Raw genomic sequence first — 115343 nt, 5'->3', positions numbered from 1 at the left:
CTTCAAGGGCCTGGTCATCGGCAACGACGGCTCGAACTTCTCCGCGGGCGCCAACATCGTCGCGCTGGTGTGGGCGGCGAAGAGCGGCCAGTACGAGGACATCCGCAAGCTCGTCACCGGCTTCCAGGCGGTGAATCAGCGCATGCGCTACAGCCCGGTGCCGGTGGTGACGGCGCCCTTCAACCTCACCCTGGGCGGCGGCTCCGAGGTGACGATGGGCGGCAACGCGGTGCAGGCGAGCGCGGAGCTGTACATGGGCCTCGTCGAGGTCGGCGTGGGCCTCATCCCCGGCGGCGGTGGCAACATGCAGCTGCTCCGCAACGTCTACGGCGCGTACTCCACGGACAAGGATTTCGATCCGCTGCCCTTCCTCAAGAAGGTGTTCCTGGCCATCGGTACGGCGAAGGTCGCCACCAGCGCCGAGGAGGCGCGGGAGCTGGGCTTCCTGTCCCTGACGGACGGCATCAGCGCCAACCGGGACTTCCTCTTGTCGGACGCGAAGGCTCGGGTGCTGGGCATGGCGGACGCGGGCTTCCGCGCGCCGCGTCCCACGCGCTTCCGCCTGGGCGGCCCCAGCGGCTACGCCACCATCGACATGATGCTGTACGACATGGAGATGAACGGGCAGGTCAGCGCGCACGACCGCAAGATTGGTCAGAAGCTGGCGCGCGTGCTCACTGGCGGCGACACCAGCACCTCGGCGCTCGTCACCGAGGAGAAACTGCTGGAGCTGGAGGCCGAGGCCTTCCTGAGCCTGTGCGGCGAGGAGAAGACCCAGGACCGCCTGACGTTCATGATCGAGAAGGGCAAGCCGCTGCGGAATTGACGGCCGGCCGGTATCCATTGGCTACGACATAAATTTCGCTGCATGCCCGGGTGCTCCCCGGGCAAGGAGACATCAAGATGCCTGGTCGAGTCGTGATTGCCAGCGCGGTCCGCACGCCGTTCACCCGCGCGCACAAGGGAGAGTTCAAGGACACCCGGCCGGATACGCTGGCCGCCATCGCCATCAAGGAAGCCGTTGCCCAGGTCCCCGGCCTCAAGCCGTCGGACGTGGAAGACGTCGTCCTGGGCTGTGCCATGCCGGAAGCCGAGCAGGGGATGAACGTGGCCCGTCAGGCCACGCTCCTGGCGGGGCTGCCGGTGGAAGTACCGGCGATGACCATCAACCGCTTCTGTTCCTCCGGGACGCAGGCGATTGCTCAGATTGCCGCGGCCATCCAGGCGGGGCACATCCAGGTCGGCATCGGCGGTGGTACCGAGTCGATGACGATGGTGCCCATGGGCGGCAACAAGGTCAGCGCCAACCCGGACATCATGGCGAACCACCCGGAGATCTACTCGTCCATGGGTGTGACGGCGGAGAACATCGCCTCCCGTCACAACGTGTCGCGTGAGGACTCCGACAAGTTCGCCGCGGAGAGCCAGCGCCGCGCGGCCTCCGCGCGGGAGACGGGCAAGTTCAGCGAGGAAATCGTCCCCGTCACCACCACCGTCTACGACGAGGAAGGCAAGGCGCAGACGGTGACGGTGTCCGTGGACACCATCCTGCGTCCGGAGACGACGGCGGAGGGCCTGGGCAAGCTGCGCCCGGCGTTCAACGCCAAGGGTGTGGTGACGGCCGGCAACGCGTCGCCGCTGACGGACGGCGCGGCGGCGGCGGTGGTGATGAGCGAGGAGAAGGCGAAGGAGCTGGGCGTCAAGCCGCTGGGCTACTTCGTGGACTTCGCCGTCGCCGGTGTGGCCCCGGAAGTCATGGGCATCGGCCCGGTTCCGGCGGTGCGCAAGCTGCTGGCGAAGAACAAGCTCGAGGTGAAGGACATCGACGTCTTCGAGCTGAACGAGGCCTTCGCTCCGCAGGCGCTGTACTGCATCCGTGAGCTGGGCATCCCCATGGACAAGGTGAACCCGAACGGCGGCGCCATCGCCCTGGGCCACCCGCTGGGCGTGTCCGGTGCGCGTCTGGTCGCGACGATTCTGCGCGAGCTGAAGCGCCGCAACGGCCGCTACGGCGTCGTCACCATGTGCATCGGTGGCGGCATGGGCGCCGCGGCGCTCATCGAGCTGGCGAAGTAGTCGCCCGCTTCACCGACTGAAAGTTCGCGGGCCCCGGGGAAGTGCTTCCCGGGGCCCGTGTCGTTGCGGGGCTCGGCCAGTCGCCGGCCCTTCATGCTCGAGGTCAGGAGACGGGGGCTTCGGGGTCGTCCACGGGGACACCGGCGAGGCGCAGGACTCGCAGCGCGTTGGTCGTGTCCACCACGCCCTCGCGCAGCTTGTAGTCGAACACCATCTCCCCAGCCTCCAGGTGGTCCCTGAAGTGGACGTTGCGGACGTGCGCGTCACGAGTCTCTTCCGCCAGCGACGTCAGCGACAAGTCGTGCGTCGTCACCGCGCCCGAGGCCCCGGTGGACAGCAGCAGCCGGAGCACCTCGCGCGAGGCGAGCTGCCGCTCTCGCGTGTTGGTGCCGAGGAGGATTTCGTCGAGCAGGAACAGCGCCTGCCCGTTCGCCGCGCGCGCCGCATCCAGCACGGCCTTGATGCGCTGCACCTCCGCGTAGAAGTACGACACGCCGCGCTCCAGTGAGTCCTTCACCCGCATGCTGGTGAGCACATGCAGCGGAGACAGGCGGAACGACGCCGCGGACACCGGCGCTCCGGCGAGCGCCAGCACCGCGTTGGTGCCCAGCGCTCGCATCAGGGTCGTCTTGCCGCTCATGTTGGAGCCGGTGATGAGCAGTGCCTGTCGAGGGCCCGGCAGGGACACGTCATTGGGCACGGGGGCATCCAGCAGCGGATGGCCCATGACCTTCGCCTCGACAAGGGGCCCCGTCGCTTCCAGCGTGGGCCAGGCGAAGGCGGGTCGGTCATGCGCGAGGCCCGCCACGCAGGAGAGCGCCTCCATCTCCGCGAGCGCTTCGAACCAGTGCCGCACCCGCGTGCCATGCTTCGCGCGCCAGCGCTCCAGTGCGAACAGCGCATGGATGTCCCAGAGCGTGAGCCAGTGCACCAGCGGGTGGAACTGGTGCCGCTTGAACTCGATGAGCGAGAACAGCCGGCTGAAGCGCTGGAAGTGCTTCGAGACGGGCTGCTCTCCCTGCTGCTGGAGTCCGGACTGGAGCTGACGCAGGAGGGGATGCTCGAAGCGCTGGCCCTCCACGCGCTCGAAGATGGGCGCGTAGCGGACGAAGCCCTGCTCGCCCTTCTCCACGCCCTCGTCCATCTTCCGCAGCGTGCGGCGGGTGGCCACGGCCACCGCGAGCTGCGCGGCAAGTCCCGCCCACACCGAGGAGCCGGGCAGCACGCCGACTTCGCCCAGGATGAAGAGCGTCAGCGTCACCGGCGGCAGGATGATGGCGAGCGGGAGGGACCAGCGAATGGAGTCCAGCGCGGGCCCGGCTTCCGACCACTGGATGAAGAGGCTCGGGTCGGCCTTCTCCTTCGCCACCGTGCGCGCTTCCACGCAGAGGTCCTGTCGGAAGTCCACGAGCGGTGCCAGCTCACGCGCCGCGCCCTGACGCGCTTGCACCACGTCCACCGGAGCAGGCGCTGACAGCCACGCGGCGAGTCGCTCCTCGCCCGCGCGGGTGGCCGTCTCGTTCAGGAGCTGGAAGAGGCTGCCCTGTCCGAAGACGTCCAGGTCCGGCGTGTAGAGGTGGGCGGGGGAGGCGAAACGTTCGCCGCGCTCGGTGAACTCGTGCCAGCCGTGGCCCAGGCGCGCGAGGCCCCGCTCGTTGAGCGTGACGTACAGCCGCTGACGCGCCTCGCGGCGGAAGATCTGGTGGTGGAGGACCGCGAGGAGGCCGTAGACGACAACGGCGGCCACCGTGCCCCACCACCAGGTCTTGGGCAGTCTGCCCGTGACGATGAGCCCCGAGACGACGGCCGCGACGAGGAAGGCCAGGGTGCGCAGGTTGGCGTAGCGGGCGCTGACGCGGTCCAGAGCGGCCAGCTCCGCCTCAGCGGCGGCACGGCGCTCGGTGTACGTGTGGTGGGGATTCGGGCTCGGGGCGTTCGCGGACACTGTGGCCGCGCATGCTGTGCTTCCGGCCCGTTCAGGGCAAGGGCCGCCTGTCTTCAGATGGTGTCGGGATGACGGAGGTTCGCCCGGACTCGTTGCCAGAGGGGGAGGTGGCCTCTGGTGAGCAGGCCCGAGGCGAGGCCCTCCAGGGCGGACGCTTCATGAGTCAGCGGAGGGTGGGGGTCCAACGAGGTGGGACGGTCCGAGGCCATCCCCGTGGTTCACCTCGGAGTTGAACCGGCCGGTGGTTCACCTCGGAGTTGAACCGGCAGGAGGGTGTCCCCGAGAGCTTCGCGTCCACGCCGAACCAGTCCCCGGCGAAGCACACCCGCGACCAAGAGTCGTTCCTCGCGCGGGCGGCACAGGTGAAGGAAGCGTCGGTTCCTCCACCGGTGTGCCGTGGCTTGGGGTCGCGCAATCGCCACGAGGCCCGCGAGGGAGGGTCAGCCCCACAGCTCGCGAGGCGGCCAGAAGAGGGTGTTGCCCTCGAAGCGGATGCCCGGCTCTCGGTCCTTCGCGAGCAGCAGGGGGCCGTCCAGGTCCACCACCTCCGCGCCTTGGGCCACCAGGGCGGCCGGGGCCATGGACAGGGAGGTCGCCACCATGCAGCCGACCATGAGCTGAAGCCCGTGCCCGCGTGCGTCGCGCGCCAGGGCCAGGGCCTCGGTGAGCCCTCCCGTCTTGTCGAGCTTGATGTTGAGGGCGTCGTACTTGCCCACGAGGGTGGCCAGCCCATGCCTGTCGTGCGCGGACTCGTCGGCGCAGACGGCCACGGGGCGCCGCAGGCCTCGCAGGGCCTCGTCATCCGACGCGGGCAACGGCTGCTCCACCATCACCACGCCCAGCTCGGCGCAGGCCGCGAGCAGTGACGGGAGCTCGTCGGGCTTCCAGCCCTCGTTGGCGTCCACGATGAGGCGGCTGGCCGGCGCTCCGAGGCGGATGGCGCGCAGTCGCTCGATGTCACCCTCGCTCCCGCGTCCCAGCTTCACCTTGAGCAGGGGCCGGTGCGCGGACTTCTCGGCGGACCGGCCCATGGCCTCGGCGGTGTCCAGGCTCAGTGTGTATGCGGTGACCAGCGGCTGGGGCTCCGACATGCCGAGCAGCTCCCAGATGGGCTTGCCGGTCTTCTTCGCCTCCAGGTCCCACAGCGCGCAGTCCAGTGCGTTGCGCGCGGCCCTCGGCTCCAGCACCTCTGGGACTTCGTCGCGTCCCAGCCCGCCCTCGATGCGCGGACGCGCGGCTTCCAGTGCCCGCAGCACGCCGTCGACCGTCTCCCCATAGCGACCATAGGGGACACACTCGCCGCGCCCCACGGCGCCGTCTTCCTCCAGCGTGACGACCACCACTTCGGCGATGGTCTTCGAGCCTCGGGAGATGGTGAAGCTGCCCGCGATGGGCCAGCTCTCGTGCTTGACGGTGAGCTTGCGCATGCGCGGTCAGCCCTTCGCCGGGAAGCGGCGCACCAGCTCGTCGACCAGCGGGCCGACACCGGTGCGGATGGGGTCGACACAGGGCAGGCCGTACTCGCGGCCCGTCCGCTCCAGCAACGCGAGGGCGTCCTTCTCCTCCAGGTGCTCGGTGTTGATGGCGAGCCCGGTGCACTGGATGCCCGGGTTCGTGAGCTGCCCCTCCAGCACCGTGCGGTCGATGACGGCCTGGATGGAGGGCAGGGCGTGCTGGACGCCGCGCATCTTCGTACGGGTGGGCTCGTGGCAGACGATGAAGGAGTCGGGCTGCGCACCGTGCAGCAGACCGAGCGTCACGCCCGCGAACGAGGGATGGAACAGCGAGCCCTGGCCTTCCACCAGGTCCCAATGGTCCGCGTCATTGGCGGGTGCCAGCCATTCCGCCGCTCCCGCGACGAAGTCAGACACCACCGCGTCGATGGCCACACCCCGGCCGGAGATGAAGATGCCCGTCTGTCCCGTGGCGCGAAAGTCCGCCTTGAGTCCCCGGGCGCGCATCTCCTTCTCCAGCGCGAGCGCCGTGTACTTCTTTCCCACCGAGCAATCCGTGCCCACCGTCAGCAGGCGCAATCCCTGGCGCTTGGTGCCCTTGCCGGTGGCGAAGTCCATGTCGGGGATGCGCACGTCGTGCAGCTTGCGGCCATTGCGCGCGGCGGCCTCGGCGATGGCGGGGAAGGAGGCCAGGCGCTTGTGCAGCCCCGTGGCCACGTCCATTCCCGCGTCCAGGGCCTCCACCAGCTTGCTCACCCAGTGCTCGGGGAGCACGCCGCCCGCGTTGGCCACGCCGACGATGAGCGTCTGGGCGCCCCGGGCCCTGGCCTGGGCGATGTCCAGGTCTGTCAGGCCGCAGTCCGCTCCGCAGCCCGGCAGTCGGAGCTGGCCCACGCACCACTCGGGCCGCCAGTCGACGATGCCGTGGGCCGTCTTCGCCGCGAGCTGGTCGGGTACATCCCCCAGGAACAACAGGTAGGGCTTCTGGATCTCCACCAAGGTCCTCCCCGCGCCCCGGTCTGGGGCTGTGGCGAGGCTTTTCAGCACGCCCCCGACATGCCCGCAAGGACATCGCTGAAGCCTGCTGGGAGGGGTTCTTCCAACCCCTTGGAACCACCCCACGCGTAGGCCCTCCGGGAGGCCCGAAAATGTCAGACCCACCCCGTATTCTTCCCTCCGTCGCCGCACACGAGGGGAACCAAAAATGGCCGCGTCAGTGATTGATAATCGCGTCGAGATTGTCTTCAGCTTCGACACCACCGGCAGCATGTATCCGTGTCTCGCGCAGGTGCGAAAGAAGCTGCATGGCACCGTGTCCCGATTGATGAAGGAGATTCCGGGCATCCGCATCGGCGTCATCGCGCACGGCGACTACTGCGACGCGCGCTCGACGTACGTGACGAAAATTCTGGACCTCACGGACGATGCGAAGGCCGTGGTGCGGTTCGTGGACAAGGTGGGGCAGACGGGCGGCGGTGACGCGCCGGAGTGCTATGAGTTGGTGCTGCGCGAAGCGCAATCCCTGTCATGGACGGTGGGCTACACGCGGGCCTTCGTGCTGATTGGTGATGACGTGCCGCATGCGCCGTCGGACAACCCGAAGCGCCTGGACTGGCGCAAGGAAGTGGACGCGCTGGGTAGGATGGGCGTCCCGGTGTACGGGGTGCAGGCGCTGGCGCGGCGCCATGCGACGCCGTTCTACAAGGAGCTGGCGGAGAAGTCGGGCGGCTTCCATCTAAGCCTGGACCAGTTCGCGCACGTCACCGACATGCTGCTGGCCGTCTGTTACAAGCAGTCGTCCGACGCGCGGCTCCAGGCCTACGAGACGGAGGTCGCGAAGGAGGGGCGGATGAGCCGCGGGCTGAACGCCATGTTCAGCACCATGCTCCAGCGAAAGACGTCGTCGGATTACGCGGAGACGGACCTGCGCGCCGTGGTTCCCGGCCGGTTCCAGTCGCTGGAGGTGGACGATGACATGCCCATCAAGGCCTTCGTCCAGGAGAACGGGCTGGGCTTCAAGACGGGACGGGGCTTCTACGAGTTCACCAAGACGGAGACCATCCAGGGCCACAAGGAAGTGGTGCTGATGGACCGCAAGACGGGTGACTTCTACAGCGGCGAGCGGGCGCGGGAGATGCTCGGGCTGCCGCCGGGGGAGACGGTGCGCATCCGTCCCGCCAGCCTGGAGAAGTACGTCGTCTTCGTGCAGAGCACCTCGGCGAATCGCAAGCTCGTGAATGGCTCGAAGTTCCTCTACGAGGTGGAGGACTGGGACGGGGCCAAGTCCCTCGCGGCCTGAGCGCTCCGGCGAAACGGGCCGAGGGCGAAGGAGACAACAGCGTCAACGGCCTGGGGTTCTCGTTGCGTGCGTGTCGACTGTTGGTCACGTGATGAACTCCATGAGCGGATGTTTCATGTGCCATGGAGCGCCCGACCCAAGGGTTGAAGAGGTGGCACCACGTCGTTACCTCGGACGACCGTGAGGTCCTGGGTCCCATGTCTGCTGCTGCTGTTGCTTTGCGTCAGCTGCGACGTCTTCGAGCTGCACCCCTATGAGATTCGAGGGGGCGTGCGGGACACGAATGCCCGGGCGCTCGAGCGGCTCCAGCGGAACGTCAGCGGCGGGTCCTTCCGCTTCGCGGTGCTGGGAGACATCGGCGTCTACCAGGACGATTCCGTCGACGCCGTGAAGGACCTGGCGCGGCGCGATGTCGACTTCGTCGTGCAGATGGGGGACCTGACGGAGTTCAGCTCCGCCCAGGAGTACGACTGGGTGGCGGGGCTGCTCGAGGACGCGTCAGTGCCCGCGCTGGCGGTCATCGGCAACCATGACCTGCTCGGCAAGGGGCGGGAGCTCTACCTCCACCGCTTCGGGCCGACGTTCCTGGCCTTCGAGCATGGGGGGAGCCGGTTCGTCCTCTTCGACTCCAACTCCCGCGAGTACGGGTTCCCGGGCAACGTGCCGGACCTGGAGCAACTGCGCTCGGCACTGGGCGAAGCGCCGGGTAGCGCGCACCTGTTCACCTTCTCGCATGTGCCACCTGGGCATGCGGACTTCGATGCATCGCTGACAGAGCCGCTGGAGCAGCTCCAGGCGGAGCACGGAGTCACGGTTTCCTTTCACGGCCACACCCACCGCTTCAGCACTGATGCGCGGCGGGGCGTGCGCTACTTCATCGCGGACTCGATAGAGCTCCACAGTTACCTGCTCGTCACCGTCGAGGGCGAGTCCGTGGCTGTGGAGCAGGTCTTCTTCTGATGGCGCGCACCTGGCTCGTGGGTGGACTGCTGGCGTCGATGCTGCTCGCGGCGCATCCCGTGCGCGCGGCGCCGAGAGAGGCGGGGGCGCCGTGGTACGTGCCGGACCACGCGGCGCTCCAGTTCGCCGGCTCGATTGGCATGTTGGCCGCGGGGCCAGGTTGGGCCTTCCTGGACGAGCAGTTGGAGCTGGAGGTGCTGGTGGGCTGGGCGCCTCGGGCGGTGGCGGGGGCGGACTTCGTCACCCTGACGCTCAAGGGCCAGTGGCATCCGTTCCACGTCACCCACCGCGAGTGGAGCTTTCGTCCGTTCACCGTGGGCGCGGCCTTCAGCTACACCTTTGGCGACGACTACTTCCTCACGCTGCCGGACCGCTATGTCTCCGGCTACTACTGGTTCAAGACGGCGCTGCGGCCCGCGCTGTTGCTGGGCGGGAGCGCGGGCCGGCCCGTGCCGTCGCTTGGCCTGAGGCACCTGGAGGGGTACTACGAACTGGTGGCGACGGACTACCGCATCGTCCAGTTCCTCCAGAACCCGAGCACCGTGAAGACGGGCCTGTTCACGCTCGCGCTCGGGGCGCGGGTCCGCTTCTGAAGCGCGCGGTGTGAAGCGGCGGCCCCCGTGGAGGCGGCCTTCAGCGCGGAGGCTGCGTCGCCGTGGCGGGAGGTGAGGGCGGCTCGGCCTCGGTCTGCGCGCCACCGCCCCGGAGTCGACGCAGGATGCGCGGGGCTTCTGCGGCGAAGCGCTCCTGGGCGTCCGGAAGGGGGCGGTCCCACAGGTCGCTGAGCTCCGTGCCGGGGAGTCCCGCGCCGAAGCGCACCTTCAAGTCCCGGCCGATGAGCGCATAGCGCGCCTCCCAGCCAATGGTGGTGAGCAGGTAGCGCCGAGGGTCTGGGCGGCTCATGGGAATCCCGTCACCGAGTTGCTCCGGTGAGTGGGTGTCACCCAGCAGGTCGAACAGGGTGGGCACCAGGTCGATGTGGCCGGTGACGGCCTCGACCTGCCCAGTCGGAAGCTTCTCGTCGAAGACGAGCATGGGGACATGGAGCTGCAGCTCGGTGACGTCGCTGGCGTGGCCGACCCGGCCGTGCTCGCGGAACTCCTCGCCATGGTCGCCAGTGAAGATGACCAGGGGACGCGTTCCGCGTGTGGCCTCCCACTGGCTCAAGAGCTCTTCCACCTTGGTGTCCACCTCGTAGGCGGAGTTCCAGGCGCGGGCCTTGAGGTGCTCGGCGGGGACTCGCGCGGTGGCCAGGCCTCCCTTGCCGTCCCAGGCGGGGGTGAACACCGCCGAGCGCGGCGGGTAGTCGTAGTCGAAGTGCGTGCCCGCGAAGAACACGAAGGTGAAGAGCGGCGTGTCCTTGGGCGTCGTGCGCGCCATGTCCAGCGCGTCCTTCACCATGGCGGTGTCTCGCAGGTGGCTGCGGCCCTCGTAGTCCGTGCGCAGGCCGCCATGCACGTCGCGGAACACGGTGTCCTTGAGGCCCATCCAGTCCACGGAGGACGCGGCGAAGAAGGCCTGGCGATAGCCATTCTCCCGGAGCGCCGGGAAGAGCAGGGGCGAGCGCCCGGCGCCGACCACCGCGTCGCGGCGCTGTGCTTCCAGTCCGAAGAAGAGGCTGAAGAGCGAGTAGTCCGTGGAGCTCGCCGCGCTGTGGTGATGGAGGAAGCGTGTGCCGTGCTCCGCCCTGCGCCAGAGGTGGGGCATGACGTCCGGGCGGAAGAAGTCGTCGCGCAGACTCTCCACGAGGATGAGGACGATGTCGGGCCGGCGCGTGAAGCGCACCGAGGCGGGGTCGATGGTCGACGCGGGGACGCCGGCCTCGGGGCTCACGCCCAGCCGCAGTCCAGACGCGGGGGGCCTGTCCGTCAGCCGCGTGAGCAGGGTGTTCATGCGCACGGGGGGTTGCAGGGGCAGGGTGGTGGCCGCGTGCAGCACGGCGCCACCATGGGCGAAGACGAGCCACGCGCTCGTCAGTCGCTCCACCGCGGTGACGAGGACGAGGATGGCGATGAGCCGGGCAACGTGGCGCGGACGGGGGACTCGCCGCAGGAAGTGGACGCCCGCCCAGACATCGAGCGCGAGGACGCCCAGTGTCGCCGCGCCCAGGAGCGCCAGCTCATGGGGAGCAAGCCCCGTCTCCGCGAGCGCGCGCGGCTGCATGGCCACCGCGAGCACCAGCCCGTTGATGTGGAAGCCCAGCGAGGACAGGACGAGCGCGTCCACGCCGAGCAGGGCCACGCCCAGCGCCACCATCACCGGCAGGGCCAGCGCATAGCGCCGCCCGAGCAGTATCAGGGGCAGAGTGGCCACGAAGGTGAGCAGCCCCAGGAACAGCGCCTGGACGATGCCGCCCACCAGCAGCACGGGACGCAAGGAGCTGGCCAGCCTCCCCACGGAGTCGAGCAGGGGGGCACCGAAGAAGAGCAGCGCGAGCAGCCCATGCAGCGTGCACCAGAGCAGCGCGGGGCCGAGCAAAGGCAGGGCGTCGGCCAACCGCGGGCGGAGCCTCTCGGCGGGAGTGACAGTGGCGGGAGGCATCCGAGACATCGCGCCTCCTGCTAGCCCGCCGCAGGCTGATGTTCAAGGAAGACAGGAACGCCCGGCCGCCTCCTCGCAGTGGATGCACGCCCGCTCACGCGACGCGTCGGATAGAGCCTCACATGTCTCGTGTCCGATGGCTCGGCGGTGCCAGGATGGGAGCATGCCGCCACGCAAGCTCGTGCGACACCTCGTCTGGCTGGAGTCCTTCACCGCGGCGGTGGAGGCGGGCAGCATTGAATCGGCCGCCGAGCACCTGGGTGTGGCCCGCTCCGTGGTGAGCGAGCACATCCGCGCGCTGGAGATGGCGCTGGCGGAGGGCGCCACGCTGCTGGAGCGCGGACCCGGCCGACGCCTCCAGCTCACCGCTCGGGGAGAGCGCCTCTTCGCTGGCACCCAGACGCCCCTGCACCAGCTCGACATGAAGCGGCTGCGCGACCTGGCCAGCGCGGAGCCCGTGGTGCGCCTGGGCCTCAATCCCACCCTGTCCATCTCCTTGCTCGGGAAGGTCGCCCGCGACGCCGCCGCCACCGGACTCAAGCTGGTGCTCAGCTTCGGCGGACCGCACGAATTGACGCGGCAGGTGCAAACGCGACAGCTGGACCTGGCACTGGACTTCACCCCGCTGCCGCCCCACGAAGGCGTGGAGTCGGAGTCCCTGCTGCGCATGTCGTTCGTCGTGCTCGCCGGCCCGGGGAACGCGCTGGCGAGCATGGCCTCGTCCCGGCGGACGCTGCACGTGAAGGACCTGGACGGACAGCCCTTCGTGGACTGGCTGCGAGACGACCCCTATGGCGGCGCCAACAGCGCGCGCTTCGCCGCCCATGGGGTCAAGGTGGCCGAGGTGGCCCGCGTCGAAAGCTTCCTTCTGCTCTACGAACTGCTGCGCGCCTTCAGCGCCTGCGCGATTACGCCCGACCTGCGGCCGATGCACCCCTTCCCCCTAGACATGCACGCCTGGCCCCTCAAGGAGGACGAGCCCCAGGCCGTGGAAGTCGTGGCCCTCTGGCCCTCCGGCGCGCTCAGTCCCGGTGCCTCCACCGTCCTCGACGGACTGCGTCAGCGCGTATGAATGCTCGTCGTTAAATCGACGAAGACGTCGAATTCTGCCGGTTTTCCGGAGCCTCCTGCGCCTGTATCTTCTCTGGGCTGAAAGTTTTCACCAGGAGTGCCCGGATATGACGCCAACGGAACTGACGATATCCCGCCTGCCCGCGCATCTGCGGCGCTACGTGGTGAGCCAGGACTACGACGCGTATACGCCGAGAGATCACGCCGTCTGGCGGCACATCCTGGGCAAGCTGCGCGGGCACCTCGGGGAGCGGGCGCACTCCGTCTATCTGGAGGGGCTGTCGGCGACGGGCATCAACCTGGAGTCCATCCCCAGCCTGGACGAGATGAACGAGCGGCTGTCGCGGCTGGGCTGGGCGTGCGTGGGCGTGCGCGGCTTCATTCCGCCAGCGGTCTTCACCGAACTCCAGTCGATGGGAGTTCTGGCCATCGCCTCGGACATCCGCACGCACGAGCACATCGAGTACACGCCCGCGCCGGACATCGTCCATGAGAGCGCGGGGCACGCGCCCATCATCGCCAACCGGCGGTACGCGGAGTACCTGAAGGCGTGCGGCCTCGTGGGCTTCAAGTCCATCGCGAGCGTGGAGGACCAGGCCGTCTTCGAGGCCATCCGCAACCTGTCGGTGGTGAAGGAAGACCCGGACGCGAGCCCGGAAGAGGTCGCTCACTCAGAGGCGCGACTGGAGGCGGCGAGCGCCAGCCGTCGGTACGTGAGTGAGAGCACGCGGGCGACGCGGCTGTACTGGTGGACCGCGGAGTACGGCCTCGTCGGGAGCCTGGAGTCGCCGCGCATCTACGGCGCGGGGCTGCTGTCGAGCATTGGCGAGGCGGCACTCTGTCTGACGCCGGCCGTGCGGAAGCTGCCGCTCGGCGTGGCGTGCGCGGACATGGACTTCGATATCACCCGGATGCAGCCGCAGCTCTTCGTGGCGCGGGACTTCGAGCACCTGTTCGAGGTGCTGTCGGAGTTCGAGTCCACGCTGGCGTGGAAGCGCGGCGGCGACTTCGGGCTGGAGGTGGCCCGGCAGGCGCGCACGGTGAATCACCTGGTGCTGGCGGATGGCCGCGAGGTGACGGGGCGCGTCCTGGAAACGGTGGCCGCGCCCGCCGAGGTGGCCCCGGGGCTCACCACCGCGCTGGTGCGGATGGAGGGTCCGGTCCTCACCTCGCGCGGTGGCAAGGGGGATGGGAGTCGGCCGTGGAACGGTCCGGCGCTGGTGGCCTTCGGTGCGGGCAGCCTCCCGGAGCGTGGAACGTTCAAGTTGTCACTGGCCAGCGGGCTGGAGTTGGAGGGCTTCGCGGCGGGCGGAGGCGAGGTGCTGGCGCTGCGGGCTCGGCTCGCGGGCCGCGCGCTGGACGTGCCCGCGGTGACGAAGCTCTTCGTCACCACGCACCTGCCCTCGGTGGCGGGTGGGCCGGCGGACCCGGAGACGTGGGACCGGTGGTTCGGCGAGCTGGGAGCGTTCGCGGAAGGTGACGGCGAGTCGAAGGCGCGCGAGCGCAAGGCGCTGGCCCTGCACCCGTCGCTCGCGGCGCTCTACCGGGAGGTTCGCGGTCTGCGCGACTCGGGGAAGTCGAAGCCGGAGCGTCTGGCGCAGATCGCCGCCGCCGCGACGGACTTCCAGGACGACTGGCTGCTGCGAGCCGAGGTCGACGAGCTGAAGGCCCGGGCCTGAGGTCGCATCCCGGGGAGTGAAACGTCCCGTCGAGTGCCGCGCCTCCCCGCGTGGCCGCTCCTTGCTTGCCGTCACCCATGAAAACGACGCGGGCCCGACCACGTAGAAGTCACGTGGTCAGGCCCGTCGTTGACGTCAGTGCTCCCGCGACATCCGCGGGGGACCGCCGTGCTCACTTCTCCTTGGAGGCAATCTTCCGCAGCGCCTTCTGGTCCCTCACGCAGAGGATGCGGCCGACATTGCCGAGCACGCCCTCGCGCTTCATCTCGTTGATGAGCGTGGACACGAACGAGCGCGACGCGCCCACCAGGTCCGCCAGGTCCTGCTGCGTGATTCCGCGCAGGTCCGTCTCCCCGCCGTGGGGGCAGCGCTCACCGTGCGCCTCCACCAGCGTCAGCAGGGTGTCCGCCAGCCGCGCGGGAACTTCCTTGAAGGTCAGCCCCAGCACGCGCTTGCGCAGGGCACGCACGCGCTCGGCGTAGGCGCGCACCACGTCCACTGCCAGCGCCGGCCGGGCCTCGAGCTGCGCGCGGAAGTCGCGGCCCTCGATGCTCCACACCTCGGCCTCGCCCGCGGCGATGGCCATCTCTTCAATCGGCGTCCCCTCGGGGCGGAACAGCTCGCCGAACAAGTCGCCGGGGCGGAGGATGGACACCACCGAGCGGGTGCCATTCTTCCCGATGCGCATCAGCCGGACGCGGCCGGACTTGAGCAGATAGACGCGGTCCGTGTTGTCGCCAGGACGGTAGATGGTCGAGTTGTGCGGGAAGGACTCGACCTTGAAGTAGCCCTTGAAGTCGATGGCCTCCTGCCCCGGAACAAGCTTGTTCGCGGTGACCATCATCCCGGAGCTGGTTGCCTGGAGCGGCGCCACGACGTTGGAACCGATAGGGCCGAGGGGGCGATTGAAACCGTGCATGGCATTCACTCCGTGGAAAGCAATCGGGGGTAGGACCGGCCGCCTGCTTCAGCGGCAACGGGGCTTACCTTTTCCAAGGAACGTGCCACTGGGGAATGAAGTGCTCCGGAAGGAACACATCCAGGAATGCCGGGTACTTAGCGCTAGAGGTCCGTAGCACCCACCTGTCTGTGTCCGAAACCTGAAACAGAACGTTCAAACAGTCTGATCATGTTGAACGAAACGTTCAAAGGGTGGGGCCCTTTGTCGTGGCCCGGACAGTGTTCAGGGGTCGTCTTTCACGGTGAACCCGTGCCCTAGAGGGTTCTGTCCCTGTGAAAGATTGTACTTCTGCAGTTTGCGCTCGAGGGTGGGGCGACTGATTTTAAGAATCTGGCAGGTGCGACCCTTGTGCCCCTTTGTGACGGCCATGGCACGGGCGATGAGCATCCGTTCAGCTTCCTCGAGCGTGGGGATGAGGCTGGCGTCATCCACCGCGGGGGCGGTGAACATGAGGGTATTGCTGGCGGCGCGGCCCGACTCCGGGGAGGGCGGGATGTCCAGCGTGGGCAGGTCATCCCCGCGCAACACATCGCCCGGCGCGAGCACCACGGCGCGGGTGAGCACGTTCTCCAGCTCGCGCACGTTGCCCCGCCAGGGCAGGCGCGTCAGGCGCTCCATGACTTCAGTGGGCACGCGGGTGACGCGCTTGTGCACCTTCTCGTTGATGCGCTCGAGCAGGTGCTTGACGAGCAACTGGATGTCCTCGCGCCGCTCGCGCAGCGGGGGAATCAGGAGGGTAATCACCTTGAGGCGCTGGTAGAGGTCCTCGCGGAAGCGGAGGTTCTCCACCTCCTCGGCGAGGTTGCGGTGGGTGGCGGCGATGACGCGGGCGCGCAGCTTGATGCGCTTGACGCCGCCCACGCGCTCGAACTCGCGCTCCTGGAGCACTCGCAAGAGCTTGGCCTGGAGCATCATCGACATGTCGCCAATCTCGTCGAGGAAGACGGTGCCTTCCTCGGCCAGCTCGAACTTGCCGGGCTTGCCCGCCGTCGCGCCGGTGAAGGCGCCCTTCTCGTGGCCGAACAGCTCGCTCTCCAGCAGCGTGTCGACAATGGCCGAGCAGTTGATGCCGATGAAGGGCCGGGGCTCGTCGTACGAGTAGTTGTGGATGACGCGGGCGATCAGCTCCTTGCCGGTGCCACTCTCTCCCGTAATCAGCACGGTGGCGTGGCTGCCCGTCACCTTGCCAATCTCCTTCACCAGCTGCTGCATGGAGGGGCTGGTGCCGACGATGTCGCCCAGGCGCACCGCGGCGTTCTCCCGGTTCACCTCGTCCGCGCGGCGTGACAGCTGGCGGTACTCCAGCGCGCGCTCGACGACGAGGTCCAACGCGGCCGGGTCCGGGAAGGGCTTGTGGATGTAGTCGAAGGCCCCCGCCTTCATCGCCCGGATGGTGGTCTCCATGTCGTGGTAGGCGGTGACGAGGATGATGCGCGCGTCGCCGCACAGCCCCTTCATCTCCTCGATGATCTCCAGACCGGTGCGGTCCGGCAGCATCATGTCGAGGATGACCACGCTGGGCATGGAGTCCTGCGCCGCGCGCAGCCCCGCCGCGGCGCTGGTGGCGGTGGCCACCTGGTAGCGTGGCTGGCCGTCGTGTTCGATCTCCTCGAAGTGCATCTTCAACGTCTCGAGGAGCGACACGTCGTCATCGACGATGAGAAGGGTCTCCATCATGGCTTCCTTCTCAGGTGGCGAATGTGAGCGTGAAGACCATGCCGGGCTCGGCGCTGCCTTCGGCGGCGACGTCCCCTCCTTGTCCCATCATCACCCGGCGCAGCGCGGCGAGTGACAGTCCCGCGCCGCGCGCCAGCCTCGAGCCGAAGGGCTCGAAGAGGGTGCCGTTCTCCTCCGGAGGCAGAGCGGCGGCGGGGTCCTTGAGTACCATCAGCACGCGGCCCGGCGGGCCCCGGCGAAGGGCCACCTCCACCGGACTGTCCTCGGGTCGACCCATGGCCACGTTGAGCAGCACCTGGGCCAGCACGGGCCGCAGGCGGTTGGGGTCCACGCGCACGCGAGGCAGCTCCGCCTCCTCGTCCACGCGCACCTCGATGCGGCGCTCGGCCAGTTCGGGCGCCACCATGCCCGTGGCCTCTTGAATCACCGAGCGCAGCACGTGCGCGTCCAGGTTGGGCGTGGTGTCGCGGCCATACTCGGACAGGAGCCAGAGCATGCGCTCCATGGTGCGAATCTCGCGGTTGGCGATGGTCAGCCGCCGCCTGTCCCGGTCCGACAGGCCCGTGTTCCGGGCCAGCGTCTGCACCGCCATCTTCACGGAGGACAGGGGGTTGCGAATCTCGTGGCTGAGGGAGCTCGACAGTCGGGAGATCTGCACCGGCGGGGCGCCTTCCAACAGGACGTTGAGGTCCTGGGCGCACGCTCCGGCCTCGCCCTCGTCCAGGCCGAGCGTCAGCCGCAGGGGCGTGGCGTCCTCGTTCCCCAGCGCCGAGGAGATGAACTCCACGGCGCGGCGGTCCTCGCGGGCCCGTGCGTCCAGCTCGCGGGCGCGCTCGGCGGAGACACCGAGGACCTGGTGGAGAGGACGGTCGAGCAGCTCCTCGACGGGGCGGCGGAGCACGGCGGCGCAGTCACCCTGCGCGCGGGTCACCCGCAGGCCTGGAGACCAGGCGAGCAATGCGGCTTGCAGGAGGTGGGCGTTCATTGGTGGGTCCCGAACATAACGAGTAAGGTTCCGCGCTGTCCCCTTATGTCCCTCATCGCGCGTTTCCCGAAGAACCTTGTGTCGGCCCTCCTCTTCCTTTCAGGAGGTACGGCGCTGGTCTACGAGTTGGTCTGGTCCAAGTATCTCGGGAACGTCCTGGGCAACAGTGGGCAGGCGCACGCGGTGGTGCTCGCCACCTTCATGGGCGGCCTGGCGCTCGGTGCATCTGTCTTCGGGAGGACAGCGGACCGGGTGAAGAGCCCGCTGGCCTTGTACGGAGTGCTCGAGTTGGGCGTGGCGCTGTACGCGCTGGCCTTCCCGTACGTGCTGGATGCCCTGGGTGCCCTGTGGCTGGCCGTCGCGCCCGGCGTGCCGGATGGGTGGCGGGTGGGTCCCCGGCTGCTGGTGGCGGCGGTGTCGCTGGTGGTGCCCACGCTGCTGATGGGCGGCACGTTGCCGGCGCTGGTGCGGCACTTCGCGGACAGCCTCTCCGGGGTGCAGCGGGAGCTGGCGCGCCTGTACGCCGTCAACAGCCTGGGCGCGGCGCTGGGCGTCTTCATCGCGGGCACGAAGCTGGTGCCGGTGCTGGGCCTGTCCGCTTCCGCGAAGCTGGCCGCGGGGCTCAACCTGCTCCTGGCCGTCGCGGCGCTGCTGCTCGCGCGCAGGCATCCTCCCGCCCTGGCGCCGGGACAGTCCGCGCCGGTGTCCGAGAGCACGGCGAACCTGGCCTATCCCCGCGTGGCGGTGCGAGCGGCGCTGGTGGGCGTGGCGCTGTCGGGCTTCACGTCCATGCTGTACCAGGTGACGTGGATCCGGCTCTTGTCCATCGTCCTGGGCGCGTCCACGTACGCCTTCACGCTCATCCTCACCGCGTTCATCCTGGGCATCGGCCTGGGCAGCTTCTGGCTGATGACGCGCGCTCAGAAGTCGGACCCGCTGAAGCTGTACGGGCAGATGCAGGTGGCGCTGGTGGCCAGCCTCTGCGTGGCCCTGCCGCTGTACGTGCGGCTGCCGCACCTGTTCCGCTCGGCGCAGTGGATGATGACGCGCTCGGTGGACACCTGGCCATTGTTCCAGTTGTTGACGTTTGGCTTCTGCTGCCTCGTCCTGCTGGTGCCCACGTTCTTCATGGGCGCGGCCTTCCCGGCGGCGGCGCGCGTGGCCACGGCGAAGGTGTCCGAGGTCGGCCGTGAGCTGGGCGGCGTGTACCTGTGGAACACGGTGGGCACGATTACGGGCTCCGCGCTGGGCGGCCTGGTGCTGATGCCGTGGTGGGGCATGGAGGGCAACTTCGTGGCGGGCGTGGTGGCCAACCTCGCCGCCGCCGCGCTGGCCTTCCACGCGCTGCCGGGCCGTCCCTCAAGCCCCGTGCGCGCGCTGTGGCCGGTGGGCGCCGTGGCCCTGCTGGCGGCGGTGGTGCTGGGCGGCATGAGCGGCTGGTCCGTCCGGCTGTCGGGCATCGCCTCCATCCGCTCCCACCAGAAGCCCCCGGAGAGCTACGCGAAGCTGGTGGAGGAGACGGAGAAGAACATCCACCCCATCTTCTACCGCGACGACACCTTCGCCACGGTGATGGTGGCCGACTACCCGCAGGACCACCTGCGCTTCATGAAGCTCAACGGCAAGATTGACGCCTCCAACGGCAGCGACGTGGAGACGCAGGTGATTGCCGGACACCTGGGCGCGCTGCTGCACCCGCGCGAGCCCAAGAACGTGCTCCTCGTGGGCGCGGGGGCGGCGATTACCGCGGGCAGCGTGCTGGCGCATCCGGTGGAGCGGCTGGACATGGTGGAGATCGCCCCGGCGGTCATCGACGCCGCGCGCCTGTTCAAGGAGGACAACCGCAACGCGGTGGATGACCCCCGCACGCGCGTCCACATCGACGACGCGAAGACGTTCATGGCGCTGGCCGAGCGCAAGTACGACCTGGTGGTGAGCGTGCCCTCCAACCCGTGGGTGGCGGGCGTGTCTGGCCTCTTCACGCGGGACTTCTTCCAGACGGTGGACCGCCACCTCGCGGATGACGGCGTGCTGGTGCAGTGGATTCACACCTACGAGAGCAACGACGAACTCATCCGGCTGGTGGTCCGCACGCTGCGCGACACCTTCCCGCATGCCACGACGTGGCTGGGGCCGCATGACCTGGTGCTCGTGGCCAGCCGCAAGCCGCTGGCTTTCGACGCGGAGCGCCTGGCCCAGCGGATGGCGGTGCCGGAGGTTCGCGCGGACATGGGGCGCGTGGGGCTGACGGACGTCTTCGCGCTCCTGTCCAAGCAGGTGCACAGCGAGGACGGGCAGCTGGCCTTCGCGGGCCCGGGCCCCATCAACACGGATGACCACAACCTGCTGGAGTACGCCTCGCCCATCGCCTTCTTCGTCGCGAACATCGACGTGCGCGTGAAGGACGAGCGCCGCTCTCCCGAAGGCGGCTCGCGGCTGTTCCTGGAGGACTACCTGCGCCAGCACCCGCCCACGGCCGAGGAGGCCGCGCGGCTGTACCGCAACATGGAGCGCTACCACGCGGCGAATGATCCACTGGTGCGCGGCGTGGCCACGCTGTGGCGCTCGGTGGCCCCCGACAGCCGCGAGGCGACGGTGGCGCTGGGCAAGGCCGCCCTGGCCCAGAAGGATTTGACGCTGGCCGCTTCCCTCCTGGAGCCGGAGGTGGCGAAGGGCGGGCGCGAGCCGGAGCTGGTCGCCGCCTACCTGAAGCTCGTCGCCGAGCGGGCCTGGGCGACCCGGACGGTGTGGACCCCCGTGGACGCGGCCCCCGCGCTGGCGCTGGGCCGGCAGGTGGCCTCCGAGTTCCCCGCTGACGCGGAGCTCGCACGCGCCGTGCGAAACCTGTGCGATGCTCTCCCCGCCTCGGCGTGCGCCCCCTCGAAGACGCCCGTCGCAGCCCCGGTTGGCCCCTGAGCGGCCTTCCAGTCTCTGAGAAAAAGAGCTATCCGCCGGGAATTACAGGGGATTGGCCCCATCCTCCCGATGACGGATGGAGGTGCAGGTGGGATCTCCCGTACTGTGCTTTTCAACCCCGAGTAACAGGGTGTCTTTCCCGTTCTGAACCCCAGGAGACTTCCCATGAAGGCGATCTCGAAGAAGAACCAGCTCCGCAAGGCTCGTGGTCAGGGCATGACCGAGTACATCATCATCGTTGCCCTCATCGCGATCGCCGCCATCGGCGTTGTGACGCTGTTCGGCGACAACATTCGCAAGCTGTTCGGCGCCTCCGCGGCGGCCCTGGCGGGTAACTCCAACGTCGCCAACGACGGCCAGAGCTCCAACGTCGCCCTGAACAAGAAGACCATGAAGAGCTTCGGCGAGAACAACGCCTACTAAGCTTTCATGTCTTGGATGCGTCGCCTCACGGCGGTGCCTCTACTCACGTGGCGGGTGTCCTCTTCATCGAGGGCCCCGCCATGTTTCTTTGTGCGCTCGTGCTCGGCGGCAGGGCAGGTGGCCGGGGCGCGGCGCGAAGTCCAGGATGCCCCCGTGACCGAGCCCACCTCCGCGGACCTCTTGCTGCTGCGTCGCCGGGTGGTGCTGTACCGGGTGCTGTCGCTGGTGCTGACGGTGTCCTTGCTGGGCGTGTTGTTCGCCGTGAAGCGGGCGATGACGGTGCCCGAGGACCCGGAGGTCGAGGTCTTCGACGTGCCCGCCGTCTTCGAGTCGCTGGCGAAGAAGAACCCCGACGCGGCGGACATCTCCGACACCTTCTTCTTCTCGGACAGCGCCACGGTGCATCTGCACGTCATGGGGCGCGGGCAGGCGTGTCCGCTGCACATCCACCGCCGGACGCATGAGGCCACCGTCATCGTCGCGGGGCAGGCGGAGGTGCATCAAATCTGGGGGCGGGAGGGGGTGCTGGCGGAGCGGCGGGGGACGCATCATCCCGGTGCGTTGATTGCCTCCGAGCCCTTCACCGGCCACGCGTGGTTCAACCGCGCGGAGGACCAGATGCTGGGCAACCTCGTGTTCGCCACGCCGCGCTTCGACGGAAACCTGTACGTCGAGCCGACGGATGCGCGACTGGCGCAGGGGCCGGAGCCCTTCACCTACGCGCCGACCCGCGCGCTCGTCATGCTGGCGGAACAGGCAGGAGGCGTGACGGTGGAGACGTTGCCGGCGCTGGAGGGGAAGATGTCCAGCGTGGTGCTCGCCAAGGGGGAGCATGCCCTGACGGCCACGCGCGCAGAGCCCGCCATCGTCTACGTGGCGGAGGGTTCGGGCTCCCTGGATGCGGCGGACGAGCGGCCGGTGAAGCCGGGCCAGCTCTGGGTGCTACGCCGTGATGCGACGGTGCGCGTGGCGGAGGGGGCCTCGCTGATGATGTATGTCTTTCGTCCTCCCGTGGACGCTCCGCCAGACGTGGCGCACGCGCCCTGAGGCGCCCGAGGCTTCGTTGCCTCGCGATGAACGCCCGAGACTTCGCGGTGGATGGCCCGAAGGTCCACTCCACAACGGCCGGTGTCGAGGCGCGTTGCATGAAGGACTCGAGGGGCGCGACTCGCACGGAGACCGTGCGCCCAACCCGCCCGATGATGCTCGGAGGGCCGCCCGAGCCCCCATTTGAGGGAGCCCGTGACAGGTTGCCCGCTTCATTCGTGGCGTCTCGACGTGGCGGGGGTTGACCCTCACGCGACGTGAGGCCTTAGACATCTCATCCGAGGTGAAGAGATGGCTCTGACGGTCAGCCAGGTGGCCCGATTGGCGAAGGTCAGCGTTCGGGCGCTGCATCACTACGACGAGCTTGGCCTGCTGTGTCCTTCGGGGCGCAGCGAGGCGGGGTATCGGCTGTACACGCAGGCGGACCTGGAGCGGTTGCAGCAGGTGCTCTTCTTCCGGGAGCTCGCCTTCCCGCTGGAGGAGATCCGCCGCATCCTGGGTGACCCTCGCTTCGACCTTCGCGCGGCCTTGCTCATGCAGCGGCAGTTGCTGACCGAGCGGGCCTCGCGGCTGGACGCACTCCGCCACGCCGTGGACGCGGCGTTGGACGCACTGGACCAGGGGAAGACGATGGACAGCGAGAAGATGTTCGAGGCGTTTGGGGACTTCGACCCCTCGAAGTACGAGGCCGAGGTGAAGGAGCGCTGGGGCGACACGGAGGCCTACAAGGAATCGGCCCGGCGGACCTCGCGCTACAAGAAGGAGGACTGGAGCGCCATCAAGGCGGAAGGGGACCAGCTCATGAAGGCGCTCGCGGAGCACCTCGGTGCAGGACGCGCGCCGACAGAGCCCGACGTGCTGGCGCTCGCGGAGGCGCATCGCCAGTACATCTCGAAGTGGTTCTACCCGTGCTCGTACGTCATCCACCGAGGGCTCGGGGAGATGTACGTGAGTGACTCCCGCTTCACGGAGAACATCGACAGCGTGAAGCCCGGGCTCTCGCGGTACCTGCGAGACGCCTTCGTGGCCAACGCGGAACGCAACGGCGTGGAGTCGTGACGTCCGTCACGCCCGGGCGACTGGACGTCGTCTCGCCCTGAGCCACACGAAGCCGAGCCCCGCCCAGCCGAGCAGGGACAGCAGGAGTCCCGCGCGGAAGCTGAGCGGGGTGTAGTCGAAGCGGACGTGGTGCTCACCGCGTGAAAGGCGCACGGCTCGCAGCGAGTGGTCCGCGCGGTGGATGGGGGCGTCCTTGCCGTCCACTGTCGCGCGCCATCCCGGGTAGTAGCTGTCCGAGACGATGAGGTAGCTGTCGTCGCAAGCCCTCACGTCCAGTGCCAGGTGCTGGGCTCCGCTGCTGGAGGGCCGCACGGAGCTTTCGCAATCGGGACGTTCGAGTGGCTCGCCCGAGGCGAGGAAGGCAATCTCCCGGAAGGGCTGGTCGGCATCCAGCACCGCCTCCAGGGCTTCGTCATCCGTGACGACGCGGGCGCGCTGGACGAGGAAGGCTCGGGGCAGGGCGGTGCGCGAGCGGGAGAGCGTGGTGCCGTCCTCGGCGCGGTGGAGCAGCTCCAGGTCCTCGAACGGGGGCGGGCCCTGGCGGAGATAGTGTGTGACGCCGGCCAGGTCATAGACGCTGCGCTCTCCGGCGAGGTGGAAGCGGTCCGAGCGCACGGGCTCTGGGGCGCCGTAGCCTTCGAGCGCGGGCAGTCGCTCCTCGACGAATCTGTTCGGCATGAGGCGGTCGAGGCTGCGCTCGATGGTGTTCGTCACCACGGCGCGAGTGGGGTCCTCGGGGCCTTCGATGTCAGCGCTGATGCGTCCCTGAAATGGCTGGGGCAACAGCGTGCGTAGGGAGAAGGGCTGTCGAAGCGAGTCCCAGGGCGTGTACTTGGGAATCCCCAGCAGCGAGTGTGCCGCCGCGAGTTCGAGGACGGCGAGAGCCGCGAGTCCATGGCGAACGCGGCGCGGGCGCGCGAAGGACCACGGCAGGAGGAAGAGGATGAGGGTGGCGAGCCCGAGCGCGAAGGGCACCCAGGGTGCACCGGCCTCGGCGGAGGCGCGCATGGGGAGCATGCGCACCACGGGGCCGATGGCTGCGATGGCTGCGCCCATGGCGACGAAGGCGATGGCGGCCTTCAGTCGGGAGGGAGGCAGCTTTCGTGCGAGCCGGCCCAGCGCATCCAGCCCGAAGGCCGAGAGCACCGCGAGGCAGAAGGCCGCGCCCACGAAGTACTTCGCGGGGTAGCGGAAGAGCGAGAACGGCGGCACGGACTGGAGGACCCAGGCCGAGGGAGGAAAGTGCCGCCCCAGACTCAGCATCACCAGCGTGAGGGCCCCTACGATGAAGGGCCGTGCGCGACGCGGGCCATGCAGTCCGCCGACGATGGCGAGCGCACAGGGCAGGGTGCCGAGAAACAGGTTGAGGATGAACCACTGGTCCTCGCCCCAGTACCTGTCACGAGGCCAGTCCGCGAGCGGCCACACAGAAGACAGCACTTGCGGCCAGGATACGGACCAGGCGAGCTGCTCGGCCCAGCCGCGCTGGGAGCGCAGGGAGTTCCGAGCGAACTCCGCCGCAGGGAACAGCGCCACCGACGCGAGCACGGCGGACAGGATGAATCCCCCGGTGATACGCGCCACCGCGAGTCCCCGGGCCTGGAGGCGGGTCCGTGCGTCGCGCGTGCTCGAAGGCGCTACCGACGAAGGAACGCCGTGGAGCTGAGAATGGGGGACCGCTTCGCGACCCATCAATGGATTCCGCGCGGCCGTACCGTGCTCGGCGATGTGCTCGTGCGCGAGGAGGTGAGGTTGCTCGACTCCCGCGTCCGAGGGCCTCGCGGCTCTGGCGACAATCAACTGTTCCGCACGGAGTGGTCGATGGCCCTCCTTCGTCAGTTCCGAGGTGGCGCCGAACGGAGGCAGGCTCGACCGCGCGACTTCTGAGTGATGCGACGCGGATGCGGTCAGTACCGCGTGGGGCTGAAGGGCTCGGCTCGCTACTTCCGAATCGGAGCGGACCTGGGTCCCTTGCTCGCTCGCGGTCGATGTGTCGGCGTGTGGCCCCGCCAACGTCGCGACCGAAACAGGGGGAGGCGCGCCAACGGGTAGCGGCTGAGCGGCTGCATGCGCCTCGGGCGTGGGCAACCCGCGTGTCGCCGAGGGCCCTTCATGCGCCCGACGCCTCGACGAATCCGTGAGGAATGCCACCAGCACCGCGACGATTCCCTGCCACAGCGTGGTCTCGGGCGAGCCCGCGAAGAGAGACAGGGCAGAGAAGATGGAGAGGCGAGCGAGCGGACCGGGTCCGGGCCGGTGCGCGAGGTCATGCGCCGCGAGGAGGATGAACCCGCTCCATGCTGCCGCGTCCACGACGTTCTGCTGGATGCCCAGGTCCGTCATCATCGGTGACAGGCCGAACATCGCCCCCGCGACGAGTGACGCGGGCCACGAGGCTCGCAGCTTCCTGGCGAGCAGGAACACTCCCACCGAGGCGAGCGCCGCGTGCGCGATGTGCAACACCGTCATCGAGACGATGGGACCGGAGACGAGCACCGCCACCCATCGCGGTGGATAGAACACCTGCGAGTAGAGCGTGGCCGCGAACGGTTGCCCCAGTCGCAGGTACGGCGTCCACAGCGGCAGTTCGCCCGCGCGCAGGGACTCCAACAGGAAGGCGGAGTCAGGGAAGAAGATGCGGAACACGTCTCGACCGGCGAGCAGCTCTCCGCGCAGCACCGGGCTGTAGGCGAAGGCGAGCATCGCCACGAGCCCCGCGACGGCGAGCCCCGCCTTCTTCACTTCCGTCCGCCGCGCGGTCATGGATGGCCCGTCGCGGTGGTGCGCTCACGAATCCACAGCACGTAGTTGCCGTCACGAGCCTCCTCGCGCCAGCCGCCGAGCACCTTCAGGTTGTCGAGCAGGATGTTGCCGGGGTTCTCGATGTCCCAGAGCAGGTAGTCCGGGTCATAGCGCGTCAGGGCTTCTTCCCAGCCGGGCTCGCCCCAGACGAGCTTGTCGTAGTCCTCGTGGACCGACATGGGAAACGGGTCGTTCCGGCTGTCGATGAACACCTTGTAGTCGGCGCCCGCGAAGAACGAGATGGGCCCGCCGATGACGAAGGGGTTGAGCACCTTGCCCGGAGGATGTTTGCGCAGCGCCTCGAAGACCGGGATGGGGATGACGGAGCGCTTCACGCCCTGCTCGAACGGCAGTGGGCTCTGCGCATGAATCAGGACAAGTCCCAGCAGCGCCAGCGTGGGCCAGAGCCCGCCGCTGGCCTTGTCGTTCCAACCGGCCGTCAGTCCATCGAACCGTGACCAGAAGCGCTTCCACGCTCCGACCGGCGCGTCCGTTGCCACGGCGGTGTCCCGGCTCAACGCGACATGCTCCAGGAGGGCGAGCGCCAGCAGCACGGCGGCGAAGGGGGCATGGCGCTGCACCTTGATGGCGGCGAGGCCGAGCACGAAGGTGGGGAGGAGGATGGCCACTTTGCGCACGCGAGCCTGTCCCACGGCGAAGCAGGCCGCGCCGCCGAGCGCGAGGTAGGCCCAGCTCGAGGCAAGGTCCAGGTTGAGCGGGCGCCACTCGACGATGGTCTGCGTGGACGGCAGCAGCGAGTGATGGAGCGGGTACAGGTAGATGTTGAGCCCGTCCGGACCCAGTCCCGCCATGAGGAACGCGGCGACGCTGAAGCCGATGGCGCGCAGCGAGCGCCGGCGCGACTCCGGGGTGCCCTCGTCCAGGGCCTGTCCGACAGCGGTCGCGCCGAGCAGCGCGGGGCCGAGCAGCCAGCTCCCGTGGACGTTGGCCCAGACGGCGCCGAGGAAGGGGAACACCCAGAGGATGCGGTCATTGCCCGCGCGCCAGGACTGGATGGCGAGCACCGCGAGGGTGAAGAGCAGGTGGCCCAGATGGTAGGGGCGCTCTTGAGGCCACGTGGGCGCGTAGACGACGAGGAGGGCCGCGAGCGTCGCCACGGCGAGCAACCCACGCCGCCCCGAGGCCGCGCGCTCCAGGACGGTCCACAGGAGCATGAGGTTGAGGGCGACGAGGCCGGCGACCAGGAGAGCGGGCCCAGCGGCGCCGAGCCAGCGGACCAGTGCGACGCAGAGGACGCCGAAGCCCCACTCATGAGGGACCCAGCCGGCGGTGCCCGTGACGCTGAAGGGGTCGATGCGAGTGAAGCCGTTCTTCAAGACGAACTGTCCACCGGCGAGGTGGAAGAACAGGTCGAAGTTCTTGAGCGGCGACATCCCGAGCCGCACGGTGAGCACCAGTGCCGCCAGGGCCGCTGGACCGGGAAGGAGGAGGGACCGCGTTCTCATGTGGGCCGCAGGCTACTTCGCTCCTGGCGCCCTGCGAAGGCATGCCTGCAGGGAAGGACAGGGGGCGAGTAGGGTCCTGGGCGTGGCAGGGTGCTGCCTGTGCCGCGAAAGCCGTCGGGATGCGGCAGGACGAAGTCCCCGGGGCTCCTGCGAGGAGCGGTCCGAGATGGAGATCACATGAGTCGTGCCTATCGGCTGTCGTGGAGTGCGGTGACGCTGCTCTTGCTGACCTGGGGGTTGGCAGGCTGCAAGCGTGAGGCGAATGGGAGCGACCCCGACGCGAAGATGCTCGCGGTCATCGGCACTCGTTGCGCGGCTCCGAGCGATTGTGGCCCAGGCCTGGTGTGCGCCGGCGGGACGAACTTCGCTCACACGGATGGGGGCTCGACCTGTGAGCTTGCCTGCGACCCGAGAGGAAATGACTCGTGTCCTGAAGGATGGAGCTGCGTCATCTCCAGCGATGGCCCTGGCTCCACTCTTCCAGGTCATTGCCGCGATATTCGTCCGTGAAGTTGCACATGTGAGGGACTCGATTCGCGAGGTCTGGGGTGGGTTCAGTCCACGCGTCCAGTGAGTCGTTGTTCCAAGAGGGTGTCGCCAGCCAGTTGTGCGTACCGGTGAAGGCGCTGCATGATTGCAATGTTGGTTCGTTCATCACGAATCAACCAATCAACAGCGTCCGTCAGCGACTCATGTGCGAGGTCATTCTCGACGGCCAGTGCCAGCAGTGCATAAGCCAAGGTTCGTGCGGCGTCGGGGTCACCATGGCCAAGGGCGATTCGGATCTCACGGGCGAGCGACTGCACTCCTTGGCGAGGCTCGACCATCGCTTGATGAATCAGTTCACGAACGTCCAGGGTCATGGGTCGCTCAATCCTATGGGGGCTCCAGGCTACTTCTCCCTTGGGACCCCTGCGAAGAAGGATGGTTGCTGGGGCGCAGGAGGGGTTTGCGGAATCGCCGGTCCCGAGGCCTGGTGGGGCAGCGGGGTCAGTGCTCGCAGGTGCTCTGTTCATGGTTCCAGGCGCCACCCGAGTCGAGGCACGTGTCGATGCGCCACCACCGCCCGCAATATGGCACTCCGAGCGACACAGTCAGCCCCAGGAGCACAGCCATGGTGGCATATCGCCAACGGGTCGCGAGCCAATCACCGAGGGTTCGTGGGTTCATGATCGTCAGGTGCTTCGAGATAGGGAAAGGGCATTGGAGCGAGGACTGGGGCTTGTCGCAAGCCTTTGGCTCTAGTTTGCGAACACTCCCCTAGCGCATGTTCAACGCGGCGTTCAGGGCCGCCGCAGCCGCGCAGGCCCAGCGCCGGCCGATGGCGACATAGCCTGGCGCGTGGATGAAGGGCGGAAGATCCTCCTGGGACCTGCGGTCGACGTCCATGTTCAGGGGCCAGGCGTCCTGCGAGGCTCTCGCCAGTCGCACCGCCCGCCACGACGCGCCCGCGGCCTCCAGGACACTCAGGTAATCGTCCCGCACCAGCCAGCGTGCGGCATTCTCCAGGATGACGGGCCGCATCGCCCTCGTCGCCGGTTGGACGGGGTGCCACTGCTTGGCCCGCCGGCGATATTCCTTCAACTCCTCCTGGCGCAGCGCGATGAGCCTCTCCCGAAAGGAGTCCTCCGTGTCCTCCAGGAGCTCCAACGTGGTGCGCCCTTGCTTCGCGTAGAACATGTCCGTCGCGTCATCCGCTCGGGCCCTGGCTTCCACGAACGCGACATAGTCCCGGGTGGCCACAAGCAGCTCCCGCTCCGCCTCTTCCAGAGGGGTGATCGTCGCCGGCCGCGACTCCTCAGGCACCTCGACGAAGCACTCCTCATAGGGTCCGCTCAGGCCTCGCGGGTCGAGGCTCGAATGCTTGTAGCGGTACCAGGCGACGCGATCCGGGAAGACGAGGGCGAACTCCGGCAACGGGGGCTGCCGTGGTGGCGGCGTGTGGAGCGCCCAGTCACCGGGATCGACGGTGCACAGCGTCCGGATCGCTTGCAGGCCCCGCACCCGCTGGAGATCCAGCCATGCATAGAACGAGGGCTCGAAATCCCCATCGCAGGCGAAGCCGCGAAAGACGTCCCCCTCCCTCTTCGTCACGCCCACCCACGGGTCGTCGAGCACCGCCGCTCGCAGGTCGCGCCCTCCGAGCCGCGCATTGCCGACGATGACGGCCTGCCATGCATAGAGATGGACCGAAACGAGCATCCCCCTACCTTCCCGAGCCCGCACGCCGGTGACAAGCCCCCACGCGTCGTACGGTTCCGGTAGTCGCGGAGGTCACTGTCGCGTGAGAAGGTTCAGGTGGCGCCCCGCCCCCACGGCCCAGCGCGCCGCGCGGCGGCAGGTCCACCTTCACCAGGTCCATGGATACAGGACCGCCGCCGCGGTTCATGCGGATTCCCTTCCTCCGTTGCTCATTTGTGCCGCGCGTTGCTCGAGTTGAGTCAACACCAGATGTGCTGACGCCACGTTGGTCGCGCACGGCGTATTGTGCACTTCGCAGGCGCGGACCAGGGCGTTGATGTCCGGTTCGTGCGACTGCGGTGTCATCGGGTCGCGCAGGAAGATCAAGCAGTCGATCTCACCCTCCACCAACAGCGAGCCGATCTGCAAGTCGCCGCCAAAGGGGCCGGAGTGCTTGCGGTCCACTTCCAGCCCCAGTTCGTTGGTCAGGCGGCCGCCGGTGGTGCCGGTGGCGGTCAGCGTGCAGGTTGAGAGGAAGGCTTTGTATTCAGCGGCCAGGGCGAGCATGTCGTCTTTTTTCGTGTCGTGAGCAATCAATGCAATGCGGAGTTTCATTCGGGATTCCCTAGGTTTCTAGACGGCCGATAGAGTCAGGCCCGCACGAGGGCGATGTTGAATATCCCCGCGATACCCAGAACCTACCCACCATCCATCTCGGCTCAACCCCTAACATCGTCCTCCGCGAATCCGCGAGTTATCACCCGCTCCTCTCGCACAAAAAAGACATCGACACTGTCCCTCCGGACAATGGGCCTCATGGTCACGAAGACAGCGGATATGCGGGATAGACGCCCTGTTGAAGGGGGAAGGTGGAGCGGGGTTGAGGAAGTCCCCTGAGTGATGCTCCCGGCCGGCGTGAGCGGGCTGACCTGCGGGGCCGCATGTCCCCCCAGTGAGCCCCGCAAACGGGGACGAGAGCGGGGCAAGACGGGACGGGCGGCACAACGAACCGACGTGAGCCCAAGGCGATGGTGGATAACGCGCGCATGCCCGGATCGAGCATCCTCGGCCCATCGCTGAAATGCCTGAGGGGTCGAAGGGTACGCGCTTCGATGCACTCACCTCGCGAAGCAACGGGCACGGCCGTATGTGAAAGGCCCGTCGAGTTGGCCTCCGCGGAGGCGGTGACGGTGGCTCGCATCAAGCAGGACGAGGAAGCCTCGCGTGTCGTCACATTGACTCGGCGATTCTGTGAAGTCGCGCGCTCGCGAGGCGCTTCACAGGGCGCAAGACCCACGAGGTCTTGCAGGCCCTGTGAAGGTTTCACCATTACGCTCCAGGCCCGCTACCGTCTTCGGGGTACCTCGGTCAGTTGAGCCACTTGCTCGAGGGAGCGAGCTTCACGATCGCGGCCTCGATCTCGCCATCCAGGTCGCTGCGCAGTTGTTCGCGATCAGCATCCACCGTGGCGGTCGTGGTCGTCTCGGTGACAGTGGTGCGGTTGCGGTTACCCACCCGTCGCGTGCTCACGCTCTTCGTGGTGTTGCTCACCTGGTCGCGGCGGCCTTCGCTGGTGAACGAGATCGGGAAGCCTCCGATGGGCTTTCCGTCGGCGAGGTCGAAGGCGACGACGTCGCCCTCGAAGGAGCGCCCCTTCACCTCGCGGGTGCGCAGCACGAAGACGTACGCGAGGTTGGCGCAGGCATCGAGGTACTCGATGGCGACGTTGGCGTGCACGTTGGCGGCGGTCTGCATGCCGTAGGTGCCCTTGGAGAGGAGCTGGCCGCAGGCCTGAATCAGCCCCGCCTGCCTCACCCGCATCTTGTAGTGCGGAGGCTCGTCCTTGAAAACCGAGAGGTCGTCGAGGTCCTCGGCGTAGACCACGGTGCCGGTGCGCAGCGGCGTGGTCGTGAGGAAGGCCATGACGAGGGGCGCCGCGCCGAGCGTGAGCGAGCCCTCCTTCACCGGCGGCAGCGCCCGCGCCTGGTCCGCGATGGATGTCACCTTGGCGAGCTTTGGGGCCACGGCCATGCGGCGCTGCTCGATGGCCTTTTTGGCCTCACTGCCGCAACCCGCGGCCAGGACCGCCGCCAACAAGAGTGCTCTCTTCGTCACGCTCAATCTCCTGTCTGCTGCACCGCGGGACCGGCGGGATGTCGGATGAGCAAGATGACCTCGCTGGTGCGCGACCTTGAAGATCCGCGTTCCACGACGCATGGCTCATGCGACAACTATAGGCAGCCCCGCCGCCGCTCGGATAGGGCTCCAGGAACACAAACCAGCCCGTTGTCTTCTTGTCTCGTGCAGCGTCCTGGACTCCTTCCCGCCGCCGACCTCGCCCCGCTACGAGAAGCCGTTCCGCCACCCCCCTGGCGAAGCAGGGACCGTCCGCCGCGTCCGCTCCACTCCAGCACTCTCCTGTTCCTCGAATGAAATTCGCTTCGAGGCAGCTTTCGGAGACGTGAGCCCAGGCTCGGCGTTCAGATGGAGGCCGACGGAGCATATCGAATGGACGCACGGTCTAAATCATGGCGACGTCATGGTTCGACGTTGCTTGCGTGGAACGTGTTTCTCTCGGTGCGGTGGAGGTCAAGGGTTAGGATGGCCTCTCACGAGAAGCCCCAGGGAATGGAGCGGAAATGTCTGTCCGGAGAAGCCTCATTCACGGCGCATGGGCGGTGATGCTCATCTCGGGTTCTGCCCTGGCCGAGGACGCTTCAGGAAAGAGTTGCGTGCCCGTCCACGTGGCGGGTCGTGTCCTGACAGAAGTCTGCTAGGAACCATGGGGAAGCGCGGCCGGGACTCCCCCCACGGGAACAGCGGTGCTGGCGGGGCGGTCAGGGAGTGTCTGGCTCGAGTTTCTCTCGGTCGGGCAACTCGCTCTGATGTTCTGGGGTCGTGCTGAGTCCAGCGCTTCGTGCGAATCGCGGTCCGAGGTGCTTGCTCATCTGCGGCGTGAGACGGGTGTTGTCCTGAAGGGCCCCCGCATCGAGCATTGGGGTAACTGGCCCAACTTCTCCTGGAGGGAGTGCCATGACGGTGCTGTGGCTGGAGACAGATTGAGCGTTTGCTGCGAGCGGAGGGCTGGCGCCAGCAAACGTGGCGTCGTCACGCTCCAGGTCTTACTGCGGACCCGCCACCATGAGCGATGGATGGAAACTCAGCCTCAATCCCAGGGGGAGCAGGTCATCCCTTGAGTGTCATGACCAGGGGGAGGACCGTGATTGGGGACATGAAGATTCTTCAGGGCATGGGACTTCTCCTCGTGCTGGCTCTATGGGGGTGTTCACACTCGGTGGTGCCCCGCGATGTCGCGCATGCCAGGAAGATATCTGAGTGCCTTGTGTCTGCTGGCCGTGAGGAACTTCTCGACCCGAATGATAATTGGGAGCTCTCGCCTGAATGCCGCGAGACATGGTGGGCCGCCGCCGCGGAGATCGAGGAACTCTCAACCTGTCAGGTCGATGACGACTGCTCGCTCGTTGCGTTGCAGCCTGTTCCGTATGATGCGTGTTGGCTGGTCGGTTCGAAGAAGGTGGTGAATGAGGAACTGCCACGTATCAGCCATCTCGTACACGCTGCTTGTGGCTACTACTGCGTCATGTGCTCGGACTCGCCTCGAGTTCGCTGTGTCGCAGGGAGGTGCAGGGCACCGGGATACCCTCGGATACCCGTCCCCTCTGAGACGGAATGTGATGCGCCGCCTCCCTGATTCGTTGGCGGGTACAAGGCCCCCACTCCTCAGCGGGGACGGAGCCGAGGCGGTGAGTCGTGCGGTCCATGGACCCCTTGGCTCGGCGGAGCGGGGCGCCCTGCCCTGAGTCGCCTCCTCTGGCAAGCCCTCGTTGCCGACCCCGGATTCCTGGACTTACCCCGCTCCCACCTCCATTGACCCGTGCTATGACAGTTGCCGGACATGGAAGGTCGCCTGCTGTTGAAAAACTGCGCTGTGTTCCGGGCGGATGGCCGGGTCAGGCGCGGTATGGCCGTGGTCGTCGAGGGTGGTGTCATCCGCCGCGTCGCTCCGGACGCGCAGGTGCCTGTCCTTCCAGGTGACTGGGAAGTGGCCTGTCGAGGCCGCCTCGTCGCCCCCGGGCTCGTGGACAGCCACTCGCACCTCGTCAACGGCCAGCTCCTGCCGCCCAATGGCCAGTTCCTCCTCCTGCCGCCTCGCGAGCGACTGGAGCGCATGCGCCGCGTGGCCCGCCTCGTCTCCTCCGAGGACATCGAGGCCCTCACGCGCTTCGCCGCCGCCCGCGCGCTTCGAGATGGTGTCACCCTCGTCGTGGAGCACCTCGCCTGCGCCGACGTGGCCGGAGGGCTCACCGCCCAGGCCCGCGCGGCCGAGAGCGTCGGCCTCCGACTGGTGACGAGCCACGCCACCCACAGCATGGATGGCGCCGCTCAGGCTGACGCCTGGCTCGACGCCAACGCGGACTTCGCCCGCCGCTACGCGAAGCACCCCCTGGTGCGCGGGGCCCTCGGCTTCCACGCCTCGTATACCTGCGAGGATTCGCTCCTCTCGCGCATCTCCCGGCTCAGCGCGGAGCTCGAAGTCCCCACCGTCTTCCACCTCGCGGAGAACGAGGACGACCTCAGCACCACCTACGCTCGCCACGGTCAGCGGGTGGTGCCCCGGCTCGACGCGCTGGGCCTGCTGGGTCCTCGCGCCATCGCCGGCTATGCGCGCGCGCTGGACAGCTCCGAGGCCGCGCGCCTGGAGCAGACTGAAACCTTCGTCTCGCTCGCGGCCCGTGGCGTGCGGACCCTGGAGCGCGGCACGGACCCGATGGAGGCCATCCTCCTGCGGCTGCACCTGCTTGGCCTGGGCACGGGGGGGCACGGCACTCTTCAGGACGAGCTGCTCGCGGCCCTCGTGGGCGTGCTGCGCATCTCCCGCGCCGGGCACCTGCCGGACGTGGACAGCACCCTCGCGCACCTGCTCGTCAGCGGCCCCGCGGAGCTGTGTACCCGCCTGTTCGGCCTGCCCTCGGGCACCGTGGAGGAGGGCAGCCTCGCGGACCTCGTCGTCTACGACTCCGTGCCCGCGGCCGACCCCGAGACGGGCTACTCGCCGTATCTCATCGGCCAGCTCGCCCGCTCGCCCGCGGCCTGGACCATCGTCGATGGACGCGTCCGCGTGCGCGAAGGCCAGCTGTTGGGCTCCGACTACGTGGACCTCTCCCGCGCCGCCACCGAGGCGCTCGAGCGCGTCTGGTCTCGCGCCCGACTGGGAAGCTGATACAGGGAGGGCCCATGCCCACCCTCGTGGACACGCTTCGGACCGCGCACGCCCGGCGCGGCCCCCTGTTGACCGACGCTCGCACCACCGCCTTCCGCGTCCTCCACGGCGAGGCCGATGGCGTCCCCGACGTGACGGCGGACCGCTTCGGTGGCCTGTATGTCCTCAGCCTCTACCGCGACTTCTCTCCCACGGAGGAAGAAGCGCTGCTCGACGCCGCGATGACGGCGTGGGCGCCGACGAGCCTGTATCTCAAGCGCCGTCCCCGCGAGGCGCGGGTCCTCGCCAACGTGGCGAAGGAGACGCTGGCCCCGGAGACCTCCGCCCGGGGCGAGCCGGTGGAGTCCCTCACGGCCCTGGAGAACGGCCTGTCCTTCCTCATCCGCCCCGGACAGGGCCTCTCGGTGGGGCTGTATCTGGACATGCGCGACACTCGCGCGTGGCTCTTGAAAGAGGCGCGCGGCCTCACCGTGCTCAACCTCTTCGCCTACACCTGTGCATTCGGAGTGGTGGCGAAAGCGGGCGGCGCGAAGCGGGCGCTCAACCTGGACGCGAGTCGCCGCGTACTGGAGTGGGGTGAGGAGAACGCCCAGCTCAATGGCCAGCCCGTGGACCGCTATGACTACGTGGCCGGTGATGTCTTCGACTGGCTCAAGCGTCTGGCGAAGAAGGGCGAGACGTTCGACCTCGTCATCGCGGACCCTCCGTCGTTCTCCAACACGAAGGAGGCCCGCTTCTCCGCCGCCCGTGACTATGCCCGGCTGGCCGAGGCCACCGCGCGCGTCGTCGCCCCCGGGGGACGGCTGGTCGCCTGCTGCAACCACGCGGGCCTGCCCGCCCGGCGCTTCGAGGCCATGGTGTCCGAGGGCCTCTCCCTCGCGGGGCGGCAGGGCAGGGCGGTGGATTCCTCGGGTCCTTCTTCCCTCGACTTTCCGAGCCCTCCTGGCCAGGAGCCGGCCTTGAAGGTCCACGTCGTCCAACTTCGTTAGCACCAGGGCCCCTGGCGCGGGTAAGGTCAGGACGCCATGTCTCCCGCCGCACCGCAGCAGCGCGAAACCGGTCGCTTCGGCAAGTACCGGCTCATCGACCGCATCGCCGTCGGAGGGATGGCGGAGATCTTCCTCGCGCACCAGGAAGGCGAGGACGGCCGCGAGTCGCCCGTCGTCATCAAGCGCATCCGCCCGCACCTCTCCAAGCACGCGGCCTTCGTGAAGATGTTCCTCAACGAAGCCCGGCTCGCCTCCCAGCTCAACCACCCCAACGTGGTGCAGATTCACGACCTGGGGAAGATCGCGGAGAGCTACTTCATCGCGATGGAGTACGTGGCCGGCCGGGACATGCGCCGCGTCGTCCCCAAGGCGGAGGCGCTCGGGATTCCCTTCCCGCTGGTGTACGCGGTGAAGATTGCTTCGTGTGTCTGCGCGGGCCTGCACCACGCGCACACGAAGGCGGACCTGTACGACAGCCCGCTCAACATCGTCCACCGGGATGTGTCGCCGGAGAACATCGTCGTCGCCTTCGACGGCTCGGTGAAGATTCTCGACTTCGGCATCGCCAAGGCCGCCAACCAGGTGGGCCAGACGCGCACGGGCGAAATCAAGGGCAAGCTCAGCTACATGAGCCCGGAGCAGTGTCTGGGCAAGGCGCTGGACTGCCGCAGCGACGTGTTCTCGCTCGGCGTGGTGCTCTACGAGTGGCTCACGGGCTTCAAGCTCTTCACGGGCGAGTCCGAGGTCGCCGTGATGCGCAGCATCACCGAGGGGAAGATCTACGCGCCCTCGTACTTCCGCGAGGACCTGCCCGAGCGCGTGGAAGTCATCCTGATGAAGGCGCTGGAGCGAGACCGCGACAGGCGCTACCAGACGGCGGCGGAGATGCAGAAGGACCTGGACGCGTTCTTGGACGCGTACGACTTCACGCCCACGCCGCTGCACCTGGCCAACTTCATCAAGCAGCTCTTCGAGGAGGAGCTCCAGGAGGAGCAGCGCCGGCTGCGCAGCCGCAACGCCACCGCGCCCACCGCCGAGGAGGCGCTGGAGCTGTCGGAGGTCGTGGCATCCCTGGACCCCGGGATTCCTCCGGCCCCGGTGTCCGAGCCACCTCCCGCCGTCACCGCGCCGCTCACCATCCCCCCGGGCATTGCCGCCCTGGCGCCGGGGGGGCCCGACGAGCGCACCGAGCCGCGCATGCTGGTCGTGCCCCTCTCCATGGAGGTGCTGGAGGCGGTGGAGGCGGTGGCCCGGCGCAACGGTGTCCCCGCGGGGCGCATGGTGGCGGAGCTCCTCGAGTCCTGGCTCAAGTACCGCTGACATGCCTCGGCTGAAGCTGACGCTCGAATACGAGGGCACTCGCTACGTGGGCTGGCAGGTGCAGCCCAATGGGCGCTCGCTCCAGGCGGTGATGGAGGAGGCGCTGTCGCGGCTCTTGAGCGAGCCCGTGTCCGTACGGTCCGCCGGGCGCACGGACTCTGGCGTCCACGCCACGGGGCAGGTGATCTGCTTCGACACCGAGCGGGTGCTGCCCATGAAGGCGTACGTCATGGGGCTCAACGGCCTGCTGCCGCACGACGTGGCGGTGGTGGACGCGGTGGAGGCACCCGAGGGGTTCGACCCGCGCCGCTGGTCCCGAGGCAAGCGCTACCGTTACCGTCTGAACAATCGCCGCACGCGCTCCCCACTGCACCGCACGACGCACTGGGAGGTCTTCGCGCCGCTGGATGTCGAGGCGATGCGCAGGGCGTCCGCGCATCTGCTGGGCCGGCATGACTTCTCCGCGTTCCGGGCCGCGGACTGCCAGGCGAAGCACGCGGTTCGCGAGGTGCGGAAAATCGCGGTGGAGGGGGAGGCCGGGGGCGCCATCTCCATCGTGGTGGAGGGCACGGCCTTCCTGAAGCACATGGTGCGAAACCTCGTGGGGACGCTGGTGGACGTGGGCAAGGGGAAGCGGCCCGAGGCGTGGGTGGCGGAGGTGCTGGCCTCGCGCAACCGGAAGCTCGCGGGACAGACGGCGCCGCCCCAGGGGCTGGTGTTGGAGGAGGTCTTCTACGCGGACGGCCCGCCTCCTCGGACTCCGGGGGGGGAAGCGGACGTGGACGAGGACGAGGGCTGAACTGGGGTAGGCTGCCTGCCCGTGAGCCCCAAGCCGAGTGTCCTCGAGCCGCTGCGTGTTCGAATCCGCCGTTTCCAGTTCATCGTTGGACTGGGTTTCATCTCGCTTGTCCTGGGCTCGGCCCTCAGCGTGTCGTTGACGCTGCGGCTGAATCTGCGCGTGCAGGCGCTGCCCTTCCACTCGTTGAAGGTGCTGGTGGCGGTGCTGCTGGAGAACGTGTGGTTGGTCGGCGTGCTGCCGGTGCTCTGCTACGGCGCGGGCCGGGTGATGGAGCTGAAGCCCTGGCAGACGGCGGCTGGCGCGGCCGTGTCCGGCGCGGTCTTCGTGCTCGCGCTGGGCTACGTCCAGGGCGGCGTGGACTCATTGTGGCTGGGTGGGCTGGGCTCGGTGCTGAACGTCGCGGTGTTCGGGGCGGGCATCGTTGTCAGTGCGCGCGCGCTGAAGGCCGGAAGGGCCGCCGCCGCGCAACAATCCGAGAAGACCCAATCCAAGGCCGAGGAGCGCAAGTCCGAGTACGACGAGTTCCTCCGCGCGGCGGAGCAGGGCGGCGCGCGGCTGGAGCAGCGCGAGGCCGAGTCCGCCGCCGGGGCTCGAGTCGATACGTCCGCCGAGGCGCCTGGAGCATCCGCGAGCGTCGCGGGACATGTCGAGACGTCGAGTCCCGGTCCGGGCGAATCCGCTGCGAGCGCCGAGGGACGCGTGGACACGTCGATTCAAAGCCCGGTGTCGTCCGCATCAGGGGCCGAAGCACGGGTGGACCCATCGGTCGATGGTTCGTCATCGAGCGCCGAGGGACGTGTGGACACGTCCGTGTCCGCGGTGGAGTCCCTCGGAGCCGCGACCGCGAGCGCGGTGCAAGCGGTTCCCTCGGAGGTGGAGCGCCCGGACCCGGTGATTCGCCTGCCCGAGCAGTCGCTCTCCGAGGCGCCGCCCGCGACTTCGGATACCTCCAAGACGCCAGCGGTCTGAAGGCCCGTAGCGCCCGCGTCACGGGAGCCCGCGAAGGCCGCCCGTGACGCGAGGACCGCCTGACGTCAGGTCCCGACGGCCCCGGCGGGCGTGGCGGGCACCGACGTGTGGATCTCCGCGGCGTCGGCATGGGCGATGCGCTCATCCAGCTCCGCGGTGAGTCGCTCGAAGGCCTCCTTGCCAATGGCGGCGGACTGGTACGCCTTGAGCAGCGACTCCTTCTCCACGATGAGCATGCGGCGGACGGCCTCCTGGTGCTCCTCCTCGTGGAAGCGCATCGACTGCTGCTTGAGCTGCGCCAGCTCCGTCTCCGTCACGCGCTCCTTCTCCTGGTAGTCCTTCTCCAACTGGGTCAGCACGTCGGCGGGAATCTCACGCGTGCGACGCAGGGCCTCGAGCGCGGCCATCGCGGCGTGGATGGCGCCCAGCCGGCCGCGCGCCAGTTCGTACTGCTCCTGGTACGCGTCCTTCAGGCCGGTGATGCCCAGCTTGCGCAGGAGCGGCGCCATGGAGAGGCCCTGGAAGACGATGGACAGCACCACCACGCCGAACGTCATGTTCACCAGGAGCTCGCGGTGGTCGAAGTCCGCCGGAAGACTGAGCACCAGCACCATGGAGATGGCGCCACGCAGGCCGCTCCAGGTGAGCACCGCGCTCCAGGACCAGGGCATGCGCTCCGACGTGAGCCTCAGCAGCGCGGACACGCCGTACACCACCACCGCCCGTCCAACGATGACCGCCACGTAGGCCGCCAGAATCGGCTTCCACGACGCCAGCAGCGACGACAGGTTCACCTCCAGGCCGATGAGGAGGAACACCACCGAGTTGAGCGCGAAGGACCAGTACTCCCAGAAGCTCTCCACCGCGACGCGCGTGGTGGGGCTCATGCCCTCGTGCGTGGCCCAGTTGCCGCAGAGCATGCCGGCCACCACCGTCGCGATGACGCCCGAGTAGTGGAAGTTCTCCGCGATGACGAACGAGCCGTACGCCGCGATGACGGTGCAGGTGATTTCCACCATCGCGTCATCCACACGCTTGATGACCCGCGCCGCCGCATACCCCACCGCGCTGCCCACCAGCACGCCCATGCCCGCGACCTTGATGAAGTCCATCACCGCGCCGCCCACGGTGAACTGGCCTCCCATCGCCACGCCCACCACCAGCGTGAAGAGCACCACGGCGGTGCCGTCGTTGAGCAGGCTCTCACCCTCCACCAGGATGAGCAGGCGCTTGGGTGCGCCCAGCGTCTTGAACAACCCCACCACGGCAATCGGGTCCGTCGAGACGATGACCGCCGCGAACACCATCGCCGGAATCATCCCGAAGCCGCTCACCACGTTCATTCCCTCGACCCACTCCGAGAGGATGAGCGCCGTCAGGCCCGCCGAGGCCGCCACGCCCGGAATCGCCATGGCGTGGATGGTCAGCTTGTTCTTCCAGAACTTGCGGAACTCGACGTGGAACGCCGCCTCGAACAAGAGGCCTGGCAGGATGATGGCGAAGAGCAGTTCCTTGGTGAGATGCGGCGGCTCGAAGAGATGCACCGCACCCAACGTCAGCCCCGCCACCACCAGGGCCACCGTGTAGGGAATCTTGAAGTACCGCGCCGCGATGGCCACCGCGGTCGCGACTGCGAAGATGAGGACGAAGGCCAATTCGAAGTGCATCGTTCCTTGCCTGTTTTGACGTCAAACCTTTGCGCACCATAACCCAGGAGCGCGTCGCGAAGGTTGCTCCTGGGCGGGGCCGGCGTGGCGGGTGCCTGGCTACCCGGCCCCCAGCAGGGGCTCGAAGAGGGCACGAGGGTCCAACCCCGGAGGCAGGCCGGAGACGCCGCCGTCATTCACCTCGACGACGGCCCAGCCGCCGTCCTCCAGCATGGCGACGTCGAGGGAGAAGAAGGGCGAGTCGATGCGGCGGCCCAGGGGCTCGAAGGCAGTGAAGTCCGGAACCTCGACGTCGAACTCGTGGTACGGCTCGGCCGCGAGCAGGCGGCCGTGTCCGAAGAAGAGGCGGAACTCCAGGTGCGCGGGGCCGGTGGGCATCCTGCCGTAGACCTTGAGGGGCAGGTACTTCCGGACGACGAGTCCCCGCTCGAAGCGTTCACCACGCTCCTCCACGAGGTTGGCGCACGTTCGCTCGAAGTCCTCGCGCGTGGCGCCAGCCGGGACGAAGCAGGCCTCCTCCCAGCGCTCCTTGGCGGACTTCACGTGGTCCTTGAGGATGTACGGAGCAGGCCCGAGCTCCTGGGCGGCTCGCCAGGCCTCCTGGGCGTCCGTGCCTTCGGTCCAGATGGAGCGCGCGGTGTAGCGGGCGAGGCGGGGGTACCAGTTCGGCAGGTACATTGCGGCGGCGTACTGCGTGGGGGTGGTCAGCAGCCGGTGGCCGCGCTCGGAGAGGGCCTCGTCGAGCGCGCCGTACTCCTCTTCTGTGAGCATCCACCCCCGGTAGAGCAGCCGGAGTGTTCCATGTTCCGGTACCGCGTCGAGCGCGCGCTCCAGGTTGCCATGGAGGAGGGCGGCCAGGTCCACCTGATACGTGTCGAGGCCCAGGGACTCCGCGGCTTCGGCCTCCACGTCGAATGTGTCGTACTGAGAGGGATTGCGACCGAAGACGAGGGCACTTGCAGGACGGGAGCGTCGAGGCATGGGCACCGCTTTCGTGGAGGGCGCACGGCGGGGATTGCCGGGCGGGCCTCCTCCGACGCGAACTCGAGCGCGGCCTGACGTGCTCCCGGCGGGACGCTCGCCCGAGAATGGGCGGTGCCTGGAAGGAAGTGGGGGCGTTGAGTGAAACAGACGCGAGCCCCAGGTGAAGCCTGACAGCGCTGATTGCGGGCAACGTCATCGCCCGCACTCCCGGCACGGCGTTGGTGTACCCGTACCCTCAGGTTCAATTGCTGACGTCATTCCCAGTCGCCAGAGTGGCGCCGGGCTGGATGACAGTCATTGGGAGGGCGTCTGCCTTCGCGTGGGTGTCTTGGCCGGCCTGAACCCAGTCATTGGAGACATCATGAAAATGGACGATATGGTTGCCGGTGGAAACGTGCGTCGTCTCGGGAGCGTGCTGCTGAGAGGTGCGTTCCTGGCGGTGCTGGCCTCTCCGGTGGGCTCGGCCCTCGCTGTCGAGCCGGTGAGTGTCATCTGTGAGTTGGGGACGTCCACCCGGACCTTCTCGCCAGCGGCGACGATGAATCCGCAGAACATCAACGTGTCGACGGCCTCGGCCTTCAGCAACTGCCTGACGGTGCTCGGACAGGTGGTCCTCAACGGCAGCGTATCGACGGGCCCCAACCTCCAGACGGGGCTGACGTGTTCGAGCCCGCTGACGACGGGGGCCGGCGAGGCCACCATCACCTGGAACACCGGAGAGACGTCCCGGTTCGACTACACCTCGGTCGAGGTCGGCGTCGTGGGCCTGACGACGGTGGTGACCTATGCGGGCACGGTGCTGCACGGGAAGTACTACGGCTCCACCGCGACCTGGTCGATTGTCTACACGACGGCGCTGTTGAACCTGGCCTGCCTGAACCCCGCGGGTGTGTCCTCGCTGGGGGGCATCGCTCAGCTCACCATCACCCGCGTCCTCTAGCCCTCGCGGCGAAGCAGGCCGTGGGCCACCGCGCCCGCTCCGAGGCCACCGGAGCGGGCGCGGCGTCGTTCACGGGTAGCAGGCGGCCTGACGCAGCCCGGTGTCCTCGGGAAAGCCGAGGGACACGTTGAAGTTCTGCACGGCCTGGCCGGCCATGCCCTTCACCAGGTTGTCCAGCGCGGCCATGACGGCCACGGAGCGGCCCTTCGTCGCCACGGAGATGTCGCAGAAGTTGCTGCCGGTGACGGCGGCGACGCGCGGAGTGCCCTCGACGATGCGGACGAACTTGGAGCCCTCGTAATAGCGGCGGAACTTGTCCGTCAGCGACTGCGTCACCACCGCGCCGCCGTGCTCGGGCCACTCGAACTGCACGGTGGCGAAGATGCCGCGCACCATGGGCGCCGAGTGCGGCACGAAGGCCAGCCGGTGGCGCTGCGCGCCGTGGGCCACCAACATGACCTCGACTTCGGCCTCGTGCTGGTGCTCCAGCGGCTTGTACGCGCGGAAGTCGTGCGCGCGCGTCGGGTGGTGCGTGCCCTCGCCCGGCAGCGAGCCGGAGCCGGAGGAGCCCGTCACACCGGAGACGGCCAGCAGGCCCAGGCCTGGCGTGGACGCGATGGGCAAGAGCGCCAACTGCACCGCGGTGGCGAAGCAGCCGGGGTTGGCGATGCGCCTGGCGCCCTTGATCTCCTCGCGCTTCCACTCGGTGAGGCCGTAGGTGAAGGTGCCCAGCAGGTCCGGCGCGGGGTGCGGCTTGCCATAGGCGCCCGCGTACCGTCCTGGGTGGTCCAACCGGAAGTCGGAGGACAGGTCCACGAGCAGGAGGCGGTCGGCGAGCCCCACCTCGGCCCACTTCTTCTCCAGGCCGAGGAACTGCGTGGCCAGCTCACCGTGACCCAGCGCGCTGAACAGCACGGGCTGCTGCGAGTCCGCGAGCCAGCGCCAGTCCGGCTCCGCCTCGAACTTCGCGTCGACCAGGCCGCGCAGATGCGGATGCACCTTGTGGACGGGCTCGCCCGCGTGGTGCCGGGACACGACGCGGATGCCGGCCACGGCCGGGTGCCCGGAGAGAATCCGCAACAGCTCGCCTCCGCCGAAACCGGAGGCCCCCAGGATGTAGATATGCGCCCGCGTCATGACTTCCTCCCCGCGCCCAGCTTCGGCGAGAGCTTCTCCAGGATGAGACCACCCAGCGCCGCCGGGTCCGCGCGAGCGTTTCGCGCCGGCACGCCCACGACCTGCTCCACGAAGCGCACGCCCACCGCGTTGTCCGTGGCCGGACCGGCCAGCACGTCCACGTCGATGCCGTACGTCTCCTTCAGGTGCCGCACGCCGCCGGCCGCGCCCACCGGGTCGTTGGCGCACATCACCCACGCGCCCGCGAGGGCCTTGAGCTCCGGGTCCGCCAGAATCGCCTGGACGCCGTACTCACCCATGATGCCGTCGCCCGTCTCCGCGACGATGACGTCCACGTCGGACACCGCCAGCTCGGAGAACAGCACCCTGGCCACGCGCGCCGCCGTGCGCGGCCCCGTGCAGACGATGCCCGCGTCGGTGAAGTCCATCACCACGTCCGCGCCGGAGTCCTGCATGCTCAGCGTGTCCCGCATCAGCGACACGCCCGTGAGCTTCGCGCCGCCCACGCGGTAGCCCGCCTGCGCAAGCCTGCGCACCATGGCGCTGGCGGCGAACGTCTTGCCCGCGTTCATGCACGTGCCCACCACGTAGACGACGGGGCACTTCACCGCCACGTTCGTGCCCTTGAGCGCGCCGGACATCACGTGCGCCGGCTGCCCGTTGCGCGACATCAGCTCCGGGAACTCGAGCACCTGGCCCAGCACTTCCGCCTCGAAGGGCATGCCCACGCCGGGGTTGTGCGACGTGCACTTGCCGATGACGCCGCCCATGTTCAGCACGTGCAGCCGCTGACCCACGGTGACGGACTCCGGCACCACGCCCTCGTAGCCGTGCAGCGCGTTGCGGTGCCCCAGGGCGCCCACCATGATGTCGCCCGCGTGCAGCGTGACGAGGCGCCCGTGGACGTCCTCGAGCTGGTTGTAGACCGTCTTCTCACCGTGGATGCGGATGGCGATGACGGCGCCTTCCTCGGCCTTGACCTCGGGCGTGAGGTGCACGGTGCGCCCCAGGCCCAGGTTGCGGGTGACGCTTCCCACCTTGTCGACGAAGACCTTCATGTCAGCCTCCCTTCGCCCGGTGCGAGAGCATCTGCGCGACGCCGTACAGCTTGGCGAAGCCAGCGGCCTCCGAGCCCGTCCACAACACGTTCGCTTCCCCGTACGTCGCCACCTTCGCGTCCATCAACGAATAGGGCGAGCGCACGCCTTCCACCACGATGGAGCGAGGGTGCAACACGAGCCGCACCTCGCCCGTCACCCGGTCCTGCGAGGAGGTGAGGAACGCCTCCAGGTCCTTCACGAGCGGGTCGAAGAAGTGCCCCTCGTGCAGCAGCGAGCCGTAGAGGTTGCCCACGGTCTCCTTCCAGAAGAGCTGCTTGCCGGACAGCACCAGCTTCTCCAGCTCGCGGTGCGAGGTGATGAGCAGGTGCGCGGCCGGCGCCTCGAAGCCCACGCGGCCCTTGATGCCGAGGATGGTGTCGCCCAGGTGGATGCCCCGGCCGATGCCGTACTGGCGCCCCAGCACGTTGAGCGCCTCCACCAGCTCCACCGGCCCCAGCGCCTTGCCGTCCAGCGACGCGGGGATGCCCTGCTCGAAGCCCACCGTCAGGGGACGAGGCTTCAAGTCGGTGGGAATCTCCCCGGAGGGGAACGCCGCCTCGGGCAGCGCGCTCCACGAGTTGAGCGTCTCGCTGCCGCCCACGGACGTGCCCCACATGCCCTCATTGACGGAGTAGGAGCCCAGCTTCGGCGGCATGTGGACGCCGCGCTCGGCCAGGAAGGACAGCTCTTCCTTGCGGCTCAGGCCCAGCGTGCGGATGGGGGTGAGCAGCTCCAAGTCACCGGCCAGCGAGCGGAAGGCGACGTCGAAGCGCACCTGGTCATTGCCCGCGCCGGTGCTGCCGTGCGCCAGCGACTGCACGCCCTTCTCGCGCGCCACGCGGACGACCTCCACGGCCTGGCACGCCCGCTCCGCGGACACGCTCAGGGGGTAGAGCTGCCCGCGGAGCACGTTGCCGGCGATGAGGTAGCGCAGGTAGCCCTGGAAGAGGGTGCCGCGCGCGTCCACCTTGATGTGCTCCACGGCGCCCAGCTTCGCGGACAGGGCCGCGATGCTCGCGAGCTGCTCGGGCGGGAAGCCGCCCGTGTCCACCGTGACGGTGGTGACGGCGTAGCCCTGCTCGCGCAGGTACACCGTGCAGAAAGCGGTATCGAGTCCGCCGGAGAAGGCCAGCACCACGTTCTTCTTGCTCATGTCGTCACTCCTCACGGGGAAGGCGTTCATACGTCCCACACGCGCGAGGTGGCCGTGGCCAGGGCGCGGTGGGTGTCGTCGAGCCAGGCGCGCGCGGCGGCCAGCTCCTCACGGGCCTGGGGCAGCCCCAGGTTTCCGGCGCCACCCAGGTGGGTGGCCGTCAGGGCCTCGCGGTCCGGGTGGAACGTGCCGTCCGAAAGCTCCCGGCCCACCTGCCGGTAGGCGTCGCGGAAGGCCTGTCCTCCGGCCACCAGCGTGTAGGCGTGGTGGGCCGCGTAGAGCGTGTCGTCGCAAGCGCGCGCGGCGGCGTCCGCCTTCACCTGGAGCACCGGCACCAGACGGGAGAGCACGTCCAGGAGCGCACGGCTGGACGCCAGCGCCGCGAAGGTGGGGCGCTTGAGCAACTGGAAGTCGCGGTGGTAGCTGGAGGGCAGGCCGCCCGCCACCGCTTCCACCTGGTGCGCCAGTCCTCGCAGCTCGCGGCATCGCCCGCGCGCCAGCTCGACCACGTCCGGGTTCTTCTTCTGCGGCATGATGGACGAGCCCGTGGTGAACGCATCCGGCAGCCCGAGGAAGCCGAACTCGTCCGTGCTGTAGAGCTGCACGTCCCACAGCCACTTCTCCAGCGTGCCCGCGACGCTGCAGGCCCAGGCCAGCACCGCGGACTCGTGACGGCCGCGTCCGTTCTGCGCGTCGATGGGGCTTCTCTGCACCCGACTGAAACCGAGCAGCTGAGCGACGTATTCGCGGTCGATGGGCAGCGGCACGCCGAAGCCCGCGGCGGCGCCGAGCGGGCAGCGGTCCAGCCGTCCCCACACGCCGCGCAGCGCCTCCAGCTCCTCCAGCAGACCCTCCGCGAAGGCCATGCCCCACATGCCGAACGTCGACGGCATCGCGCGCCGCAGATGGGTGTAGCCCGGCATCGCCACGTGGGCGTGCGCCTGCGCGAAGTCCAGGAAGGCCTCCGCCAGCTTCACCGCGCCCGCGCCGAGCGCGAGGACCTCTTCACGCAGGAGCAGGCGCACCGCGAGCAGCACCTGGTCATTGCGCGAGCGCGCCAGGTGGATGCGCTTGCCCGGCTCGCCCACGCGCTCCACCAGCGCGGCCTCCAGCGCCGTGTGGCCGTCCTCCTGCTCGGGGCGGATGGTGAAGTGGCCCGCGCGCGCCTCGTCGTGCAGCGTCTTCAGAGCGCCGACGAGCGCCCGGGACTCCTCGGGCTTGAGCAGGCCCACCTTGCCCAGCATGCGCGCGTGCGCGGCGCTGCCCAGCGCGTCGTGCGGCGTCAGCGCCAGGTCGACGACGGGGTCGTCGCCCACGGTGAACCGGTGGATGACCGCGTCCAGCGCGGCGCCCTTGCCCCACAGAGTCTCAGCCACGGGCCACCTCCTCGAAGTAGCCGCGCAGAAGGCGCGTGTAGAAGGCGGCGCCGGCTTCCAGCTCCGCCAGGGTGATGAACTCGTCCGCCAGATGGCTGCGCAGGGTGTCGCCGGGACCCACCTTCACCGTGGGCAGCTCGCCCAGGAAGGCCCAGTCGGACGTGGTGCTGGAGCCCACGGGCTCCTCGCCCGACGCGGCGATGGCCGCCCGGACGATGGGCTGATGCGACAGCGTCGCCTTCGGCAGATACCGCGCCGAGTGCACCTTCACCTCGCTCTTCAACACGCCACCGAGCTGGGTCGCCACCTGCGCGTGGTCCATGCTCGGCGTGGTGCGCAGGTCCACGAAGAACTCGCAGGCGTCCGGCACCTGGTTGCGCGCCAGCCCTCCGGAAATCTGCGTCACCTGGGCCCGCGCCTCACCCAGCAGCGGGTGGGACGGGAAGCGCAGCTCCGCCAGCGTGGAGATGTCTCCGGCCGCGACGTGGATGGCGTTCACCGCCTGCGCGTTGTGCGCGTGCGCGACATGCGAGCTGCGGCCGTGCGCGGTGCAGCGCAAGAGGAGCATGCCCCGCTGGGCGGTGCAGGGCTTGAGGCTCGTGGGCTCGCCCACCACCGCGGCGTCCAGCGGCCCCAGGTCCGGCAGCAGCGTGCCCAGGCCCTGGCCTCCGGTCTCCTCCTCGGCGGTGAAGGCGAAGACGATTTCTCCACCCGTGGGCGGACCTTCCTTCAGGAGCGTCCGGGCCGCGACGAGCATCCCCGTCACGCAGCCCTTGGCGTCGTTGCTGCCCAGGCCGTACAGGCGGTCCTCACGCCACTCGGGCGCGTGGGGCGCGTACGTCCACCCGGCGCACGGCTTCACCGTGTCCAGGTGCGAGTTGACGAGCAGCCGGCGTGGCCCGCTTCCCACGGAGAACCACACGTTGTGGCCCTTCCGTTGGACGCGCGCACCCCAGCCCTCCGCCCACCCGGACACCGTGTCCGCGATGAGTCGCTCGTCACCCGAAACGCTGGGGATGGCCACCAGCGCCTGGAGCAGCTCCGCCGCCTTCATCCCCCGTTCCCCGCGTTCTTCGGCGCCTTCTCGCGCACCACCATCGTCCCGCTGCCCTCGTTGGTGAAGACCTCCTCCAACAGCGCGTTGGGTGCCACGCCGCTCACCAGATGCACGCTGCCCACGCCGCCCACCAGCGCGTGGCGGATGGCGTGCGCCTTGGGACGCATGCCGCCGGAGATGGCGCCCGTGTTCTCCATGGTCGCCAGGTCCGTCAGGTTCGCCAGCGTCACCAGCGACGTCGGGTCATTCAAGTCGCGCAGCAGGCCCGGCACCTGGACGAGGAAGAAGAGCTTCTCCGCCGACAGCGCCACCGACAGCGCCGCCGCCACGGTGTCCGCGTTGGTGTTGTAGACGGCGCCGTCCGCGCCGCCGGAGAGGGGTGCGATGACGGGCACGTAGTCGGCCGAGCGCAGGTGCTCCACCACGCGCGTGTCCACCGCCTCGATGTCGCCGACGAGGCCGTAGTCCACCAGCCGGCCCTCGGTGGCCCCCGGCTCCGTCACCATGACGGGAGGACGCTTGCGCGCCTTGATGAGTCCGGCGTCCACGCCGCTCAGGCCCACGGAGGGCACGCCCGCCGCCTGCAGGTCCGCGAGCAGGTCCGTGTGCAGCTTGCCGGCGAGCACCATCTTCGCCGCGTCCAGCACGGGCGCGGACGTCACGCGACGGCCCGCTACCTTCTCCACCGGCAGGTGGAGGGCGTCACACAGCGTGTCCAGCTCGGGCCCGCCGCCGTGCACGACGACGGGGCGGATGGAGAACGTCCACAGCAGGGCAATCTGCTCGCACGCGGAGCGGCGCAGACGCGGGTCGCTCAGCATGGCGCCGCCGAGCTTCACGACGAACGTCTTGCGGCGGAACTGCTGCACATAGCGCGCGGCGTTGCGAAGCGCGGAGTACGGGTCGGGTGACAAGGGCACGGGAGACCTCGAAATGAAGAGAAGGGGAGAGGCGCGCCTGGGTGGCGCCGCTCAGCGGGACTGCGAGCGCATCCAGTGGAGCAGGGCGCGCTGGACGTGGAAGCGGTTGCCCGCCTCGTCCACCACGCGACTGCTGGAGTGGTCCAGGACCTCATCGGCGACCTCCACGTTGCGACGCACGGGGAGGCAGTGCAGGAAAGCGGCATCCTTCGCCGCGCTCGCCATGGTGCGCAGCGTGGGCATCCACCCGGAATACGACGCGAGCAGCGCGGTGACGTCGTTGGGGGAGAAGGCCGCGGCGGCCGTCGGGCCCCACGACTTGGCGTAGACGGCGCGGCTGCCGGCGAGCGCCTCGTCCTGGTCGTGGGTGTAGGTGATGCTGCCGCCGGTGGCCTTGGCGTACGCCTCCGCCTCCGCGCGCACCGCGGGGTGCAGCTCGAAGCCAGGAGGATGCGCCACGCGCACCTCACAGCCGGCCGCCGCCGCGCTCAGGAGGAACGAGTTGGGAACCGCCTTGGGCAGCGGCTTGATGTGCGGCGCCCACGTCAGCGTCACGGGCAGCTTCTTCGTGGTGCCGAACGTCTCGCGCAAGGTCAGCATGTCCGCCAGGCCCTGGCACGGGTGCTCGCGCGCGGACTCCATGCTGACCACGGGCACGGTGGCCCACTTGCGGAACGCGTTGATGATGGGGTCGACCTCGTCCTCCTCGTCGCCGCCACCCTGCGAGAAGGTCCGCACGCCCAGCATGTCCACGAAGCGCGAGAGGACGGGCGCGGCCTCCTTGAGGTGCTCGGCCCGGTCCAGGTTCATCACCGCGCCCTCGCGGTGCTCCAGCTTCCACACGCCCGAGCCGACATCCAGGATGATGGCGTTGCCACCCCCGCGCAGCATCACCGCCTCGAACGAGGTGCGCGTGCGCAGCGACGGGTTGAAGAACACCATCCCGAGGATGCTCCCCTCCAGATGACGACCCGGAGGCGTCTGCTTCCAGGCCGCGGCCTGCGCGAGGATGGCCTCTACACCCGCGGGGCCGAGATCCTTGATGTGCGTGACGTGCTTCATGGGCCTGCGCTCCCCGGCCTGGACCGGATGCATAGGTGGATGAATATGCACCAGCATGCGTGCATTTCCGCGAATGGGGCGCGGATATTATGCAGAAAGACGCGACGCGCAAGGGTAATGTTCCCGCAATCTTTCATGCGGGTTCCTTGCATGGAAATTCACGCGCATGCATGGTGGTGGGAATGAACCTGGACGACGAAATCCTTCGGCTCATCTCGGAGCGGGAGATCAGCGATCAGGCGGTCTTGCAGGAGCTGCTGGAGGCGGAAGGGCAGGCCCCGAGCCAGTCCACGCTGTCGCGGCGGCTGAAGAAGCTGGGCGTGCAGAAGGTCGGCGGGCGCTATCAGCGCGCGTCGATGGAGCCGGTGGTGGCCACCGAGCGGCAGCGCGTCAGCATCATCGAGGCTCCGCCGAACATGCTCGTGGTGAAGACGGGGCCTGGCTATGCGCCCGCCCTGGCGTTGGCGTTGGACCGAGAGCCGGAGGTGCCGGGGCTCGCTGGCACGGTGGCTGGCGACGACACCATCTTTGTCGCCGTGACGGACCCCGCGCGGCTGCGCGAGGTGCGCTCCGTCGTGGAGCGGCTGATGCTCCGGAGCGCCTGAGTCGGCGGTGCCTGGTTCGTGGCGCTCACTGGCCGCGTGATTGCACGACGTGCACGCGCGTGGCCCGAGCCGGGTGGCGGTGTAGCGCCCCCCTTGCGTCCGCCGTCCAGCCGATACAACCTGGGAGGGCGGTAGCGACATGGACACCCTCACGCGTCAGACCCCGATGTTATTCCCCTCGCATGACCATGGAACTGGGGTTGGGCGGCGAGGCTTATGGATATGGGGACGTCATGGACAAGAAACCGGCCACCTATGCGGACCTGGAGGCGCTTCCCGAGACGGTGGTCGGGGAGCTCATCGATGGGGAACTGCACGTCAGCCCTCGGCCAGCACCGCGGCACGCGCTGGCGTCGTCCCGGCTGGGAGGTGAGTTGAGCGGACCGTTCGACCGGGGACGGGGCGGGCCTGGAGGCTGGTTCATCTTGGACGAGCCGGAGCTTCATCTGTTCGGGGGAAATGTCCTCGTCCCGGATGTCGCGGGCTGGCGACGTGAGCGGATGACAGAGCTTCCGCAGACGGTCGGCTTCACGGTCGTCCCGGACTGGGTCTGCGAGGTGCTGTCCCCCTCCACGTCGCGACTGGACCGCTCGTTGAAGCTGCCCCTGTATGCCCGCGAAGGCGTGCGCCATGTCTGGATCATCGATCCGATAGCCAGGACGTTGGAGGTCCATCGCCTCGATGGACGAAGCTACGCCCCACCCGTCATTCATGAGGCGAACGCGAGGGTTCGCGCGGAGCCCTTCGAGGCCTTCGAGCTGGAGCTGGGTTTCCTCTGGGACGCGCGGTAGCCGCGCACCCGGTTACACGGCGGTTACACCTTTCGGACGGTCTCCATCGTTACTGTCCCAGCGTGCTCTTCAGGGCACCGCCGTACGAAAGGACTCACGATGAAACCGGCCCTCAAGCTCCCTGTCATCCTTGGCTCGGCCACGGTGCTCGCGCTCTCCGCGCTCCTGCTGGGCAAGCCCGCGTCCACCCCGCCTCCTCCCGAGGTGCCGCGTCCCGCCCCCGTGGCGGTGGTCCCTCCTCCTCGCGTGGAGGTCCCCACCCCGACGAAGCCCGCGCCGGCCGATGCCTCGGCCCCCGTCATCCAGATTGCCCTGCTGCTGGACACCAGCGGCAGCATGGACGGCCTGTTGGACCAGGCCCGCACGCAGCTGTGGAACATCGTGAACCGTTTCTCTCAGGCCCGACGTGGGGGCGCCGCTCCGAGGCTCGAACTGGCCCTCTACGCCTACGGCTACGCCGGGGAGGGCGCGGGCTCGAATGAGATTCGCCTGCTGACGCCCTTCACCACGGACCTGGACGCCATCTCCGAGCGCCTCTTCGCCCTGAGGACCTCCGGTGGCTCCGAGCACTGCGGCGAGGTCATCCAGGAGGCCAGCCAGAAGCTCGCGTGGAGCACGAACCCGGACGCGATGCGGCTCATCTTCATCGCCGGCAACGAGACCTTCACCCAGGGCCCCGTCGACTTCCGCGAGGCCGTGTCCGCCGCCAGCAAGCGGGGCATCACCGTGAACACCATCCACTGCGGTGGTTACGAGCAGGGCATCTCGGACCAGTGGAAGGCGGCCGCCACGCTCGCCGATGGCAGCTACATGAACATCGACCAGAACCAGAAGGTGGTGGAGCTGCCCGCGCCGCAGGACGAGGAGATTGCCCGGCTCGGCACCGAGCTGAACAAGACGTACGTCGTCTATGGCGGCGCCTCCGGCAAGGCGAGCCAGATGCGGCAGCAGGAGCAGGACAGCCTCTCGCGCGGCGTGTCGGTGCAGAACATGGCGGCGCGCTCGGTGGCGAAGTCCTCCGGGAACTACTCCAACGAGAGCTGGGACCTGGTGGACGCGGTGAAGAAGAACAAGGTGGACCTGGGCGCGGTCGCCGCCGATGACCTGCCCGAGCCGATGCGCAACCTGGACGGCGACGGGCGCAAGGCGTGGCTGGAGGCCCGGGAGAAGGAGCGGGCGGCGCTGCAGCAGCGCATCCAGGAGCTGGGCCGGCAGCGTCAGGAGTTCCTCGCGGAGGCTCGCAAGAAGAATCCCACGGAGGAGGAGTCCACGCTGGACGGGGTCATCGGTCAGGTGGTGCGTCGCGAGGCGACGAAGCGTCAGTTCACCTTGGAGTAGGATGCCGTCATGGCCGCGCGCCGAGTACTCGTCGTCGAGGATGACCCCGCCATCCGGCGCGGAATCGTGGATGCGCTTCGCTTCGAGGGCTACGAGGTCCTCGAAGCGGGCGTGCGGGAGGAAGGCCAGCGGCTGGCCGAACGCACTCCGGTGGACCTGGTGCTGCTCGACCTGGTGCTCCCGGACGGTGACGGGCTGGACCTGCTCCGGGCCGTGCGAAAGAGCCGGCCGACGCTGCCCGTCATCATCCTCACCGCCCGGGGCCAGGAGGAGGACCGGGTGATGGGGTTGAAGCTCGGCGCGGACGACTACGTGGTGAAGCCCTTCTCGGTGCGTGAGCTCCTGGCACGCGCGGGCGCGGTGCTCCGACGCTCGGCGGAGCGGCCCCAGGGCGCCTCCCGCGTGGACTTCCCCGGAGGCCACTTCGTGGTGGAGCGCCGGGAGCTGAGCTTCGACGACGGCTCCCGGACGGACCTCTCCGAGCGCGAGGCCGAGGCGCTGCGCTACCTGGGCGACAACGCCAACCGGGCCATCTCCCGGGAAGAGCTGCTGGAGCGCGTCTGGCACCTGCCCGCGAGGAGCGTGCAGACGCGCACGGTGGACATGACGATGGCGCGCCTCCGGGAGAAATTGCGCGACGACTCGGCCGAGCCCCGCGTCATCCTCACGGTGCGAGGCAAGGGCTACATGTTCTCCGCGCCGGGCGGCCCGGGATGATTCGCTCCTGGCGTGTCTGGCTCGCGGTGAGCGCCTGTCTGCTGCTCGCCCTGGCCGGTGTGGTGTGGCTGTCCGTCTTCGCCTTGCGGTTGGACCGCACGGACCGTCAGGCACGTGAGAGCGCGGCGCGAGAGGAGAACGTGCGGCTGGCGCTGTGGCGGCTCGACTCGGAGCTGCTGCCGCTGGTGGCCCGGGAGAGCGCGGTGGCGGTGGAGTCGTATGCGGCCGTGGCTCCCGCGCGCGGCATCCTGGACGGACAGCGGCGGCCCCTTGCCAGGGGACAGGCCTGGGTGGCCTCGCCCCTGCTCTCGGGCCCGCCGGAGCACGTCCTGCTTCACTTCCAGATGGGGCCTGATGGCGAGGTGTCCTCGCCCCAGGTGATGGAGCCCGAGCTGCGAAGCCTGGCGCACCTGGCGCACCCGGGTGTCGACGCGGACGTCCTGCGCGAGCGGCTGGAGCGCGTGTCGCTGCTGCTGCGGAGCGCCAACGTGCGGGAGGCGCTGGCGATGCGTGCGCCCTCGGATGGGGAGCCCGTGGCGCGGCGGGCGAGTGGGAACAAGCTGGGGGACGCGCTCCAGTGGACGAAGAACGCGAGCGAGTTCGATGCGCGCTCCCGCAGCGCGCGCCAGGCCGCGAGCCAGAACATGGTGGGCTACGGCAACATGGCGCCGGCGGAGAACGTCGCCGCACGCGAAGTCGTCGAGGAGATGCGGGCCATCTGGGTGGGGGATGCCCTGCTGCTCGGCCGGCGTGTCCAGGTCGACGGTCAGGAATATCTCCAGGGCTGCTGGCTGGACTGGCCCGCGCTTCAGCGCTGGCTGCAGGGGAAGGTGGAGGACCTGCTGCCGGGCGCGACGCTGGAGCCGGTGAAGGGCTCCGAGACAGCAAAGGGGGAGGGGCGGCTGCTGGCGTCGCTGCCGGTGCGGCTGGTGCCGGGCGCGGCACCAGGCGAGGAGGGCTCATCCGGCGCGTTGTCCTCACTGCCCCTGGTGTTGATGGTGGCGTGGAGTGGCGTGGTGCTCGCGGGCGTGGCCGTGGTGTCGCTGCTGGGCGGGGTGATGTCGCTGAGCGAGCGGCGGGGCGCGTTCGTCTCGGCGGTGACGCATGAGCTGCGCACGCCGCTGACGACGTTCCGGATGTACACGGAGATGCTGTCGGCGGGGATGGTCCCCGACGCGGAGCGCCGCCAGGAATACTTCGACATCCTCCACCGCGAGGCGGAGCGGCTGAGCCACCTGGTGGAGAACGTGCTGGCCTATGCCCGCATCGAACGGGGACGCACCCCCGCGAGGCTGGAGCGGGTGGCGGTGGGCACGCTGCTGTCCCGGATGGAGGAGCGGCTCTCTCAGCGCGCGCTCCAGGCGGGCATGTCGCTGTGCGTGGAGGTGCCTTCCGACGTGGTGGTGCTGACGGACCCGTCGGCGGTGGAGCAGGTGCTCTTCAACCTGGTGGACAACGCTTCCAAGTACGCGGCGGGCGCGGTGGACAAGCGCATCCTCGTGCAACTGGAGCGGCGCGGCGCGACGGTGGGGCTGGTGGTGAGGGACCACGGGCCGGGCGTGGACGTGGCCACGGCGCGCAAGCTCTTCGAGCCGTTCTCCAAATCCGTGCAGACGGCGGCGAAGTCCGCACCCGGCGTGGGGCTGGGGCTGGCGCTCTGCCGGCGGCTCGCGCGGAGCATGCGCGCAGACCTTCGCCATGAGCGGGTGCGCGGGCGCGGCGCGCGCTTCGTGCTCTGGCTGCCCGCCGCCTGACGTCCGCCGCGACTCCCGGGTGGCCGCGGGCGCCTGCCCAGTGCGGGAGGCGTTCGCCTGTCAGGCGGTCGACGTCGTCCTCACGCCCGCAGCGGAGCCCGCATGGGCGCCCGCGCCGCGAACGTATTCCAGTCATCCTCGGAAATGTAGATAAACAAGAAAAATAAGAAATACTTGCGAGCGTGCATTGCGCCGACCCACCTTGAGAGCACAGGTTGGGTCATCCCACCGGGCAGGGAATTGTCGGCATCCTCGAAAAACAATTCTTTGTTCTCAAGATTTGCGGGCGTCCTCGTTCGAAATCGTAGGCAGACGTGGCGAAGCGACTCGATGGGATGTGAGACCCAGGAGGACACCATGGGCATGTCGGAGATGACATCGCTGCTGGACGGCGCTCGCAACGGGAACGCGGAGGCTCGGGATGCACTGCGGTGGGTGGCGTACCAGGAACTCCGAGAGATGACGCACTCGGACATGAATGGTGAGTCACCCCGCCTTTCAATGCGTCCGATGATGCTCCTGCGAGACATCTGGTTGCGTCTCGCGGGGGACGTGGCGGATGCGGACCGGCGGAGGCACTTCCTGGGTGCGGGAGCCCAGGCGATGCGCCGGGTGCTGGTGGAGGGCGTGCGGGTGCGCAACGCCCGGCGGAGCGATGCGCGGCGCGAGCCGCTGTTCCTTCGCGACGAGGTCTTCGAGGTTCCGGTCGGCGTCGACATCGACGTGCTGGACCTGGAGCGGGTGCTGGTGGAGCTGGAGGCGTTCAAGCCCCGGCTGGCCCGGGTGGTGGAGCTGCGCTACTTCGCGGGCCTGGGCATCCAGGAGACCGCGGCGGTGCTCGGCGTGGTTCCCGCCACCGTCCGACGCGACTGGACCTACGCGCGCCTGGGCCTGTGCGAGCGCGTAGGCCACTGATTCCCTGAACCCATGCGTGGCTGGCGGAGCCCGGGCCCTCGAACCAAGAGGCCCGGTGCTCACCCATGTCGTCGAGGCCTGGTGCCTCGTCACGCGTGGGGTGTTGCCTCGCAGGCAACGGCCCCCATCGCCTTGTTGTCCCGGGGTCCTCGTCTGGCCCGCGTGTCTCCTCGTGTCCCCGAGTGAGAAGCGCGCGGCACAGCGTGTGCTCTCTGGCTGCGCGGGCCGAGCCCGAAGCCGGCCCCACACCAAGGACGAAGCTGCATATGACCAAGGGGATGAAGGTGGGTCTGTTGGGGAGCCCGCTGCGTTGGGCCGGATTGTCGGCGACGATTCTGGCGGCGCCCGCGAGTCTCGCGGCCGACTGCCCGACGCCGGTGCTCGAGCAGTGCGCGAACGTGGACTACCGCTCGAGCAGTTGCGGCCAGGCCCACGACGCGTATTGCCAGGACCTCACGGAGTCGGAGTGGAAGGCGCGCTGGGAACTGGCGGCCAAGAAGGTAGTGCTGTTGCCGGAGGAACTCGGTGGCAAGACGGCGACGGTGGCGACTCAGCCCGTCAAGCTGGGCACCACCCGCTTCACCGGCATGGACCAGGGGCTCGCGGGCCAGGTGCTCAAGGGCCAGGTGCTCTACCGCAAGCGGCTGGAGAACCTGACCAAGGCGGAGAAGGCGTACCTCATCCAGTTGGAGGCCTGGGACAAGAACGGAACGCAAATCACGTCGTGCCAGGAGTTCGTGGACGAGAAGTACCTGGGCTACAGCCGCTTCGAGCGGCTGGCGGGCCAGTACGGTGATGACTACCGCGCGCTCTTCAACGCGGCGTACGGCGCGAACGGAATCGCCAACCGCACGCTCTACAGCCGCGACCAGAAGAAGCTGGCGCCCATCTGGGCGGACCAGGCGGTGGCCAAGAACGCGTACTTCGAGTTCGCTCCGGGCCCGTACCCGGACGGCATCAATGGCTACGAGTTCACCAGCGAGGCCGCGTCCCTGGCCAACAACGAGGAGGCCCGCAAGTGGGCCACGCCGACGGACGCCTGGCACGAGTCGATGAGCAAGCAGCTCAGCAAGACCCCCGATGACGTGCTCACCGTGCGTCAGGAGGAGCAGGAGGTCTTCACCGCCCTGCTGCGCCGGCGCGAGGCCGTCTACGCCGAGTGGCAGCAGGCCGTCCTCATCTTCAAGAAGCAGGACCAGGACCCGAAGGAGCTGAACAATCAGGTGGGCGAGCACCTCTACATGCTCGACAAGGCCATCGAGGAGCGGCTGGTGAAGGCCCAGGAGCAGGGGTGCCTGGACACTTCGAACGTGACGTCCTGCGACTGGAGCCCGCGCCGCTACAAGGGGCAGCTCGAGGCCGCCATGGCGCCGCGCCGCGCCGCGGACCTGCAGGCCTGTCTGAACCTGACGGGCAACGACTTCAGCGAGCAGAGCTTCGTTCGCAACGCGGACCTGCTCAAGCTCTCCACGCTGAAGCAGAAGGACTACACGCTCAGCTCCTCGCTGCTCACCCAGTACCTGAACATCTACGGCGCGCACATCGCGGCGCTGGATGTGCCGGTGGACCCGTCCTCGGGCCTGGTGCGCCACGGCGGTGAGCACGGCGACAGCGGCTACTCCGGCGACAGCATGTTCGGCGGTGGCTACGACTACAAGGCGGGCTGGGAAATCACCGCGCCGGGCGCGGACCTGAAGGCGAAGGGGTTCGGGTTCGAGGGCCCGTGGTGTGACTACAACGCGCGGCTCTACGCGGAGTTCAACGCATATGTGAACGTCTTCAGCCCCACGCCGTTCGAGGTGGTCCACGTCCACGGCGGCGCGGGCACCGAGGGCAACGGCATCCGGCTCCAGCTGGGCGCTCGCGTGCTGGGCCTCAGTGTCTACAACCACGACATGCACTACCCGCTGCGCATCACCTTCGCGGAGGACAAGCCCTTCTTCAAGAGCGACGCCGCCCAGGCGTCCACCACCTTCCTGGTGTGGTTCATCCCCGTCACGGTCAAGGGCGGCGTCTCCGCGGAGACGGGCATCAAGATCTCCCTCGGCGGGGCCGTCACCCGCGACTGCGCCGCGGACCTGCTGGGCGTGGACCTGTTCGGCACCGTCACCCCCTACCTCACGGTCAACGGCTTCGCCTCCGTGGGCATCGGCATTCCCCAGTTCCAGGTGGCCGTGCGCGGAGAGGTGGTCCTCACCCGTGTGAACCTGCCGCTCTACAGCGACATTGGCATCTACCTGAGCTCGCCCTCGCACCCGACGAACCCGAACACGCTGTTCCTGCGGCTCACGTCGAAGCTCGACATCGAGGCGCGCTTCCTCGACGGCCGCATCATGCTCTACGCCGAGCTGGGACCGGCCCACGCGGAGTTCCCCATCTTCAGCTGGAGCGGGTTCGGCATGAAGCACAACATCTACACCCAGCAAGTGACCGTGCCGGTGGCGCAGCTCTTCTAGCCACACGTGCGGGTCCGGGTCCGGTCCCTCCCTTCGAGAAGGGGCCGGACCCCCTTCCATCCACCCCGGTGCGGGCATGCCGGGGTGGCTCCTTCCCAGTCCTCTTCAGTCTGATTCCTGGAGTCCTTCATGCGTCGCCCGAGGCTCGCCGTCCGCACGGCCGTGCTGTCCACCCTGCTGCTCACCGGCTCGCTGTCCGCCTGGTACTTCACGCGCCCCACCATGCCTGGCGCCGACACCGCGTCCGTGGTGAGCGACTCTCGGCTGCCCCTCTACCAGTGGACCCAGGGCGAGGAGCGCGTCTACCGCTTCGTCTGGGACGACCTCCAGCGCGTGTCGCTGCCACTGCCCTCCGCCGGCGAGTCCTCGACGCTCGATGGCACGCTGCACCTGGAAGGCTCGCTGACGCTCCAGGCGCTCGAGGTGCGCCCCACCGGCACGCGCCTGCACCTGGCGCTGAAGTCCCTGGAGCGACACGAGGCCGTACTGTCCGGCCAGGTCCTCCTGCCCGACGCGGCCGCCGTGGCGGCGCACCTTCCCCAGACTGCCTCCGCGTGGGTGGAGCTGGATGGCCGGGGCGCGCTGCTGGCCGTGCGCTTCTCGGAGGCCGAGCCGCCCATGTTCCGTCAGCTCACGCAGACGCTCGCCGCCGAGCTGTTCCCCACCGAGCTGCGCGACGCCTCCGAGTGGAGCGCCGTCGAGTCCACCCAGACGGGCGACGTGGAGGCCCACTTCCGCTTCGAGGGTGACGGTGACGCGCGACTGACGCGCCGTCGCTCGCGCTACCACAAGCTGCGGGCCGCGGGTGGCAACGCCCCCTTCCAGCAGGACCTCCGCTCGCTCACGCGTTTCGAGCGCACCCCGGAGGGCCGCATGGCCGGCGTGTTCCATGACGAGTCCCTGGATGCCTCGCGGACCGACGGCGGCGCGCTGATGTCGCGCCGGATGCGGCTGCGCGTGGAGTTCGCCTCCCGTCAGCTCAAGCCGCTGCTGGCGACCGGAGGGGAGAAGACCATCATCCGCCAGCCCGCGCAGATTGCGTTCGAGGGAGACCCGGAGGTCGCCCTGCTGCGCAGCCAGGCCGATGGCATGACGATGGACCGGGTGCTCCAGGTGCTCTCCTCCGCGACGAGCGCCGAGGCCATCGCGGGCCTGGACGGCTTTGTGCGCCGCGCCATCGCCGCGCTCAAGCTGGAGCCTGAGCGTGTGCGGGAGCTGGCGGTGAGCTTCCAGCGCAAGGGGGTGTCGCCAGGACTGCGCGAGCTCACCATGGACCTGCTGGCGGGGGCGGGCCACGCGGAGGCCCAGGCCACGATGCGCGCGCTGCTCCAGTCGCCGGCGGCCCGTGAGCACGAGGCTTCCTTCGGACTGATGGTGCAGCGTGCCGGCTTCCTCCGCGAGCCCGAGCCGGAGACGGGGCGGATGCTCACCGCGATGAACGCCCAGGCGCGTGCGGCGAACGACGTGGGAGCGGAGCGGGCGTCCGCGTACGCGTTGGGAGGCGTCATCTCGCACCTGTCTCCGGGTGACCCGGAGGTGGCGACGTACGCGCGTCCGCTGGAGGCCGCGCTGCGCGATGCACGCAGCGACGAGGACCGCACGCATGCGCTGCGCGCGCTGGGCAACACCGGCCTGGAGTCCGTGCTGGACCAGGCGGGGCCCCACCTGCGCGCGGAATCGGCGGAGGTGCGCGCCGCCGCTGCGGAGTCGCTGCGCCGCGCGCCGCAGGAAGTGGCCACTCGCATGTTGCTGGACTCGCTCGGCTTCGAGAAGGACCGCGCGGTGCAGTCCGCGCTGCTCGACGCCCTGGACGCGCGCGCGCTGGACGCGGCGGACCTGGAGCGGCTGCGAGGCTGGGTCGTCTCCGGCCAGCTCGCCTCCGGCGCGGAGTCCACGTTGCTGAACGTCATCACCCACCGGCTCGACGGCAGCGCGCCCATCTACCAGATGCTCCAGGCCCTCGCGCTGCGCCCGGGGCAGCAGTCCTCCCTTCGCGCTCGCATCATGTCCCTCATGGCCCAGTCCTCCGCGCAGCGTGACGGCTGAGCCACGGCCTCTCTCTCCCTGTCTCAATCACTCCACGTATTCGAGGTCTTCATGAAACGCATTCTGAACAGGCTGGGCCTGCTGGCCTTGCTCGGCCTCTGGTTGACTCCGGTGGCCCAGGCGGATGTCCTGGACGACGTGCGGCGCGGGACGAACGTGCGCCTCAACGCGGCTCGCATCCATGTGAAGGGCAACGACTACGCCACGGGCTACTGGCTGCTGCCCAAGGCGTCCGGATCGCTGAACCTCAACGTCCCCGCGCGCGACTTCGGCATCAACTCGGACCTGGTGCTGCACCTGTACGGTTCGCGCTCCGGCAACGTGCTGACCTGGACCTTCGATGACACGCTCCCGAGCCCCTATTACCTGGGAGGCGCCAACAGCGTCACGCGAGTGCGCGGCACGCTGAAGGCCTTTGCCCGGCAGGTGCGCGGCGCGGATGACCCGTTCTGTGCCCACTCCTCGTGTCCGCACAACGTGGAGCTGGTGCTGACCTCCGGCAGCCAGGTCTGGGTGGACGGCTACACGGACATCATCATCAAGGTCGGTTGGACGGAGCCGGTGACGGTCCGCCAGTTCGTGGCCTACGCGGGGGTGCCCCGGCCGCGCCTGGCCTCGGTTCGCGTGCTGACGTCCACCAACCGCTGCCAGTCGCCGGACCCGACGGAGTTGATTGGCGAGGTGACGCTGAGCAGCCCCGCGCCCACGGGAGGGGCGCTGGTGGAGTTGCTGAGCGTGGACGCGAGCGTGGGCGTGCTCAATGTGCGTGTCCCCGAGGCCCAGCGCACCGCGCGCTTCACCATGCGGCTGCCCCCGGACTGGTCCGGTCCCACCGTCATCCAGGCCTCGTCGGGAGGAATCCGCCAGACGCTCAAGGTCGCGGTCTTCAAGTGCATCGTCGAAGTGTTCCCCTTCAAGTACTGGCAGTTTCTGCCAGCGTCCTCCATTCCGCGCTTCCTGCTGAATGGGGGTGCGTTGGTGGCGCGGCTGGCGAACCAGGAGTCGGACACGCTGATCACCGCGAAGTCGGTCGCATATCCGCTCCAGGAGGTGCTCAAGGCGGACCGCGTGGAGGTGAAGGGCGTCAATGGCAGTGGCGATGTCTTCGGCACCGCGTACACGTCCAAGGGCCCCAGCGCGTTCCGCCTGAAGTCCAGCACGGTGAAGTCAGGCGCGGAGCTGTGGGTCGACGGCTACGAGGCGCTCCTGGGCAATGCCCATGGCACGCCGCTGGTGCGCTGGCCGGATGACAAGGACACCGTGTACCTGGTGGACGAGGTGGGCCCCATGAAGCACGAGGGGCTGGCGGGGCTCGCGTCGGGCCGCATCTTCTTCAACGCCCTGGGCGAGTCCGCGTCGACCGTGGCGACCAGCAAGGGCGCTCGCGCGGTGCGAATCGTCCGCAAGGAGCAGCAGGTCCTGGTGGACGAGGAGTCGGAAGTCACCGCGCTCAACGACGTGGGCCATGTGCTGGGAACGGTGCGCGGCTCCGACAAGAAGCTGAGGCCCTTCCGCTGGTCCTCGAAGGAGGGCGTGCAGTGGCTGCCCCTGCCCGAGGGCTTCGTGTCGGGGAAGGCCGTGTCCCTCAACACCAGCGGCTGGGCCGTGGGCACCGCCACCTCCGAGGATGGCAAGACGCAGGCGGCTTTCATCTCCACGCCGGACGGCAAGAAGAGCGTCCCGCTGTCGCAGGTGGCACCCGAGGAGCTGACCAAGGCGGGCTATCGCTTCGTGGAGGCGCTGGCCGTCTCTGACGACTTCGAGGTCCTGGTCCGCGCCATCGATGGCCAGGGGCAGACCGTGCATCTGGTGCTGCGCCCATGAGCCCCACCGACACCGTTCTCCCATCGACTCTGCGAATGAGGAATCCCATCGTGAACCTGAATTCACCCCTGCGGGGGCTGTTGATGCTGTGCATGGTCGTCATGGCGGGCTGTGGAAGCTGCCAGGGGAGCACCCCGAGCTGCGACCCCAGCCAGGCGGGAACCGAGGGCTGCGCGTGCCGCACCGATTCCGCGAGCTGCAACGCGGGGCTGGTGTGCAACAGCGGGGCGTGCGTCCCGTGTGGCGCCGAGGGCCAGGAGTGCTGCGTCAGCGGCGCCTCCGGGGTCTGCGGCGGCTCCCTGATGTGCGTGATGGAGTCGGCCGGCGAGGTGTGCCGCAACTGCGGTGACCTGGGGGAGGCGTGCTGCAACTCGTCAGGCGCGCAGGTGTGCAACGCGGGAGGCAACTGCGTGGGCGGCGCTTGCCAGTCCGTGACGGGCGGGGCGTGTGACCCGGGGGGCTCGATTTTCACCGTGGGCATCCAGGACATGAACCTGTGCGCGGTGCGCGTCGTGGAGGTCCGCGCGACGACGGCCGCGAACGCGATGACGTGCGCGACCACCAGCGGCATGCTCAATTCGGGCGAGGCGTTCTTCGAGGTTCCGAACACGCCCATCGCCGACTTCGACATGTGCGTGGAGACGGAATCGGACGGGCGCCGCTCCACCTCCGTGAGGGCCTTCGGCGACTTCGAGGCCCGGCGCTGCACGCTCTTCACCCGCTGCGGAGCCGCGGGCTGCGTCAGCGTCCGTCCGGGCATCTGCACCTAGCCCGAGGGGCGTGAGGAGCGCGGGCGTCTTGGGGGACGCTCGCGCTCCCGCGCGTCGCGGCGAGCGTCTTCCGGCCCGAGGCCCTCGTCGCGGCACGCGGTCTTCAGCGCAGGAGCAGCCGCCGCACCAGCGGCAAGGGGAGGCTGCCCTGGGCGACGAAGGCGTCATGGAACTGCTTGAGGCCCGGACCCTTCGCGGCCTGGTAGTCCTGGGCCAGTCGCTGCACCTCCAGCTTGCCGAACGTGTAGTAGAGGTACGTCGGGTTGTAGGCGCCGCGCCGGGCCTCTTCGTAGGCATTGGCCGGCTGCTGGAAGCACTTCTCGCGGAACAGGCGCGCGGCGTCCTCCACGGTCCACCCGGCGGTGTGCAGCTTGATGCCGGCCACGTAGCGGCAGTCGCGCAGCAGGGCCTCGGACAGCTGCGCCAGACGCGGCTTCGGGTCTCCGTTTCCGAAGCCCTGGTCCAGCATCATCTGCTCGGCGTAGTGCGCCCAGCCCTCCGCGTTGCTGCCCACGGCGACCAGCTTGCGGACCTTCGTGGGGAAGCGGGGCGCGTAGAGGAACTGGAGGTAGTGGCCGGGCCACACCTCGTGGATGTTGATGACCGACACGACGGGCGCGTTGTAGAGGCTCAGGTGTTCCTCCTGGTGCTTCGCGTCCCAGTCAGGCTCCACGGGCGTGACGTAGTAGAACGCCTCGGTGGCCTTCGTCTCGTAGGGCCCGGGCGTGTCCATGGAGGCGAACGAGCCCGAGCGTGCGTAGGGCGGCGTCTCCTCCACGCGGGGGCGCACCTCGGAGGGGATGGTGACCAGGTCCTTGGCGACGAGGAACTCGCGCACGCCTTCCACCGAGCGGCGCACCGACGGGATGAGGTCCTGGGCCGTGGGGTGGTCCTCTTCCATTCGGGCCATCACCTGGGCCGGCGTGAGGCGCGCGTCGATGCGCTTCGCGGTGGCCACGAAGTCGCGGTAGTCCTTCTCCAGATTGGCCTCTCCGCGCGCGAGCAGCTCGGGCAGGGGCAGGTCAATCATCTCCTCGTAGCGCAGCTTGGTCAGGAAGCGCTCCTCGCCCAGCGCGTACTTGCCGGTGGAGCGTGGCAGCAGGTCCGTCTCCAGCCAGCGCGCGTAGTCCTTCACCGCGGCCACGGCGGCGCGGTTGGCCGCGAGGAACGAGGACTGGAGCACGGCGTCGTTGCCCGCGGCGTCCCTGGCCCACGTCGCCACCGAGCCCTCGAAGAAGCCCACGGAGCCCTTCGCCATGCGGAGGGCCAGGTCGGTGAACTCGCGCGGCGGCGTCTGGACGTTGGCCTTGCCGGCGGCGAAGACGGCGGGCACGGCCTTCAGGCGCGCGATGACCGAGCGCAGCCGCTCGGCCTTCGGCGCGAAGTCGCGCTTCATCAGCCCGTCGATGGCGCCACCGGGCAGCCCCGCGTACAGCATGGGGTTGTGCTCCCAGCCGCGCACGACGCTCAGCTCGAAGTGCTCCGCGAGCAGCTGGCTCTCCAGGGCCTCCGCGTCAATGGTGTCGTCGAAGGAGAGCGAGGCCCGGTCCACGGCGCGCAGTCGGGCGAGGAGCGTTTCCAGCTCGCGGATGCGGGCCTCGACGCGAGGCCGGCTCAGGTCCTCCAGCTTGCTGTCATAGGCGTGCAGCCCCACCGCCGTGCCGTTCGACGGAGAGAAGTCGAACGAGGCCTCGAAGATGGTGTCCACCAGCCTCGCGAAGCTCTCGGGCGGATGGGCACTCCCCGAGGGTGACTCAGGGGTGGTGGAGGGCACCTGCCGCGCGCAGGCGCAGAAGAGCCAGCAGGCGGTGAGAAGCAACGCGCGAGCGGGAACGGCTTTGAGCATTCCGCCGTTCTAACAAGGCGATTCAGGGCTTGCCCAACAGCTCCAGCGCCGACGTTGTCAGTGCGGTGACACCCGTGCGCAGCGTGCGCTCGCGGTCCGGGATGAAGCCGGAAGAGTGGAGAGAGGGGAGTGGCTCGCCCCCTGAGCGGGACTGGGTGAAGCGCTGGGGCTCGACGGCGCCGAGCCAGAGCATGACCGCGGGGACTCCCGCGCGGCCGTACTCGGAGAAGTCCTCGCCGCCCATGACGGGCTGGGCCTCGCCCACGTTCTTCTCGCCCAGCACGCGCACCACGGCGTCGGTGAGTCGGCGGGTGAGCGCCGGGTCGTTGTACGTGGCGGGCGTGCCCTCCGTGACTTCGACCTTGGGAGGACGGGGGGCGCCGGAGGCGAGGGCCTCCGCCTTCGCGACGCGGTCGATTCCGTCGAGCAGCGCCTTGCGCACCTCCGGCTTGTACGAGCGCACGGTGAGCTGGAGGCGCACCTCGTCGGGGATGATGTTGTGCTTGGTGCCGCCCTGGATGGAGCCCACGGTGATGACGCCGGGCTCCAGGGGATGCTTCTCCCGGCTGACCACTGACTGGAGCGCGAGCACGGTGCGCGCCGCCATGACGATGGGGTCCACCGTGGTGTGCGGATACGCGCCGTGGCCGCCCTTGCCGTAGAGGGTGATGTCCACCGAGTCCACATGCGCCATCGCGTAGCCGGACACGTACTCCACTCGTCCCGCGGGAGCGGCGGTGGTGTTGTGGAGGGCCACCGCGAAGTCGGGCTTGGGGAAGCGTTTGAAGAGGCCGTCGGCCAGCATCTTCCGCGCGCCCGCGCCAATCTCCTCCGCGGGCTGGCCCACCAGCATCAGCGTGCCGCGCCACTGGTCCTTCTTCTTGGACAGCAGCGTGGCGGTGCCCAGCCACACCGTCATGTGCACGTCATGTCCGCACGCGTGCATCACCGACACCGTCTGGCCCTCGCCGTTCTTCACCGTCACCTTGCTCGCGTAGGGCAGGCCCGTCTTCTCCTCCATGGGCAGCCCGTCCAGGTCCGTGCGCAGCATGACGGTGGGGCCCGGCCCGTTGCGCAGCAGCGCGACGACACCCGTGCCGCCGACGCCGGTGGTGACGTCGAAGCCCAGCTTGCGCAGGCGCTCGGCGAGCTTCGCGGCGGTCTTCTCCTCCTGGAACGACAGCTCCGGGTTCTGGTGCAGGTCCCGGTAGAAGATGTCCAGCTCCGGATAGAGGCCATCCAGGCCCCCCAGCACGGTGGAGGGCTGCGCCGCGAGTGCACGCCCCACGGGCGCGGTCAGGAGGACGACGAGCAAGGCCAGCAGGGAAGGGCGGTTCACCAGGAGGTCTCCGGTCCGTGTCGAGAGCCGCGCCACTACACCACAGGACGAGGCTTTCGGTGGGAGGAGCGCGCGCGGCGCTCCTGGCTGGGGGTCAGGCTGGACGCACCGATGCGGTGCGGGCCCGCGCGACATCGGGGGCGAAGTCCGTGGCGCGCAGGAAGTCGAACCAGCGGTCGAGCACCGTGGCGACCGGAGGAAGCTCCACGCCCATGCGCCGGGCCAGCGCGAGCGCCGGTTCCACCGGGTAGCGGGCCGTGTCGAGGAAGTCGAGCGACTCCGTGGCCGCGCCGAGCAGGCGCTCCGGCAACCAACGCACCCACGAGACGGGCAGTGCGAAGCGCGGTGCTCGTCGACCGGAGCGCTCCGCCGCCCAGCGCACGAGCTGGTGGAGTGGAGGAGTGCTCGGGTCCAGCAGCGTGTACTCCTGGCCCTGCGTCTCCGGCAGCTCCGCCACGCCGGCGAGGAAGCGCGCCAGGGTGTCCACGGCCACCACGGGAACGAAGGTCTCCGGCGTGCCCAGCAGCACGGGCATCGTCCCCGCGTGGACGCGCTGCAAGGTGTCTCCGAGGCCCAGGCTCTGCACCGTCGCTCCGGTGCGACTGTCGCCGATGACAGTGGACGGATGCACGGTGGTGACGGGAACACCGAGTCGCGCGGCGGTCTCCAGTGCCACCCGATGCGCGAGCGCCTTCGAGGCCTCATAGGCGCCCGAGCCCGTGAAGCCCAACGTGGGCGCGGGGACGACTTCGCCCGAGGCATCGAGTCGAGGACCGATGCGATATCCGCCCACGAGGACGAGTCGTCGCAGCGCGGGCAGTCGGGAGGCCAGCTCCACCACGGCGCGGGTGCCCTCGACGTTGGTGCGCCGAGCCGCATCGGCGGACAGGTTCCAGGCGAAGCGAGCGCCCAGATGGAACACGTCGCGCGCGCCCTGAAGCACAGCCTCATCCTCGGCGCTCAGTCCCAGTCGTGGCGCATCCAGGTCGCCCTCCAGGAACACGAGCTGCTCGGGTGCGCCTCCCAGCCCGGCCACCCAGTCCCGGTACTCCTGGGCCCGAGCCCGCGCGTTGCGTGACAGCAGGGCCACCCGCTGGCCCCGCCGCGTGAGCTCCGGCACGAGCCAACGCCCTATCAATCCCGTGGAGCCGATGACGAGCGCATCCGGTGATGTCGCCTTCATGATGACCTCCGTATATCTAGACCAGTCTACATATTCTGGAGTCGAGCCCACGCGGCCCATCCGCGTCGGCTCGGGGCCGCTGTCAGTCCAGTGAGAGCAGGCGCTCCAGTTCCTTCGAGAGTTCCTCGACGGGAGCTCGGCTTCGGTGGGCGCGCATCAGCAGCAGGGCGCCTTCGATGGAGGAGAGCAGCAGGGCCGCGCGTCGCCGCGACTCGGTGGGCGTGAGGCCCTCCGCGCGGAGTCGCTCGGTGAGGAGCTGTTGCCAGGCGCGCAGGGCCTCGGCTGCCGCCGCGCGCACGGGTTCAGGGGTGGCGCCCGACGAGAGGACCACGGCCGAGACAGGGCACCCCTTCTCGAAGCCGGACGCCTCCGCCCGGTCCGCCAGCGTCGCCAGCGCGCGACGCAGCCCGGAGACGAGTCCCCGCTCCGTGGCGAGGTGCGCGTCGAGCAGCCGGGTGACTTCCGAGGCGGAGACCTGGAGCGCCTCCACCGCGAGCTGCTCCTTGCCGCCAGGGAAGTGGAAGTAGAGCGAGCCCCGAGGCGCCTTGCCGGCCTCCAGCAGCTCCTGAATGCCCGCGCCCGCATAGCCCGAGCGCTCCAGCATCTCCGCCGCCGCGGCGATCATCCGCCGGCGTGTGTCTTCTCCTTTGCTCACGAGGAGATGAATATACCGGTCATCATATTCTGTCGAGCCCTTCTGGGGCCGGACTTCAGCGGCGGCTCCTGCCCAGCTTGCCGATGAAGAGGACGTGGCGAGGGCCCTTGGTGCCGTGGGCGTGGGGGTGGAGGACCTCGACGGTGAAGCCGCACTTCTCCATGCGGCGCTCGAAGGCGGGGGCGGGGCCCGCGCTCCAGACGGCGAGCGTGCCTCCGGAGCGCAGCGCCCTGGCGGCGTTGGAGAGCCCAGGCAGGCCGTAGAGGCCTTGGTTGTCCGGGTGGGTGAGGGCGCTGGGCCCGTTGTCCACGTCGAGGAGGATGGCGTCGAAGGTGGCGGAGTGGTGGGCCATCACGTCGCCGACATCTCCCTCGATGACGGTGACGCGCTTGTCCTCGAGGGGGGCGCCGGCGAGGGGCGCGAGGTGGGGTCCCCGGTTCCAGGCGACGACGGTGGGCAGCAGCTCCACCACGGAGACGCGGACGCCCGGGCCCACGGTGTCCAGCACGGCGCGCGCGGTGTAGCCGAAGCCAAGCCCCCCGACGAGCACCCGCCCGGTTCCGGAGGTCACCACGCCAGCGCAGCCTGCCTTCGCGAGCGCTTCCTCCGAGCCGTGCATCCGGCTGGACATCAGCGTCTGTCCGCGCACGCGCAGGACGTACTCGTCCCCTCTGCGGACCAGGGTCAGCTCCCCCACGTCCGGAAGGTTCGCGCTCTCGAGTGTCTCCCAGGGCTTCATGGGCACGGCTCTTCGCCCGGAGCCGGCCCGGGGTCAAGCACTCCGCACGACACCTCGTGCCCTCGTGCCGTCGCCTGTGCCCGACGCCAGGGGTCATCCGCATCCATACCCTCGCGAGCCGCCGCCACCGAGCGGCGCGGCCCAGGAGGAACCCAGACCATGAACGAGCGCGAGGCTTACCTGCAGAAGATGGACGCCGAGAAGAAGCGAATCGATGCGCGAATCGCCGAAGTCGAGGCGCAGTCCGACATCCGCAAGGCGGACGAGGAGGTGAAGGAGCTGCATGGCGTGAAGCAGCGGCGCGAGGCCTTCCGCGGCAAGCTGGAGGAGTGGCGCCAGCGCGGCACGGAGGACTTCGAGCGGGGCAAGAAGGAGCTGCTCCGGGCCTGTGATGACACGAACAAGTCTCTCGTCGACGCGGAGGAGAAGGCGGGCGTGAGGCGCGCGACGTACGAGCGCAAGCGCGAAGCCGAGCTGCGTGAACTTGGCGCCCAGTTCGACGGTTGGGAGGCGAGCATCGCCCAGTCGCGGGCGGAGGACTCGCTGCTCACGAAGCAGGAGCTCCAGTTCCTGCGCGGCTCCTTCAAGAGCACGGGAGATGCCCTGCGTCGCCTGATGTCGGCCAAGGGCGGTGAGTGGTCCACGCTGCGCGGGGAGTACGAGGCCTCCTGGAAGGAGCTGCTGGACAACTCGCGCAAGATTCGCGCGGACGGCGCGGATGCGTCGCAGGCGCCGCCCTCTCCGTCCTGAGTGGACGCGCCGGGACGTGGGGACTCCACCCTCCACGTCCCATGCGGGGAGGAGACGTCCCCCGGTGTGACGCCGGCTGACGCGCGCGACACCCGGGGCATCCTGTCAGCCCCTGAAGCGTGCACGCTACATTGCGTGTCTCCAGGAGAGACATCGCATGGGCGTGTTCGTGCAGGAGTCGCTGTCCACGCGGGACGAGTCACACGCCGCCTCCTCCTCCGGAGCCACCGAGGGAGGAAACTCCCGGACGCGCGCGCTGGGCCAGCTCCAGCAGACCTTTGACGCATCGCCTCGGGTGGTCGCCCAGGCGAAGCAGGCCCAGACGCTCCAGCGCCGTGCCGCTCCGAGCAACGACACCGGACTGCCCGACGGCTTGAAGTCCGGAGTGGAGGCGCTCTCCGGCATGGCGATGGACGACGTGCGCGTCCACTACAACTCGTCCGCGCCCGCGCAGCTCCAGGCCCTGGCGTACACGCAGGGCTCGGACATCCACGTCGCGCCGGGGCAGGAGAAGCACCTGGCCCACGAGGCCTGGCACGTCGTGCAGCAGAAGCAGGGGCGCGTGCGTCCCACGACGCAGCTACAGGGCGAGTCCCTCAACGATGCGCCGGGCCTGGAGTCCGAGGCCGACCTGATGGGTTCGCGCGCCTCGGGCCTGAAGCTGACCGGGCCCACCCTCGACTCCGAGCCCTTTCAGCGCAAGGTCGCTCCCGTCTCGGGCGACACGTCGCTCGAGCCCATCCAGCGCGTGGCGGTTCAATTGGGGATCAACGGGGCGGGGAACATCAACAACGTGAACGTGGGCGGACGCGCGGGCTCCCTGTGGCCCCAGGAGCGTCACCACACCACGCCCTGGCAGACGTACCTGGACACGCTCGACCGGGCGTTGCTCAACCGGAACTTCGCCCAGGCCCTCAACAACATGAACACCCTGGATGGCCACCTGCGGAATCTGCCGGGATGGGACCTGGTCGACAGCCTGGAGGCTGGCAAGCAGGAAGAGGCCGAGGCGGAGATTGACGAGCTGGCGGCCCGACGCGCGGCGGCCAACGCCGCGGCCGCGGGCACACCCGCGCAGGCCTTCGCGATACAGGCCTACGCCCAGCAGTGGATTGTCGTGCGCAGCAAGCTGCCGCTGTCCCAGGCGAACTTCGGAGGTGGCGCGGGGGCGGTGGCGGGCGACGCCGCGATGGCCCGGGCGGGCAACCAGGTCGGTGGTGGAGGCGTCACCAACGCCGAGCTGCGGGGCGCCCTGCTCGGACTCTTCGACTTCGACACCGTGACGGACGTCCAGACGGACGAAGACGGGAACAGCGCCACCGCGGAGTACCGGGCCTTCGGCTTGAGTCCGGACGACACGACCCAGGACCTGGATGAGCTCCGGGCGCTCATCTTCGAGCAGCATGCCCGCTCCATTCGGCTGGCCTATCCCCGGGCCTTCGCGAGGCTCTACCCGGACATCCCGTCGATGGTGGCCAACATGGAGGCACATTGGGGGCGTGGCGACCCCGACGACTCGGATGCCGAAATCACGGACGCGTCCGGCTCGGAATCCGACTGAGGCAGGAGGGCCGTGGGGCGCCCCCGCCCGTCCAGGATGACGGGGCAGGGGGCCGGCTCGGTCCGCGCTACTCCGCGCGCTTCACTTTCTTCGAATTGTCCACCAGCACCTTGGCGAAGGTGAGCCCGGTGGGGCCCGCGTCCGCCTGGATGGTGTCACCCGGGAGGAACTCGCCGCTGAGCACCTTGAGCGCCAGCGGATCCAACAGGTTCTTCTGCACCGCGCGCTTCAGGGGCCGCGCGCCGTACGTCGGGTCGTACCCGCGTTCCGCCAGCATCTCGCGGGCCGCGTCGGTCAGCTCCAGCGACAGCCGCTTGTCGGCGAGCAGCTTGTCCAGCTTCGCGAGCTGGATGTCGACGATGCGGTAGATGTCCTTCTTGCGCAGCGGCTCGAAGATGACGATTTCGTCCACGCGGTTGAGGAACTCCGGGCGGAAGTGGCCGCGCAGCGCGTCCATGACGTCCTCGCGCGTCTTGTCGTCCAGTTCCTCCTTGCCCGCCATGCCCGCCTGGATATCGGCGGAGCCCAGGTTGGACGTCATGATGAGCACCGTGTTCTTGAAGTCCACGGTGCGGCCCTGGCTGTCCGTCAGCCGGCCCTCGTCCAGAATCTGGAGCAGGATGTTGAAGACGTCCGGGTGCGCCTTCTCGATTTCGTCGAAGAGCACCACCGTGTAGGGACGGCGGCGCACCGCCTCCGTGAGCTGGCCGCCCTCCTCGTAGCCGACGTAGCCCGGAGGCGCGCCCACCAGTCGGGCCACGGCGTGCTTCTCCATGAACTCGGACATGTCGATGCGGACCATGGCCGTGTCGTCATCGAAGAGGAACTCCGCCAGCGCCTTCGCCGTCTCCGTCTTTCCCACGCCCGTGGGGCCCAGGAAGATGAACGAGCCGATGGGCCGGTTCGGGTCCTGCAATCCGCTGCGCGCGCGGCGCACGGCGTTGGACACCGCCTCAATCGGGCTTCGCTGACCAATCACCCGCTGGGCCAGCCGGTCCTCCATGTGGACCAGCTTGTGGACCTCGCCCTCCATCAGCCGCGAGACGGGGATGCCCGTCCACTTGGCCACCACGGCGGCGATGTCCTCGGAGTCCACCTCCTCCTTGAGGAACTTCTGTTTCTTCTGCAGCTCCAGGAGCTTGCTGTTCTGCGTCTGGACCTCCTTCTCCAAGGAAGGCAGGACGCCGAACTTCAGCTCCGCGGCGCGGTTGAGGTCGCCCTGGCGCTCGGCGGCGACCTGGTCGTTCTTCACCTTCTCCAGCTTCTCCTTCAGCGTCCGGATGGCGCCGATGGCCGTCTTCTCCGCGTCCCAGTGGACCTTGAGCGCGTCGAAGCGCTCGCGCAGGTTGGCCAGCTCCTTCTCGATGGCCGCCAGGCGCTCTTGCGAGTGCGGGTCCGTCTCCTTGCGCAGGCCCTCCTTCTCAATCTGGAGCTGCGTCATCTTCCGGCGCATGTCGTCCAGCTCGGTGGGCATCGAGTCGATTTCGATGCGCAGGCGGCTGGCGGCCTCGTCGATGAGGTCGATGGCCTTGTCCGGCAGGAAGCGGTCCGCGATGTAGCGGTGGCTGAGCGTGGCGGCGGCCACCAGCGCGGTGTCCTGGATGCGCACGCCGTGGTGCACCTCGTAGCGCTCCTTCAGCCCGCGAAGGATGCTGATGGTGTCGTGCACGCTGGGCTCGCCCACGAAGACGGGCTGGAACCGGCGCTCCAGGGCCGCGTCCTTTTCAATGTGCTTGCGGTACTCGTCCAGCGTCGTCGCGCCAATGCAGTGCAGCTCGCCGCGCGCCAGCGCCGGCTTGAGCATGTTGCCCGCGTCCATGGCCCCCTCGGCCTTGCCCGCGCCCACAATCGTGTGGATTTCGTCGATGAAGAGGATGACCTGACCGGACGCGTCGGCGACCTCCTTGAGCACCGCCTTGAGCCGCTCCTCGAACTCACCGCGGAACTTGGCGCCGGCCACCAGGGCGCCCATGTCCAGCGTGATGAGCTGCTTGTTCTTCAGGCCCTCCGGCACGTCGCCGTCGACGATGCGCCGCGCCAGCCCCTCGGCGATGGCCGTCTTGCCCACGCCCGGCTCGCCGATGAGCACCGGGTTGTTCTTCGTGCGCCGGCTGAGCACCTGGATGCAGCGGCGAATCTCCTCGTCGCGACCGATGACGGGGTCCAGCTTCCCCGCGCGCGCCGCCTCCGTGAGGTCCCGCCCGTACTTCTCCAGCGCCTGATAGGTGGACTCCGCGTCCTGGCTCGTCACGCGCCCGGAGCCGCGGACCTCCTTGAGGGCGGCGACCACCCGCTCGCGGGTGATGCCGGACGCCTTCATGACCTCGCCCGTCGTGCCCTTGTCCTGGGTCAACGCGAGCAGCAGATGCTCGGACGAGATGAACTCGTCCTTGAGCGCCTTGGCCTCGTCCTCCGCCTTGTCGAACGTCTTGAGCAGGCGCTGGCCCAGCATGGCGCTCTCGCCGCCCTGCATCTTGGGCAGCTTGCCCAGGGCTTCACCCAGACGGGACGAGAACAGCTTCACGTCGGCGCCAAGCTTGCGCAGCAGGGGGTCGACGATTCCGTCCTTCTGTCCCAACAGCGCCGCGGCCAGGTGCTCAGGCTCGTACTGGGGATTGTCGGCGCGGCGGGCCAGCGTCTGGCCTTCCTGGATGGCTTCCTGCGCCTTCACCGTGAACTTATCGAGTCGCATACACTCAACGTAAGAGTCGGCTCGACCTTGGCAATCGAGCTCAGGAAGTTAACGCGCGGTGTCACAACTGCGCCAGAAGCGGAATACTTTGGACTCCTGGTAGCGGCTGGAATTTCGAGGTGCTTGAGTTGCCATCAGGGGCAAGGCTCGGTTATAGGCGGCGCCCACCCTCGGGGGGCTGACTCTGGAAGCGCACGGCGGCTATCTCATTCGACTCGAAAGCTTCGGCGGGCTGGATTTGCTCCGGCAGGCCCGTGAAGCGCTGCGGCTGGACGGCGCATCGGGCGCCACGGGCCTGCAGGTGTCGGTCAATCGGCGCCGCAAGGTGGTGCGGCTGGCCTACGTGGGCCCCTTCACGCAGGGCCGGCCGGGCGCGCACTGGTATGCCGCGCACCATGCGCTGCCCCGGCTGCTGTCCCGGGCGGCCAACGCCACGGTGCATGCCTACGTCTATGACCCGGACGAGGGTGAGGAAGTCCTCGCCTACGGCAACGGTCGGCGCGTGGGCGGTGAGCGGGTGGTCTACGACAACGTGGAGCTGCCCGAGGGCCGTCCCGAGGACCTGGACGAAGCGGCCTTCACGCACATGCAGTCGCGCTGGCCCATGGGGCACCTGGCGCACGTCTTCGGGCTGTCGCGCAAGGAGCTGCTGAGGCTGCCTCGGGCGGGGCTGGGGAGGGTGCTGTCGCTGGAGGAGGACTCCTCGGCGGACGTGGAGTCCGCGCTGGAGGCCCTGTTGCCGGGCGGCGTGGCACCCCACGCCCACTGACGTTCCGGGAGGCTGCTAGCCGTCCGCCGGGCTGTCCTGGGCGACGAGCGCGTCTCGCACGGTGTCACTGCGGAAGTACTGGCCGAGCAGGGCGAAGGTGCCCGCGATGACGGCCGTCCCCAGCACCGTCAGTCCCAGGGCCATCCAGGGGGCCACGCTGGTGACGACCTCGGCTGTCGTGGGGTCCTGGTACTCGGGGCGCTGGGTGAGTGTCTGGGCGAGCGTGACGCCCACGCGGCGGGACACCACGGCCCACTGGGCGCCGTCGATGGTGCGCAGCACCGCCACCGTGAGCGCGGCGCGGCCGAGCATCTTGCGCAAGGCGTCCCGAGGCAGTCCGCCCGAGCGCAGAATGTTGGACGCGGAGACGAAGACGAAGGCGCACGCCACGGCGAGCACGCCCATCAACACGGCGCGCGGCTCTCGCATGGGCTCCAGGGACTGGTACTGCACCTCCAGCAGCTTCTGGAGGACGGCGGGGTCGCTGCCCAGGAGGAACGGAGGGCTGGCCTCCATGTGCCGGGAGCGGACCTCGTAGAAGTGGGCCATCTCCATGGCCTCGTTCAGCGCGCCCCAGCCCGTGAAGATGGCGAGCACGACACACGCGAGGGCCGCGAAACGAATGCGCCCGGGAAGCCTGCCCGAGCGGGGAGCCGACGCCATCACCGCTTGCTTGCCTCCACGAAGCGCAGGCGCAGATCCGCGAGCAATCCGTCGAAGAGCTTCTCCTCGTCCGGCGTCAGGTTGCCCCGCGTTTTCTGCCGCAACATCGACAACAGGTCCAGGTTCTGCCGGGCCAACGGCAAGTCCTTCGACGTCTGGCCCGTCTCCGGGTTCGGCGCGTCACCGAGGTGGATGAGCACCGCGGTGCCCAACCCCACGATGAACGTGCTGAAGGAGATGGCCTCCTCGGACGCGGAGCGCGCTTCCCCCCGCATCACGAAGGTCTCGCCGCGCTTCTCGTCCACGGGGCTCATGGGGTGCCAGGCTCCTCGCCCTCGGGCTCATCCTTGCCCTCGGCTTCATCGGAGGAAGAGGCCGTCTCATCGGCCACGTCGGAGGACTCATCCTCGTCGTCCGCCTCGTCCTCTTCGTCGAGGTCATCCTCTTCGTCGTCGTAGTCGTCGTCGACGTCGTCATCCATGAAGGTCTCCACCGGCGTGGCCTTGTCCGCCACATCCGGCAGGCCCTTGAGGTGGCGCTCGTGCGCTTTCTCGTCCAACTGGCCCGAGCGCAGGTACCGCTCCGCGGTGCGCTTATCGAGATACTTGGGGTCCACCGTGTCCGCCATGTTTCAAATCCTCGGAATTGCTTGGAAAATAGCGCGCTACCTTATAGCAGAGGGGCCGACTGTCAACGCCGCCGTCCCGCCTTCCTGGTGCCGATGAACGCCCCGCCCCGTCCGCTGCTTCCCCCGGGACTGTATCTGCTGTGCGACGACACCGTGCGGGTGGACATGCCCCTGGTTCTCAAGGCGGAGCGGATGCTCGCGGGTGGAGCGCGGGTGGTGCAACTGCGCATGAAGCGAACGCCGGTGCGCGAGGCGCTGTCCGTGGCTCGGGAGGTCGTCCGGTTGTGTCGGCGCGCGGGCGCGGTGTGCCTGCTCAACGACAGGGTGGACCTGGCGCTGCTGGCGGACGCGGATGGCGTGCACGTGGGCGATGAGGACCTGCCCGCGGAGGCGGCGCGCGCGCTCCTGGGGCCTGGTCGCCTGGTGGGCGTCACGGTGCGAGACGCCGAGGGCGCGAGGGCGGCGCGAGAGGCGGGCGCGGACTACGTGGGCGTGGGGCCCGTCTTCGGCACGACGACGAAGCAGGTTCCCGCACCGGTGCTGGGGCTGGAGGGGCTGGCGCGGGTCGTGACTGACAGCCCGCTGCCGGTGGTGGGCATTGGTGGCGTGGGACTGGAGAACGTGGGGCGGGTGGCGGCGTCGGGCGCGCATGGCGCGGCGGTGGTTTCGGACGTCCTGCTCGCCCAGGATATCGCCGAGCGGGTGCGCCTGCTGACGGCTGCGTTTGAACGGGGACGTGTGGGGGGGTAGGTTCGACCGACGGACCCCCCCATGAACAATCATCCGCGTCACCATGGCCAGCCGCCCCGGCGGCCCAACATCGGCATTACCCCGGACTGGAGCCAGCCCGAGGATCAGCCCTTCGCGCGGTACGAGCTGAAGGTGCCCTACGCCGACGCGGTGCTGCGCGCCGGGGGCCTTCCGTTCGTCCTGCCGTACGCGGACGACCCCACGTGTGTGGACGCGTATCTGGACCGCGTGTCCGGACTGCTCGTCACCGGCGGCGCCTTCGACATTCCTCCCGAGGCGTATGGGGAAACGGCGCGCGAGGGACTGGGCGCGCTGAAGGAAGGGCGCACCGCGTTCGAGGCGGCGCTGATGCGCGGGGCGCTCAAGCGCAACATGCCGGTGCTGGGCGTCTGTGGCGGCATGCAGCTGCTCAACGTGGTGTTGGGTGGCACGCTGTTCCAGGACATCGGCCGTGAGGTGCAGGGCGCTCGTGAGCACGAGCAGAAGCATGACCGCACGCAGCCGCAGCATCCGGTGGACGTGCGCAGCGGCTCGCTGCTCGCGGAGGCGGTCGGGCACGGCCAGCTCATGGTGAACTCCACGCATCACCAGTCGGTGCGCAGCCCCGGGCGCGACGTGAGCATCTGCGCGATGGCGCCCGACGGCGTGGTGGAGGCCATCGAGTCCACCGCCCACGCCTTCGCGGTGGGCGTGCAGTGGCATCCCGAGTACATGGCGACGACGATTCCCGTGCACGTGGGGCTGTACAAGTCCTTCATCCAGAAAGCGCGAGAGCATCGGCGGTGATTCCGCGCGTCGTCCTGTTGGCGGGGCTCGAGCCCACGGGAAGAGCGGGGCTGCTGGCGGATGTGGCCGCGGTGCGTGCGCTGGAAGGGCAGCCGGTGGCGGTGCCCCTGGCGCAGACGGCGCAGGGCCGTGTCACCTTCTCCTGGGTGGCGTCTCCGCCCCGCGTGGTGCGTGCGCAGCTGATCGCCGCGCGCGAGCTGGGTGAGGTGCACGCGGTGAAGTGGGGCATGGTGCCGGGCCTCGCGCAGCTCGAGGCCGCGAGCGCCGCGCTGGCCGGGACGCGGGCCTGGTGGGTGGTGGACCCGGTGGTGCGGACGTCTCGGGGGCAACTGTTGTCCCGTTTGTCTGCCCGGCGCTACCTGTCGCTCGCGGGCCCGCGTGTCGTGCTCACCCCGAACCTGGACGAAGCCGGGTGGCTCCTGGGCAGGCCCGTACCGGACACGGTGGGGGCGGCGCGTGAGGCGGCTGTCGCGCTGGTGGAGCACGGCTTTGGCGCGGTGCTGGTGAAGGGCGGGCACCTGCCGGATGCGCAGGGGTTGGCGGATGTGCTGGCCACACCCGAAGGCGTCCGTGTGTTGAAGGGCCAGCGACTGACGCGCGCGCCCGAGCGTCGTGGCACGGGGTGTCGGCTGGCCTCCGCGCTGGCGACGGAGCTGGGGCGGGGCCGCACGCTGGAGGCCGCCACGCGCGTGGCTCGGGCCCTGGTGGTGCGCTACCTGCGCACGGGCGCGGAGGAGGGCGGGCCGGGCACGTCGCACCGTACTCGCGCGGCCCGGAGGTAGGTGGTGCGCTACTGGCGCACGGGCTTGGAGCAGGGCGGGCCGGGCACGTCGCGCGCTGGTGTTACTCGGCCCGGCTGCGGCTTTCGAAGCGGGTGTACTCGGCGAGGAACACCAGGGAGATTTCGCCGATGGGCCCGTTGCGCTGCTTGGCGATGATGAGCTCGACGGGGATGACGGTGTTTGACTGCGACTGAGGCGGCGCCTCGCCCCCTTCTTCCGTCTCCTCGCGGTGGATGAACATCACCACGTCGGCGTCCTGTTCGATGGAGCCGGACTCACGCAGGTCCGACAGCATGGGCTTGCCGCCCTTGCGCTCCTCGACCTTACGGCTGAGCTGACTGAGCGCGATGATGGGGACCTCCAGCTCCTTGGCCAACTGCTTGAGCGCACGGGAGATTTCGGCGACTTCCAACTGGCGGCTCTCCACCTTGCCCTTCTGATGCATCAACTGGAGGTAGTCGATGATGAGGAGAGACAGGCGCGGGTCCTTCTGCTTCACGCGGCGCGCCTTGGCGCGCAGGTCGAACGGAGACAGGCCACCCGAGTCGTCGATGTAGATGGGCGCGTTGTAGAGGGCACCCGCCATCTCCTGGAACTTCTCCTCGTCGTGCGGAGAGAGCCGGCCGCCACGCAGCTTCTTCATGTCCACGCGCGCGGTGGACGCGAGCAGACGCATCAGGAGCTGGTCGGCGGGCATTTCCAGGCTGAAGATGCCAACGGCCTTGTTCTCCTTCAGCGCCGCGTTCACCGCGATGTTCATCGCGAAGGACGTCTTGCCGACGCCGGGACGCGCCGCGAGGATGATGAGCTCACCGGCGTGCAGCCCCGTGAGCTGGTTGTCCAGGTCGATGTAGCCGGTGGACAGGCCCGTGATGCCCGTCGACGCCGCCTTCATCTTGTCGAGCAGATCGAGCGTGTGCTCCATCAGCTCGCTGACGGGCCGCAGGTCTCCCTCGCGCTTCTTCTCCGCGAGGAGGAACACCTTGCGCTCGGCCTCGTCGAGCAACACCTCCAGCTCGCCCGTTTCCTGGCTGGCGAGGTCCTGGATTTCGCGGCCGACGTTCGCCAGCCGGCGTCGCAGCGCCTGGTCCTTGACGATGTTCGCGTACTGGACGGCGTTGGAGGCCAGCGGAACCACCTGGTCCAACCGCATCAGGTACGCGGGGCCGCCCACGGCGACGAGGTGTCCCAGGACCTTGAGTTCTTCAGCCAGCGTCAGGTGGTCGACCTGTTGCTGCTTTCCGTCCAGGCGAATCATCGCCGCGAAAATCTGCGCGTGCGCGGGGCTGGAGAAGTCGTCCGCGTGGACCACTTCGCCTACGGCAGCGATGAGCGTGTTGTCCGCGAGTACGGCGCCGAGCACTGCACGCTCGGCGGCCAGGTCCTCGTGGACCTTTCGCCCATCTCTGAGGTCTAGGGAGTTCTCCATGGCTGCCCGCCCACTCTACAGGCGGCTCTGACATGGCAGAAATATTCCGCCACAGACCTGTAGCGGCGGGTGGGCGGAGGAAGGTGGACCTACCCGCAATCAGCCTTCCATTCCCCAACGCTGGAGGAATGCTTCACGCCACGTGCGGCTGAGCACCACCGTCGTGCCGTTCCTCAGCACGAGGATTCCGTCTCCGTGGCTCCAGGGCTCCAACTTCGCCACCGCGTCCAGGTTGATGATGTCTCCGCGATGGATGCGCACGAAGCGCTCCGGGTCCAACCGCTCCTCCAGCGCGCGCAGGCTCTGGCGCACCAGATGCTCACCCTGGGCGGTGTACACGCGCACGTACTTGTCCTCGGACGACAGGCGCCACACGTCCTCCAGGCGCAGCGGCACCCACGCCTCACCCGACTTCACCACCAGCCGCTCCAGCGCGCGTCGTGGCGTCGCCGAGGCCACTTCTCGCAGGAGCGCCTGGAGCCTCGCGGCCTCCGAGCCTCCACCGAGCAGCAGCGCATGGGCCTTGTCCAGCGCGCGGGCGAAGCGCTCGCCGTCGTAGGGCTTGAGCAGGTAGTCCACCGCGTGCGCCTCGAAGGCCCGGAGCGCGAAGCCGTCATACGCGGTGGAGAAGATGACCGCGGGGCCCGTTCCCGGCCCGAGCGCCTCCAGCACCTCGAAGCCCGTCAGTCCTGGCATCTGCACGTCGAGGATGACGAGGTCTGGCTTCAGCGACTCGATGCTCGCGAGCGCTTCCGTTCCATCCGCGGCCTCGCCCACCAGCGTGAAGCGCGACTCGCCTTCCAGAAAGCGCCGCACCTTGGCCCGGGCGGGTGTCTCGTCGTCCACCGCCAGCACGCGGAAGGTCGTCATGGCTTCGCTCCCAGGGGCAGCGTCAGCGACACGCGCGCTCCACCCTCGGGTCCCTGGCCTCGCTCCATCCGGGCCCGCCCGTCGTGCAGGAGCGCGAGGATCTGCTCCAGGTGCGCCAGTCCCACGCCCGTCCCCGAGGCGGGCGATTCACCGCCGAAGCCTCGGCCCGTGTCCTCGACCTCCAGCCGCCATGTGCCCGCCGTCTCGCTGGCGCGGATGCGCACCTCCAGCGGCTGCACGCGGTCCTGGTTGTGCTTCACCGCGTTCTCCACCAGGGTCTGCAACGCGAAGCAGGGCACGCGCGCCGAGTCCAGGCCCGGCTCCACGCTCCAGTGCACCGCGAGCCGGTCCCCGAAGCGCGCGGACAGGAGCCCCACGAAGCGCGCGGTATGCGCGCGCTCCTCGGCCAGTGTCCACGTGGGCTCCGCGCGCTCCAGGCTGGCGCGCAGCACATGTCCCAGGTCGCTGAGCAGCCGGTCCGTTCGCGCCAGGTCCTCGTACATGACCGAGCTGATGGTGTGCAGCGAGTTGAAGAGGAAGTGCGGGTGGAGCTGGCCGGTGAGGGACTGGAGCTGCGCGCTGCGAAGCTCACCCTCCAGCTCCGCTTCGCGCAGCGCTCGCGCATGTTGATTCCGCCAGGCCGTGAAGAGGCTGATGAAGGTGACGGCGAGCCCGTAGGCAATCAGGTCCTTCGACACCTCCATGGGCAGTCGGAAGGCCATGGGCCCGTACTCGTACTCACCCCAGCCCAGCAGCGGGTAGAGCAGGTAGCGAATGCCCAGCATGACCAGGATGTGCACGGAGGTGTAGAGCGCGAATCCCACCACGTGCAGCCCCAGGAAGCGCGCCCACCCCGAGGCGCGCGGTGACGGGGCGTTCAGCGTCGCGGTCTGGATGAGGGGCAGCGTCACCCAGGCCGAGAGCGCACCCGTGATTTCCCAGAAGAAGGCCCGCGATGCGGGGAGGGAGGTGTGTCCGTTGGCGAGCTGATCCAACCTCACCGCGGCGCCATACGACACGCCCACGACGAGGCAGAAGGCCAACACCCCGAGCACCGGGCGCAACCGGAAGCGGGGCCACCGCCAGGACCGGGACTGCGGCACCTCGAGGGCGGACGTCGGGAGGGTGTCGGCCATGGCTCTCCGTCACGCAGTATGCCCCGTGGGCGCGCCCTGGAGCGTCGCTTCGGGACGGGACACCACACGGGCCTTCAACCCGAAGAACGGCCTCAACCAGGGCAGGCGGGCCACCAGCTCGCTCAAGCCCCAGCTGATGAGGAAGGTCGTGACGAGCACGCAGCCGAAGAGGCTCCACGGCCCCACGGGCAGCCGCAGCATCGCGAAGCCGACGACGATGATGACCGTCTGGTGGAAGATGTAGAACGGATACGACAGCTCCTGCGCGTGCCGGACCCACCGGCTTTCCGTCCGCACGCACCGGCGCGCCCAGCCCAGCGCGGTCAGGATGAACAGCCACTGGGCCGACGTGCCCCCGAGCACCTCGGGCACCAGGTCGAACTCGCTCTCTGGCGCCATGATGGCGAAGAGGACCGCTGACACGCCCAGCAGCCACCACCGGCGCTCCACCAGGACGTCCCAGACCCTGGGCGCGCGGCCGAGCAGGTGCCCCATGAGGAACAGCAGGCCGTAGTGGCCAAAGGTCCTCGGGTCGTCGAACAGCGCGTGCGTCTGCGGGAAGCGGTGCAGCAGCAGGTCGTTGACGAAGAGCGGGATGAACAGCCACAGGAGATTCGGACCCCGGCACAGCCAGGCCTCGGCCTTCGCGAGCCAGGCCTTCCCGCGCGCTGTCCCCAGCGCCCAGAACAGCGGCAGCGCCAGGAGGCAGAAGGCGAAGAGGTAGACGACGAACCAGAGGTGGTGCCAGCTCAGGCTGCCCGCGGGGTAGGGGACGAGGCCGAAGACAGAGGGATAGAAGTCCGCGTAGCTGCCCTGGAACCGCCCCGTGAACACGCGCTCCACGTAGATTTGCGGCGGCACGATGACGAACATGCCGAAGACCACCGGCAGCAGCAGCCGGCGCGTCCGGTCCCCCGCGAAGTCACGCAGCGAGCGCCGCCGCAGCGCGAGGGCCGTCCCCACGCCGGAGATGACCATCAGCAGCGGCATGCGCACGTGGTGCAGGATGTCCATGGGCAGCTCCAGCACCGGCAGCAGCGTGGGCGCCTTGATGTGCCAGTCCCACCGGTTGAACATCATCCCCGTGTGGAACAGGTGCAGCACGAGGATGGCGACGACGCGGAGCCAGTCCAGGTCGGGGCGATGGGCGTCGGCGGGAGATGTCGGGGCGGGGTCGGGCGTGCTCATGGGCGAGCCTCCTGTGCCTCCTGGATACCCACCCGCCTCGGAAGGCTCCACGCGCCTGTCGTAGGACGGACCGGCCACGGCGCGAGCCGGACGCGAGAACACGGCCGGCCATCCCCAAATGAAAAGGCCGCCCGGGTTGCCCCGGGCGGCCTTCTCGAACCCGCTTGAGGCGGAGTCGAGCCGTTACTCGGCGGCGACTTCGACCTTGATCTTCGCCGTCACGTCGCGGTGCAGGCGCAGCTCGACTTCGTAGCTGCCAATCGCCTTGATGGGCTCGGGCAGGTGCAGGGCGCGACGGTCCACCGTCTGACCCTGGGCCGCCACGGCCTCGGCGATATCCAGCGCGGTGACGGACCCGAACAGCTTGTCCTGATCGCCGACCTTGCGCTTGATGACGACCTTGATGGAGCCGACCTTCTTCGCCTGCTCCTCCGCGGCGCCCTTCAGCTTGGCATTGCGGGCGGTGATGACCGCCTTCTCGTGCTCGAGCTGACGGAGGTTCTGCTCGCTCGCCAGAACCGCCTTCTTGCGCGGCAGCAGGTAGTTACGGCCGAAGCCGTCCTTCACGGTGACGAGCTCCCCGGACTTGCCGAGGTTCTCGATGTCCTCTCGCAGAATGACCTTCATGTTCAGTCTCCTGAGCGGACCCGGCGGTTAGCCGACCACCGCGTTGTAGGGGAGCAGGGCGATGCCGCGCGCGCGCTTGATGGCCGTGGCCACCTCACGCTGGTGCTTCGCGCAGTTGCCAGAGATGCGGCGGGGAATGATCTTGCCGCGCTCGGTGACGAAGTACTTCAGCGTCGCCTGGTCCTTGAAATCCACCGACGCGTTCTTCTCCGCGCAGAACCGGCAGACCTTCTTGCGGCCGAAGCCACGGCCACCGCCGCGCTTCTCGTCATCGCCGCCCATGCCACCGCGGTCTCCGCGATCACCACCACGGTCTCCGCCACGGTCTCCACCGCGATCACCGCGAGGCCCACCGCCGCCGCCGAAGCCGCCACTGCGGCCGCCCGACGACGAGCCGCCCGTCTTGCTGTCCGTTCCGTTGCTCATGAACTTTCTCGTTTCCTGAAAAGGTCCCTAGAGAATGTCCCAGGTGGCGCTCAGGCCTCCTCGGACGACTCCTCCTCCGCCTCGCCCACGGACTCCTCGGCCACGTCGCCGCGGAACCCGCCACCCTCGCGCGGCTCGGGAGCGCCCGGACGGGTCTCCTCCACATCGCCGGCGAGCTTCAGGTCCTCGAGGACCGGACGCGTCTCGGGGTCCACCTCATCCGCCAGCTTCACGGAGATGTAGCGGGTGACCTCATCGAGGTTCTTCAGGTTGCGCTCAATCTCCGCCACCAGACCCGAACCGCCCAGGTAGCTGGCGTGCACGTAGATGGCGCGGGGCTGCTTCGCCACGGGGAACAGGGTCTTCTTCTTGCCCCACACCGTGAAGCGGAGGACCTTGCCACCCTCGCGGGAGACGATGCCACGGACGCGCTCCTTGAGCTTGTCCACGTTGTCGTCAGTCAGGTCCGGCTTGACCAGGAAGATGGTCTCGTACTCACGAAGCCGCTTGGCGGCCTGCGTCTCTGCCATGTTTTCTCTCCCCTTGGGGTCGAGTGCCCCCCGGACAATCCGAGGAGCGGGGAAACGGCGATTGGCCCCATGGCCACCACCGGGAACGGGAAACCGCGCGCCCGTCACCCTCGCGCTACGTCCCGTGCACCAACACGGGAAGCTGAAAAAGAACATCCCACTGGATCAACCACCCAGCGAGCGAACGGGCCTTCTAGGAGGGCCCCCCGGGCAAGTCAAGCTCCCGGAAAGCTCGCCTGTCCGCTCCCCCCGTCCCGGGCGCTCCGAGGGGCCTCAGGCCTTCCGGTTGAAGCGGTTCATCGCCACCGACAGCCCCTCGCGCACCCAGCACTCGGTCATGTCCATGGCGCGGTCCTTCAGTTCGTCCAGCTGGCGGCGCTCCCCGTCGTCGAAGTTGGACAGGACGTAGTCGGCGACGCGCTCGCGGGCATTGGGCCCCTCCGGCTTGTCGATGCCGAAGCGCAGGCGGATGAACGCCTCCGAGCCCAGGCTCGCGACGATGCTCTTCAGGCCGTTGTGGCCCCCGCTGCCGCCGCCCGCCTTGAGCTGCAGCCGGCCCAGGGGCAGGTCCAGTTCATCGTGGATGACGAACACGTCCTCGGGAGCAATCTTGTAGAAGCGCGCCGCCTCGGCCACCGAGCGGCCCGACAGGTTCATGAAGGTCTGCGGCTCGACGAAGAGGATGCGCTCGCCCGCCAGGGTCCCCTGGCCCACTTTCGCGGCGAACTTCTCCTGATTCAGCTCCGCGCGCGCTCGCGACAGCAGCGCCTCCACCACCATGAATCCGATGTTGTGCCGGTGCCGCTCGTACTCGCGCCCCGGGTTGCCCAGCCCGCAGATGAGCTTCATGGGAGGCTCCAAAAAGAAACGGGGCCAGCCTCAGGGAGGCCAGCCCCGTGTCCAGGGTACACCGGAAGACGACTACTTCTTCGCGGGGGCCTTGGCCGCGGCCGCGGGGGCCGCCGCCTTGTCGCCAGCCTTCGCCGCGGGAGCCGCGGCGGCGGGGGCCGCCGCAGCCGCCACGGGGGCCACCTCGGCCGCCTCGGGCGCGGCGACGACCGCCACGGTGTAGTTGACGTTCGACTTCACCGACACGCCGGCCGGGAACTTCACGTCGTTGATGTGCAGCGCCTCGGCGATCTTCAGCGCCGTCACGTCCACCTCGATGCGCTCGGGAATGGCGTTCGGCAGCGCCCAGACCGTGATTTCACGGCGAATCTGGCTGAGCAGACCACCCTCGGCCACGCCCACCGACTTGCCGACGAGCACGAGCGGCACGTCCACCTTGACCTGCTCGTCCGCGCGCACGCCGATGAAGTCCACGTGCAGGATGTCCCGGGTGACGGGGTCCATCTGGTAGTCCTTCAGGAGGACCTGCTGGTCACCGCTGGCCAGCTTCAGCTGGATGACGGTGTTGAACTTGTGCGGGGTGTTGATGGCCGCGCGCACGGCCTTCGGGTCCACCGAGATGTGCACGGGCGTCTTCAGGTGCTTGCCGTACACCACGGCGGGCACCACACCCTGGGCGCGCAGCTTGCGGGCAAAGCCCTTGCCAGAGCCTTCACGCGACTTCGCCTCGAGGGTGTTCTTGTTTTCGGACATGGAAATACCTTGGGAATGGGTACCGCGGTGACCACCGGCCACCCTGGCGCCCTCGGCATCCCGCCCCAGTGGCGGGCCCCGAAGACGGCGCCGCGAAGGGGACCGTTGGAGGAGGCCGGACATGCCAGCCCCCGAGCGTGGAGTCAAGTCGCCCGGCGGACGGGCGACCCGAGCCTCAGACGAACAGCGAGCTGAGCGAGTCGGCCCGGTGGATGCGGGCGATGGCCTCGCCGAAGAGGCGCTCGGTGGTGAGCACGCGAATCTTCGAGCACGCCTGCGCCGCGGGCGACAGCGGCACGGTGTCCGTGAAGACGACCTCTTCCAGCACGGAGTCCTGGATGCGCTGGATGGCGGGGCCGGAGAGGATGGGGTGCACCGCGTAGGCGACCACGCGGCGGGCGCCCTTGGCCTTGAGCGCCGCGGCGGCCTGGGCGAGCGTGCCGGCGGTGTCCACCATGTCGTCCACGAGGACGGCATCCTTGCCGGACACGTCGCCGATGAGGTTCATCACCTCGGAGGCGTTGGGGCGCGGGCGGCGCTTGTCGATGATGGCCAGCCCCGTGTTGAGGCGCTTGGAGTAGGCGCGCGCGCGTTCGACGCCACCAGCGTCCGGCGACACGATGACCAGCTCCTGCGACTCCGGGAAGCGCTTGCGCAGGTCCTCCAGGAACACCGGCGAGCCGTACAGGTGGTCCGAGGGGATGTTGAAGAAGCCCTGGATCTGCCCGGCGTGCATGTCCATGGAGACGACGCGCTCGGCGCCGGCCACTTCCAGCAGGTCCGCGACGAGCTTCGCGGTGATCGGCGTGCGCGGGGCGACCTTCCGGTCCTGCCTGGCATACCCGTAATACGGGATGACGGCGGTGATGGAGCTCGCGCTCGCCCGCTTCAGGGCGTCGCAGATGATGAGCATCTCCATCAGATGGTCGTTGGTCGGCGGGCTCGTCGACTGGAGGATGAAGACGTCGTGACCGCGGACGTTCTCGCCAATCTCGACGTGGATTTCTCCGTCGGAGAAGCGACCCACCTCCGCCTTGCCGAGCGGACGCTTGAGGTACTCACAGATTCGGTGAGCCAGGCCGGGATTCGAGCTCCCGGCGAAGATCTTGAAGTCGCGCGGCTGCATGATGGGCCCGCTGACTAACCTGGACACGCGCGGATGTGAAGGCGTTAGTCGAGATCTGCTGGCATCGGACCGAGCATCCCGGCTTGCGCCTGATGGAGGTGCCGCTCGTACTCCATGAGAATGACACGCTCCATCTGGCTGCGTGTGTCCGCGTTGAGCGGGTGGGCTATATCCTTGTACGTTCCATCCTTGCGCTTCTTCGCCGGCATCGCGATGAACAGCCCCGAGGAGCCGTGGATGACCTTCAAGTCGCGTATGACGAAGCAGTGATCCAGGGTGATGGTGACGTACGCCTTGAGCTTGTCCTCTTCGACCGGAAACACCCGGACGTCGGTGATGTTCATGGTCCCCCCCCGAACCCGAAAGGTCGGAGCTGGCGGGAAGCCTGGGACATACCGGGTGCAAAATGCAAGGGTATGGTGAAGGAGTTCCCTCACCATTGTTCCACTCGCGCACAGTCCAGAGCGTGAAAGGGACTACCCAAGGGCTCCTGGCCAGTGCAGGACCAGGTGGGTCAGAAAAGCCAGATGGTAGACGACGATGATTCCGTAGACGACGGCGCCTGCTCGGATGGCGAGGCGGCTGGCGCGCAGACGCCTGTGCAAGCACAACAGCCACAGGCCGGCGTTCACGATGAGCAGCTTGGCGAACATGAAGAAGAGCGGTGACTGCTCGTAGGCCAGCCGCATGAGAGGGTTGAGTTCCTCCGCCACGCCCAACTGGAGGAAGAGCAGCGTGAACAGCCCGTCCATGAGGTTGAGCATCAGCAACGCCACCGAGGCGGGTGACGCATAGAAGGAAGCCATTCCACCGCGGACCGCGCCCCGAACCTGCTCCATCGTCGTCGTCGCCACGCCCTGCCTCCCAGTCCCGACCTTCCGGAGGCGGTTCCTTTCAAGCGGCTTGCCAGCGCCCGGATGGAACTTGGAGGGGCGGGCGGGCAGGCGGGCCCCGGCACGCCCGAGGGGGCTGTCACGAGGACGCGGTTGGCGGTTGACTCCCGCGGGGGGGTGACAGAGTATCCGCGCCCCTCCGCCCCCAGGCCAGGCGAGCGTCCCTTGCACCAATTCCCCAAAGATATCGGGTGGATAGAGGTCATTTGCGGTTCGATGTTCTCCGGTAAGACGGAGGAGTTGATCCGCCGCGTCCAGCGCGCCGTGTACGGCAAGCAGAAGGTGCAGGTGTTCAAACCTCGCATCGACAACCGGTACGACGAAACGCAGGTGGTGAGTCACTCGAAGCTGAAGGTGACGTCCACGCCGTTGGAGCGGGCTGAAGAGATTTTTTACCGGTTGGAGCCCGACACGCAGGTGGTGGGCATCGACGAGGTGCAGTTCTTCGGCGCGGAGGTCGTCGCGGTGGTGGAGGCGCTGGCCAACAAGGGGCTGCGCGTCATCTGCGCGGGACTGGACCAGGACTACCAGGGCCGTCCCTTCGAGCCGATGCCGCAGTTGATGGCGGTGGCGGAGTACGTGACGAAGGAGCTGGCCATCTGCGTGGTTTGCGGCAATCCGGCCAATCGCTCCCAGCGCCTCGTCTCCAGTGGAGAGCGCGTGGTGGTGGGCGCGGCGGGCGCGTACGAGCCGCGGTGCCGCAAGTGTCATGTTCCGGAGCCCACCGAGGGCACGCCGCCGCAGACGCTCGAACTGTTCGACTGACCCCGCTTCGCCCGCGGGCATCAGGGCACGAGAGGAACCGACCGAATGCGTGACACCCTGTACGCGAACGTGCCCTTCCGGCTGAACGAGATGACCCACCACTATGGACCCAACGTCCACCTGGTGGGCAATCCGTTCCTGCTCTCCCAACTGGCCACCTTGTGCGCCAAGGGCGTCATCCAACCCCAGATCAACCGGCTGGTGGAGACGCTCTACAGCGACCTGGTGAAGACGGTGGTGAACGCGGAGTTCCCGCGGAAGATGGTCAGCCTGCCGACACGGATGATCGACTCCACCCCGCAGGGGCTCTACCAGGGCGAGGTCATCGACCCGCACGTCCGGGTGGTGACGGTGAACATCGCGCGGGCGGGCACGCTGCCGTCCCAGGTGACGTATGACCTGCTCAACGCCACGGTGGACCCGTCGGTGGTGCGCCAGGACCACATCATCATGAGCCGGATGATCGACGCGGCCGAGACGGTGGTGGGCTCGCAGATTGGCGGCGCGAAGATTGGTGGGGACGTGGACGACGCGCTCGTCCTCTTCCCGGACCCCATGGGGGCCACGGGCGGCAGCCTCTCCACGGCCATCAAGCTCTACAAGGAGAAGGTGCCCGGCACCCCCCGGCGCATCATCACCCTCAACCTCATCGTCACGCCGGAATACTTGCGGAAGATGACGACGGACCATCCGGACGTGATCATCTACGCGCTCCGGTTGGATCGGGGTCTGTCTCCTCCGGAGGTCTTCGGCACGGCGCCGGGGGCGCTCTGGGAGAAGGAGCGAGGCCTGGATGACCGGCAGTACATCGTCCCCGGTGGCGGCGGCTTCGGGGAGATCATGAACAACGCCTACGTGTAGCGCGGAGGAAGCCTTGGCGTTCTACGAGCAGGAAGTTGGCGTCCATATTTCGGAGGACAAGCTGCAGGCGCGCGTGCGGGAGCTGGGCGCGCAAATCACCCGGGACTACGCGGGCAAGGAGCTGACGCTCGTCTGCGTGTTGAAGGGCTCCACGTTCTTCGCCATGGACCTGGCGCGGGCGGTGGACCTGCCGCTGACGTTGGAGTTCCTGGGCGTGTCCAGCTACCAGGGTGGCACGGAGACGACGGGTGAGGTGCGCATCACCACCGACGTCAGCAAGCCGATGGCGGGCAAGCACCTGCTCATCATCGAGGACATCATCGACACGGGGCTCACCATGAGCTTCCTGCTGGAGAACCTGCGGGCCCGGCACCCGGCGTCGCTGAAGCTCTGCTCGCTCCTGGAGAAGCCGGCGCGCGCGCGGACGAAGATCGACATCGACTACAAGGGCTTCGTCATCGAAGACCTCTTCGTCGTCGGCTACGGCCTGGACTACGCGGAGAAGTACCGGAACGTGCCATTCATTGGCGTGATGAAGGGCAAGTAGCCCTCCGGTTTCCTCCAGCCGCGCGGGGAGTGGGTCGCCTTCCCGCCGGCTTGAAGTCCCGCGTCAGGGGTGGCGGAGCGTCGAGCGCCTCGCGTGGATGCCGCTCTCCTGGCGTGGAGGGCAGTGGACTGTTGTCGAAAGGAAGAGCGTGCGCAGCGTCCCGGGTGGGACTGTTTGCGCCGCGAGGCGCCGGACGCGAGTGCTCGTGTCCTGGTGCGTGCGGCCGGAGAGGGTGCGCATGCGTTCAGCGACAGACAAGAGAATCCCGGCTGCTACAGCGGCCGGGGGCAATGATTCGATGAGGAGGTACCTGGCGGAGTTCATCGGGACGTTCGTCCTGGTGCTCGGCGGCGTGGGTGCGGCCGTGCTGGCGGGGGACCGCATCGGTTTCCTGGGCGTGTCCTTCGCCTTCGGCCTGTCGCTGCTGGCCATGGTGTATGCGATTGGCCCCATCTCCGGCTGCCACGTGAATCCCGCGGTGACGGTGGGGTTGTCATTGGCGGGCAAGTTCGAGAACAAGCACATCCTCGGCTACATCGTGGCGCAGTGTCTGGGGGCCGTGCTGGCTGCGGGCGTGGTGCTGCTCATCGCGAAGGGCGTCCCCGGGGGCTACCAGGCCTCGGTGGCGGGGCTGGGCTCGAACGGATACGGCCTCGCCTCGCCCGAGGGCTATGGCGCGGGGGCGGCGTTCCTGGCGGAGGTGGCGCTCACCTTCCTGCTCGTGCTGACGGTGCTGGGGGCGACGGACGCGAAGGCGCCGGTGGGCTTCGCCGGCATCGCCATTGGTCTGGTGCTGACGCTCATCCACCTGGTGGGCATCCCCGTGACGAACACGTCCGTGAATCCCGCGCGCAGCCTGGGGCCGGCGGTGTTCGCGGGCGGGCAGGCGCTCACCCAGCTGTGGATGTTCATCATCGCGCCGATGCTGGGCGCGGGCCTGGCCGCCGCCGTGTACCGCTCCGTGTTCAGCCCGGCGGGGGCCATCACCGCGCGCACGGCCGAACGCTCGCTGGATGCCGAGCGTGCGGAGCGCGTCGCCCAGGACCGCAGCCACACGCGCTCGCCGGTGTAGGGGCGAAGAAGGCCGCATTGCGTGGACGGGCCTTGCTCCTCCGAGCAGGGCCCGTCGCGCGCGGGGCCCCTGCCCGTGGCTTTCCTGGCGGTGCTTCCGGGCGTATACGAGGGATGGGAGGGGGCCGTGCCTTCCCGTTCCCTGCTCCGGGATGACGGAGCGAAAGCCCTTCGACATGCTCTTCGAGCCGACGCGCCTGGTGGCCTTCATCCTCGCGGGACTGGTCCTCAACCTCACGCCAGGGCCGGACACGATGTATGTGCTGGCCCGGAGCATGGGACAGGGCCGCGCCGCGGGCTTCGTCTCCGCGCTGGGCATCTGCGTCGGGTGCCTGTTCCACATCGCGGCTGCGGCCCTGGGACTGTCGGCGCTGCTGGCGACCTCCGCCATGGCCTTCCTGGTGGTGAAGTGGGTGGGCGCGCTCTACCTCGTGTGGATGGGCGTGCGGATGCTGCGCAGCAAGCAGGGGCCCGAGGCGGTGCGGGAACTCCAGCCCGCGAGCCTGTGGCGAATCTTCCGCGACGGTGTCGTCACCAACGTGCTGAACCCGAAGGTGGCCTTGTTCTTCCTGGCCTTCCTGCCGCAGTTCGTGGACCCGTCGCGAGGCTCACCGGGCCTGCAGTTCGTCCTGCTCGGGCTCTTGTTCGACGTGACGGGGACTCTGTGGCTCGCGTTCCTCGCGGGCGTGGCGGGCGCGTTCGGCGGCTGGCTGCGGCGCAACCCGCGCTTCGCGGCGTGGCAGCAGCGGGTGACGGGAGGCGTCTTCGTCGCGCTGGGCGCGCGGCTGGCGCTCCAGGAGCGCTCCTAGCCGTCGCGATGTCCCCGCCTTCAGCGGAAGATGGCCGCGCCGAAAAGGTACAGGGCGTAGCCGGCCCAGGGCAGGAGGATGAGCAGCGTCACGAGATTCAGGCCCGCCGCCCACACCGGGAGCCGCTCGCGCTGCTTACGCCAGGGGAGCGCCAGCAGCGAGCCACCCGCGAGGATGGGCATGGGCAGCAGGTTGATGGCGGCCACCTTGGCGCTCGCCAGCCCCCAGGCCTGCAACAGCTCGCCGTGGCGCAGCAGGGCGACGAAGCGCTCGATGCGGTCCGGCAGCCGTGAGTACTGGAATGGGACGGTGAAGCCGGTGAGGAACTGGCTCAGTCCCTCGCCGGCGCCGAGGCATGCCATGGCGACGACGACGAGCAGCGCCCAGGGCAGGATGATGGTGGCCGCGTGCAGGACCAGCGGGAGCTGGTGGAGGCGGTTGTCGGCGGGGGCTTCCGTGGGTGCGTCTTCCGGAGGCCCGTTGAAGCGCACCGAGCTGCCCAGGGGGATGAGTGGGTGCAAGGCCCACTGGATGCCGCCCAGAGACAGCGTGACGAGGTTGGGGCCGTAGCCCAGCTTCACGAGGGTGGGTCTGACGCCGAACGAGCTGGCCACGGCCGCCTGACTCAACGCCCAGAGGGCGGTGACGGCGAAGGCGAGCATCCAGAGCCAGAAGAGCAGGGCAGCACGTTCCATGGGTGTGCCCCCTGTTTATCACGCGGAACCGTCGGCCTTCACCGGGCCCCGCTCAAGGGCACGGTCTGGTGACGTCCTCCGTCCCGCGAGGCACGTCCAGGGTGATGGACTTGGAGCCGGGCCCCAGGTTGAACCACGAGATTTGATGGTGCCCGTTGCCCGTCCCGGTGGGGTTGGCGAAGGCCGCGAGCAGATGGGCCGCGCCAGAGCCGTCTATGTGGCTCAGGTCGGCCTTGCCCACGTCCGAAAGGCCCGGCGCGACGGTGGAGTCACCGCCGCGACGAAGGCGGGCCACCGGGACACCTTCGCGTGGAACCGAAGGGCGCTCCCCGCATCGACCATCAATCGTCCCGTGCTGTCTGCCATTGTCTGCTTCCTGTGCCGCGTGGCTGAAACCGACACGGTAGCGGCGCGTGCTGGGATTGAGTGGGGCCAGGACTCTCGACGAGGCCGGTCTTTTCCCAGACATGAGTGCACGGGGTTCGTCCGTCGGAGGTGACGAGCCCGGAGTGGGGTGGTGTCTGGTTTGGGGAGTGGAGGAGGGGCAGGCGAGGAGGCAGGCCAGGGATGCGCGCGGGAGGTGCCGCCCTTGGGGGAAGGCCCTAGCTTGAGAAGGAGGAGAGACGCATGCCCACTCGCAGGACTTCACGCGGGAGTGCTGCTTCAGAGCGGAGTGTGACTCGGCGTTCGACGGCGAAGCCTCGCTCGTCCGTGGCGCCCTCGGGACGGTTCACCACGCACGAGGTGGATGCGGAGCGCTGGCGCGACTTCGCGCGGCTGTTCGAGAGCCAGGGCGGGCCCAAGTACTGCTGGTGCATGGTGTGGCGGGCGGAGGGCGCGGAAGCCCGGCTCGCGGACAACGCACACCGCAAGGCGGCGATGCATCGGCGGGTGAAGCAGGGGACTCCGGTGGGGCTCCTGGGCTATCTCGGGGACGAGCCCGTGGCCTGGTGCTCCATCGCGCCTCGGGAGACGTACCGGAAGGGGCTCGGGGGGCTGGAGGCTCCGGATGAAGCGCCGGGCAGCGTGTGGTCCCTGGCGTGTTTCTTCGTCACCCGTGAAGCGCGAGGGCAGGGAGTGTCGCGGCGACTCATCAAGGCCGCCATCACCCATGCTCGCAAGCGGGGCGGCAAGGTCCTGGAGGCATACCCCGTGGACCCCGACTCACCGAGCTACCGTTTCATGGGTTTCGTGGAGACGTTCGAACAGCTCGGCTTCCAGGGCGTGGGGCGAGAGGGAAGTCGCCGCCACGTCTACCGGTACGATTTGTCCGCGTGACACGGGAGGCGGGCCCGGGAAGGGGCCCGCCCGGGAGCATCAGAACGTGGCGTCGAGCACCACGTCGTTGGCGGCGCCCACGCCCACGGCGACTTGGTAGGCGGACACGCGACGCTCGAAGAAGTTGGTGAGCTCCTGCACGTCCTGCAGGTCCATGAAGGACAGCGGGTTCTTCGTGCGGAACACCGGCGTCAACCCCAGCATCTGGAGCCGCTGGTCCGCTGTGTACTCCAGGTAGCCGCGCATCTCCTGCACCGACAGGCCCGCGACACCGCCGCTCAGAAGGTCCTGGGCGAACTGCGTCTCGCACTCCACCGCCTCGCGCAGCATCGCCTCCACGTCGCGCTCCATCTTCGCGTCGAAGAGGTCCGGCTCTTCCTTTCGAGCCACCTGGATGCACTCGTAGGCGAAGGCCATGTGCGCGCTCTCGTCGCGGAACACCCAGTTCGTCCCGGCGGCGAGCCCGTTGAGCAGGCCCTTGCTGCGCAGGAAGTAGACGTAGGCGAAGGCCGCGAAGAAGAAGAGGCCCTCGATGCAGCCCGCGAAGCAGATGAGGTTGAGCAGGAAGGCGCGACGGTCCTCCTTCGTCTTCAGCTCGTTCAGCCCGTTGACGCTGTCCATCCACTTCATGCAGAAGCGCGCCTTGCGCTGGATGGAGGGGATGTTGTCGATGGCGGCGAACGCCTTGGCGCGCTCGGCCTGGTCCGGCACGTACGTGTCCAGCAGCGTCAGGTAGAACTGGACGTGCAGCGCCTCCTCGTAGAGCTGCCGCGACAGGTACATCCGCGCCTCGGGGGCGTTGATGTGCTTGTAGAGGTTCAGCACCAGGTTGTTGCCGACGATGCTGTCGCCCGTCGCGAAGAAGGCCACCAGGCGGTGGATGAGATGTCTTTCCGCATCCGTCATCTTCGAGCGGAGGTCCACGAGGTCCGTGGAGAAGTCGACCTCTTCGACAGTCCAGGTGTTCTTGATGGCGTTCCGATACATCTCGAAGAAGACCGGGTATGCCATCGGGCGCAGCGTCAGGTTCAGTCCGGGTTCCAGCAGCATGGGCGCGATCCATACCACGCTCGCGAACCCGTCAAGGTGACTCGCGCGGCGATACGCTTTTACGTTCGCTCACGTCTCAACAGCCCGGAAAAAAAGCAAAGCGAGCACGCGTTTTCACGCGTGCTCGCCAGGACGAAAAAATCAGTGAAACAGGAGTTCTTTACTGACAGGCCTCGCACGCTTCCGGGTTTTCCAGCGAGCACGCCACGGCCTCGGCGTCCGTCACCGCGGAGGCGGACGCGACGGGGGCGGGAGCGGACTGCGCGGGGGCCGTCGCGGTGCTGTTGCCCACCGTCGCCTTGGCGATGCGCGTGGCCGGACGTGAGCGCATGTAATACGTCGTCTTCAGCCCCTTCTGCCATGCGTAGAAGTACATGGAGGAGAGCTTGCCGATGTTCGGCGTCTCCACGAAGAGGTTGAGCGACTGGCTCTGGTCGATGAAGGCGCCGCGGTCGGCCGCCATGTCGATGAGCGAGCGCATGGGCAACTCCCACGCGGTCCGGTAGATGGCGCGCAGGTTCTCCGGCAGCTCGGTCAGGTCCTGGATGCTGCCTTCCGCCATCTTGATGCGATTGCGCACGCCCTCGTTCCAGATGCCAATCGCCTGGAGGTCTCTCACCAGGTAGCGGTTCACCTGGAGGAAGTCACCCGACAGCGTCTCGCGCTTGAACAGGTTGGACACCTGCGGCTCGATGCACTCGTAGCAGCCGGCGATGGACGCAATCGTCGCGGTGGGGGCAATCGCAATCATCAGCGAGTTGCGCAGGCCGTGCTTCACGATGCGAGCGCGCAGCGCGTCCCAACGCGCCGTGTCCTCCGGCGTCACGCCCCAGCTTTCGAACTGGAGCTCGCCCTTCGCCGCCCGGGTCTCCGGGAAGGAAGGATGCGCGCCGAACTGCTCGGCCATCTCGCACGACGTGGTCAGCGCCGCGAAGTAGATCTCCTCCGAAATCTTCCGCGACAGCGCGCGGGCCTCGGGCGCGTCGAACGGCAGCCGGAGCTGGAAGAAGACATCCTGCAGGCCCATCAGGCCCAGGCCCACCGGACGCCAGCGGCGGTTGGAGTCCGCCGCCGTGGGGATGGGGTAGAAGTTGAGGTCGATGACCCGGTCCAACTGCTTCATCGCGAGCTGGGCGTTGGCGCGCAGGCGGTCGAAGTCAAACTTCCCGTCCGCCACCATGCGGCCCAGGTTCAGCGAGCCCAGGTTGCACACCGCCGTCTCACCCTGGCTCGTCACCTCCAGGATTTCGGTGCACAGGTTGGACAGGTGGATGACGTTGCCGGGCAGGCCCGTCTGGTTGCTCTTGCGGTTGCTGATGTCCTTGAAGGTCATCCAGCCGTTGCCCGTCTGCGCCAGCGTCTTCATCATCTTGGCGTAGAGGTCACGCGCCTTCACCTTGCGCATGGCCAGCCCGGCGCCTTCCGCCTCGACGTAGGCCTTCTCGAACGCGTCGCCGAACAAGTCGGTCAGGTGCGGCACCGTCTTCGGGTCGAACAGGCTCCAGTCGCCCTCCGACTCCACGCGCTTCATGAACAGGTCCGGCACCCAGTTGGCCAGGTTCAGGTTGTGGGTGCGGCGCGCATCGTCACCGGTGTTCTCGCGCAGCTCGAGGAAGTCCTCGATGTCCGCGTGCCACGTCTCCAGGTACACGCAGCACGCGCCCTTGCGCTTGCCGCCCTGGTTCACCGCGGCGACGGACGCGTCCAGCGTCTTCAGCCAGGGGACGATGCCGTTGGAGTGGCCGTTGGTGGAGCGGATGAGCGAGCCGCGCGCACGAACGCGGTGGTAGCCCACGCCGATGCCACCGGAGAACTTGGACAGCATCGCGATGTCCGAATACTTCCGGTAGATGGCGTCGAGCTCGTCCGTCGGCGAGTCCAGCAGGAAGCAGCTGGAGAGCTGCTCGTGGCGGGTGCCCGAGTTGAAGAGGGTGGGGGAGCTGGGCAGGTACTCCAGGGAGCTGAACAGCCGGTACATCTCGATGGCCTCCTTCGCGTTGTCACCGCTCAGGGCGCACGCGACGCGGAGGAAGAACTCCTGCGGCGTCTCCAGCACTTCGCGCGTCTGCGGGTTCTTCAGCAGATAGCGGTCATAGACGGTGCGCAGGCCGAAGTACTCGAACAGGTCGTTGCGCGACGGGTCGATGGCCGCGTTGAGCTTGCGCGCGTTGGCCTGGACGAACTGGAGCAGCCGGTCCGCGATGAGGCCGTGTTTGTGGCCGGCGGCGACCGACTGGCTGAAGGAGTGGATGTCCTGGTTGCTGACCTCCTTCTGGATGAAGGTGGCCAGGAGGCGCGCGGACAGGCGGGCGTACTCGGGCTCCTCGACGATGAGGGCGGCGGCGGTCTGGATGGAGAGGCTGTCCAGCTCGCGCGTCGTCGCGCCGTCGTAGAGGCCGGAGATGGTCTTCGTGGCCACGCGCATGACGTCCACGCGCGACAGCCCCATGCAGCTCTTGCCCACCGCGCGGACAATCTTGTTCAGGTCCACCGGCTCGGCCGTGCCGTTGCGCTTGCGCACGCGCATGGTGGTGGGGGCGAACTCGCTCTGCGTGGGCTCGGCCACGGGCGTCACGCTCGCTGTCGTCGGCCCGGGTTGGGCGTGGGTGGCGGGCGGGACATGCATGGGCGCGGGGGCGGGCTTCACGGGCGTTTCGAAGTTCACGAGCGGCTCACTCCAAACGAGGGCAATGGCGTGGCCACGAGGGCAAGCGGAGAGCTTGCCCTGGGATGGGTTCCCGGGCCACAAGAATACTGAACTTTTGGGCAGGTATCAGGCTCTCGCGGATACGCGCGAGGTGGGTCTCAAGGAGAGCCCGAGGCACAGGGGGCAAGCGTGGCTTAACAATGTACGTATGTCTGCCACAACCCCTCCTGCACCTCTGGATGGCGCCTCACCGGACGGTGGGGCGTCGTCGACCGGGCACAAGGTATTGGGGGCTCCCGTTGGTGTCAACGCGAGATCTAGTGCCTGAGTAGGTCCGTCCTTTGCAATCTATGATCGATCTCCAACGCCCCACGTCACGTTCTGCTCACAACACTGCGTGACAGAATGGACGACACTCCGTACGTGGGGGCTGGAATCGAACCTGGGAGGATGGACGCGCCGGACCCTGCTCAGGGAGTCGTGCCCGAATCCATCCCCGAATCCACCGGGGGCGTCGGCGTGGCACCCTCTGTGGGGGCCTCCGGCGAGGTCGGTGTAGGGACAGGTGGGGGCGACTGGACGGGGGGCGCGGGAGGCGTCTCACGAGGCGTCTCCTGGGGTCCACTCAACGTGTGGACGGCGCGGCGGAGGGCCTCCTCGAGCTCGCGGGCGGGGGGCGAGACGGTGGAGAGCATCTGGTTGGCGCTGCGCGCGTGGCGGCTCTGGCTCTCCGCGGCGAGCTTGAGCTGGACCAGGGCGTCGCCGACCAGCCTCCGGGCATCCTCGAGCTTCTGGCGGGCCTGGAAGTAGGCCACCTCGGTCATGAGCTTCTGGAGGGTGAGGCGCTGCTCCTCGGTGACTCCGGCGAGCTTCTCCGCGCGGCGCAGGTAGTACAGGCCCTGCTCCACCTTGGGGGGCTCCTCGGAGGCGATGCGGGGACGGGCCATGGACTCCAGGAGGGGGAACAGGGCCCGGTCCAGCTCGTCACGCTCGGTGAAGCTGCGCAGGATGAGGGAGCCGACGTCCTGGCCCTCCAGGGGGATGGGGGCGTAGGCGTCCGCCAGCCGGGGGTCTCCGGGCCGGTAGGGGACGGCGCCCATGGGGGCCATGCGGCCCTTCATCACCACGAGCTGGCCGTCCACGGGGGCCAGGGTGAAGGTGCGCGAGTTGAGCTGGGACAGGAGGAAGACGACTCCGCCGCCCAGTCCGAGAATGAGGAAGAAGACGAGCAGCCTGATGAAGGTCCGCCGTGCCCGATAGCCAAAGCCCTGCTGTGCCGATCCGTTCATGTCGCCTGCTCTCCTGACGTCCGGGCGCCGGGCTGATTTCGGTCCCTGGCGCTTTCCTTGGGGCGCGGAGGCCCACGGCTATACTCCCACCCCCGAACACACCCATGCATCACACATTCCGTCGCATGGGGCCCAGTGAACTGCTGCCCCGCTACATTTTCGCCGAGAGCCTCTTCGCGCGCCGCCGCGTTCTGGAGGTCGACGCGGTGGCCTCCACCGCTGGAGAGAGCGCGCGTTTCCTGCTGGAGCGGGGAGCGCGGGCTGTCGTCGCCTGTGACGAGGACCTCAAGGCGGTCCAGGCCGCGCAGAAGGCGCACGGTGGGCCCACGCTGCGTTTCCGCGCCAACATCTACGACGACTTCGAGCCGGGAAGCTTCGATGTCGTGCTCGTGGCGGACCTGGCGCCGTACGTCCGGGCCCCGGAGCTGCTGGCGGAGCTGGCGCGGCTGGTCGCGAAGCAGGGCTTCCTGGTGGGAGGGCTGCGCAACGTCGCGGGGCTCGCGCTGCCGCAGCTCATGGAGGCGGAGGAGGGTGGCGCGCCGCCCACGTATGGTCTGCTGCTGGATGCGCTCAACGTGCACTTCCCACATGTGGAGGTGGCCACGCAGTCGCCGGTGCTGGGCTACCAGCTCGCCTTCGAGCGCGGCGAGGGGCTCCAGGTGGACGGCTCGCTCGTGCAGAACGGCGAGGCGGCGTACTTCCTGGTCGTCGCCGGACAGGAGCCCGCGCGTTCGGTGGACCCCACGTGGGTGCAGCTGCCGCCGGAGCCGCTCGCCTTCACCCGGGGCAAGCTGGACGAAGTGGTGGCGCGCGCGAAGTCCTGGGAGGAGCGCAGCACGCGGCTGAAGGAGTCGCTGACGCGGCTGCGCACGGAGCTGACGGACCGGGAGGCGGAGGTCGCCGCGCTCAAGCCCGTGTTGGAGGTGACTCGGGACGAGGTGGCGCGGCTCACCGCGCAGCTCGAGCAGGCGCGGGGCACGCCGGAATCGCAGCGCGAGCGCGACGACCTGACGGGACGGCTGCGACGGCGTGAGCTGGAGCTCCAGGTCGCGCACGAGCGGCTGGGAGATGCGGACCGCCGGTTGACGGCGCAGCGCCTGGAGGTCGAGGCCGCGCAGCGCGTGCAGGCAGAGGCCGGAGTCCAGGTGCTCGCGGGCCAGGAGACGCTCCGGCTGGAGCGTGCGCGCCGCGAGGAGTTGGCCACATCCCTGGAGGAAGCCCGGGAGCGGCTGACGCAGGCCTATACCCAGGTGCGCGAGCTTCAGGATGAGCTGACCACGCTGCGCATCGACCGGGAGAAGGACCGGTTGTTGGCGGAGCGCGCCGGGGAGCAGTCCGAGGACCGGCGTCGCGCGGCGGATGCGGCCCGGGAGCGGGAGCTGCGCATCGCCGAGCAGTACTCGGCGGCCCTGGCGGCGGTGGAGCATCTGAAGGGTGGGACGACCCGCGCGGAGGAGTTCGCGCGTGAGGCCGCGGCGGCCCTGTCCCTGAAGGAAGCGGAGCTGGCGCGCGCGGCTCGCGAGCTGACGGAGGCGTCCCTGCGCGTGGCGTCGGCCGAGGGTGCTCGACGCGACGCGGAGGAACAGCTGGCGGCGCTCCAGGCCGAGGGGCGCGGTCAGGAGACGGAGCTGGTCGCCGCGCGTGAGCGTGAAGCTCGGTTGCGGAGCGAACTGGAGACGCTCACCGAGGGTGAGGCGTCCGCTCGTGCCACCGCGCGGAAGCTGGAGGAGTCACTCCACGAGGCCAGCCAGCGCATCACGGAGCTGGAGGCGGAACGTGCTCGCGTCGAAGCGGGGCTGACGGGGGCTCTGGAGACAGAGCGCTCCGGGCTCCAGTCCCGGCTGACGGCGCTCGAGGGCGTGCTCGCGTCGGAGCGGGCTCGGGCGGAGGCGCTCGCGGAGGAGGCTCGCACCGAGGCCGCCATTCGCGCGGAGACGGAGGCGCGCAAGCTTGAGTTGGAGGAGGAGCGCCAGGCGCTGGTCCGGCGCGTGGTGGAGCTGGAGGCGGAGGTCTCCACGCTGAGTCGGTCCCGTCGCGAGGAGTCGGCGCGCGCGGAGGAGCTGGAACTCACGCTCCAGTCCGTGCAGTCGGACCTGGAGACGGCGCATCAGGAGCGGGACTCCACGGCGGCCCTGGCCTCTCGCGTGGGCGGAGAGCTGGACCAGGAGCGGGAGTCGCGCGCCGCTGTCGAGGATGCTCTGCGGATATCGCGGGGCAAGCTGGAGAGCGCGGCTCAGCGGCTCGTCGAGGCCGAGGCCACGCTGGCGCGGACTCGCGAGGCGGTGGACGCGGAGGTGGCGCGCCGCGCCGCGCTGGAGACTTCGCTGGCGGAGATCCAGGCCACGCTGGAGGCCGAGCGCGATGGTCGCGTGAAGTCGGGCTCCGCGCTGGAGACCCTGCGCGCGGAGCTGGAGGCGGAGCAGGCGCGTCGGGAGTCCACGGAGTTGGCGCTCGCGGAGGCCCAGTCGGGACTGGCCGAGGCACGACAGGCGCTCACCCAGTCGAAGGAGGCACTGGACGCGGAGACGGAGCGACGTGCTCGCTGGGAAGCGGTGCTCGCGGACGTGCAGGTCCAGCTCCAGGAGGAACTCCAGCGACGCACGCGCGCCGAGGAGGCGCTGGCGGAGGCGCGAGGACAGCTTCATGGCGAAGGTCAGCAGCGGACCCATGTCGAAGGCACCCTGGCTGAAGCCCAGGCTCGCCTCCAGGCCGAGGCCGAGCGGCGGGGCCGCGCAGAAGCGACGCTGACGGAGGCGCAGGAGCGCTTCGAGGTTGCACTGGCCACTGCCCAGGCCCGTATCCAGGAAGAGACCGAGGCGAAGGCGCGCGTCGAAGCGACGCTGGCTGAAGCCGAGGCTCGCATCCAGCAAGAGGCCGAGGCGAAGGCTCGCGTCGAGAAGGCATTGGCGGAGGTCCAGGCTCGGAGCGCGTCTGAGGCCGAGGCGAGGGCGCGTCTCGAGTCGGCGCTGGCCGAGGCCCAGGCTCGGAGCGAGTCTGAAGCCGAGGTGAAGGCGCGTGTCGAGTCGGCATGGGCCGAGGCCCAGGCTCGGAACGAGTCGGAAGCCGAGGCGAGGGAGCGTGTCGAGTCTGCGCTGGCCGAGGCGCAAGCCCGGAGCGAGTCGGAGACCGAAGCGAGGGCGCGTCTCGAGACGGCGCTGGTCGAGGCCCAGGGACTCCTCCAGGAAGAGACCCAGGCACGGGCGCGCGTCGAGACGGCGCTGACCGAGGCTCGGAGCCGTGGTCACGAGGACGGCGAGGAGAAGGCTCGCGTCGAGACGGAGCTGGCCGAGGCCCGGACCCAGCTTCAGCGTGAGGCCGAACAGCGGTCTCTCGCCGACGCGGCAGTGGCCGAGGCCGAGGCACGCCTGTTGGCGGAGACCGAAGAGAAGGCTCGTGTCGAAGCCGCACTGAGCGAGGCTCGAGCGCGCCTCGCGGAAATCGAGGCGCTGCGGACACGCGCCGATGAGGCACTGTCGGAGACCCAGCTTCGACTCCAGTCGGAATCGGAGCAACGCGCGAGGACTGACGCAGCCCTGGCGGAGGCCCGCGAGGCGCTGGCCACGGAGCGCGAGTCCTGGGGGCAGGGTGAGGTTCAAGCCCAGGCCTCGTTGGCGGAAGCACGCCAGTCCCTCGCTTCCGAGCGTGCGGCGCGTGAAGCACTGGCCGCGGAGCTGACCGACGCCCGAGCGCGAGTCTCCGACGCGGACGAGGTCGTCACCCGACTCCAGTCGGAGCTTGTCTCGGAGCGCGACGGTCGGGCTCGAGTCGAGACCTCGCTGACGGCGGAGCGAGAGGCGCTGAGTGCGGCTCGCGCGGAGCTGGAGACCGAACGTCAGGAACGCAGCGATGGCCAGGCCGGACTCGCACGTGTTCATGAGCGATTGGAGGGAGAGCAGCGCGCGCGTGCCGAGGTCGAAGCCTCGTTGGCTCAGACCCGAGACGCGCTGGCGACGGAACAGCAGGGCGCGGAAGCGGCTCGTGCCGAGCTGGCCCGTGAGCGCGAGGCCCTGGCGCAGGTGCGTGCCGAGCTGGCGGCCCGAGAGCAGGCCCTGACAGAAGTGCGCGAGACCTCCGAGTCCCGCGAGCAGGCGCTGCGCGCCAGCGTGGAGCGACTGGAGGGAGAACGCGCCCAGGCCGAGGACTCGGCGCGGGAGCTGAAGTCGACCCTGGATGCGCGGCTGTCCGAAGCGGAGTCCATGGGGGCGAGACTGGCGTCCGTGGAGCAGTCGCTGAGCGAGGCGGAGTCGGCGAAGCGCACGGTGGACGCGACCCTCTCCGAGCGGGAGTGGGCCCTGCAAGAGCTCCAGGCCCAGGCGACTCGACTCACCGAGACCGCCACGGCGCGCGAGGTGGAGTTGGGTGAGCTTCGCGAACAGCTTGGGACGCTAGAGGCCACGGAGACCGCGCTGGAGGCCACGCGCCAGGAAGTGCTGGACCTGCGAGGCGAGCTGACCCACCTGATGGCGGCGCGGCAGGAAGTGATGCGCCTGGGGATGGAACTCCAGCGCGCCATGGCCGCGCTGCACGACAGGGGAATGCACCTCTCCCGGCTCGACGCGGAGCTGGTGGACGCACGGGAACGGCTGGTCGCCCAGCGCGAGAACGCCGAGCTGCTCATGGTGCAGCTCGAGACGGCGCGGCGCTTCGCGGGGAAGGCCACCGCGATGGAGAACTCGCTCGAAAGCGAGCGCGCCTCGCTGGAGAGCACGCGTGCCGACCTGGAGGCCGCGCGGTCTGAGCTGGCGCGAGTCACCGAGTCGGCGCGGGCCGAACAGGAGCGGTCCACGACCCTGGATGTGCGACTGACGGAGGCCACCGAAGCACTGGGACAGGCCCGGGCGGACTGGGAGGTCCGGCTCGCCGACTTCACCGCGCAGCTTGAACATCAGCGCTCCGAGCTGGAGTCCAATCGCACGGAGAAGTCCGAGCTGGAAGCGCGCCTCTCGGAGAGCCTGTCGCAGCTGGAGGCGCAGCGGTCGGCGCTGGCCGCGCTGGAGGCCCGGCTCACCGAGTCGGACTCGCTGCTCCAGGCACACCGTGAGGACCAGTCCGCGCTGGAAGCCCGGCTCACGGAGTTCAGCACCCGGCTCGATGAGCAGCGCGTCGAGCGTGCGGACCTGGAGTCGAAGCTCACCGAGAGCGTGTCGCAGCTCCAGGCCCAGCACTCCGTGCGCACGGACCTGGAGTCGAAGCTCACGGAAACGGTGGCGCGGCTCGAGGCTCAGCACTCCGTGCGCACGGACCTGGAGTCGAAGCTCAACGAGCGCATGTCGCGACTCGACGCACAGCGCGCCGAACATGCGGACCTGGAATCGAAGCTCACGGAGACGGTGGCCCTGCTGGACGCTCAGCGCACGGACAGCGCCGACCTGGAATCGCGGCTCGCGGACACGGTGGCCCTGCTCGACGCCGAGCGCACGGACAAGTCCGAGCTGGGCGCGCGGCTCGCGGAGTCCTCCGCTCAGCTCGACGCCCACCGCACGGACAGGACCGAGCTGGAGTCTCGGCTCACCGACGCCGAGGCACGCCGCGCCGAGCTGGAAGCCCAATTCTCCGACCTCCAGGCTCGTGCTCAATCCATGCGCGAGGAACACGGCGCCAGGCTCGTCGAGGCCACCACGGACTTCGAGGCCCGGCGCACCGAACTCGAAGCCCGCCTGTCCGACCTGGAATCCTCCACGACGGAGAGCGCCACCGCGCTCCAGTCCTTGCAAGACCGCCTGACCCGCGCCGAGTCGGAGCGTGAGCGACTCCAGTCGGATCTGACTGTCGCTCGGGCCGCCCGGGTCCGGCTGGAAGGCCGCATCACCGCCCTGGAGACAGCTTCCACGGATGCGGTGCGCCTGCTCGACACCGAGCGCGCCGAGCGCACCCGCGTCTCCGAGTCGTTGGAAGAAGCCCGACGCCAGCTCGCGCACCGTGACGGCACCACGTCCGACCGTCTCACCACGCTGCGGACCGAGCTGACGCGCCTCCAGGAGCAGGCGCAGGCCCTGACGACGGAGAAGCAGGACCTCCTGAAGGATCGCTTCGAGCGGGAGCGCCTGGAGCCGCTCGTGAAGGAGCAGCAGGCCCGACTCACCGCCCTGGAGGCCGAGCGCAACGAACTGCTCAAGGCCACCGAGGAGCTCAAGGCCGCCTCGCAGACGGACGCCGTCCTGGAGATGGCCGCGGAGATGGAGCAGCTCCAGTCGGAGGTCGACTCGCTCCAGGAGAAGCTCCAGGCCCAGGAGACGGAGCTGGGCACCCTGCGCCGTCAGGTGGCCCGAGCCGGGGCCAACCCCGTCCAGGACATCTACGAGCGCGCCAACGCGGAGCTCAACGCGGTGAAGAGCGAGCTGTCCCGGCGCACGGGCGTGGCGCTGACCCCGCCCGGTGGCACGCCCGTCCGGGCCCCCACCATCCCTCAGGCCAAGCCCCCGCGCACCGCCGTGCCCGCGCTCGACATGCCCGACCCTCCACCTCCGACAAAGAAGGCGGACGAGCGCGAGTGACGTTCCACGGCTAGGATTCCCTCCGTGGACGTTCGCGAGCGCATCTTCAAGTACCAGGGGCTGGGCAACGACTTCGTGGTCCTGGACCGTCGCCGGTCAGGCGTGGACATCGACGCGGAGACCTCGCGTTGGATGTGCGACCGCCGGCTCGGCATCGGCGCCGACGGAGTCCTCGCGCTGCTCCCCTCCGAGCACGGCCTGGCCCGGATGGTCGTTCACAACGCCGATGGCAGCATCGCGGAGATGTGCGGCAACGGCCTGCGCTGCGCGGTGAAGTACCTGGTCGACCAGTCCGGCGACAACCCGGGCCGCATCGACGTGGAGACAGGCGCCGGAGTGCTCACCTGCATGCCCGGCTACGGTGACGGCGGGGTGGTCGCGGTGGACATTTCCATGGGGCCAGCACGGCTCGTGGCCCCCAACCTCCCGTCGGGTGTCACCGGGCGTGCGTTCCTGGACACGCCGCTGCCGGGGCACCCCGAGCTTCGCGCGTCCGCGGTGAGCATGGGCAATCCCCACCTGGTCCTCCTGGACCAGCCGCTGGAGGACGCGCCTCGACTGGGGCCGGTGCTGGAGCGGCACCCTGACTTCCGGGACCGTACCAACGTCGAGTTCGTCCGGGTGGAGGAGGACGGCCTCACCGTCGTCGTGTGGGAGCGGGGCTGTGGGCTGACCCAGGCGTGTGGCACGGGGGCCTGTGCCTCGGCGGTGGCGGCGGTGCTGGCGGGGCGGTTGCCCTCGGACACCTGGCTGCGCGTCACCCTTCCGGGAGGCAACCTGCGCATCCGCGTGCCCGCCGACCTGTCCGACATCCGCCTCCGTGGTCCTGTCGCCTTCGTCTTCGAGGGCGTTGTCGCGCTTGCTGGGGGCCGGTAACCTCCGACCTCCCCCTTCGCACCCGGGTCAGACAGCGCGTGGCCGGTCCCATTCTCGTCGTCGACGACGACCTGTTCTTCCGCCAGCTCGCCAGCGACATGCTGTCCCGTCATGGGCACCGCGTAGTCTCTGTGGAGAACGGCACGCTGGCGCTCGAGGAGGCGGCTCGCACGCCCTTCGACCTGGTCATCACCGACGTGGTGATGCCGGGCGTCGACGGCTTCGCACTCACCGCGCGCCTTCGCGAGAGAGACCCGGACCAGGAGGTCATCCTGGTCAGCCATCGCACCGACGTGAAGGGCTCGGAGATGGCCCTGCGCTCGGGCGCGGCGGACTGTCTGGCCAAGCCCGTGGAGGAAGCGGACCTGGTGCTCGCGGTGGACCGCGCCCTGGAGCGCGCCGCCCTGCGCCGCGAGCGCACCCAGCTGCGCGACGAGAACATCGAGTTCGCCCGCTTCCACAACCTGCACCAGCGCTGCCTGGAGCTCATCTCCCAGTCTGATTTGGAGTGGCTCCAGGAGCGCATCATCTCGGAGCTGTCCGCGGTGTGCGACGCGCAGAGCGCCGCGCTGTGGGTGCTGGACGACCGGGGAGACCTGGTGCTGCGTGCGTACCGGGGGCTGCTCGACAAGCAGTTCCTCGCGGAGAAGATGAGCCCGGAAGGGCCGCTGGCGGGGCGCCTGCGGGACGCGCAGCCATGGTTCGCGCGGGATGAGCGCTCCGCGGTGCTGTACGTGCCGCTGATGGTCTCCGGCGAAATCGTCGGCCTCGCGCAGCTGTCGGACCCGCTGGCCGGTGACTTCCGCGCCGAGCATTCGAGGGACGCCCGCGTGCTCGCGGACTTCGCCGCCGTGGGCGTGAAGAACGGCCGGCGGATGATGGCGCTCCAGCGCCTGGGCCTGAGAGACCGCGAGACGGCGGCCTACAACCTCAGCTACTTCACCGACTACGCGTCGAAGGAAATCTACAAGGCGCGGCGGTATGGGCGGACGTTCTCGCTGCTGACCTTCTCCATCGACAACCTGCCGCTGGTGCGCGTGCGCCAGGGCGCGGCGGACGCGAAGAAGGCGGTGCGCGGCATCATCCGCGCGCTGAGCAAGATCATCCGCGACTCGGACGTCATCGCGAAGGCGAGCGACCAGGAGTTCTATCTCCTGTTGCCGGAGACGGACTTCTTCGGCGCGATGATGTTCGTGCGTCGCGCGGTGGCGGCGGTGCGCGAGGAGCCTGAAGTCCAGGACGTGGAGTCCCGCCTGCCGCTGGCCCTGGTGGGCGGAGCCAGCACCTTCCCCAAGGACGGGGAGGACTTCGACGAGCTGGTGCACCGCTGCCGTCGCCGCATGGACGAGCGCCGCGCGTCGCTCCAGCGGCGGCTGATGCTGGACGGGCTGCCGTTCTGGGACGAGGTGGACCTGCTCTTGGGCACGCCCAACAGTCCCAGACTGCCCGTGGACGAGCGCGCCGAGCCGAGCCGCCGGGGCAAGGTCGCGGATGTCCTCTTCGACGAACTCCAGGCGGAGATCGCGCGCGAGCTCACCCGAGACCCGGGCACGCGCGGCCTTCTGTACGTGGGCGGGCCGGAGATTCGCGCGGACCTGCCCATCGCGGCCGGGCTGGAGTCGGCGCCGCCGGACCTGTCCTCGCGCATCTACCTGCTGGGGCGCCGGGTGGACCTCGAGTCGCATCCCGCGCTGACGCCCGTGTTCCTGGAGGGCGACGAGCGCGTGTCCCGGCATGAGTTCATCCTCTGGCTGTCGGAGAGCGCGGCCTACGCGCTCATCCAGCGGCGGGGGCGGGGCGCGACGTGGGGCTTCCACACCTCGGACACCGCCGTGGTGGACGGGCTCATCTCCAAGCTGCAGGCCGAATACGACCTGCAGCCCTACTGACACGAAGCGGAGCGACCCATGGCCCAGGTCCGGAAGATCCTCATCGCCGACCCCGACCTTGAGTCCGTGCGCGCGCTGTCCCGCGAGCTGCGCACCAAGGGCTATCAGGTTCACTACGCGCCGGATGGCTCCCGGGCGCTGGAGGTGGCGGTGCTGCGCCACCCGGACCTCACGCTGTTCGATGAGAACTGCCGGCTGCTGGAGGCGCGCACCTTCATCCAGATTCTGCGCACCAACCCGCGCACCGAGGACATCCCGGTGGTGCTCACCACGTCGAGCTTCGACGGGGACCGGTATCGCGGCCTGCGGGATGGCTACCTGCGCAAGCCCTTCAACCTGGACGAAGTGCTCAGCCGCATCGAGCACATCTTCCGGCGCAACGAGGCGGCCAAGGACCTCAAGGTCGAGCAGCAGGAAATCGAAGGCTCCCTCAGCCAGCTCAGCATCCCGGACCTGATGCAGTTGCTCGGGATGAACCGGCGCAGCGGGAAGCTCTCGCTGGAGCGGGGCAACGAGCGCGGCGAAATCCACGTGGTGGAGGGCCGCCCGGTGAATTCGAAGCTGGGGCGGGTGGAAGGTGAGAAGGCGCTGTTCCGCCTGCTGGCCTGGGGCGATGGGACCTTCACGTTCTCCCCCGGCGCCAGCGCGGCGAAGGCTCGCATCAACCGCGCCATGGACGACGCGCTGCTGGAAGGCATGCGCCAGTCGGACGAGGTGAATCGCCTGATGCCGGGTCTGCCGCCGCGCCACACGCGGCTGATGCTGGCGCCGGACGTGGAGCTGCAACAGGACCAGCACCCGGTGACGGCGCAGGTGGTGGACCTGCTGCGCCAGCCGCGCGCGCTGGGCGAGGTGCTGGACCTGGCGCCCGCCACGGACCTGGAAGTGCTGGGGGTGCTGTCCACCCTGATGCAGCGGGGCGTGGCGAGGCCGGCGGACGTACACGGCATGGACGCGAACGCCAACGAGCTGCTGGGCGCCGCGGAGGTGCATGCCCTGCGAGGCCGCATCCTCCGGACCAAGGCTCCGTCGAGGGTGGCGACCGCCAAGATTTTCGTCTGCGGCAGCGGCTCGTCGGCGGCGCGGCGGGTGATGGCCCGCGTGCCGGGCCTGGAGGCCTTGTCCGCGGAGCCCACGGCCGTGAAGAGCGGCTTCGGGACACTGGGGCGACTGGTGCTCAGCGAGGTGCTGCGGCTGGACTTCTGCACGCTGCCTCCGGCCGAGGCGGCACGGCCCCTGTGGCGCCCCTTCAGCGCGGGCGCGGTGGGCGCGTTGCTGCTGGACGTGTCGGAGCCGGCGGTGGGACTGGCGCACTATCTGGCGTGGGAGGCGCGGATGCCGATTGTCGTCGTGGGCGCGGAGGTGCCCGCGGCGCTCCAGGGCGCCCCCGCCGGGGCGCTGAGCGTGGTGGACGACCTGGGCGAGGCGCTGAGGTCGCTGCTCGTGCAGGCCCTCAACCCCGCGCCCATGCTGCCCGGCGTGCCCCAGGTGCAGCGGGCCAGCGCCTTTGTCGCGTAGTCGCTGCTAGGCAGCGGGCGCGGCGGGCCTGGCCTCGATGCCGAGCGCCTCGTTCGCGAAGCGGTACATCCGGGCCCGGAGTTGGTCCAGCGCCGCGAGGGTGTTTCGGCCGCCGCGGTTGGCCTCGTCCTCCAGCTTGTCCTTGCAGCGCAGGTCGACGCAGAGGCTGATGCCCACGCGGCGCTTGCTGTTCACGTCGGTGGTGAGCAGGTCCACCGCGTGCGACGAGCCGTAGTTGTGGCACCACTCGCACATGCGGGCGACATCGAGACCTCCTCCGGTATCGCGCCGGAAGATGATGCCGATGGGCTGGTGGCTGCCGGGCGCGGAGAAGACCAGGTACACGCGCGCGCCGGACGTCTCCGTCCAGGCCAGGTAGTCACGCACGAACAAGGGGAAGGTGAGACCCGGCGGCATTTCCATGACGCGGCGGTCTCTCGGACGAAAGGACTGGATGAGGTCCCGGTCGGTTTCGAATCGGAACACGGCTGCTCCTTGGAGAACGTCTCGACCTAACAGCCAGCGGCCCCCGATTCTACCCAAACCCACCAGGAAGCCAGGCCCCTCGTCCCCTGGTCGCCAGGGGAGAAGGGGCCCCGTCCCACGCGACTGTGCATGCCATTGCACACGGCGAGTCGCGTCATCTGGGTCCATTCGCACGTCGTTTCACCGGCTGACCCGCGCGTGACATGGCGATGGGAGAACCATGGCGCTTCATCCGGCACAGGGCCGGACACACCCCACCTCGTAGGAGCCCCTCTCAATGGAACGAGTCGCACCGCCGTCGAGCAAGGAGCTCATTGCCCGGACACGTCCCTTCGCCATGCAGGATGTGGCGCGTTCGGGTTGGAACCTGGCGGCCACCTATGCCGCGCTCGCCGCGGCCGTGACGCTGGCGGTGGCCGCGCCCTGGTGGCCCCTGCGCGTCGTGGGCGGCGTGCTGGAGGCGCTCGTCCTCATCCGCGCGTTCATCCTCTTCCATGACGCCATGCACGGGGCGCTGCTGCCCTCGTCGCGCTGGGCGAAGGTCCTCTTCCAGGTGCAGGGCATCCTGACGCTCACACCCGCGCGCATCTGGAACGACACGCACAACCACCACCATGCGAACACGGCGCGCATCGCCGCGGACTCCGCGGGCACGTTCGCGACGTGGACCACCGAGCAGTGGCGCAAGGCGTCCGGCTGGCAGCGGCTGGGCTATGCGGTGGAGCGCCACCCGGTGACCATCCTGTTCGGCTACGTCACCGCGTTCCTCATCAGCCTGTGCCTGGTGCCCTTCGTGAAGGACCCGAAGCGTTACTGGACCTCCGGGCTCGCGCTCGGCGTGCACGTGGCCCTGTCCGTGGCGCTCTGGGTTTTCTTCGGCCCCGCCGTGTACCTGTTCGCCTTCGTGGGCCCGCTGCTCCTCGCCTACGCGCTGGGCACGTACCTGTTCTATTCGCAGCACAACTTCGACGAGGTCCGCATCCTGCCGGAGGGGCAGTGGACCCACGCGGATGCCGCGCTGGAGGCCTCCAGCTACCTGCGCTGCGGCAAGGTGATGGCGTGGTTCACCGGCAACATCGGCTACCACCACGTGCACCACCTGAACCCGCGCATCCCGTTCTATCGACTCCCGGAGGCGATGGCGGCCATCCCCGAGCTGCAGAACCCCCACGTCACGACGCTGAGCCCGCGCGACATCGTCCACTGCCTGCGGCTGAACCTGTGGGAGCCGTCGCTCGGGCGGATGGTGCGCTACCGCGACGCCAACGTGCGCGCCTGGGCGGCGCGGGCCGACGTGCCTCCTCGGAGCGCGGTCTCCTCCGAGGGGCACGCGGTGTCGTGACGGCTCAGTTGTTGAGCATGGGCTGACCCTGGTGCGCCACCAGCAGGTCATGCATGTCGTTGGCGTGCTCCTCTTCCTTGGCGAGGATGTCCTCGAGGAGCCGCCGCGTGGTGGGGTCCTTGTCCGAGAAGTAGCGAATCAGGTCGCGGTACGTCTCGATGGCGATGCGCTCCGCGACCAGATTCTCTCGAATCATGTCCACCAGGTTCTGCCCCTCGACGTACTGACTGGAGCTGCGTGACAGCAGGCCGTCGGGGTTGAAGTCCGGGCGCCCCCCGAGCTGGTTGATGCGCTCGGCGAGCCGCAGCGCGTGCTCCTGCTCCTCGCGCGCGTGCTCCCCGAACTCCTCCTTCACCGCCTCGCTGTGGATGCCCATGGCGGAGACGTAGTGGTACGTGTAGCGCAGCACGCAGACGATTTCCGTGGCGAGCGCGTCGTTGAGCAGCTTGAGCGTCGTGTTCACATCGCCCTCGTAGTTCTCGGTGAGAGCGCCTTCCTCCAGGTGCTCACGGGCTCGACGGCGGATCTCCTGGAGGTCGCTGACGAAGGGCTGCGTCTCGGGCATGTCCTGGTCTCCTTTCGGCGAATGCGTGACAGGAAGCTGGGACCTCGGGGGCGGGGTCGACCACCCTCGCTCATGACGTCCCGGGCCCGCCCGTCCCGCCCCCCGGAAGGAGCTTTCTGTTCGCCGTGCGCGGCGTGCCCGCTACCGCGCCGCCGAGTGTGGCCCCGCGATGGGAGGCTGCCCCGTGGGCGGTGCTATCGGGCCCGTGTGGGGCACGGGTGCTCCGGTGGCGCTCGCCACCTCGTCGGGCTCGGGGCCCACGTTCCACTGGCCTGTCCGCCCTGTCACCCGCGCGCCCACCGGCTGGGTCTTCGCCACCAGCGCGGCCTCCTGGTCCGGTGGAACCAGGTAGCGGCTGACATCGGGTTGCACCAGGTCGCTCGTGGCGACGAAGGTCCAGGGGCGGCGGACGTTCATGCCTGGCAGGGGCATGGGCTGCCAACCAGCGAGGCCCTCCCCCCAGCGCCAGTCCACCCAGGAAGGGGCCCACTCGTCGTCGGGCCACCAGACCCAGCCCTCCGAGGGAGCGACGAACCACCTGCCGTAATGGAAGGGCGCCCAGCCCCAGTCCCAGTCGCTCTGGAACGTCCAACCCCAGTCGCTGAACACCCACTGGCCGGAGGTGGCGTAGGGCACGAAGTCCAGGCCCACGAGCTTCGCGTCGGGGCGCCACACCCAGCCCACCTCGGGGAGCTGGAGCCACTCGCCATGCGGCGCCATCACATCGCGGAAGATGGAGATGTTGCTGCCCAGCGTCGTGGACGTCGACTTCAGCTGGGGACCGAACTCCTCGGGCCCCATCGCGCAGCCGAGCCCCGCCAGCAGCGCGCCCGCGCTCACGCCACCCAGGCGCAGCCAGCGCCAGGTTTCATTCCAGGTGCGCATCGTCGGCCCTCCGTGATGGATATCCGTCACGCCTCAGGATGTGCCTTCTCCTTGAACGCAGAGACCCTCGGGGGCGATGCCTGGAAGGCTCGGCTGCCCAGCGCGCGCCGGCCCCCTGGTTGACTTCCTGTCACCCGGGCGAGGCAGACTGCCCTCCGTGCGCGTGAACAAGCTCCTCCTCTCCGTCGTGCTGCTGACCCCAGCGGTGGCCCTGGCGGGCATGCCCAGCTTCTTGTTCACGGAGATCGCCGAGCAGCGCTTGGAGGCCATCTCCTTCTTCATCGCCGTCTTCCTGCTCGTGTCGCTGGGCGTCTGGGGCTTGTGGAACTGGCTGCGACGGGATGTGCCCCGGTTGCCGAGGCTGAGCTACAGGGCCTCGCTCGCGCTGGTGTTCCTGGTCGGGCTGGGCCTTCAGCTCGTCCTGTCGATGATTGCCGGTGGCCGCGAGCTGATGACCCCGGGCGCCTGGGAGAAGAAGGGCGCGACCTACCAGGTCATCCCCACGCCACCCCCCTCGGACGCGGACCTGCTGGTCCAGGCGCGGCGTCAGCGTCTGGATGAGCTGCGCGTGGCGCTGTGGGCCTATGCCGCCGAACATGGGCGCGACTTTCCGAAGAGCGACCTGGGCACCGAGCTTCCCGCGGCGCGCTGGAAGGTGCTCGGGGACTCCGGCCTGCACTTCATCTACATCGGAGGGCAGAAGGCGGACGCGCCCGCGACGCCCCTGGCGTACGAGCCGGGCATCTTCGGCCGTGAGCGCTGGGTGCTCTTCACCGACGGCGACCTTCGGCGCCTCCCCGTCGAGGACATCCATCGCTCGTTCGTGGCGGAGGGCGCGCCGTGAAGTCGAAAAAGGGCGTGACCTTCCTGGGCGTCATCTTCGTGATGATGATCTTCCTGTGCATGGGGCAGGTCTGGGTCATGAAGGTGCCCTTTCTGCTCGCCTTCGGCTGGCTGTCCTTCCTCCAGCAGGTGTTGCCGGAGGTGACGTTCCGCTGGGGCGCCATCGCCGAGTTCCTGCTCGTGGCGGCGGTGCTCGCCGCGGGCTCGCATCTGTTCCTCCGGTGGTTGTGGCGTCAGCTCCACGCCGAGGCGCCAGCGGCCTCCGTGTGGCGCCCGCGCTGGAGCGTGTCGCTGCTGCTGCTCGGGGTGTTGCTCTTCGCCGCGACGATGGCCTCGGTGGGAATCGGACACCACGTGGGCTGGCTGATGTCGGGGCGCGCGCGCCTGGTGCGCAGCTCGTGGCCAGGGATGGAACCGGAGGGCACGCGGACCGCGCGCTGGCTCTGTGAAGAGGCCCGGGACCAGCTCAAGGCGGGGACACCGGACGGGCAGCTCACCCGGAAGCTGCTCGCGGATCCCTCTCTTCGCCCCATCGTGGAAGCGCAGTACGTGGTTCCGCACGTGAGCCCCGAGGGAAAGCCGGTCATCTTGGTGTTCGCGAGGGACCCACTCGTTCGCGAGCGGGATGGCGGGGTGCGCTGTGGTCCGGCATCGTTTGGCGTCGAGTCGCTCGATGCGAAGGTCCTGGCGCAGTGGCTCGCCGAACCACGCGCCGTCGCGAGCCCTACTCCCTGACGCTCGAAGTGCTTCAAGTGAAGCCGCGCGCGGAGGCCTCGTCGCGGGGGTGCTAGGCTCGCACTCCCCGTGCGGGCCTTGAAATGAAGCCCGGCGGGTCACCTGGAGGAGCCGCTCATGTCTTCGCGTCGCTTGTCGCATCCCTGGAGCCTTGCCGTGGTGCTCACCTTCGCGCTGGCCGCGCCGCCCGCGCTGGCGGAGTCGGTCGAGGAGGAGCTGGTCTCTCGCGAGGACTCCAGCTCACAGGACTCGTTG

Annotated in this window: 98 protein-coding genes (2 of these 98 cut by a window edge); 47 read left to right on the top strand and 51 right to left on the bottom strand. The window is 68.9% G+C overall.

Features of this window, described 5'->3' with window-relative positions; all coding sequences use genetic code 11:
- Positions 1-826: the end of a 3-hydroxyacyl-CoA dehydrogenase/enoyl-CoA hydratase family protein gene (locus tag HUA78_RS01760; protein WP_174461285.1), read on the top strand. It extends 1565 nt beyond the left edge of the window; the window shows 826 of its 2391 coding nt (coding positions 1566-2391); its start codon lies off the left edge, out of view; it ends in the stop codon at positions 824-826.
- 77 nt (positions 827-903) lie between these two features.
- Positions 904-2076 (top strand): thiolase family protein, encoded by a 1173-nt coding sequence (locus HUA78_RS01755; protein ID WP_141643892.1) that lies wholly within the window; start codon positions 904-906, stop codon positions 2074-2076.
- Positions 2077-2179: 103 nt separating this feature from the next.
- Here HUA78_RS01755 and HUA78_RS01750 read toward each other — a convergent pair whose 3' ends face one another.
- The 3 genes from HUA78_RS01750 to dgcN form a co-directional block, all read right to left on the bottom strand.
- Complete coding sequence (locus HUA78_RS01750; protein ID WP_174475521.1) at positions 2180-4021, bottom strand: DNA mismatch repair protein MutS; 1842 nt, start codon at positions 4019-4021, stop codon at positions 2180-2182.
- A 440-nt stretch (positions 4022-4461) separates the two neighbouring features.
- Complete coding sequence (dgcA, locus tag HUA78_RS01745) at positions 4462-5448, bottom strand: N-acetyl-D-Glu racemase DgcA (RefSeq protein WP_174475520.1); 987 nt, start codon at positions 5446-5448, stop codon at positions 4462-4464.
- A gap of 6 nt (positions 5449-5454) precedes the next feature.
- Positions 5455-6471 (bottom strand): N-acetyltransferase DgcN, encoded by a 1017-nt coding sequence (gene dgcN, locus HUA78_RS01740; protein ID WP_174475519.1) that lies wholly within the window; start codon positions 6469-6471, stop codon positions 5455-5457.
- Positions 6472-6679: 208 nt separating this feature from the next.
- Between dgcN and HUA78_RS01735 the strand changes: the two genes are divergently transcribed.
- The 3 genes from HUA78_RS01735 (at position 6680) to HUA78_RS01725 (ending at position 9327) form a co-directional block, all read left to right on the top strand.
- The gene (locus HUA78_RS01735) at positions 6680-7774 is read left to right on the top strand and encodes a vWA domain-containing protein (protein ID WP_174475518.1); all 1095 of its coding nucleotides are present in this window, start codon (positions 6680-6682) and stop codon (positions 7772-7774) included.
- 180 nt (positions 7775-7954) lie between these two features.
- Positions 7955-8734: a metallophosphoesterase gene (locus HUA78_RS01730; RefSeq protein ID WP_371745471.1), complete on the top strand. Its 780-nt coding sequence runs from the start codon at positions 7955-7957 to the stop codon at positions 8732-8734.
- The gene (locus HUA78_RS01725; RefSeq protein ID WP_174461279.1) at positions 8734-9327 is read left to right on the top strand and encodes a hypothetical protein; all 594 of its coding nucleotides are present in this window, start codon (positions 8734-8736) and stop codon (positions 9325-9327) included. Before HUA78_RS01730 ends, HUA78_RS01725 begins: the two co-directional genes overlap by 1 nt.
- A gap of 40 nt (positions 9328-9367) precedes the next feature.
- Here HUA78_RS01725 and HUA78_RS01720 read toward each other — a convergent pair whose 3' ends face one another.
- The gene (locus HUA78_RS01720; protein ID WP_174461278.1) at positions 9368-11284 is read right to left on the bottom strand and encodes a sulfatase-like hydrolase/transferase; all 1917 of its coding nucleotides are present in this window, start codon (positions 11282-11284) and stop codon (positions 9368-9370) included.
- Positions 11285-11438: 154 nt separating this feature from the next.
- Here HUA78_RS01720 and HUA78_RS01715 point away from each other — a divergent pair, with 154 nt between their 5' ends.
- A complete protein-coding gene (locus tag HUA78_RS01715; RefSeq protein WP_174475517.1) occupies positions 11439-12347 on the top strand; it encodes a LysR family transcriptional regulator in 909 nt (302 codons plus the stop codon).
- A gap of 106 nt (positions 12348-12453) precedes the next feature.
- Positions 12454-14025: an aromatic amino acid hydroxylase gene (locus HUA78_RS01710; RefSeq protein WP_174475516.1), complete on the top strand. Its 1572-nt coding sequence runs from the start codon at positions 12454-12456 to the stop codon at positions 14023-14025.
- 172 nt (positions 14026-14197) lie between these two features.
- Here the strand turns inward: HUA78_RS01710 and mrpC are convergent, their stop codons facing one another.
- The 3 genes from mrpC to HUA78_RS01695 all read right to left on the bottom strand — a co-directional run bounded on the left by mrpC (position 14198) and on the right by HUA78_RS01695 (position 17648).
- Positions 14198-14944 (bottom strand): Crp/Fnr family transcriptional regulator MrpC, encoded by a 747-nt coding sequence (gene mrpC / locus HUA78_RS01705; RefSeq protein WP_015351149.1) that lies wholly within the window; start codon positions 14942-14944, stop codon positions 14198-14200.
- 264 nt (positions 14945-15208) lie between these two features.
- Complete coding sequence (locus HUA78_RS01700; protein WP_174475841.1) at positions 15209-16660, bottom strand: sigma-54 dependent transcriptional regulator; 1452 nt, start codon at positions 16658-16660, stop codon at positions 15209-15211.
- A gap of 13 nt (positions 16661-16673) precedes the next feature.
- Positions 16674-17648 (bottom strand): sensor histidine kinase KdpD, encoded by a 975-nt coding sequence (locus HUA78_RS01695; RefSeq protein ID WP_141643902.1) that lies wholly within the window; start codon positions 17646-17648, stop codon positions 16674-16676.
- Between the two features lie 45 nt (positions 17649-17693).
- Here HUA78_RS01695 and HUA78_RS01690 point away from each other — a divergent pair, with 45 nt between their 5' ends.
- The 4 genes from HUA78_RS01690 (at position 17694) to HUA78_RS01675 (ending at position 23093) form a co-directional block, all read left to right on the top strand.
- On the top strand, positions 17694-20564 hold the full coding sequence (locus tag HUA78_RS01690; RefSeq protein WP_174475515.1) for a fused MFS/spermidine synthase: 2871 nt from the start codon (positions 17694-17696) through the stop codon (positions 20562-20564).
- 165 nt (positions 20565-20729) lie between these two features.
- On the top strand, positions 20730-20987 hold the full coding sequence (locus HUA78_RS01685) for a hypothetical protein (protein ID WP_141643904.1): 258 nt from the start codon (positions 20730-20732) through the stop codon (positions 20985-20987).
- A gap of 153 nt (positions 20988-21140) precedes the next feature.
- On the top strand, positions 21141-22034 hold the full coding sequence (locus HUA78_RS01680; RefSeq protein ID WP_174475514.1) for a hypothetical protein: 894 nt from the start codon (positions 21141-21143) through the stop codon (positions 22032-22034).
- Positions 22035-22325: 291 nt separating this feature from the next.
- Entirely contained in the window at positions 22326-23093 is a 768-nt protein-coding gene (locus HUA78_RS01675) for a MerR family transcriptional regulator (protein WP_141643568.1), read from the top strand.
- A gap of 6 nt (positions 23094-23099) precedes the next feature.
- Here the strand turns inward: HUA78_RS01675 and HUA78_RS46115 are convergent, their stop codons facing one another.
- The 6 genes from HUA78_RS46115 to HUA78_RS01645 form a co-directional block, all read right to left on the bottom strand.
- Positions 23100-25856: a YfhO family protein gene (locus HUA78_RS46115; RefSeq protein ID WP_254623520.1), complete on the bottom strand. Its 2757-nt coding sequence runs from the start codon at positions 25854-25856 to the stop codon at positions 23100-23102.
- Complete coding sequence (locus HUA78_RS01665; protein ID WP_141643567.1) at positions 25853-27361, bottom strand: hypothetical protein; 1509 nt, start codon at positions 27359-27361, stop codon at positions 25853-25855. The genes HUA78_RS46115 and HUA78_RS01665 overlap by 4 nt, the downstream gene beginning before the upstream one ends.
- A 554-nt stretch (positions 27362-27915) precedes the next feature.
- Entirely contained in the window at positions 27916-28224 is a 309-nt protein-coding gene (locus HUA78_RS01660) for a hypothetical protein (protein WP_174475513.1), read from the bottom strand.
- A 397-nt stretch (positions 28225-28621) separates the two neighbouring features.
- Entirely contained in the window at positions 28622-29563 is a 942-nt protein-coding gene (locus tag HUA78_RS01655; protein WP_174475512.1) for a hypothetical protein, read from the bottom strand.
- Between the two features lie 183 nt (positions 29564-29746).
- Positions 29747-30157, bottom strand: coding sequence for a methylglyoxal synthase (locus HUA78_RS01650; protein ID WP_174453453.1), 411 nt, complete (start codon positions 30155-30157; stop codon positions 29747-29749).
- Positions 30158-30910: 753 nt separating this feature from the next.
- The gene (locus HUA78_RS01645) at positions 30911-31636 is read right to left on the bottom strand and encodes a hypothetical protein (RefSeq protein ID WP_174475511.1); all 726 of its coding nucleotides are present in this window, start codon (positions 31634-31636) and stop codon (positions 30911-30913) included.
- A gap of 1822 nt (positions 31637-33458) precedes the next feature.
- Here HUA78_RS01645 and HUA78_RS01640 point away from each other — a divergent pair.
- From HUA78_RS01640 to HUA78_RS01620, 5 genes are read left to right on the top strand one after another with little or no spacing between them, the layout of a single operon-like run.
- Complete coding sequence (locus tag HUA78_RS01640; protein ID WP_141643562.1) at positions 33459-34784, top strand: amidohydrolase family protein; 1326 nt, start codon at positions 33459-33461, stop codon at positions 34782-34784.
- Between the two features lie 14 nt (positions 34785-34798).
- Entirely contained in the window at positions 34799-35773 is a 975-nt protein-coding gene (locus HUA78_RS01635; RefSeq protein ID WP_174453456.1) for a class I SAM-dependent rRNA methyltransferase, read from the top strand.
- Positions 35774-35809: 36 nt separating this feature from the next.
- Positions 35810-37093 (top strand): serine/threonine-protein kinase, encoded by a 1284-nt coding sequence (locus HUA78_RS01630; protein WP_174453457.1) that lies wholly within the window; start codon positions 35810-35812, stop codon positions 37091-37093.
- A gap of 1 nt (position 37094) precedes the next feature.
- A complete protein-coding gene (gene truA, locus HUA78_RS01625; RefSeq protein ID WP_174475510.1) occupies positions 37095-37892 on the top strand; it encodes a tRNA pseudouridine(38-40) synthase TruA in 798 nt (265 codons plus the stop codon).
- A gap of 21 nt (positions 37893-37913) precedes the next feature.
- The gene (locus HUA78_RS01620) at positions 37914-38861 is read left to right on the top strand and encodes a hypothetical protein (RefSeq protein WP_174475509.1); all 948 of its coding nucleotides are present in this window, start codon (positions 37914-37916) and stop codon (positions 38859-38861) included.
- A gap of 65 nt (positions 38862-38926) precedes the next feature.
- Here HUA78_RS01620 and HUA78_RS01615 read toward each other — a convergent pair whose 3' ends face one another.
- Both HUA78_RS01615 and HUA78_RS01610 read right to left on the bottom strand, forming a co-directional pair.
- Positions 38927-40528: a Na+/H+ antiporter gene (locus HUA78_RS01615; RefSeq protein WP_141643558.1), complete on the bottom strand. Its 1602-nt coding sequence runs from the start codon at positions 40526-40528 to the stop codon at positions 38927-38929.
- A 99-nt stretch (positions 40529-40627) separates the two neighbouring features.
- Positions 40628-41509: an ATP-grasp domain-containing protein gene (locus HUA78_RS01610; RefSeq protein ID WP_174453459.1), complete on the bottom strand. Its 882-nt coding sequence runs from the start codon at positions 41507-41509 to the stop codon at positions 40628-40630.
- A 364-nt stretch (positions 41510-41873) separates the two neighbouring features.
- Here HUA78_RS01610 and HUA78_RS01605 point away from each other — a divergent pair, with 364 nt between their 5' ends.
- Positions 41874-42452, top strand: a complete 579-nt coding sequence (locus HUA78_RS01605) for a hypothetical protein (protein ID WP_174453460.1) — start codon at positions 41874-41876, stop codon at positions 42450-42452.
- A gap of 69 nt (positions 42453-42521) precedes the next feature.
- Here the strand turns inward: HUA78_RS01605 and argC are convergent, their stop codons facing one another.
- From argC to HUA78_RS01570, 7 genes are read right to left on the bottom strand one after another with little or no spacing between them, the layout of a single operon-like run.
- Positions 42522-43589 carry an N-acetyl-gamma-glutamyl-phosphate reductase gene (gene argC, locus HUA78_RS01600; RefSeq protein WP_141643555.1) on the bottom strand — a complete coding sequence of 356 codons (1068 nt, stop codon included), beginning with the start codon at positions 43587-43589 and terminating at the stop codon, positions 42522-42524.
- On the bottom strand, positions 43586-44647 hold the full coding sequence (locus tag HUA78_RS01595) for a hypothetical protein (protein WP_141643554.1): 1062 nt from the start codon (positions 44645-44647) through the stop codon (positions 43586-43588). Before HUA78_RS01595 ends, argC begins: the two co-directional genes overlap by 4 nt.
- Position 44648: 1 nt before the next feature.
- Positions 44649-45842: an argininosuccinate synthase gene (gene argG / locus HUA78_RS01590; RefSeq protein ID WP_174453461.1), complete on the bottom strand. Its 1194-nt coding sequence runs from the start codon at positions 45840-45842 to the stop codon at positions 44649-44651.
- A gap of 26 nt (positions 45843-45868) precedes the next feature.
- The gene (gene argH / locus HUA78_RS01585) at positions 45869-47218 is read right to left on the bottom strand and encodes an argininosuccinate lyase (protein ID WP_174453462.1); all 1350 of its coding nucleotides are present in this window, start codon (positions 47216-47218) and stop codon (positions 45869-45871) included.
- A complete protein-coding gene (locus HUA78_RS01580; protein ID WP_174461268.1) occupies positions 47211-48272 on the bottom strand; it encodes a M20/M25/M40 family metallo-hydrolase in 1062 nt (353 codons plus the stop codon). The genes argH and HUA78_RS01580 overlap by 8 nt, the downstream gene beginning before the upstream one ends.
- Positions 48269-49195 (bottom strand): acetylglutamate kinase, encoded by a 927-nt coding sequence (gene argB / locus HUA78_RS01575; protein WP_141643550.1) that lies wholly within the window; start codon positions 49193-49195, stop codon positions 48269-48271. The genes HUA78_RS01580 and argB overlap by 4 nt, the downstream gene beginning before the upstream one ends.
- A gap of 51 nt (positions 49196-49246) precedes the next feature.
- Positions 49247-50257, bottom strand: coding sequence for an N-acetylornithine carbamoyltransferase (locus tag HUA78_RS01570; RefSeq protein WP_141643549.1), 1011 nt, complete (start codon positions 50255-50257; stop codon positions 49247-49249).
- Positions 50258-50427: 170 nt separating this feature from the next.
- Between HUA78_RS01570 and HUA78_RS01565 the strand changes: the two genes are divergently transcribed.
- From HUA78_RS01565 to HUA78_RS01520, 10 genes are all read left to right on the top strand, one after another.
- Positions 50428-50862 carry an arginine repressor gene (locus HUA78_RS01565; protein WP_141643548.1) on the top strand — a complete coding sequence of 145 codons (435 nt, stop codon included), beginning with the start codon at positions 50428-50430 and terminating at the stop codon, positions 50860-50862.
- A 182-nt stretch (positions 50863-51044) separates the two neighbouring features.
- Positions 51045-51653 carry a Uma2 family endonuclease gene (locus HUA78_RS01560; protein ID WP_254614246.1) on the top strand — a complete coding sequence of 203 codons (609 nt, stop codon included), beginning with the start codon at positions 51045-51047 and terminating at the stop codon, positions 51651-51653.
- Positions 51654-51752: 99 nt separating this feature from the next.
- Positions 51753-52991 (top strand): VWA domain-containing protein, encoded by a 1239-nt coding sequence (locus HUA78_RS01555; protein WP_174453466.1) that lies wholly within the window; start codon positions 51753-51755, stop codon positions 52989-52991.
- A gap of 9 nt (positions 52992-53000) precedes the next feature.
- Complete coding sequence (locus HUA78_RS01550) at positions 53001-53708, top strand: response regulator transcription factor (RefSeq protein ID WP_141643546.1); 708 nt, start codon at positions 53001-53003, stop codon at positions 53706-53708.
- On the top strand, positions 53705-55462 hold the full coding sequence (locus HUA78_RS01545) for a sensor histidine kinase KdpD (protein WP_174475508.1): 1758 nt from the start codon (positions 53705-53707) through the stop codon (positions 55460-55462). Before HUA78_RS01550 ends, HUA78_RS01545 begins: the two co-directional genes overlap by 4 nt.
- Before the next feature lie 363 nt (positions 55463-55825).
- Positions 55826-56377: an ECF-type sigma factor gene (locus HUA78_RS01540; RefSeq protein ID WP_174453468.1), complete on the top strand. Its 552-nt coding sequence runs from the start codon at positions 55826-55828 to the stop codon at positions 56375-56377.
- Positions 56378-56643: 266 nt separating this feature from the next.
- Positions 56644-58833 (top strand): hypothetical protein, encoded by a 2190-nt coding sequence (locus HUA78_RS01535; RefSeq protein ID WP_174453469.1) that lies wholly within the window; start codon positions 56644-56646, stop codon positions 58831-58833.
- A gap of 129 nt (positions 58834-58962) precedes the next feature.
- Positions 58963-60879, top strand: a complete 1917-nt coding sequence (locus tag HUA78_RS01530; protein WP_174475507.1) for a HEAT repeat domain-containing protein — start codon at positions 58963-58965, stop codon at positions 60877-60879.
- A 51-nt stretch (positions 60880-60930) separates the two neighbouring features.
- Positions 60931-62703: a hypothetical protein gene (locus HUA78_RS01525; protein ID WP_174461263.1), complete on the top strand. Its 1773-nt coding sequence runs from the start codon at positions 60931-60933 to the stop codon at positions 62701-62703.
- Positions 62704-62753: 50 nt separating this feature from the next.
- Positions 62754-63473, top strand: a complete 720-nt coding sequence (locus HUA78_RS01520) for a hypothetical protein (protein ID WP_371745470.1) — start codon at positions 62754-62756, stop codon at positions 63471-63473.
- Positions 63474-63576: 103 nt separating this feature from the next.
- On the opposite strand, the gene HUA78_RS01515 is transcribed toward HUA78_RS01520, so the two are convergent.
- The 5 genes from HUA78_RS01515 to HUA78_RS01495 all read right to left on the bottom strand — a co-directional run bounded on the left by HUA78_RS01515 (position 63577) and on the right by HUA78_RS01495 (position 69235).
- Positions 63577-65319: a DUF885 domain-containing protein gene (locus tag HUA78_RS01515; RefSeq protein ID WP_174475505.1), complete on the bottom strand. Its 1743-nt coding sequence runs from the start codon at positions 65317-65319 to the stop codon at positions 63577-63579.
- Between the two features lie 22 nt (positions 65320-65341).
- Positions 65342-66658, bottom strand: a complete 1317-nt coding sequence (locus tag HUA78_RS01510) for an amidohydrolase (RefSeq protein WP_371745469.1) — start codon at positions 66656-66658, stop codon at positions 65342-65344.
- Between the two features lie 94 nt (positions 66659-66752).
- The gene (locus HUA78_RS01505) at positions 66753-67841 is read right to left on the bottom strand and encodes an SDR family oxidoreductase (RefSeq protein WP_174475503.1); all 1089 of its coding nucleotides are present in this window, start codon (positions 67839-67841) and stop codon (positions 66753-66755) included.
- An 82-nt stretch (positions 67842-67923) separates the two neighbouring features.
- Positions 67924-68496, bottom strand: a complete 573-nt coding sequence (locus HUA78_RS01500) for a TetR/AcrR family transcriptional regulator (protein ID WP_174475502.1) — start codon at positions 68494-68496, stop codon at positions 67924-67926.
- A 55-nt stretch (positions 68497-68551) separates the two neighbouring features.
- Complete coding sequence (locus HUA78_RS01495) at positions 68552-69235, bottom strand: spermidine synthase (protein ID WP_141643536.1); 684 nt, start codon at positions 69233-69235, stop codon at positions 68552-68554.
- Between the two features lie 159 nt (positions 69236-69394).
- On the opposite strand from HUA78_RS01495, the gene HUA78_RS01490 reads away from it, so the two are divergent.
- Both HUA78_RS01490 and HUA78_RS01485 read left to right on the top strand, forming a co-directional pair.
- Positions 69395-69985, top strand: a complete 591-nt coding sequence (locus HUA78_RS01490; protein ID WP_174475501.1) for a hypothetical protein — start codon at positions 69395-69397, stop codon at positions 69983-69985.
- A 157-nt stretch (positions 69986-70142) separates the two neighbouring features.
- Complete coding sequence (locus HUA78_RS01485; protein ID WP_174475500.1) at positions 70143-71546, top strand: DUF4157 domain-containing protein; 1404 nt, start codon at positions 70143-70145, stop codon at positions 71544-71546.
- A 67-nt stretch (positions 71547-71613) separates the two neighbouring features.
- Here HUA78_RS01485 and clpB read toward each other — a convergent pair whose 3' ends face one another.
- A complete protein-coding gene (gene clpB, locus HUA78_RS01480; protein ID WP_141648526.1) occupies positions 71614-74238 on the bottom strand; it encodes an ATP-dependent chaperone ClpB in 2625 nt (874 codons plus the stop codon).
- Between the two features lie 238 nt (positions 74239-74476).
- Between clpB and HUA78_RS01475 the strand changes: the two genes are divergently transcribed.
- Complete coding sequence (locus tag HUA78_RS01475; protein WP_141648525.1) at positions 74477-75007, top strand: hypothetical protein; 531 nt, start codon at positions 74477-74479, stop codon at positions 75005-75007.
- Between the two features lie 15 nt (positions 75008-75022).
- Here HUA78_RS01475 and HUA78_RS01470 read toward each other — a convergent pair whose 3' ends face one another.
- From HUA78_RS01470 to HUA78_RS01460, 3 genes are read right to left on the bottom strand one after another with little or no spacing between them, the layout of a single operon-like run.
- On the bottom strand, positions 75023-75670 hold the full coding sequence (locus HUA78_RS01470) for a hypothetical protein (RefSeq protein ID WP_174467604.1): 648 nt from the start codon (positions 75668-75670) through the stop codon (positions 75023-75025).
- Complete coding sequence (locus HUA78_RS01465; RefSeq protein WP_174453479.1) at positions 75670-75984, bottom strand: DUF1844 domain-containing protein; 315 nt, start codon at positions 75982-75984, stop codon at positions 75670-75672. The genes HUA78_RS01470 and HUA78_RS01465 overlap by 1 nt, the downstream gene beginning before the upstream one ends.
- Complete coding sequence (locus HUA78_RS01460) at positions 75981-76298, bottom strand: RNA polymerase subunit sigma (RefSeq protein ID WP_174467605.1); 318 nt, start codon at positions 76296-76298, stop codon at positions 75981-75983. The genes HUA78_RS01465 and HUA78_RS01460 overlap by 4 nt, the downstream gene beginning before the upstream one ends.
- Before the next feature lie 93 nt (positions 76299-76391).
- Here HUA78_RS01460 and thiE point away from each other — a divergent pair, with 93 nt between their 5' ends.
- The 3 genes from thiE to HUA78_RS01445 are packed head-to-tail and all read left to right on the top strand — an operon-like array spanning position 76392 to position 78616.
- Positions 76392-77048, top strand: a complete 657-nt coding sequence (thiE, locus tag HUA78_RS01455) for a thiamine phosphate synthase (RefSeq protein ID WP_174467606.1) — start codon at positions 76392-76394, stop codon at positions 77046-77048.
- Between the two features lie 21 nt (positions 77049-77069).
- Positions 77070-77834: a gamma-glutamyl-gamma-aminobutyrate hydrolase family protein gene (locus HUA78_RS01450; protein ID WP_174475499.1), complete on the top strand. Its 765-nt coding sequence runs from the start codon at positions 77070-77072 to the stop codon at positions 77832-77834.
- A complete protein-coding gene (locus HUA78_RS01445; RefSeq protein WP_174475498.1) occupies positions 77831-78616 on the top strand; it encodes a bifunctional hydroxymethylpyrimidine kinase/phosphomethylpyrimidine kinase in 786 nt (261 codons plus the stop codon). The genes HUA78_RS01450 and HUA78_RS01445 overlap by 4 nt, the downstream gene beginning before the upstream one ends.
- A gap of 61 nt (positions 78617-78677) precedes the next feature.
- Here HUA78_RS01445 and dnaB read toward each other — a convergent pair whose 3' ends face one another.
- The 12 genes from dnaB to HUA78_RS01385 form a co-directional block, all read right to left on the bottom strand.
- On the bottom strand, positions 78678-80045 hold the full coding sequence (gene dnaB / locus HUA78_RS01440; protein ID WP_141648518.1) for a replicative DNA helicase: 1368 nt from the start codon (positions 80043-80045) through the stop codon (positions 78678-78680).
- A gap of 99 nt (positions 80046-80144) precedes the next feature.
- Positions 80145-80915 carry a LytTR family DNA-binding domain-containing protein gene (locus tag HUA78_RS01435; RefSeq protein ID WP_174453481.1) on the bottom strand — a complete coding sequence of 257 codons (771 nt, stop codon included), beginning with the start codon at positions 80913-80915 and terminating at the stop codon, positions 80145-80147.
- A complete protein-coding gene (locus tag HUA78_RS01430) occupies positions 80912-82051 on the bottom strand; it encodes a sensor histidine kinase (RefSeq protein WP_174475497.1) in 1140 nt (379 codons plus the stop codon). Before HUA78_RS01430 ends, HUA78_RS01435 begins: the two co-directional genes overlap by 4 nt.
- Positions 82052-82060: 9 nt before the next feature.
- Positions 82061-83239 (bottom strand): acyltransferase, encoded by a 1179-nt coding sequence (locus tag HUA78_RS01425; RefSeq protein WP_174475496.1) that lies wholly within the window; start codon positions 83237-83239, stop codon positions 82061-82063.
- A gap of 183 nt (positions 83240-83422) precedes the next feature.
- Positions 83423-83866, bottom strand: coding sequence for a 50S ribosomal protein L9 (rplI, locus tag HUA78_RS01420; protein WP_141648008.1), 444 nt, complete (start codon positions 83864-83866; stop codon positions 83423-83425).
- Positions 83867-83893: 27 nt separating this feature from the next.
- Positions 83894-84292: a 30S ribosomal protein S18 gene (gene rpsR, locus HUA78_RS01415; protein WP_141648007.1), complete on the bottom strand. Its 399-nt coding sequence runs from the start codon at positions 84290-84292 to the stop codon at positions 83894-83896.
- Positions 84293-84342: 50 nt separating this feature from the next.
- On the bottom strand, positions 84343-84822 hold the full coding sequence (rpsF, locus tag HUA78_RS01410; RefSeq protein WP_141648006.1) for a 30S ribosomal protein S6: 480 nt from the start codon (positions 84820-84822) through the stop codon (positions 84343-84345).
- 273 nt (positions 84823-85095) lie between these two features.
- Complete coding sequence (pth, locus tag HUA78_RS01405; protein WP_174467610.1) at positions 85096-85671, bottom strand: aminoacyl-tRNA hydrolase; 576 nt, start codon at positions 85669-85671, stop codon at positions 85096-85098.
- A 72-nt stretch (positions 85672-85743) separates the two neighbouring features.
- A complete protein-coding gene (locus tag HUA78_RS01400; protein ID WP_141648004.1) occupies positions 85744-86424 on the bottom strand; it encodes a 50S ribosomal protein L25/general stress protein Ctc in 681 nt (226 codons plus the stop codon).
- A 175-nt stretch (positions 86425-86599) separates the two neighbouring features.
- On the bottom strand, positions 86600-87550 hold the full coding sequence (locus HUA78_RS01395) for a ribose-phosphate pyrophosphokinase (protein ID WP_141648003.1): 951 nt from the start codon (positions 87548-87550) through the stop codon (positions 86600-86602).
- Positions 87551-87594: 44 nt separating this feature from the next.
- A complete protein-coding gene (gene spoVG / locus HUA78_RS01390; protein ID WP_046715132.1) occupies positions 87595-87894 on the bottom strand; it encodes a septation regulator SpoVG in 300 nt (99 codons plus the stop codon).
- A 132-nt stretch (positions 87895-88026) separates the two neighbouring features.
- On the bottom strand, positions 88027-88404 hold the full coding sequence (locus tag HUA78_RS01385) for a DUF5658 family protein (RefSeq protein WP_371745468.1): 378 nt from the start codon (positions 88402-88404) through the stop codon (positions 88027-88029).
- A gap of 204 nt (positions 88405-88608) precedes the next feature.
- On the opposite strand from HUA78_RS01385, the gene HUA78_RS01380 reads away from it, so the two are divergent.
- The 5 genes from HUA78_RS01380 (at position 88609) to HUA78_RS01360 (ending at position 92496) form a co-directional block, all read left to right on the top strand.
- Positions 88609-89208 (top strand): thymidine kinase, encoded by a 600-nt coding sequence (locus HUA78_RS01380; protein ID WP_141648002.1) that lies wholly within the window; start codon positions 88609-88611, stop codon positions 89206-89208.
- A 45-nt stretch (positions 89209-89253) separates the two neighbouring features.
- A complete protein-coding gene (locus HUA78_RS01375) occupies positions 89254-90069 on the top strand; it encodes a uracil phosphoribosyltransferase (RefSeq protein ID WP_174461252.1) in 816 nt (271 codons plus the stop codon).
- 13 nt (positions 90070-90082) lie between these two features.
- Positions 90083-90616 (top strand): hypoxanthine phosphoribosyltransferase, encoded by a 534-nt coding sequence (gene hpt, locus HUA78_RS01370; protein ID WP_141648000.1) that lies wholly within the window; start codon positions 90083-90085, stop codon positions 90614-90616.
- A 238-nt stretch (positions 90617-90854) separates the two neighbouring features.
- Positions 90855-91688: an aquaporin Z gene (gene aqpZ / locus HUA78_RS01365; RefSeq protein ID WP_141647999.1), complete on the top strand. Its 834-nt coding sequence runs from the start codon at positions 90855-90857 to the stop codon at positions 91686-91688.
- 151 nt (positions 91689-91839) lie between these two features.
- Positions 91840-92496, top strand: a complete 657-nt coding sequence (locus HUA78_RS01360; RefSeq protein WP_246137725.1) for a LysE family translocator — start codon at positions 91840-91842, stop codon at positions 92494-92496.
- Positions 92497-92516: 20 nt separating this feature from the next.
- On the opposite strand, the gene HUA78_RS01355 is transcribed toward HUA78_RS01360, so the two are convergent.
- Positions 92517-93191: a site-2 protease family protein gene (locus tag HUA78_RS01355; protein ID WP_174461251.1), complete on the bottom strand. Its 675-nt coding sequence runs from the start codon at positions 93189-93191 to the stop codon at positions 92517-92519.
- Between the two features lie 52 nt (positions 93192-93243).
- Entirely contained in the window at positions 93244-93486 is a 243-nt protein-coding gene (locus HUA78_RS01350) for a hypothetical protein (protein ID WP_174475495.1), read from the bottom strand.
- 380 nt (positions 93487-93866) lie between these two features.
- Between HUA78_RS01350 and HUA78_RS01345 the strand changes: the two genes are divergently transcribed.
- Positions 93867-94469 (top strand): GNAT family N-acetyltransferase, encoded by a 603-nt coding sequence (locus tag HUA78_RS01345; protein ID WP_217439725.1) that lies wholly within the window; start codon positions 93867-93869, stop codon positions 94467-94469.
- Between the two features lie 39 nt (positions 94470-94508).
- Here the strand turns inward: HUA78_RS01345 and HUA78_RS01340 are convergent, their stop codons facing one another.
- The 3 genes from HUA78_RS01340 to HUA78_RS01330 all read right to left on the bottom strand — a co-directional run bounded on the left by HUA78_RS01340 (position 94509) and on the right by HUA78_RS01330 (position 99455).
- Positions 94509-95519: a ribonucleotide-diphosphate reductase subunit beta gene (locus HUA78_RS01340; protein ID WP_141647995.1), complete on the bottom strand. Its 1011-nt coding sequence runs from the start codon at positions 95517-95519 to the stop codon at positions 94509-94511.
- 160 nt (positions 95520-95679) lie between these two features.
- Positions 95680-98184 (bottom strand): ribonucleoside-diphosphate reductase subunit alpha, encoded by a 2505-nt coding sequence (locus HUA78_RS01335; protein ID WP_174475494.1) that lies wholly within the window; start codon positions 98182-98184, stop codon positions 95680-95682.
- Positions 98185-98636: 452 nt separating this feature from the next.
- Positions 98637-99455: an IF-2 protein gene (locus tag HUA78_RS01330; protein WP_174475493.1), complete on the bottom strand. Its 819-nt coding sequence runs from the start codon at positions 99453-99455 to the stop codon at positions 98637-98639.
- Positions 99456-99580: 125 nt separating this feature from the next.
- Here HUA78_RS01330 and HUA78_RS01325 point away from each other — a divergent pair, with 125 nt between their 5' ends.
- Genes HUA78_RS01325 through HUA78_RS01310 form a run of 4 tightly spaced genes read left to right on the top strand, consistent with a single transcriptional unit; the run spans position 99581 to position 110232 of the window.
- Complete coding sequence (locus tag HUA78_RS01325; protein WP_254623519.1) at positions 99581-105949, top strand: methyltransferase domain-containing protein; 6369 nt, start codon at positions 99581-99583, stop codon at positions 105947-105949.
- Positions 105950-105973: 24 nt separating this feature from the next.
- Entirely contained in the window at positions 105974-106825 is an 852-nt protein-coding gene (dapF, locus tag HUA78_RS01320; RefSeq protein WP_174467681.1) for a diaminopimelate epimerase, read from the top strand.
- 38 nt (positions 106826-106863) lie between these two features.
- Positions 106864-108714, top strand: a complete 1851-nt coding sequence (locus HUA78_RS47620; RefSeq protein ID WP_141645815.1) for a response regulator — start codon at positions 106864-106866, stop codon at positions 108712-108714.
- Between the two features lie 18 nt (positions 108715-108732).
- Positions 108733-110232, top strand: coding sequence for a DUF4388 domain-containing protein (locus tag HUA78_RS01310; protein ID WP_174453491.1), 1500 nt, complete (start codon positions 108733-108735; stop codon positions 110230-110232).
- 6 nt (positions 110233-110238) lie between these two features.
- On the opposite strand, the gene HUA78_RS01305 is transcribed toward HUA78_RS01310, so the two are convergent.
- On the bottom strand, positions 110239-110718 hold the full coding sequence (locus HUA78_RS01305) for an FBP domain-containing protein (RefSeq protein WP_141645813.1): 480 nt from the start codon (positions 110716-110718) through the stop codon (positions 110239-110241).
- Between the two features lie 277 nt (positions 110719-110995).
- On the opposite strand from HUA78_RS01305, the gene HUA78_RS01300 reads away from it, so the two are divergent.
- Complete coding sequence (locus HUA78_RS01300; protein WP_174461247.1) at positions 110996-112060, top strand: fatty acid desaturase; 1065 nt, start codon at positions 110996-110998, stop codon at positions 112058-112060.
- A gap of 4 nt (positions 112061-112064) precedes the next feature.
- On the opposite strand, the gene HUA78_RS01295 is transcribed toward HUA78_RS01300, so the two are convergent.
- Positions 112065-112625, bottom strand: coding sequence for a bacterioferritin (locus HUA78_RS01295; protein WP_174453493.1), 561 nt, complete (start codon positions 112623-112625; stop codon positions 112065-112067).
- A gap of 141 nt (positions 112626-112766) precedes the next feature.
- A complete protein-coding gene (locus tag HUA78_RS01290) occupies positions 112767-113510 on the bottom strand; it encodes a DUF6600 domain-containing protein (protein WP_141645810.1) in 744 nt (247 codons plus the stop codon).
- A 163-nt stretch (positions 113511-113673) separates the two neighbouring features.
- Here HUA78_RS01290 and HUA78_RS01285 point away from each other — a divergent pair, with 163 nt between their 5' ends.
- The 3 genes from HUA78_RS01285 to HUA78_RS01275 all read left to right on the top strand — a co-directional run.
- Positions 113674-114354, top strand: a complete 681-nt coding sequence (locus HUA78_RS01285) for a hypothetical protein (RefSeq protein WP_174467679.1) — start codon at positions 113674-113676, stop codon at positions 114352-114354.
- Positions 114351-115088, top strand: coding sequence for a hypothetical protein (locus tag HUA78_RS01280; protein ID WP_174475491.1), 738 nt, complete (start codon positions 114351-114353; stop codon positions 115086-115088). The genes HUA78_RS01285 and HUA78_RS01280 overlap by 4 nt, the downstream gene beginning before the upstream one ends.
- A gap of 117 nt (positions 115089-115205) precedes the next feature.
- Positions 115206-115343, top strand: partial view of a hypothetical protein gene (locus tag HUA78_RS01275; RefSeq protein ID WP_174475490.1) — the beginning only. The gene runs 240 nt beyond the window's last position; only the first 138 of its 378 coding nucleotides appear in the window; it begins with the start codon at positions 115206-115208; its stop codon lies off the right edge, out of view.

Origin of the sequence: Myxococcus sp. CA033, assembly GCF_013336625.1 — a bacterium.
GTDB lineage: Bacteria > Myxococcota > Myxococcia > Myxococcales > Myxococcaceae > Myxococcus > Myxococcus llanfairpwllgwyngyllgogerychwyrndrobwllllantysiliogogogochensis.
This window is presented reverse-complemented; position numbering and strand designations above follow the sequence as displayed.

Bases quoted from the DNA above. Each gene is read 5' to 3' on its own strand.
- HUA78_RS01755 (WP_141643892.1), top strand. From the start codon at position 904: ATGCCTGGTCGAGTCGTGATTGCCAGCGCGGTCCGCACGCCGTTCACC.
- dgcA (WP_174475520.1), bottom strand. From the start codon at position 5,448: ATGCGCAAGCTCACCGTCAAGCACGAGAGCTGGCCCATCGCGGGCAGC.
- HUA78_RS01735 (WP_174475518.1), top strand. From the start codon at position 6,680: ATGGCCGCGTCAGTGATTGATAATCGCGTCGAGATTGTCTTCAGCTTC.
- HUA78_RS01725 (WP_174461279.1), top strand. From the start codon at position 8,734: ATGGCGCGCACCTGGCTCGTGGGTGGACTGCTGGCGTCGATGCTGCTC.
- HUA78_RS01720 (WP_174461278.1), bottom strand. From the start codon at position 11,284: ATGTCTCGGATGCCTCCCGCCACTGTCACTCCCGCCGAGAGGCTCCGC.
- HUA78_RS01715 (WP_174475517.1), top strand. From the start codon at position 11,439: ATGCCGCCACGCAAGCTCGTGCGACACCTCGTCTGGCTGGAGTCCTTC.
- HUA78_RS01710 (WP_174475516.1), top strand. From the start codon at position 12,454: ATGACGCCAACGGAACTGACGATATCCCGCCTGCCCGCGCATCTGCGG.
- mrpC (WP_015351149.1), bottom strand. From the start codon at position 14,944: ATGCACGGTTTCAATCGCCCCCTCGGCCCTATCGGTTCCAACGTCGTG.
- HUA78_RS01700 (WP_174475841.1), bottom strand. From the start codon at position 16,660: ATGGAGACCCTTCTCATCGTCGATGACGACGTGTCGCTCCTCGAGACG.
- HUA78_RS01695 (WP_141643902.1), bottom strand. From the start codon at position 17,648: ATGAACGCCCACCTCCTGCAAGCCGCATTGCTCGCCTGGTCTCCAGGC.
- HUA78_RS01690 (WP_174475515.1), top strand. From the start codon at position 17,694: ATGTCCCTCATCGCGCGTTTCCCGAAGAACCTTGTGTCGGCCCTCCTC.
- HUA78_RS01685 (WP_141643904.1), top strand. From the start codon at position 20,730: ATGAAGGCGATCTCGAAGAAGAACCAGCTCCGCAAGGCTCGTGGTCAG.
- HUA78_RS01675 (WP_141643568.1), top strand. From the start codon at position 22,326: ATGGCTCTGACGGTCAGCCAGGTGGCCCGATTGGCGAAGGTCAGCGTT.
- HUA78_RS46115 (WP_254623520.1), bottom strand. From the start codon at position 25,856: ATGACCGCGCGGCGGACGGAAGTGAAGAAGGCGGGGCTCGCCGTCGCG.
- HUA78_RS01665 (WP_141643567.1), bottom strand. From the start codon at position 27,361: ATGAGAACGCGGTCCCTCCTCCTTCCCGGTCCAGCGGCCCTGGCGGCA.
- HUA78_RS01660 (WP_174475513.1), bottom strand. From the start codon at position 28,224: ATGACCCTGGACGTTCGTGAACTGATTCATCAAGCGATGGTCGAGCCT.
- HUA78_RS01655 (WP_174475512.1), bottom strand. From the start codon at position 29,563: ATGCTCGTTTCGGTCCATCTCTATGCATGGCAGGCCGTCATCGTCGGC.
- HUA78_RS01650 (WP_174453453.1), bottom strand. From the start codon at position 30,157: ATGAAACTCCGCATTGCATTGATTGCTCACGACACGAAAAAAGACGAC.
- HUA78_RS01640 (WP_141643562.1), top strand. From the start codon at position 33,459: ATGGAAGGTCGCCTGCTGTTGAAAAACTGCGCTGTGTTCCGGGCGGAT.
- HUA78_RS01635 (WP_174453456.1), top strand. From the start codon at position 34,799: ATGCCCACCCTCGTGGACACGCTTCGGACCGCGCACGCCCGGCGCGGC.
- HUA78_RS01630 (WP_174453457.1), top strand. From the start codon at position 35,810: ATGTCTCCCGCCGCACCGCAGCAGCGCGAAACCGGTCGCTTCGGCAAG.
- truA (WP_174475510.1), top strand. From the start codon at position 37,095: ATGCCTCGGCTGAAGCTGACGCTCGAATACGAGGGCACTCGCTACGTG.
- HUA78_RS01615 (WP_141643558.1), bottom strand. From the start codon at position 40,528: ATGCACTTCGAATTGGCCTTCGTCCTCATCTTCGCAGTCGCGACCGCG.
- HUA78_RS01610 (WP_174453459.1), bottom strand. From the start codon at position 41,509: ATGCCTCGACGCTCCCGTCCTGCAAGTGCCCTCGTCTTCGGTCGCAAT.
- HUA78_RS01605 (WP_174453460.1), top strand. From the start codon at position 41,874: ATGAAAATGGACGATATGGTTGCCGGTGGAAACGTGCGTCGTCTCGGG.
- argC (WP_141643555.1), bottom strand. From the start codon at position 43,589: ATGACGCGGGCGCATATCTACATCCTGGGGGCCTCCGGTTTCGGCGGA.
- HUA78_RS01595 (WP_141643554.1), bottom strand. From the start codon at position 44,647: ATGAAGGTCTTCGTCGACAAGGTGGGAAGCGTCACCCGCAACCTGGGC.
- argG (WP_174453461.1), bottom strand. From the start codon at position 45,842: ATGAGCAAGAAGAACGTGGTGCTGGCCTTCTCCGGCGGACTCGATACC.
- HUA78_RS01580 (WP_174461268.1), bottom strand. From the start codon at position 48,272: ATGAAGGCGGCGGAGCTGCTCCAGGCGCTGGTGGCCATCCCCAGCGTT.
- HUA78_RS01570 (WP_141643549.1), bottom strand. From the start codon at position 50,257: ATGAAGCACGTCACGCACATCAAGGATCTCGGCCCCGCGGGTGTAGAG.
- HUA78_RS01565 (WP_141643548.1), top strand. From the start codon at position 50,428: ATGGTGGTGGGAATGAACCTGGACGACGAAATCCTTCGGCTCATCTCG.
- HUA78_RS01560 (WP_254614246.1), top strand. From the start codon at position 51,045: ATGACCATGGAACTGGGGTTGGGCGGCGAGGCTTATGGATATGGGGAC.
- HUA78_RS01555 (WP_174453466.1), top strand. From the start codon at position 51,753: ATGAAACCGGCCCTCAAGCTCCCTGTCATCCTTGGCTCGGCCACGGTG.
- HUA78_RS01550 (WP_141643546.1), top strand. From the start codon at position 53,001: ATGGCCGCGCGCCGAGTACTCGTCGTCGAGGATGACCCCGCCATCCGG.
- HUA78_RS01545 (WP_174475508.1), top strand. From the start codon at position 53,705: ATGATTCGCTCCTGGCGTGTCTGGCTCGCGGTGAGCGCCTGTCTGCTG.
- HUA78_RS01540 (WP_174453468.1), top strand. From the start codon at position 55,826: ATGTCGGAGATGACATCGCTGCTGGACGGCGCTCGCAACGGGAACGCG.
- HUA78_RS01535 (WP_174453469.1), top strand. From the start codon at position 56,644: ATGACCAAGGGGATGAAGGTGGGTCTGTTGGGGAGCCCGCTGCGTTGG.
- HUA78_RS01530 (WP_174475507.1), top strand. From the start codon at position 58,963: ATGCGTCGCCCGAGGCTCGCCGTCCGCACGGCCGTGCTGTCCACCCTG.
- HUA78_RS01525 (WP_174461263.1), top strand. From the start codon at position 60,931: ATGAAACGCATTCTGAACAGGCTGGGCCTGCTGGCCTTGCTCGGCCTC.
- HUA78_RS01515 (WP_174475505.1), bottom strand. From the start codon at position 65,319: ATGCTCAAAGCCGTTCCCGCTCGCGCGTTGCTTCTCACCGCCTGCTGG.
- HUA78_RS01505 (WP_174475503.1), bottom strand. From the start codon at position 67,841: ATGAAGGCGACATCACCGGATGCGCTCGTCATCGGCTCCACGGGATTG.
- HUA78_RS01495 (WP_141643536.1), bottom strand. From the start codon at position 69,235: ATGAAGCCCTGGGAGACACTCGAGAGCGCGAACCTTCCGGACGTGGGG.
- HUA78_RS01490 (WP_174475501.1), top strand. From the start codon at position 69,395: ATGAACGAGCGCGAGGCTTACCTGCAGAAGATGGACGCCGAGAAGAAG.
- HUA78_RS01485 (WP_174475500.1), top strand. From the start codon at position 70,143: ATGGGCGTGTTCGTGCAGGAGTCGCTGTCCACGCGGGACGAGTCACAC.
- clpB (WP_141648526.1), bottom strand. From the start codon at position 74,238: ATGCGACTCGATAAGTTCACGGTGAAGGCGCAGGAAGCCATCCAGGAA.
- HUA78_RS01470 (WP_174467604.1), bottom strand. From the start codon at position 75,670: ATGGCGTCGGCTCCCCGCTCGGGCAGGCTTCCCGGGCGCATTCGTTTC.
- HUA78_RS01465 (WP_174453479.1), bottom strand. From the start codon at position 75,984: ATGAGCCCCGTGGACGAGAAGCGCGGCGAGACCTTCGTGATGCGGGGG.
- HUA78_RS01460 (WP_174467605.1), bottom strand. From the start codon at position 76,298: ATGGCGGACACGGTGGACCCCAAGTATCTCGATAAGCGCACCGCGGAG.
- thiE (WP_174467606.1), top strand. From the start codon at position 76,392: ATGAACGCCCCGCCCCGTCCGCTGCTTCCCCCGGGACTGTATCTGCTG.
- HUA78_RS01450 (WP_174475499.1), top strand. From the start codon at position 77,070: ATGAACAATCATCCGCGTCACCATGGCCAGCCGCCCCGGCGGCCCAAC.
- dnaB (WP_141648518.1), bottom strand. From the start codon at position 80,045: ATGGAGAACTCCCTAGACCTCAGAGATGGGCGAAAGGTCCACGAGGAC.
- HUA78_RS01435 (WP_174453481.1), bottom strand. From the start codon at position 80,915: ATGACGACCTTCCGCGTGCTGGCGGTGGACGACGAGACACCCGCCCGG.
- HUA78_RS01430 (WP_174475497.1), bottom strand. From the start codon at position 82,051: ATGGCCGACACCCTCCCGACGTCCGCCCTCGAGGTGCCGCAGTCCCGG.
- HUA78_RS01425 (WP_174475496.1), bottom strand. From the start codon at position 83,239: ATGAGCACGCCCGACCCCGCCCCGACATCTCCCGCCGACGCCCATCGC.
- rplI (WP_141648008.1), bottom strand. From the start codon at position 83,866: ATGAAGGTCATTCTGCGAGAGGACATCGAGAACCTCGGCAAGTCCGGG.
- rpsR (WP_141648007.1), bottom strand. From the start codon at position 84,292: ATGAGCAACGGAACGGACAGCAAGACGGGCGGCTCGTCGTCGGGCGGC.
- rpsF (WP_141648006.1), bottom strand. From the start codon at position 84,822: ATGGCAGAGACGCAGGCCGCCAAGCGGCTTCGTGAGTACGAGACCATC.
- pth (WP_174467610.1), bottom strand. From the start codon at position 85,671: ATGAAGCTCATCTGCGGGCTGGGCAACCCGGGGCGCGAGTACGAGCGG.
- HUA78_RS01400 (WP_141648004.1), bottom strand. From the start codon at position 86,424: ATGTCCGAAAACAAGAACACCCTCGAGGCGAAGTCGCGTGAAGGCTCT.
- HUA78_RS01395 (WP_141648003.1), bottom strand. From the start codon at position 87,550: ATGCAGCCGCGCGACTTCAAGATCTTCGCCGGGAGCTCGAATCCCGGC.
- spoVG (WP_046715132.1), bottom strand. From the start codon at position 87,894: ATGAACATCACCGACGTCCGGGTGTTTCCGGTCGAAGAGGACAAGCTC.
- HUA78_RS01375 (WP_174461252.1), top strand. From the start codon at position 89,254: ATGCGTGACACCCTGTACGCGAACGTGCCCTTCCGGCTGAACGAGATG.
- aqpZ (WP_141647999.1), top strand. From the start codon at position 90,855: ATGCGTTCAGCGACAGACAAGAGAATCCCGGCTGCTACAGCGGCCGGG.
- HUA78_RS01360 (WP_246137725.1), top strand. From the start codon at position 91,840: ATGACGGAGCGAAAGCCCTTCGACATGCTCTTCGAGCCGACGCGCCTG.
- HUA78_RS01355 (WP_174461251.1), bottom strand. From the start codon at position 93,191: ATGGAACGTGCTGCCCTGCTCTTCTGGCTCTGGATGCTCGCCTTCGCC.
- HUA78_RS01340 (WP_141647995.1), bottom strand. From the start codon at position 95,519: ATGCTGCTGGAACCCGGACTGAACCTGACGCTGCGCCCGATGGCATAC.
- HUA78_RS01330 (WP_174475493.1), bottom strand. From the start codon at position 99,455: ATGAACGGATCGGCACAGCAGGGCTTTGGCTATCGGGCACGGCGGACC.
- HUA78_RS01325 (WP_254623519.1), top strand. From the start codon at position 99,581: ATGGGGCCCAGTGAACTGCTGCCCCGCTACATTTTCGCCGAGAGCCTC.
- HUA78_RS01310 (WP_174453491.1), top strand. From the start codon at position 108,733: ATGGCCCAGGTCCGGAAGATCCTCATCGCCGACCCCGACCTTGAGTCC.
- HUA78_RS01300 (WP_174461247.1), top strand. From the start codon at position 110,996: ATGGAACGAGTCGCACCGCCGTCGAGCAAGGAGCTCATTGCCCGGACA.
- HUA78_RS01295 (WP_174453493.1), bottom strand. From the start codon at position 112,625: ATGCCCGAGACGCAGCCCTTCGTCAGCGACCTCCAGGAGATCCGCCGT.
- HUA78_RS01290 (WP_141645810.1), bottom strand. From the start codon at position 113,510: ATGCGCACCTGGAATGAAACCTGGCGCTGGCTGCGCCTGGGTGGCGTG.